The organism is Amycolatopsis vancoresmycina (assembly GCF_000716785.1).
In the GTDB taxonomy this organism is placed as follows: domain Bacteria; phylum Actinomycetota; class Actinomycetes; order Mycobacteriales; family Pseudonocardiaceae; genus Amycolatopsis; species Amycolatopsis vancoresmycina.
Genome location: NZ_JNYY01000011.1, coordinates 55785 through 166608 on the forward strand (window position 1 = coordinate 55785; position 110824 = coordinate 166608).

General features: G+C 73.4%; 117 protein-coding genes and 2 pseudogenes (2 of these 119 only partly in view). 60 read left to right on the forward strand and 59 right to left on the reverse strand.

The window, feature by feature from the left end:
* Both OO60_RS25895 and OO60_RS25900 read right to left on the reverse strand, forming a co-directional pair.
* On the reverse strand, positions 1 to 732 hold the 5' portion of the coding sequence (locus tag OO60_RS25895) for an ATP-binding protein (RefSeq protein ID WP_033262236.1). It extends 4737 nt beyond the left edge of the window; 732 of the gene's 5469 nt are visible here — the first part of the coding sequence; its start codon is at positions 730 to 732; its stop codon lies off the left edge, out of view.
* 246 nt (positions 733 to 978) lie between these two features.
* Positions 979 to 1218 carry a hypothetical protein gene (locus OO60_RS25900; protein ID WP_033262237.1) on the reverse strand — a complete coding sequence of 80 codons (240 nt, stop codon included), beginning with the start codon at positions 1216 to 1218 and terminating at the stop codon, positions 979 to 981.
* A 151-nt stretch (positions 1219 to 1369) separates the two neighbouring features.
* On the opposite strand from OO60_RS25900, the gene OO60_RS25905 reads away from it, so the two are divergent.
* The 3 genes from OO60_RS25905 (at position 1370) to OO60_RS25915 (ending at position 4142) form a co-directional block, all read left to right on the forward strand.
* Positions 1370 to 1681, forward strand: coding sequence for a hypothetical protein (locus OO60_RS25905; RefSeq protein ID WP_033262238.1), 312 nt, complete (start codon positions 1370 to 1372; stop codon positions 1679 to 1681).
* Between the two features lie 70 nt (positions 1682 to 1751).
* On the forward strand, positions 1752 to 3260 hold the full coding sequence (locus OO60_RS25910; protein WP_033262239.1) for a CehA/McbA family metallohydrolase: 1509 nt from the start codon (positions 1752 to 1754) through the stop codon (positions 3258 to 3260).
* Positions 3261 to 3326: 66 nt separating this feature from the next.
* Positions 3327 to 4142 (forward strand): hypothetical protein, encoded by an 816-nt coding sequence (locus OO60_RS25915; RefSeq protein ID WP_244885582.1) that lies wholly within the window; start codon positions 3327 to 3329, stop codon positions 4140 to 4142.
* Here the strand turns inward: OO60_RS25915 and OO60_RS25920 are convergent.
* Positions 4132 to 5334, reverse strand: a complete 1203-nt coding sequence (locus tag OO60_RS25920) for an MFS transporter (RefSeq protein ID WP_033262241.1) — start codon at positions 5332 to 5334, stop codon at positions 4132 to 4134. The two genes, OO60_RS25915 and OO60_RS25920, sit on opposite strands and share 11 nt — an antisense overlap.
* 81 nt (positions 5335 to 5415) lie before the next feature.
* Between OO60_RS25920 and pdxR the strand changes: the two genes are divergently transcribed.
* Positions 5416 to 6831 carry a MocR-like pyridoxine biosynthesis transcription factor PdxR gene (gene pdxR / locus OO60_RS25925; RefSeq protein WP_033262242.1) on the forward strand — a complete coding sequence of 472 codons (1416 nt, stop codon included), beginning with the start codon at positions 5416 to 5418 and terminating at the stop codon, positions 6829 to 6831.
* Here pdxR and OO60_RS25930 read toward each other — a convergent pair.
* Both OO60_RS25930 and OO60_RS25935 read right to left on the reverse strand, forming a co-directional pair.
* On the reverse strand, positions 6759 to 8192 hold the full coding sequence (locus OO60_RS25930; protein ID WP_033262243.1) for an MFS transporter: 1434 nt from the start codon (positions 8190 to 8192) through the stop codon (positions 6759 to 6761). The genes pdxR and OO60_RS25930 overlap by 73 nt on opposite strands.
* 58 nt (positions 8193 to 8250) lie before the next feature.
* Entirely contained in the window at positions 8251 to 8724 is a 474-nt protein-coding gene (locus OO60_RS25935) for an SRPBCC family protein (protein ID WP_003103207.1), read from the reverse strand.
* 159 nt (positions 8725 to 8883) lie between these two features.
* Here OO60_RS25935 and OO60_RS25940 point away from each other — a divergent pair, with 159 nt between their 5' ends.
* Positions 8884 to 9399: a bifunctional nuclease family protein gene (locus OO60_RS25940; protein ID WP_003103204.1), complete on the forward strand. Its 516-nt coding sequence runs from the start codon at positions 8884 to 8886 to the stop codon at positions 9397 to 9399.
* A gap of 177 nt (positions 9400 to 9576) precedes the next feature.
* Positions 9577 to 10533, forward strand: coding sequence for a sigma-70 family RNA polymerase sigma factor (locus OO60_RS25945; protein WP_033262244.1), 957 nt, complete (start codon positions 9577 to 9579; stop codon positions 10531 to 10533).
* Here OO60_RS25945 and OO60_RS25950 read toward each other — a convergent pair.
* A complete protein-coding gene (locus tag OO60_RS25950) occupies positions 10497 to 10976 on the reverse strand; it encodes a DUF2087 domain-containing protein (RefSeq protein WP_003103198.1) in 480 nt (159 codons plus the stop codon). The two genes, OO60_RS25945 and OO60_RS25950, sit on opposite strands and share 37 nt — an antisense overlap.
* A 91-nt stretch (positions 10977 to 11067) precedes the next feature.
* Here OO60_RS25950 and OO60_RS25955 point away from each other — a divergent pair, with 91 nt between their 5' ends.
* From OO60_RS25955 to OO60_RS25975, 5 genes are read left to right on the forward strand one after another with little or no spacing between them, the layout of a single operon-like run.
* The gene (locus OO60_RS25955; RefSeq protein WP_033262245.1) at positions 11068 to 12708 is read left to right on the forward strand and encodes a fatty acyl-AMP ligase; all 1641 of its coding nucleotides are present in this window, start codon (positions 11068 to 11070) and stop codon (positions 12706 to 12708) included.
* Positions 12701 to 12964 (forward strand): acyl carrier protein, encoded by a 264-nt coding sequence (locus OO60_RS25960; RefSeq protein WP_003103191.1) that lies wholly within the window; start codon positions 12701 to 12703, stop codon positions 12962 to 12964. The genes OO60_RS25955 and OO60_RS25960 overlap by 8 nt, the downstream gene beginning before the upstream one ends.
* Entirely contained in the window at positions 12961 to 13278 is a 318-nt protein-coding gene (locus OO60_RS25965) for a hypothetical protein (protein ID WP_003103189.1), read from the forward strand. The genes OO60_RS25960 and OO60_RS25965 overlap by 4 nt, the downstream gene beginning before the upstream one ends.
* On the forward strand, positions 13278 to 16376 hold the full coding sequence (locus OO60_RS25970; RefSeq protein WP_033262246.1) for a WXG100 family type VII secretion target: 3099 nt from the start codon (positions 13278 to 13280) through the stop codon (positions 16374 to 16376). The genes OO60_RS25965 and OO60_RS25970 overlap by 1 nt, the downstream gene beginning before the upstream one ends.
* An 8-nt stretch (positions 16377 to 16384) precedes the next feature.
* Entirely contained in the window at positions 16385 to 16756 is a 372-nt protein-coding gene (locus OO60_RS25975; protein ID WP_033262247.1) for a hypothetical protein, read from the forward strand.
* On the opposite strand, the gene OO60_RS25980 is transcribed toward OO60_RS25975, so the two are convergent.
* Positions 16740 to 17534, reverse strand: coding sequence for a class I SAM-dependent methyltransferase (locus OO60_RS25980; RefSeq protein WP_033262248.1), 795 nt, complete (start codon positions 17532 to 17534; stop codon positions 16740 to 16742). The two genes, OO60_RS25975 and OO60_RS25980, sit on opposite strands and share 17 nt — an antisense overlap.
* A gap of 110 nt (positions 17535 to 17644) precedes the next feature.
* Between OO60_RS25980 and OO60_RS25985 the strand changes: the two genes are divergently transcribed.
* From OO60_RS25985 to ligD (OO60_RS25995), 4 genes are all read left to right on the forward strand, one after another.
* Entirely contained in the window at positions 17645 to 17833 is a 189-nt protein-coding gene (locus OO60_RS25985; protein ID WP_003094715.1) for a hypothetical protein, read from the forward strand.
* 88 nt (positions 17834 to 17921) lie between these two features.
* Positions 17922 to 18482, forward strand: a complete 561-nt coding sequence (locus OO60_RS25990; RefSeq protein ID WP_003094712.1) for a hemerythrin domain-containing protein — start codon at positions 17922 to 17924, stop codon at positions 18480 to 18482.
* Positions 18479 to 18610 carry a hypothetical protein gene (locus tag OO60_RS48225; protein ID WP_003094711.1) on the forward strand — a complete coding sequence of 44 codons (132 nt, stop codon included), beginning with the start codon at positions 18479 to 18481 and terminating at the stop codon, positions 18608 to 18610. Before OO60_RS25990 ends, OO60_RS48225 begins: the two co-directional genes overlap by 4 nt.
* Positions 18611 to 18627: 17 nt before the next feature.
* On the forward strand, positions 18628 to 20205 hold the full coding sequence (gene ligD, locus OO60_RS25995; protein ID WP_033262249.1) for a non-homologous end-joining DNA ligase: 1578 nt from the start codon (positions 18628 to 18630) through the stop codon (positions 20203 to 20205).
* Between the two features lie 3 nt (positions 20206 to 20208).
* Here ligD (OO60_RS25995) and OO60_RS26000 read toward each other — a convergent pair whose 3' ends face one another.
* Positions 20209 to 21150 (reverse strand): PfkB family carbohydrate kinase, encoded by a 942-nt coding sequence (locus tag OO60_RS26000; protein WP_240490744.1) that lies wholly within the window; start codon positions 21148 to 21150, stop codon positions 20209 to 20211.
* A gap of 125 nt (positions 21151 to 21275) precedes the next feature.
* Between OO60_RS26000 and OO60_RS26005 the strand changes: the two genes are divergently transcribed.
* The 3 genes from OO60_RS26005 to OO60_RS26015 all read left to right on the forward strand — a co-directional run bounded on the left by OO60_RS26005 (position 21276) and on the right by OO60_RS26015 (position 24290).
* The gene (locus OO60_RS26005; RefSeq protein ID WP_003094707.1) at positions 21276 to 22916 is read left to right on the forward strand and encodes a RecQ family ATP-dependent DNA helicase; all 1641 of its coding nucleotides are present in this window, start codon (positions 21276 to 21278) and stop codon (positions 22914 to 22916) included.
* 118 nt (positions 22917 to 23034) lie between these two features.
* Positions 23035 to 23799, forward strand: a complete 765-nt coding sequence (locus OO60_RS26010; RefSeq protein ID WP_033262330.1) for an ANTAR domain-containing protein — start codon at positions 23035 to 23037, stop codon at positions 23797 to 23799.
* 101 nt (positions 23800 to 23900) lie between these two features.
* On the forward strand, positions 23901 to 24290 hold the full coding sequence (locus OO60_RS26015) for an STAS domain-containing protein (RefSeq protein WP_003094703.1): 390 nt from the start codon (positions 23901 to 23903) through the stop codon (positions 24288 to 24290).
* A 5-nt stretch (positions 24291 to 24295) separates the two neighbouring features.
* Here OO60_RS26015 and OO60_RS26020 read toward each other — a convergent pair whose 3' ends face one another.
* Both OO60_RS26020 and OO60_RS26025 read right to left on the reverse strand, forming a co-directional pair.
* Positions 24296 to 25699 carry a PP2C family protein-serine/threonine phosphatase gene (locus OO60_RS26020; RefSeq protein WP_033262250.1) on the reverse strand — a complete coding sequence of 468 codons (1404 nt, stop codon included), beginning with the start codon at positions 25697 to 25699 and terminating at the stop codon, positions 24296 to 24298.
* Positions 25700 to 25703: 4 nt separating this feature from the next.
* Positions 25704 to 26441 (reverse strand): GAF and ANTAR domain-containing protein, encoded by a 738-nt coding sequence (locus OO60_RS26025; protein WP_033262251.1) that lies wholly within the window; start codon positions 26439 to 26441, stop codon positions 25704 to 25706.
* Between the two features lie 139 nt (positions 26442 to 26580).
* Between OO60_RS26025 and OO60_RS26030 the strand changes: the two genes are divergently transcribed.
* The 3 genes from OO60_RS26030 (at position 26581) to OO60_RS26040 (ending at position 28952) form a co-directional block, all read left to right on the forward strand.
* Entirely contained in the window at positions 26581 to 27327 is a 747-nt protein-coding gene (locus OO60_RS26030; protein WP_004560749.1) for a GAF and ANTAR domain-containing protein, read from the forward strand.
* A gap of 9 nt (positions 27328 to 27336) precedes the next feature.
* Positions 27337 to 28257, forward strand: a complete 921-nt coding sequence (gene ligD, locus OO60_RS26035; protein WP_004560750.1) for a non-homologous end-joining DNA ligase — start codon at positions 27337 to 27339, stop codon at positions 28255 to 28257.
* A gap of 275 nt (positions 28258 to 28532) precedes the next feature.
* Positions 28533 to 28952 carry a DUF6292 family protein gene (locus tag OO60_RS26040; RefSeq protein WP_004560751.1) on the forward strand — a complete coding sequence of 140 codons (420 nt, stop codon included), beginning with the start codon at positions 28533 to 28535 and terminating at the stop codon, positions 28950 to 28952.
* Positions 28953 to 29001: 49 nt separating this feature from the next.
* On the opposite strand, the gene OO60_RS26045 is transcribed toward OO60_RS26040, so the two are convergent.
* Both OO60_RS26045 and OO60_RS26050 read right to left on the reverse strand, forming a co-directional pair.
* Entirely contained in the window at positions 29002 to 29883 is an 882-nt protein-coding gene (locus OO60_RS26045) for a class I SAM-dependent methyltransferase (RefSeq protein ID WP_033262252.1), read from the reverse strand.
* Positions 29880 to 30803, reverse strand: coding sequence for an alpha/beta hydrolase (locus OO60_RS26050; protein ID WP_033262253.1), 924 nt, complete (start codon positions 30801 to 30803; stop codon positions 29880 to 29882). Before OO60_RS26050 ends, OO60_RS26045 begins: the two co-directional genes overlap by 4 nt.
* 69 nt (positions 30804 to 30872) lie before the next feature.
* Between OO60_RS26050 and OO60_RS26055 the strand changes: the two genes are divergently transcribed.
* Together OO60_RS26055 and OO60_RS26060 are read left to right on the forward strand one after the other, a co-directional pair.
* Positions 30873 to 31433, forward strand: a complete 561-nt coding sequence (locus OO60_RS26055; RefSeq protein ID WP_033262254.1) for a TetR/AcrR family transcriptional regulator — start codon at positions 30873 to 30875, stop codon at positions 31431 to 31433.
* Positions 31434 to 31530: 97 nt separating this feature from the next.
* Entirely contained in the window at positions 31531 to 31872 is a 342-nt protein-coding gene (locus OO60_RS26060) for a DoxX family protein (RefSeq protein WP_004561166.1), read from the forward strand.
* Here OO60_RS26060 and OO60_RS26065 read toward each other — a convergent pair.
* Positions 31830 to 32699 (reverse strand): alpha/beta fold hydrolase, encoded by an 870-nt coding sequence (locus OO60_RS26065; protein ID WP_004561165.1) that lies wholly within the window; start codon positions 32697 to 32699, stop codon positions 31830 to 31832. The genes OO60_RS26060 and OO60_RS26065 overlap by 43 nt on opposite strands.
* A complete protein-coding gene (locus tag OO60_RS26070) occupies positions 32696 to 33718 on the reverse strand; it encodes an alpha/beta hydrolase (protein ID WP_004561164.1) in 1023 nt (340 codons plus the stop codon). Before OO60_RS26070 ends, OO60_RS26065 begins: the two co-directional genes overlap by 4 nt.
* A gap of 133 nt (positions 33719 to 33851) precedes the next feature.
* On the opposite strand from OO60_RS26070, the gene OO60_RS26075 reads away from it, so the two are divergent.
* Genes OO60_RS26075 through OO60_RS26085 form a run of 3 tightly spaced genes read left to right on the forward strand, consistent with a single transcriptional unit; the run spans position 33852 to position 35510 of the window.
* A complete protein-coding gene (locus OO60_RS26075) occupies positions 33852 to 34526 on the forward strand; it encodes a hypothetical protein (RefSeq protein WP_033262255.1) in 675 nt (224 codons plus the stop codon).
* Positions 34526 to 35074, forward strand: coding sequence for a DUF6529 family protein (locus tag OO60_RS26080; RefSeq protein WP_004561162.1), 549 nt, complete (start codon positions 34526 to 34528; stop codon positions 35072 to 35074). Before OO60_RS26075 ends, OO60_RS26080 begins: the two co-directional genes overlap by 1 nt.
* Positions 35075 to 35090: 16 nt before the next feature.
* The gene (locus OO60_RS26085; protein ID WP_033262256.1) at positions 35091 to 35510 is read left to right on the forward strand and encodes a Rieske (2Fe-2S) protein; all 420 of its coding nucleotides are present in this window, start codon (positions 35091 to 35093) and stop codon (positions 35508 to 35510) included.
* Here the strand turns inward: OO60_RS26085 and OO60_RS26090 are convergent.
* Positions 35507 to 36964 (reverse strand): hypothetical protein, encoded by a 1458-nt coding sequence (locus OO60_RS26090; protein WP_033262257.1) that lies wholly within the window; start codon positions 36962 to 36964, stop codon positions 35507 to 35509. The genes OO60_RS26085 and OO60_RS26090 overlap by 4 nt on opposite strands.
* A gap of 134 nt (positions 36965 to 37098) precedes the next feature.
* On the opposite strand from OO60_RS26090, the gene OO60_RS46950 reads away from it, so the two are divergent.
* Positions 37099 to 38031: a DUF3800 domain-containing protein gene (locus OO60_RS46950; RefSeq protein WP_003082536.1), complete on the forward strand. Its 933-nt coding sequence runs from the start codon at positions 37099 to 37101 to the stop codon at positions 38029 to 38031.
* A gap of 537 nt (positions 38032 to 38568) precedes the next feature.
* Here the strand turns inward: OO60_RS46950 and OO60_RS26100 are convergent.
* Positions 38569 to 41880: an AfsR/SARP family transcriptional regulator gene (locus OO60_RS26100; RefSeq protein ID WP_081911259.1), complete on the reverse strand. Its 3312-nt coding sequence runs from the start codon at positions 41878 to 41880 to the stop codon at positions 38569 to 38571.
* 25 nt (positions 41881 to 41905) lie between these two features.
* Here OO60_RS26100 and OO60_RS26105 point away from each other — a divergent pair, with 25 nt between their 5' ends.
* Positions 41906 to 43000, forward strand: a complete 1095-nt coding sequence (locus OO60_RS26105; RefSeq protein WP_003082534.1) for a HesA/MoeB/ThiF family protein — start codon at positions 41906 to 41908, stop codon at positions 42998 to 43000.
* A 2-nt stretch (positions 43001 to 43002) separates the two neighbouring features.
* On the opposite strand, the gene OO60_RS26110 is transcribed toward OO60_RS26105, so the two are convergent.
* Entirely contained in the window at positions 43003 to 45144 is a 2142-nt protein-coding gene (locus tag OO60_RS26110; RefSeq protein WP_003082531.1) for an ATP-binding protein, read from the reverse strand.
* Positions 45145 to 45295: 151 nt separating this feature from the next.
* Here OO60_RS26110 and OO60_RS48450 point away from each other — a divergent pair.
* The 3 genes and pseudogenes from OO60_RS48450 to OO60_RS26115 all read left to right on the forward strand — a co-directional run.
* Positions 45296 to 45388, forward strand: a pseudogene (locus OO60_RS48450) (hypothetical protein); the annotation flags it as partial.
* A gap of 122 nt (positions 45389 to 45510) precedes the next feature.
* The gene (locus OO60_RS47860; protein ID WP_003082529.1) at positions 45511 to 45672 is read left to right on the forward strand and encodes an N-acetyltransferase; all 162 of its coding nucleotides are present in this window, start codon (positions 45511 to 45513) and stop codon (positions 45670 to 45672) included.
* A 4-nt stretch (positions 45673 to 45676) separates the two neighbouring features.
* Entirely contained in the window at positions 45677 to 46570 is an 894-nt protein-coding gene (locus tag OO60_RS26115; RefSeq protein WP_003082528.1) for an NAD-dependent protein deacetylase, read from the forward strand.
* Here the strand turns inward: OO60_RS26115 and OO60_RS26120 are convergent.
* The 3 genes from OO60_RS26120 to OO60_RS26130 form a co-directional block, all read right to left on the reverse strand.
* On the reverse strand, positions 46521 to 47102 hold the full coding sequence (locus tag OO60_RS26120) for a TIGR03086 family metal-binding protein (RefSeq protein ID WP_003082526.1): 582 nt from the start codon (positions 47100 to 47102) through the stop codon (positions 46521 to 46523). The two genes, OO60_RS26115 and OO60_RS26120, sit on opposite strands and share 50 nt — an antisense overlap.
* A gap of 159 nt (positions 47103 to 47261) precedes the next feature.
* On the reverse strand, positions 47262 to 47717 hold the full coding sequence (locus OO60_RS26125; RefSeq protein WP_033262259.1) for a group II truncated hemoglobin: 456 nt from the start codon (positions 47715 to 47717) through the stop codon (positions 47262 to 47264).
* Between the two features lie 40 nt (positions 47718 to 47757).
* Complete coding sequence (locus OO60_RS26130; protein ID WP_004558439.1) at positions 47758 to 48699, reverse strand: NAD(P)/FAD-dependent oxidoreductase; 942 nt, start codon at positions 48697 to 48699, stop codon at positions 47758 to 47760.
* Between the two features lie 77 nt (positions 48700 to 48776).
* Between OO60_RS26130 and OO60_RS26135 the strand changes: the two genes are divergently transcribed.
* Entirely contained in the window at positions 48777 to 49364 is a 588-nt protein-coding gene (locus OO60_RS26135; protein WP_004558438.1) for a helix-turn-helix domain-containing protein, read from the forward strand.
* Here the strand turns inward: OO60_RS26135 and OO60_RS26140 are convergent.
* Positions 49361 to 49849, reverse strand: coding sequence for a GNAT family N-acetyltransferase (locus OO60_RS26140; protein ID WP_004558437.1), 489 nt, complete (start codon positions 49847 to 49849; stop codon positions 49361 to 49363). The two genes, OO60_RS26135 and OO60_RS26140, sit on opposite strands and share 4 nt — an antisense overlap.
* Before the next feature lie 18 nt (positions 49850 to 49867).
* On the opposite strand from OO60_RS26140, the gene OO60_RS26145 reads away from it, so the two are divergent.
* Positions 49868 to 50434 carry a helix-turn-helix domain-containing protein gene (locus OO60_RS26145; RefSeq protein WP_004558436.1) on the forward strand — a complete coding sequence of 189 codons (567 nt, stop codon included), beginning with the start codon at positions 49868 to 49870 and terminating at the stop codon, positions 50432 to 50434.
* A gap of 168 nt (positions 50435 to 50602) precedes the next feature.
* On the forward strand, positions 50603 to 52096 hold the full coding sequence (locus tag OO60_RS26150; protein WP_004558435.1) for a rhamnogalacturonidase: 1494 nt from the start codon (positions 50603 to 50605) through the stop codon (positions 52094 to 52096).
* Between the two features lie 50 nt (positions 52097 to 52146).
* On the opposite strand, the gene OO60_RS26155 is transcribed toward OO60_RS26150, so the two are convergent.
* Positions 52147 to 52362 carry a hypothetical protein gene (locus OO60_RS26155; protein ID WP_033262260.1) on the reverse strand — a complete coding sequence of 72 codons (216 nt, stop codon included), beginning with the start codon at positions 52360 to 52362 and terminating at the stop codon, positions 52147 to 52149.
* A gap of 156 nt (positions 52363 to 52518) precedes the next feature.
* On the opposite strand from OO60_RS26155, the gene OO60_RS26160 reads away from it, so the two are divergent.
* Entirely contained in the window at positions 52519 to 53418 is a 900-nt protein-coding gene (locus tag OO60_RS26160) for an acetaldehyde dehydrogenase (acetylating) (RefSeq protein ID WP_081911260.1), read from the forward strand.
* On the forward strand, positions 53415 to 54476 hold the full coding sequence (dmpG, locus tag OO60_RS26165; RefSeq protein WP_033262262.1) for a 4-hydroxy-2-oxovalerate aldolase: 1062 nt from the start codon (positions 53415 to 53417) through the stop codon (positions 54474 to 54476). Before OO60_RS26160 ends, dmpG begins: the two co-directional genes overlap by 4 nt.
* A gap of 75 nt (positions 54477 to 54551) precedes the next feature.
* Here the strand turns inward: dmpG and OO60_RS26170 are convergent, their stop codons facing one another.
* Positions 54552 to 56069, reverse strand: a complete 1518-nt coding sequence (locus OO60_RS26170; RefSeq protein WP_081655982.1) for an FAD-dependent monooxygenase — start codon at positions 56067 to 56069, stop codon at positions 54552 to 54554.
* A 65-nt stretch (positions 56070 to 56134) separates the two neighbouring features.
* On the opposite strand from OO60_RS26170, the gene OO60_RS26175 reads away from it, so the two are divergent.
* Both OO60_RS26175 and OO60_RS26180 read left to right on the forward strand, forming a co-directional pair.
* The gene (locus OO60_RS26175) at positions 56135 to 56758 is read left to right on the forward strand and encodes a TetR/AcrR family transcriptional regulator (RefSeq protein WP_004558500.1); all 624 of its coding nucleotides are present in this window, start codon (positions 56135 to 56137) and stop codon (positions 56756 to 56758) included.
* A gap of 71 nt (positions 56759 to 56829) precedes the next feature.
* A complete protein-coding gene (locus OO60_RS26180; protein WP_004558501.1) occupies positions 56830 to 60252 on the forward strand; it encodes an NACHT domain-containing protein in 3423 nt (1140 codons plus the stop codon).
* 6 nt (positions 60253 to 60258) lie between these two features.
* On the opposite strand, the gene OO60_RS26185 is transcribed toward OO60_RS26180, so the two are convergent.
* Positions 60259 to 62652 (reverse strand): ATP-binding protein, encoded by a 2394-nt coding sequence (locus OO60_RS26185; protein WP_004558502.1) that lies wholly within the window; start codon positions 62650 to 62652, stop codon positions 60259 to 60261.
* A gap of 104 nt (positions 62653 to 62756) precedes the next feature.
* Between OO60_RS26185 and OO60_RS26190 the strand changes: the two genes are divergently transcribed.
* Together OO60_RS26190 and OO60_RS45045 are read left to right on the forward strand one after the other, a co-directional pair.
* A complete protein-coding gene (locus OO60_RS26190) occupies positions 62757 to 63602 on the forward strand; it encodes a radical SAM/SPASM domain-containing protein (protein WP_156081322.1) in 846 nt (281 codons plus the stop codon).
* A 64-nt stretch (positions 63603 to 63666) separates the two neighbouring features.
* Positions 63667 to 66966 (forward strand): NB-ARC domain-containing protein, encoded by a 3300-nt coding sequence (locus tag OO60_RS45045; protein WP_051767765.1) that lies wholly within the window; start codon positions 63667 to 63669, stop codon positions 66964 to 66966.
* A gap of 3 nt (positions 66967 to 66969) precedes the next feature.
* Here OO60_RS45045 and OO60_RS26200 read toward each other — a convergent pair whose 3' ends face one another.
* The gene (locus OO60_RS26200) at positions 66970 to 67848 is read right to left on the reverse strand and encodes a LysR family transcriptional regulator ArgP (protein ID WP_004558506.1); all 879 of its coding nucleotides are present in this window, start codon (positions 67846 to 67848) and stop codon (positions 66970 to 66972) included.
* 67 nt (positions 67849 to 67915) lie between these two features.
* Between OO60_RS26200 and OO60_RS26205 the strand changes: the two genes are divergently transcribed.
* Entirely contained in the window at positions 67916 to 68518 is a 603-nt protein-coding gene (locus tag OO60_RS26205; protein WP_004558507.1) for a LysE/ArgO family amino acid transporter, read from the forward strand.
* Position 68519: 1 nt separating this feature from the next.
* On the opposite strand, the gene OO60_RS26210 is transcribed toward OO60_RS26205, so the two are convergent.
* Genes OO60_RS26210 through OO60_RS26240 form a run of 7 tightly spaced genes read right to left on the reverse strand, consistent with a single transcriptional unit; the run spans position 68520 to position 72497 of the window.
* Complete coding sequence (locus OO60_RS26210) at positions 68520 to 69008, reverse strand: methylated-DNA--[protein]-cysteine S-methyltransferase (protein ID WP_004558508.1); 489 nt, start codon at positions 69006 to 69008, stop codon at positions 68520 to 68522.
* Positions 69005 to 69385 carry a hypothetical protein gene (locus OO60_RS26215; protein ID WP_004558509.1) on the reverse strand — a complete coding sequence of 127 codons (381 nt, stop codon included), beginning with the start codon at positions 69383 to 69385 and terminating at the stop codon, positions 69005 to 69007. The genes OO60_RS26210 and OO60_RS26215 overlap by 4 nt, the downstream gene beginning before the upstream one ends.
* 32 nt (positions 69386 to 69417) lie before the next feature.
* The gene (locus OO60_RS26220) at positions 69418 to 70131 is read right to left on the reverse strand and encodes a 2OG-Fe(II) oxygenase (RefSeq protein WP_004558510.1); all 714 of its coding nucleotides are present in this window, start codon (positions 70129 to 70131) and stop codon (positions 69418 to 69420) included.
* Positions 70128 to 70718: a methylated-DNA--[protein]-cysteine S-methyltransferase gene (locus OO60_RS26225; protein WP_004558511.1), complete on the reverse strand. Its 591-nt coding sequence runs from the start codon at positions 70716 to 70718 to the stop codon at positions 70128 to 70130. Before OO60_RS26225 ends, OO60_RS26220 begins: the two co-directional genes overlap by 4 nt.
* Positions 70715 to 71191, reverse strand: a complete 477-nt coding sequence (locus OO60_RS26230) for an RNA polymerase sigma factor (RefSeq protein ID WP_004558512.1) — start codon at positions 71189 to 71191, stop codon at positions 70715 to 70717. Before OO60_RS26230 ends, OO60_RS26225 begins: the two co-directional genes overlap by 4 nt.
* Before the next feature lie 35 nt (positions 71192 to 71226).
* Positions 71227 to 71985, reverse strand: a complete 759-nt coding sequence (locus OO60_RS26235; protein WP_033262335.1) for a putative protein N(5)-glutamine methyltransferase — start codon at positions 71983 to 71985, stop codon at positions 71227 to 71229.
* A gap of 11 nt (positions 71986 to 71996) precedes the next feature.
* Positions 71997 to 72497, reverse strand: coding sequence for a L,D-transpeptidase (locus OO60_RS26240; RefSeq protein WP_033262263.1), 501 nt, complete (start codon positions 72495 to 72497; stop codon positions 71997 to 71999).
* Positions 72498 to 72634: 137 nt separating this feature from the next.
* On the opposite strand from OO60_RS26240, the gene OO60_RS26245 reads away from it, so the two are divergent.
* The 4 genes from OO60_RS26245 to OO60_RS45050 are packed head-to-tail and all read left to right on the forward strand — an operon-like array spanning position 72635 to position 74907.
* Positions 72635 to 73348: a transglycosylase SLT domain-containing protein gene (locus tag OO60_RS26245; RefSeq protein WP_033262264.1), complete on the forward strand. Its 714-nt coding sequence runs from the start codon at positions 72635 to 72637 to the stop codon at positions 73346 to 73348.
* 1 nt (position 73349) lies between these two features.
* The gene (locus OO60_RS26250) at positions 73350 to 74342 is read left to right on the forward strand and encodes a CHAP domain-containing protein (protein WP_033262265.1); all 993 of its coding nucleotides are present in this window, start codon (positions 73350 to 73352) and stop codon (positions 74340 to 74342) included.
* Positions 74339 to 74605 (forward strand): hypothetical protein, encoded by a 267-nt coding sequence (locus OO60_RS26255; protein WP_033262266.1) that lies wholly within the window; start codon positions 74339 to 74341, stop codon positions 74603 to 74605. Before OO60_RS26250 ends, OO60_RS26255 begins: the two co-directional genes overlap by 4 nt.
* On the forward strand, positions 74602 to 74907 hold the full coding sequence (locus tag OO60_RS45050; protein WP_051767766.1) for a YbaB/EbfC family nucleoid-associated protein: 306 nt from the start codon (positions 74602 to 74604) through the stop codon (positions 74905 to 74907). The genes OO60_RS26255 and OO60_RS45050 overlap by 4 nt, the downstream gene beginning before the upstream one ends.
* A 5-nt stretch (positions 74908 to 74912) precedes the next feature.
* On the opposite strand, the gene OO60_RS26265 is transcribed toward OO60_RS45050, so the two are convergent.
* Complete coding sequence (locus tag OO60_RS26265; protein ID WP_033262267.1) at positions 74913 to 75680, reverse strand: ESX secretion-associated protein EspG; 768 nt, start codon at positions 75678 to 75680, stop codon at positions 74913 to 74915.
* A 48-nt stretch (positions 75681 to 75728) separates the two neighbouring features.
* On the opposite strand from OO60_RS26265, the gene OO60_RS26270 reads away from it, so the two are divergent.
* On the forward strand, positions 75729 to 76517 hold the full coding sequence (locus OO60_RS26270; protein ID WP_033262268.1) for a helix-turn-helix transcriptional regulator: 789 nt from the start codon (positions 75729 to 75731) through the stop codon (positions 76515 to 76517).
* On the opposite strand, the gene OO60_RS26275 is transcribed toward OO60_RS26270, so the two are convergent.
* From OO60_RS26275 to OO60_RS26295, 5 genes are all read right to left on the reverse strand, one after another.
* Complete coding sequence (locus OO60_RS26275) at positions 76429 to 77025, reverse strand: hypothetical protein (RefSeq protein ID WP_033262269.1); 597 nt, start codon at positions 77023 to 77025, stop codon at positions 76429 to 76431. The two genes, OO60_RS26270 and OO60_RS26275, sit on opposite strands and share 89 nt — an antisense overlap.
* Entirely contained in the window at positions 77022 to 77714 is a 693-nt protein-coding gene (locus tag OO60_RS26280) for a hypothetical protein (protein WP_033262270.1), read from the reverse strand. Before OO60_RS26280 ends, OO60_RS26275 begins: the two co-directional genes overlap by 4 nt.
* Positions 77715 to 77935: 221 nt before the next feature.
* A complete protein-coding gene (locus tag OO60_RS26285) occupies positions 77936 to 78220 on the reverse strand; it encodes a hypothetical protein (RefSeq protein WP_033262271.1) in 285 nt (94 codons plus the stop codon).
* The gene (locus OO60_RS48230) at positions 78217 to 79371 is read right to left on the reverse strand and encodes a PPE domain-containing protein (RefSeq protein ID WP_051767767.1); all 1155 of its coding nucleotides are present in this window, start codon (positions 79369 to 79371) and stop codon (positions 78217 to 78219) included. The genes OO60_RS26285 and OO60_RS48230 overlap by 4 nt, the downstream gene beginning before the upstream one ends.
* Positions 79364 to 79831 (reverse strand): hypothetical protein, encoded by a 468-nt coding sequence (locus tag OO60_RS26295; RefSeq protein ID WP_003089622.1) that lies wholly within the window; start codon positions 79829 to 79831, stop codon positions 79364 to 79366. The genes OO60_RS48230 and OO60_RS26295 overlap by 8 nt, the downstream gene beginning before the upstream one ends.
* Positions 79832 to 79956: 125 nt before the next feature.
* Between OO60_RS26295 and OO60_RS26300 the strand changes: the two genes are divergently transcribed.
* Positions 79957 to 80442, forward strand: a complete 486-nt coding sequence (locus OO60_RS26300; protein WP_003089620.1) for a copper resistance CopC family protein — start codon at positions 79957 to 79959, stop codon at positions 80440 to 80442.
* Here the strand turns inward: OO60_RS26300 and OO60_RS26305 are convergent.
* On the reverse strand, positions 80439 to 81812 hold the full coding sequence (locus tag OO60_RS26305) for an APC family permease (protein WP_003089619.1): 1374 nt from the start codon (positions 81810 to 81812) through the stop codon (positions 80439 to 80441). The two genes, OO60_RS26300 and OO60_RS26305, sit on opposite strands and share 4 nt — an antisense overlap.
* Positions 81813 to 81983: 171 nt before the next feature.
* Between OO60_RS26305 and OO60_RS26310 the strand changes: the two genes are divergently transcribed.
* The 5 genes from OO60_RS26310 (at position 81984) to OO60_RS26330 (ending at position 86585) form a co-directional block, all read left to right on the forward strand.
* Complete coding sequence (locus tag OO60_RS26310; RefSeq protein WP_051767769.1) at positions 81984 to 82484, forward strand: Lrp/AsnC family transcriptional regulator; 501 nt, start codon at positions 81984 to 81986, stop codon at positions 82482 to 82484.
* Positions 82485 to 82595: 111 nt separating this feature from the next.
* Positions 82596 to 83987 carry an aspartate aminotransferase family protein gene (locus tag OO60_RS26315; protein ID WP_003089614.1) on the forward strand — a complete coding sequence of 464 codons (1392 nt, stop codon included), beginning with the start codon at positions 82596 to 82598 and terminating at the stop codon, positions 83985 to 83987.
* Positions 83988 to 84314: 327 nt separating this feature from the next.
* Entirely contained in the window at positions 84315 to 85517 is a 1203-nt protein-coding gene (locus OO60_RS26320) for a cytochrome P450 (RefSeq protein WP_003089612.1), read from the forward strand.
* Positions 85518 to 85548: 31 nt separating this feature from the next.
* Positions 85549 to 85938: a hypothetical protein gene (locus OO60_RS26325; protein WP_003089609.1), complete on the forward strand. Its 390-nt coding sequence runs from the start codon at positions 85549 to 85551 to the stop codon at positions 85936 to 85938.
* A gap of 2 nt (positions 85939 to 85940) precedes the next feature.
* On the forward strand, positions 85941 to 86585 hold the full coding sequence (locus OO60_RS26330; RefSeq protein WP_003089607.1) for a LuxR C-terminal-related transcriptional regulator: 645 nt from the start codon (positions 85941 to 85943) through the stop codon (positions 86583 to 86585).
* Positions 86586 to 86621: 36 nt separating this feature from the next.
* Here the strand turns inward: OO60_RS26330 and OO60_RS26335 are convergent, their stop codons facing one another.
* The 3 genes and pseudogenes from OO60_RS26335 to OO60_RS48455 all read right to left on the reverse strand — a co-directional run.
* Positions 86622 to 87773: a S53 family peptidase gene (locus OO60_RS26335; RefSeq protein WP_240490712.1), complete on the reverse strand. Its 1152-nt coding sequence runs from the start codon at positions 87771 to 87773 to the stop codon at positions 86622 to 86624.
* A 14-nt stretch (positions 87774 to 87787) separates the two neighbouring features.
* Complete coding sequence (locus OO60_RS26340; protein WP_240490711.1) at positions 87788 to 89917, reverse strand: hypothetical protein; 2130 nt, start codon at positions 89915 to 89917, stop codon at positions 87788 to 87790.
* A gap of 175 nt (positions 89918 to 90092) precedes the next feature.
* A pseudogene (locus OO60_RS48455) lies at positions 90093 to 90914 on the reverse strand (DMT family transporter); the annotation flags it as partial.
* A gap of 71 nt (positions 90915 to 90985) precedes the next feature.
* On the opposite strand from OO60_RS48455, the gene OO60_RS26350 reads away from it, so the two are divergent.
* On the forward strand, positions 90986 to 91888 hold the full coding sequence (locus OO60_RS26350) for a LysR family transcriptional regulator (RefSeq protein ID WP_033262272.1): 903 nt from the start codon (positions 90986 to 90988) through the stop codon (positions 91886 to 91888).
* Here OO60_RS26350 and OO60_RS26355 read toward each other — a convergent pair.
* The 3 genes from OO60_RS26355 to OO60_RS26365 form a co-directional block, all read right to left on the reverse strand.
* On the reverse strand, positions 91869 to 93227 hold the full coding sequence (locus OO60_RS26355) for a protein kinase domain-containing protein (RefSeq protein ID WP_033262273.1): 1359 nt from the start codon (positions 93225 to 93227) through the stop codon (positions 91869 to 91871). The genes OO60_RS26350 and OO60_RS26355 overlap by 20 nt on opposite strands.
* Before the next feature lie 97 nt (positions 93228 to 93324).
* Positions 93325 to 93786 (reverse strand): HNH endonuclease, encoded by a 462-nt coding sequence (locus OO60_RS26360; RefSeq protein WP_004561222.1) that lies wholly within the window; start codon positions 93784 to 93786, stop codon positions 93325 to 93327.
* 62 nt (positions 93787 to 93848) lie between these two features.
* Positions 93849 to 94787, reverse strand: coding sequence for a CE1 family esterase (locus OO60_RS26365; protein WP_033262274.1), 939 nt, complete (start codon positions 94785 to 94787; stop codon positions 93849 to 93851).
* 155 nt (positions 94788 to 94942) lie between these two features.
* Here OO60_RS26365 and htpG point away from each other — a divergent pair, with 155 nt between their 5' ends.
* On the forward strand, positions 94943 to 96838 hold the full coding sequence (htpG, locus tag OO60_RS26370; protein ID WP_004561220.1) for a molecular chaperone HtpG: 1896 nt from the start codon (positions 94943 to 94945) through the stop codon (positions 96836 to 96838).
* A 56-nt stretch (positions 96839 to 96894) separates the two neighbouring features.
* Here the strand turns inward: htpG and OO60_RS26375 are convergent, their stop codons facing one another.
* From OO60_RS26375 to OO60_RS26400, 6 genes are all read right to left on the reverse strand, one after another.
* Positions 96895 to 98331 (reverse strand): glycoside hydrolase family 76 protein, encoded by a 1437-nt coding sequence (locus OO60_RS26375; RefSeq protein ID WP_004561219.1) that lies wholly within the window; start codon positions 98329 to 98331, stop codon positions 96895 to 96897.
* A 94-nt stretch (positions 98332 to 98425) separates the two neighbouring features.
* Positions 98426 to 99037: a cupredoxin domain-containing protein gene (locus OO60_RS26380; protein ID WP_033262275.1), complete on the reverse strand. Its 612-nt coding sequence runs from the start codon at positions 99035 to 99037 to the stop codon at positions 98426 to 98428.
* Positions 99034 to 99483, reverse strand: a complete 450-nt coding sequence (locus OO60_RS26385) for a hypothetical protein (RefSeq protein WP_004559953.1) — start codon at positions 99481 to 99483, stop codon at positions 99034 to 99036. Before OO60_RS26385 ends, OO60_RS26380 begins: the two co-directional genes overlap by 4 nt.
* A 58-nt stretch (positions 99484 to 99541) precedes the next feature.
* On the reverse strand, positions 99542 to 100501 hold the full coding sequence (locus tag OO60_RS26390) for a cupredoxin domain-containing protein (protein ID WP_004559952.1): 960 nt from the start codon (positions 100499 to 100501) through the stop codon (positions 99542 to 99544).
* Between the two features lie 24 nt (positions 100502 to 100525).
* On the reverse strand, positions 100526 to 101434 hold the full coding sequence (locus OO60_RS26395) for a CopD family protein (protein WP_004559951.1): 909 nt from the start codon (positions 101432 to 101434) through the stop codon (positions 100526 to 100528).
* Positions 101435 to 101437: 3 nt separating this feature from the next.
* Positions 101438 to 102013, reverse strand: a complete 576-nt coding sequence (locus tag OO60_RS26400) for a hypothetical protein (RefSeq protein WP_033262276.1) — start codon at positions 102011 to 102013, stop codon at positions 101438 to 101440.
* Positions 102014 to 102402: 389 nt separating this feature from the next.
* Between OO60_RS26400 and OO60_RS26405 the strand changes: the two genes are divergently transcribed.
* The 4 genes from OO60_RS26405 to OO60_RS26420 all read left to right on the forward strand — a co-directional run bounded on the left by OO60_RS26405 (position 102403) and on the right by OO60_RS26420 (position 104503).
* Positions 102403 to 102936, forward strand: a complete 534-nt coding sequence (locus OO60_RS26405; protein ID WP_033262277.1) for a copper resistance CopC family protein — start codon at positions 102403 to 102405, stop codon at positions 102934 to 102936.
* 29 nt (positions 102937 to 102965) lie between these two features.
* Complete coding sequence (locus OO60_RS26410) at positions 102966 to 103304, forward strand: DUF6221 family protein (protein WP_033262278.1); 339 nt, start codon at positions 102966 to 102968, stop codon at positions 103302 to 103304.
* 19 nt (positions 103305 to 103323) lie between these two features.
* Positions 103324 to 103959, forward strand: a complete 636-nt coding sequence (locus OO60_RS26415; protein WP_033262279.1) for a phosphoribosyltransferase — start codon at positions 103324 to 103326, stop codon at positions 103957 to 103959.
* Between the two features lie 121 nt (positions 103960 to 104080).
* Entirely contained in the window at positions 104081 to 104503 is a 423-nt protein-coding gene (locus OO60_RS26420; protein ID WP_033262280.1) for a DUF6292 family protein, read from the forward strand.
* 1 nt (position 104504) lies between these two features.
* Here OO60_RS26420 and OO60_RS26425 read toward each other — a convergent pair whose 3' ends face one another.
* The 6 genes from OO60_RS26425 to OO60_RS26445 all read right to left on the reverse strand — a co-directional run bounded on the left by OO60_RS26425 (position 104505) and on the right by OO60_RS26445 (position 107916).
* Positions 104505 to 105440 carry a MerR family transcriptional regulator gene (locus OO60_RS26425; RefSeq protein ID WP_033262281.1) on the reverse strand — a complete coding sequence of 312 codons (936 nt, stop codon included), beginning with the start codon at positions 105438 to 105440 and terminating at the stop codon, positions 104505 to 104507.
* 56 nt (positions 105441 to 105496) lie between these two features.
* Positions 105497 to 105859, reverse strand: coding sequence for a VOC family protein (locus OO60_RS26430; RefSeq protein WP_033262282.1), 363 nt, complete (start codon positions 105857 to 105859; stop codon positions 105497 to 105499).
* Positions 105856 to 106275: a hypothetical protein gene (locus OO60_RS26435; protein ID WP_033262283.1), complete on the reverse strand. Its 420-nt coding sequence runs from the start codon at positions 106273 to 106275 to the stop codon at positions 105856 to 105858. Before OO60_RS26435 ends, OO60_RS26430 begins: the two co-directional genes overlap by 4 nt.
* Entirely contained in the window at positions 106272 to 106439 is a 168-nt protein-coding gene (locus tag OO60_RS47200; protein ID WP_167346737.1) for a hypothetical protein, read from the reverse strand. The genes OO60_RS26435 and OO60_RS47200 overlap by 4 nt, the downstream gene beginning before the upstream one ends.
* A gap of 53 nt (positions 106440 to 106492) precedes the next feature.
* Entirely contained in the window at positions 106493 to 106936 is a 444-nt protein-coding gene (locus OO60_RS26440; protein ID WP_033262284.1) for a DUF4383 domain-containing protein, read from the reverse strand.
* Positions 106937 to 107091: 155 nt separating this feature from the next.
* The gene (locus OO60_RS26445) at positions 107092 to 107916 is read right to left on the reverse strand and encodes an SDR family oxidoreductase (RefSeq protein ID WP_081911262.1); all 825 of its coding nucleotides are present in this window, start codon (positions 107914 to 107916) and stop codon (positions 107092 to 107094) included.
* A gap of 78 nt (positions 107917 to 107994) precedes the next feature.
* Between OO60_RS26445 and OO60_RS26450 the strand changes: the two genes are divergently transcribed.
* Positions 107995 to 109014 (forward strand): Ppx/GppA family phosphatase, encoded by a 1020-nt coding sequence (locus tag OO60_RS26450; protein WP_051767770.1) that lies wholly within the window; start codon positions 107995 to 107997, stop codon positions 109012 to 109014.
* A 58-nt stretch (positions 109015 to 109072) separates the two neighbouring features.
* Positions 109073 to 109261, forward strand: a complete 189-nt coding sequence (locus OO60_RS26455; RefSeq protein WP_033262285.1) for a DUF2795 domain-containing protein — start codon at positions 109073 to 109075, stop codon at positions 109259 to 109261.
* Between the two features lie 65 nt (positions 109262 to 109326).
* On the opposite strand, the gene OO60_RS26460 is transcribed toward OO60_RS26455, so the two are convergent.
* On the reverse strand, positions 109327 to 110391 hold the full coding sequence (locus tag OO60_RS26460; protein WP_051767771.1) for a glycosyltransferase family 9 protein: 1065 nt from the start codon (positions 110389 to 110391) through the stop codon (positions 109327 to 109329).
* Positions 110388 to 110824: the final stretch of an HAD-IIIA family hydrolase gene (locus OO60_RS26465; RefSeq protein WP_033262286.1), read on the reverse strand. 1042 nt of this gene lie beyond the right edge of the window; only the last 437 of its 1479 coding nucleotides appear in the window; its start codon lies beyond the right edge, outside the window; its stop codon occupies positions 110388 to 110390. The genes OO60_RS26460 and OO60_RS26465 overlap by 4 nt, the downstream gene beginning before the upstream one ends.

The window sequence follows — 110824 nt, forward strand, 5'->3', positions numbered from 1 at the left end:
TTCGATGATCTTCTGGTTGCGCCGCTGCACCGAGCAGTCGCGGACGCCGAGCGCCCACGCCGTCGCGCCGTCGGAGATGACCTGGACCTCGACGTGCCGGGCGCCGGTGACCAGGCGCTCCAGGAACACGACGCCGGAGCCGAACGCGCGCAGCGCCTCGGAGCTGGTGCGCTCGTAGGCGTCGGCGAGTTCCTCGGCCGAGGACACCTTGCGGATGCCGCGCCCGCCACCGCCCGCGGTCGCCTTGAGCATCAGCGGGTAGCCGATCTGCGTGCCCGCCTTCAGCGCGTCGTCGAGAGTGGCGACCTCGCCGCGGCTCCACGGCGCGACCGGCACGCCGACCTCTTCGGCGATCAGCTTCGCGCCGATCTTGTCGCCGAGCTTGCGCATCGCGTCGGCGCTCGGCCCGACGAAGGTGACACCGACCTTCTCGCACAGTTCGGCGAACGCCGGATCCTCGGCGACGAAGCCCCAGCCGACCCAGGCCGCGTCGGCCTTCGTCTCGACCAGCGCCGTTTCGAGCTTGGCCAGGTCGAGGTAGGGGCGGGCCGAAGCCGGCCCGAGGTCGTAGGCCAGATCGGCTTCGCGGACGAACGTGGCGGTGCGGTCGGCGTCGGTGTAGAGGGCGACCGTCTCGATCCGCGTCCCGGTTTCCGCCGACAGGTCCCGGACGGCGTGGATGAGCCGCATCGCGGCCTCTCCGCGGTTGACGATGGCGACACGACTGAACACCGGCTGAGCCTCCCAAGTACGCACGCGCAGAAGGCGACGCACCTGTCCTGGAACGTCGCCCGCACCTGTCTACACCCTCGCGGATTACCGCGGGGTAGACCAATGTCCGCCATGGCGCATGCCGGGGCGGCTGAGTTGTGGGGACCCCACAAAAAGCGACCCGCACCACATCGCCCGGACCGGCATTCACGCGAGGTCTGCCACAAAACCCCTACGGCCGGGAAACAGGGGGTGACGTGCCGGCGATCAGGAGGCGAGCAGGACGTCGGAGTCCAGGACCTGCCCGAGCTCCCGCCGTTCGGCTTCCGACAACGGCACGGCGGCGACCTCGCACCGGCCGTCGGGCCCGGGCGCGGTGGTGACGGCCAGCACGGGCCGCCCGTCGATCTCGCGCAGCGTCACCCGGCCCCCGCAGGACAGGTCGACGGTGACGCCGGGGCGGTCGCGATGCCTGCCCAGCCAGCGGCTGACGAAGTCGAAGGTCATCGCGGTCTCCCCTCGGTACGGCGTGCTCCCCTGAAGCACAGGTGTCCCTTGCTGATGCCCCGGATACCCCGGGTTTACACCCGAACGTGGGAATCGGTGGTCCGCCACCCATGAGGCGTCCGGGCGCCGGTCCGGCGCCGATGATGGCCGGATGAAGCTCGGGCACCTGGTGTCGGCCGCGCGGGAAGTCTTCTCCGCCCGGCTGGTCTACGGCGAACCGGTCGAACGCGACGGCGTCGTCGTCATCCCCGCCGCGGCCGTCTTCGGCGGCGGCGGGGGAGGCGAAGGCGACGCGCAACCCCTGCGCGAGGGCGCCGGGTTCGGCGTCTTCGCCCGGCCCGCCGGTGCCTTCGTCGTCCGGGACGGTGCCGTCACCTGGGTGCCCGCCGTCGACGTCACGCGGCTCGGGCTCGCCGCCGCCGTCACCGTCGTCGCGCTCGCCAAGGTCCTGAGGAAGCGCTGACCCAGAATTCACCGCCGGTTTGCTTGTCCGCGTTCGCGGGGCGCGCCTAGCGTCGGGGCCGGAGGTACGCATGAATTCTGGGGATTTCAGCCGCCGGACACTGCTGCGGGCCGGCGGGGTGGCGGCCGCCGCCGGGATGCTGCCCGGCGTGGCCTTCGCCGATCAGCCGGGTGGGGCCGGCAGCCAGACCCGGACCGTCACCGGCACGCTCGAGCCGGACGTGCCGGACTGGTACTACCTGCCCGTCGACGTCCCGCGCGGGGTGCGGCAGATCGACGTCGTCTACTCCTACGACCGGCCCACCGTGCCCGCCGGCACCCGCGGGAACGCCTGCGACATCGGCATCTTCGGCCCCGAAGGCCACGAGCTGGGCAACGCGCGCGGCTTCCGCGGCTGGTCCGGCGGCTTCCGGGACCGGTTCTCGATCAGCGCGTCGGAGGCGACGCCCGGTTACCTCGCCGGCCCGATCCGGCCCGGCCGGTGGCACGTCATCCTCGGCCCGTACACCGTGGCGCCGCAGGGCCTGAACTACCGCGTCGACATCACGCTCACCTTCGGCCCGGACGGTCCGCCCTTCGTCCCGGCCCCCGCGCCGGAAACCGCTCCGGCGCGGGACAAGGGCCGCGCCTGGTACCGCGGCGACAGCCACCTGCACACTGTCCACTCCGACGGCCGCCGCACGCCGGAGCAGCTGGTCGCCGACGCGCGCGCCGCCGGGCTCGACTTCATCGTCTCCACCGACCACAACACCTCCAGCTCGCAGCTGCAGTGGGGCGCGCACGCCACCGACGACCTGCTCATCCTCAACGGCGAAGAGGTGACGACCCGCTCCGGGCACTGGCCGGCGATCGGCCTGCCCGCCGGCACCTGGATCGACTGGCGCTACCGCGCGGCCGACCCGCGCGACTTCCGGCGCTTCGCCGACCAGGTGCACCGCGCCGGCGGCCTGGTCACCGCGGCGCACCCGTTCGCCAACTGCTTCGGCTGCACCTACGAGTTCGCCTACGAACTCGCCGACCTGGTCGAGGTGTGGAACGGCCCGTGGACCCAGGACGACGAGGCGAGCGTCATCCACTGGGACGGCCTGCTGCGCGGCGGCCGCTTCATCCCGGCGATCGGCGACTCCGACGCGCACAACCCGGACCAGCGCGTCGCCCTGCCGCACACCGTCGTGCTCGCCGACCGCCTGCGCCGCCAGGACCTGCTGGCCGGCCTGAAGGCGGGGCGGTCGTGGCTGGCCGAATCGGCGTCGGTCCAGCTCGACTTCACGGTCTCCGGCGGCGGTGCGGTCGCGGGCATCGGCGACCGGCTCGCCGCCGGCACCGGGACGCCGGTGACCGTCAAGGCCGCTGTCGCCGGCGTGCCGGGCACGACGGTCACGTTCCTCGACCAGCTCGGCCCGGAGCACACCGAGACCATCGGCGACTCCGGCGCGGCCACCGTCACCTGGACCACCTACCCCCGGTACAGCCGGTGGGTGCGGGCCGAGGTGCGCCGCCCGTCCGGCGGGCCGAACACGACGGTGCCGAACGCGATGGTGGCGATGACCAACCCGATCTTCCTCGGCACCGGCCACTGAACCCCGCCCGCTGCGCCGCGTCCCCCTTTTGGGCAGACTGGTGCGAACGGGTGATGGGGAGGCAGTGTGCGCGGTTGTGGCCTGAAGGTGGCCATGGTCCTGGGCGCGGTCATCGTGCTGACGGCGGGGATCATCGTCGTGGTGGTGCTGACGCGCAGCCCGGTCCGGACGCCGGGGTGCACGGTGGCGCTGCCGGGCGGGAACGCGACCGCGTACACGTTCACCCCGGAGCAGATGAACAACGCGGCGACGATCTCGGCCGTCGGCGCGAAGCTGGGCCTGCCCGCGCACGCGGCCACCGTCGCGCTGGCCACGGCGCTGCAGGAGTCGAAGCTGCGCAACCTCGAAGGCGGCGACCGCGACTCGGTCGGCCTGTTCCAGCAGCGCCCCAGCCAGGGCTGGGGCACGGTGGCGCAGCTGCGCGACCCGGTCTACGCGGCGACGGAGTTCTACCAGAAGCTCGAGAAGCTGCCGAACTGGGACACGCTGCCGATCACCGAGGCGGCCCAGGCGGTCCAGCGCTCGGGCGTCCCGGACGCGTACGCGCAGTGGGAGCCGCAGTCCCGGGCGATGGCGGCCGCGTTCAACGGCCAGTTCCCGGCCGCGCTGACCTGCCGCAACCTCACGCCGGCCGCCCCCGGCGACGTGGCCGCGGCGGCCACGCAGGAGCTGGGCACGGCCGGCTTGAGCGGAGCCCACCCGGCGGCTCAGGGCTGGGCGTACGCCACCTGGCTGGTGGCCCGCGCGGAGGCGCTGGGCGTGGACAAGGTCAGCTTCGCGGGGCAGACGTGGACGGCGGCATCGGGTTCCTGGGCCGAGGATCCGGCGGCGGGTCAGAACCTTTCCCTGCACCAGGCGCCGGCGGCCCAGGTCAGCGGGTAGCCGCCCGGCGCACGGCCGGGCCCATCGCCCAGCCCGCCGCCAGGAACACCGCGCCCAGCAGCAGCCAGCCGGGCAGGCCCCACCCGACGACCACCGTGCTCAGCAGCAGCGGGCCCACCGCGCGGGCCACCGAGATCCCGCTGCCGAAGAAGCCCTGGTATTCGCCCTGCTTGTCCGCCGGGGCCAGCGCGAAACCGATCTCCCACGAGCCCGCCGACTGGAGCATCTCGCCCGCCACCTGCACGAGCGCGCCCACCACCAGCACCGCGAACGCCACCAAGGGCGACGTCCCGAGCGCCGACGCCGCGAACGCCACGCAGGAGACGAGCAGCAGCACGCCCGAGCGGCGGACCATCCGCGCCGCCGAACCGAGGGTCGTCAGCCGGCCCGCGACGCGGACCTGCAGCAGCACCACCAGGATCGTGTTGAGCACGAACAGCGCCGACACCGTCCAGCCCGGCGCCGCCGTCCGCTCGACGATCCACAGTGGAATCGCGACGCTCAGCAACGGCATGCGCAGCAACAGGATCGCGTTGAGCAGCGTCACCAGCGCATACGGCCGGTCGCGCAGCACCGCGGACTTCCTTTCGGTGCGCGGCGAGCGGGTCCGCGGCACCGACGGGAGCGCGTGCAGCAGCGCCGCCGTCACCACGAACATCGCCGCGTCGAGCACGAAGACCGTCAGGTACGCCGAAGCCGTGCCGGCCGACAGCGCGAGGCCGCCCAGGCCGGCGCCGATCGCCAGCCCGGCGTTGCCCGCCGACTGCAGGTGGGCGCGGATGCGCGTCCGGTGTTCCGGGTCGGCGAGGTCCGCCAGCAGTGCCTGGCGGACGGCGGCCAGCCCGGTCTGGCAGCTGCCGTAGAGGCAGGCCGCGAGGACGAACGGCAACGGGGACCGCACGAACAGGAACGCGAGGATCGACGCGCCCGTCGCCAGGGCCAGCAGCACCGCCGCTCCGCGGGTGCCGTGGCGGTCGGCGAGCCTGCCGAGCGGCACGCCCGCCACCGAGCCCGCCGCCCAGCCGAGCGTGAGCCCGAGCCCGACCTGGGCCGGTGTCAGGACGGCGATCCGCGTGAAGAACAGCACCGAGCAGGTCAGGAACGCGCCGTCGCCGAGCGAGCCGGCCAGCTGGGCGGCCGCGAGCAGCCGGCCGGCCCGGCGGGTCCCCGTGCGTTCGAGAAGCACTGTCATGGGAAGTACGTTAGAGGCCGCTTTGGCTCCATCCCAGAGCCAATTCCACGCAATCCGATTGGGCCAATGTAGGGTCGGCCGATGGACTTCCACGTCAGCCTGGCCGGCCGCGGCGACCTCAGCGCCCGGATCTACCGGCAGCTGCGGGACGCCGTGCTGGACGGCAGGCTGCGCGCGGGGGAGCGGCTGCCGCCGACCCGGGAACTGGCGCGGCGGCTGGCCGTTTCGCGCAACACCGTCGCGGTCGCCTACGACCGCCTCACCGCCGACGGTTTCCTCGACGGCCGCGTCGGCGCCGGGACCTACGTCTGCGCGGAACTCCCGGCGCCGCAGCCGCGAGCCGCGCCGTCGAAAAAGGGCCCGCAGCCCAAGGCGGTCTGGCGGGCGCTGCCGCCCCCGGCCGCCGCTCCCGGTCCGGACCCGGTGTTCGACTTCCGCGTCGGCATCCCCGACGCCGCGCTGTTCCCCCTCGAAACCTGGCGGCGGCTGCTCGCGCGCGAACTGCGGGACACCGCCGGGTTCGCGCACTACGCCGAACCGGGCGGCCACCCCGGGCTGCGCGCGGCGATCGCCCGGCACGCGGGCATTTCGCGCTCGGTGCGCGCGGGCGCCGACGACGTCCTCGTCACCCAGGGCGCCCAGCAGGCCCTCGACCTGCTGTGCCGGGTGCTGCTCGAGCCCGGCGACCGGGTCGCGGTGGAGGAACCCGGCTACCGGATGGCGAGGCTGCTCTTCGCCTCGCACGGTGCCGAAGTGATCGGCGTGCCGGTGGACGACGAGGGGCTCGACGTCGCCGCGCTGCCGCCGCGGGTGAAACTCGTGTACGTCACGCCGTCACACCAGTTCCCGCTCGGCACGCCGATGTCGCTGGCCCGGCGCACGGCGCTGCTCGCGTGGGCCGGGCGCACCGGCGCGGTCGTCGTCGAGGACGACTACGACAGCGAATTCCGGTTCTCCGACCGCCCCCTGGAACCGTTGCAGAGCCTGGACCGCGACGGGCGCGTGGCCTACGTCGGCTCGTTCTCCAAGACGCTGCTTCCCATGCTGCGCCTGGGTTTCCTGATCGCACCGGCGTCACTGCGGGACGCCTTGCGCCACGCGCGGCAGCTGTCCGGCTGGCACGGCGACCTGCCCGCGCAAGCCGCACTGGCCCGGTTCGTCGACGAAGGCCTGTTCGCCCGCCACCTCCGCCGGGCGACGAAGGTCTACGCGGAACGCCACGAGCGCATCACGACGACGCTGGCGCAGGTCTTCCCCGGCCGCCTGCACCCGGTTCCGTCGGCGGCGGGCCTGCACCTGTGCGCCCTCGCCGCCGACGGCACGGACCTGGACCCGGTCGTGGCCCGGGCGGCCGCGGCCGGGGTGGCGGTCCAGACGCTGTCCGATCTCTGCGGCGGGTTCCCCCGGCCGGGTCTGGTGCTCGGCTACGGTTCGATCGCCTCGGACAGCATCGGCGCCGGGCTCGCGGCGCTGGACGCCGCCTGGGGCCCGGTGTAGTGGTCCGTGCGGCGGCGGCTCGCGATCAGCGCCCCGCCCAGGGCGGTCGCCGCCCCGGTGGCCAGGACCAGCAGCCAGCCGCGGCGGAAGGCCGTCAGGTCCGGCGTGCCGGCGAACACCGCCACCAGCACCGCTGTGCCCAGGACCGTGCCGATCTGCCGCGTCGTGTTGACCATCGACGACCCCGCGCCCCAGCGGGCCGGGGGCAGGACCGTGCCGACCACGCCCGACAGGCTCGGCAGGATCAGCCCGACCCCGAGCCCGGTCAGCAGCTGGCCGGGCAGCATCGACGCGGCGTAGTCGCGGGTGGCGTCCATGCGCAGCAACCAGACCAGCGCCCCGGCCCCGAAGGAGACGCCGCCGAGGGCGACCACCGGGCCCGGGCCGAAGCGGTGCACGAACCGGCCGCCGAGGATCGACACCGGGACCACCACCAGCGGCCCCGGCGCCAGGGACAGGCCCGCGACCAACGTCGAGTCGTGCCAGACCGACGTCAGGAACAGCACGTTGCCGAACAGCATCGCCGCGAACCCGGCGGCGAACACCCCGGTCGTCACGCAGGCCAGCCACAACGTCGGCACGCGCAGCGCCGGCAGGTCCAGCACCGGCACCGCGTGCCGCGCCGAGCGCAGCGGCACCCAGGCCAGCGCGACGGCGGCCACCGCGAACGCCAGCAGCACCGGCCGCGCACCCCAGCCACGATCGGACGCCTCGACCAGCGCGTACGCCAGCGCGCCGACGCCCACGAGCAGCCCGGCGGCGCCGAGGACGTCCGGGACGCCGGTGGCGCCGTCCCGCGACTCGCGCAGCACGCGGGGCCCGGCCAGCAGCGTCACCGCGCAGATCGGCAGGTTCACCAGGAACACCCAGCGCCAGGACGCTTCGACGAGCAGGCCGCCGACCGGCGGGCCGAGCGCCGCGGCCGCCGCGCCCACCGACGCCCAGACGCCCACCGCCACCGGGCGCCGGTGCGGCGGGAACGCCGTCAGCAGCAGCGCCAGCGACGTCGGCATGACGAGCGCGGCGCCGGCCGCCTGCACCGCGCGGAAGGCGATCAGCACCGGGATCGAGGGCGCGGCCGCGCACGCCGCCGAGGCCAGGGTGAACACCGCGACGCCGATCAGGAACAGCCGCTTGCGCCCGTACCGGTCGGCCAGCCGCCCGGCCGGGGCGAGGCAGGCGGCGAACAGCACGGTGTAGCCGTTGAGCACCCACGACAGCGTCGCCAGCCCGTCGCCGGGGAAGGCGGCCCGGATGCCGGGGAAGGCGATCGTGACGATGAACGTGTCCAGGCTCGCGAGGAACGCGGCCGTCGAGACGACGAGCAGCACGAGGCCGGGCTTCGGCGCGGTGGCGGGCATGGTCCTCCTAGGTTCAATAAAACAACCTAGCTGGACAAGGTGAGTTTTAACAAGAGACTCAGGCGGCAGCGCGCTCCTCGGCGCGAGCCTTCAGCGCCGCGAGGGTGTGCTCGATCGACCGGACGTTGTAGCCGGGCCGGTCGGCGCGGCCGGTGACGCGCGGTCCCATGAACTTCCGCACCACCCAGCTGCCGATCCGGTACCAGTTCTCGGTGACCACGCAGCCGCCCGCGGCCGGCGCCAGCACGTACTCCCACCGCGAGACCCGCGAGCCGAACGGCGTGCGCACGTCGAAGGCGAACCGGCGGCCCGGCTCGAACGCGACCACCCGCACCCGCGTCCACCACTGCAGCTCGCCGTTGCGGTTGCGGCCGCGGAACCGCGCGCCGAGCGACGGCCCGGTGCCGTCCAGCCAGCGGCCGCCGACGTTCTCCGGGCTCAGCTCGCCCATCCGCGGCAGGTCGGTGACCCACGACCACACCGTGCCCGGGGCGGCCGGGACCGTGACACTGCGCGAAATCGTCGGCTCCACGCCCCGACGGTGACAGCGGTTCCCGCGGCCCGGCAAGGCCTTCCGGCGTTGTCCGCAGCCCAGGAGAGCCGAGCCGGAAAATCCGCGCGGTTCTGCTGGGTTGTGAACCCGGCAGAGTGGGTATCCCGCGCGCAGGACTCCCACGACACGGAGGGTGCGGTGGTCAGCGTGATCCCGATCGAAGTGGTGGGGATGGCCGTTCCGGTGCCCGGCGAGGCGCCGTTGATGCTGCTCCGGGAGCCGGAGGGGGCGCGCCGCTGGCTGGCCATCATGATCGGGTACGGCGAAGCCGAGGCCCTGGTGCGGGCGCGCGAGCAGATCGCGCAGCCGCGCCCGGGCACGATCGAGCTGCTCGGTGACGTCCTCGCGGCGTTCGGCCAGGGCGTCGCCGCGGTCGAGCTGACCGAGGTGCGGGACGGCATCTTCTACGCCGACCTCGTGCTCGCCTCGGGCACCCGCGTGTCGGCCCGCCCCAGCGACGCGGTCGCGCTCGGCCTGCGCCAGGGCGCCCCCATCCGCGTCGCCGAAGAGGTGCTGGACGTCGCGTCCGTGCAGCTCGAGGTCGAGCAGGAGATCGAGGGGCCGGCCGCCGACGTGCTGGACACCGAGGCCGAGGTCGCCCGGTTCCGCGCCGAACTCGACAGCCTGCGGCCCGAGGACTTCGACGACCTGTAAGCCCCAACCAGACCTCGTGAGTGAGAAACAGTGTTCTAACCCTGTTTCTCACTCACGACCGCGCGGACATTCTCCCGGCGGCGATACCGGGCCGATAATCACCGAGCCGATGGCCGGAGGCGATGAATCCCGGCGGTGGCGCCGGTACACCCACCGCCACCGGCCGACGGGAGAACGATGCAGGACTTCGCGACGCGCACCGAGCCGCACCGGCGTGAGCTGCTCGCGCACTGCTACCGCATGCTCGGGTCGGTCCACGAAGCCGAGGACCTGGTCCAGGAGACGCTGGTCCGCGCCTGGAAGGCGTGGGCGGGCTACGACCCGGCCCGCGCGTCGGTGCGCACCTGGCTCTACCGGATCGCCACCAACGCCTGCCTCACCGCGCTTGAAGGGCGCGCCCGGCGGCCGCTGCCGTCCGGGCTCGGCGGCCCGGGCGGCGATCCGGGGGCGCCGCTGACGCCGTCGCCGGACATCCCGTGGCTGCACCCGTTCCCGGACGCCCGCCTCGACGACCCCGGCCTGGCACTGGCCCGCCGCGGCACGCTCCGGCTGGCGCTGCTGGCGGCGATGCAGACGCTGCCGCCGAAGCAGCGTGCGGTGCTGATCCTGCGGGACGTCCTGGAGTTCAGCGCGGCCGAAGTGGCCGGTTTCCTGGACACCACGCCCGCGGCGGTCAACAGCGCGCTGCAGCGCGCCCGCGCCGGGCTCGGCGGGCTGTCGGCGGAGGAGGTGCCCGAACCGGACGACCGCGCGGTGGAGGCGGTCCTGGACGCCTACGTCCGGGCGTTCGAACGCGCCGACGTCGCGGGCCTGGTCGAGCTGCTGACCGAGGACGTCGTGATGGAGATGCCGCCGGTCCCGCTGTGGTTCCGCGGCCCGGAGAACTACGGCCGGTTCCTCGAGCGCCTGTTCGCGATGCGCGGCCCCGGCTGGCGGATGACGCGCGCGAGCGCGAACGGCCAGCCCGCGCTCGTGGCGCACTGCCGCGACGACGCAGGGGGCCACCGGTTGCACACCCTGCAGGTGTTCACCGTGCGCGGGGGACGGGTGGCGCACAACGTCGTGTTCGCCGACCCCGCCGTCCTGGCGCTGTTCGATCAGCCGGCCACCCGCGCCTCGGACGGGCGGCCGTAGGCGCCGCCGTCGTTGCTGCGCTGCAGCAGGCCCTCGTCCACGAGGTAGCGGCGGAGCGTCGCGTGGTCGTCGTGGACCATCGACAGCTTCTCCCGGACGTCCTGCTCGGTGTAGAGCCGGCCCGGTTCGAACCGTTCGGCGAGGTACCCGAGCAGCAGCTGCCGCCGCTTGCCCGAGTGCGGGATCGCGATGAGCCTGCCGTGGCGGAAGAGCCCGTCGAGCGGGTCGGCCGGTGCCTTGGCGAGCGCGTCGCGGAACACCTCGGGCACCGCGCGGTAGTGGCCGTCCGCCGCGGTGACGAGGCCCGCGTCGACGAGCCGCTTCGCGAGTTTGGCCGTGGCCGCGTCGGCCGGAAGCCCGTCGTCGGCGGCGCAGACGCGGGCGAAGAACTGCAGTCGGGCGGGGTCCGCGAGGGCGGAGACCAGCGCTTCCGGGGAGGCCATGGTGTGCGACCGTACCCGCGCCCGTGCCGGCGGTGAACCGCTTTCCCGCACCGGGCGCACACGCGGCGGTGAGTCCCAGTAGGTTGCTTTCGTGCCCCGTCCGCCGGTGACCGTGCCCGAAGCGGTGCTGCGCGCCTCGATCGTGGACCGGCTGTTCGCCCGCGCGGACGACGATCGGCCGTTGTTCACCCACCAGGACCACACGCGCAACGCGGAGCACACCTGGACGTGGGCGGAGTTCGCCGCCCGGGTCCGCGTGGTCGCGGGCGAGCTGCGGCGGGTGGCCGGGCCGGGCGAGCGCGTCGCGATCCTGGCCGGCCAGGAACTCGCCTACCCGCTGGCGTTCTTCGGCGCGCTGGCCGCCGGCCTGGTCGCCGTCCCGCTGATGGCGCCGTCGAGCCCCGCGCAGGCCGACCGGCTCGCCGGCGTCCTTGCCGACGCCGGCGCGCGCCTGTGGCTGACGTCGGCGGCCGCGGCGGCGCGGCTGCCCGCGCACGAGCACGTCGTCGTGGCCGACGAGCTCATCGGACCCGGCGCCGATCCGGTGCCGGTGACGCCGGAGAGCCCGGCGTACCTGCAGTACACGTCGGGGTCGACGCGCGAGCCGGCCGGCGCGGTGATCCCGCACCGCGCGATCGTGGCGGCCTGCTGGCAGGGCAGCCGCGCCTACGCCGTCGACGAGGGCACCACCTGCGCCGGCTGGATCCCGTTCTTCCACGACATGGGCCTGATCCAGCTGCTGTGCCTGCCGGTCTTCTCGGGCGGCCGGTCGGTGTTCATGGCCCCGGCCGAGTTCGTGCACTCCCCGGCGCGGTGGCTGCGGCAGCTCGCGGCGTACCCGGCGGTGTTCACCGCCGCCCCGAACTTCGCCTACGACCTGGCCGCCGACGGCGACACCGGCGAGGACTTCGACCTGTCGGGCGTGCGGGTCGCGCTCAACGGCAGCGAACCCGTCCGGCCGCGCACGATCGAGCGCTTCCAGGAGGTGTTCGGGCCACGCGGGTTCCGGCGGGAAGCGCAGCGGCCGTCGTACGGGCTCGCCGAAGCCACGGTGTACGTCGCGAGCGCGGGCGAGGACGGCCCGCGCAGCGCGGTGTTCGACCGCGAAGCCCTGGCGCAGGGCCGGGCCGTCGAAACCGCGGGCGGGCAGGAACTCGTGTCCGTCGGCCGCCCGGTCGGGCAGCTGGTCCGGATCGTCGAGGACGGCCGCGAGCAGCCCGACGGGGTGGTCGGCGAGATCTGGGTGCACGGCCCGAACGTCGCCACCGGCTACTGGGGCCGGGGCGACGCGGCCGCGTTCGGCGCCGTGCTCGACGGCGTCGGCGGCTGGCTGCGCACCGGCGACCTCGGCGTCGTGCACCGCGGCGACCTGTACGTCACCGGCCGGCTCAAGGACCTCATCGTGATCGACGGCCGCAACTTCCACCCCCAGGACATCGAGGCGGCGGCCGGGGAGGCCCACCCCGCGGTCCGCCGCGACCGCGTCGCCGCGTTCGCCGTCGCCGACGAAGCCGGCGAGGGCGCGGTGGTGGTGGCCGAGTGGCAGCGCGGCGCCGATGCCGAGGCCGACGTCCGGGAGGTGACCCGGGCGGTGCTGCGCGCGGTGTCGCGGGAACACGATCTCACGCTGCGCGCGGTACGTCTGGTCCCTTCCGGTGGACTTCCGCGCACATCCAGCGGCAAGGTCGCCCGGTCGGCCGCCAAGGCACGTTATGGTGACTTCCGTGGGTGATCACCGCGCCGAGGTCACGAAGGTCGTCTGCGACACCTTCCGGCTCGACCCGGCTCTCGTCGAGCCCGACGCGCCCCTGGAGGAGCTGGGCATCGACTCCAAGGGGCGGATCAAGCTGCTGGCGGCGCTGGAGATCTACTACGGCGTGACGATCGACCTGGACCGGCTCGACCGGTTCACCGACGTGGGATCCGTGGCCGGCGTGCTCGCGGAAGCACTGGGAACTCGCGGAACTTCAGGAGAGGCGCTGAAATGAGCGGCGGGGGGTACACCGCGACGACCGAGGCGTTGTCGACGGCGGCCAAGACCATCGGTGACCTGGCGGAGCACCTGCTCGACGACAACCCGGACCTGCAGACACCGCAGGTGACCGCGGAGAAGTTCGGGCGGGCGCACGGCGCGCACGCCACCAAGTACACCGCCGGCGCGCAGGCGTTGTGGGCCGCGGTCTCCGGCTACAGCAGCACCCTCGGCTCGTTCGGCACGAACCTCGGCACCGCCGGTTCGAGCTACAGCACGAACGAGGGCAACCAGGCCGGCGTGATCACCGACGCCGGGGGCTCGCTCTGATGGCCGAGAAGAAGAAGTGGTCCGACGTCAAGGCGATCCTGGACGACCCGAGCGTGCCGGCGGCGCAGAAGAGCGCGCTGATCAGCAGCTGGCTGCGGGAAAACCCGCCACCGCCGCCGTTCCTGGCCGACCAGGAGCCGGACGACATCAAGCAGAAGCGGCAGGAAGCCGAGAAGTACGCGAACGCCTACAACGCGAACCCGCTGTTCGCCGGCCAGTCGGTCGACGAAGCCTACGACAAGGCCCAGAAGAGCGGTGACCAGAACAGCTACAACGAGGACCAGGAGAAGAAGGCCGTCGACGACGGCAAGAAGAAGCTCGACGACACGAAGCCGCCCGCGGCCGACAGCAGCGGCGGGGCCGGCAGCGGGACGAAGACGTCGGACGAGATCTTCGACGCCGCCGCGCCCGCGCTGAAGCTGTTCGAGACGTTCGGTTCGCTGCTGGCGAAGATCCCGGCGGACTGCCGCGGCAACACCCGCGCGCTCGACCTCGACAAGGACATCCGGGCGCCGTTCGACGAGCAGCGCGGGATCAGCTTCGCGGACTTCGTCGCCGACGCCGGGCACTTCAAGCACGGTTCGGAGACGGTGGACCGGACGCTGCAGGACACCGGCTCCCAGCTGGGCAGCCTGTACCAGAGTTGGAGCGGCGCGGGCGCCGACGCCGCGTCGGACAACTACAACGAGAAGATCCAGCCCAAGGCGGCCAAGCTGTCCCAGACGCTCGGCAACGCGAGCGAGGCGACGCTGAACACCGCCACGACGGTGTTCCAGCTGTGCAAGGGCAAGGCCGACGCCGTCATCGGGATGTACACCGACCTGGTCGGCAAGGCCGACTACACGATGGCGCAGAAGGTCGTCGCCGTCGCCAACGGCGAGCACGGCAACGAGCAGGACCTGGCCCAGATCGCCGGCTGGATGGACCTCAACTTCGGCACGAACCTGGTCAAGACGCTCAACGACCAGGGCTGCTGCGACGGCGACGAGATCAAGAAGCACGGCCAGGACCTGGCCAAGCAGTGGGTGCAGAACCAGTTCAACCCCGACATGTGGGACCGGCTGTACCAGGGCTTCGCGAAGACCTGCAAGGACACGAAGGACCTGGTCGACCAGGCCTACGACGCGCTCGACAAGGTCATGGGCCGGATCCGGAACGAGTTCGAGGGCGCTTCGACGTCCGGCGGGCCGGGGACGACCGGCGGCACCGGCGGTGGCCCGGGTGGCCCCGGGACGACCGGTGGCGCGGGCGGTGGCCCCGGTGCGACCGGTGGCGCCGGCGGTGGCCCTGGTGCGACCGGTGGCGCCGGCGGCGGCCCGGGTGGCTCGGGCAGCGGGTCGGGGGTGCCTGGCGGCGGTTCGGGCACCGGCGGCGGTGGCGGTTCGATCCCGCCGATTCCCGACACGACTTCCGGAGCCGGTGCGCCGGGCGGCGGTTCGGGAGCCGGCGGCGGCTCCGGGACCGACCTGCCGAGCGGCTCCGGCGACGGTTCGGGGACGGGCGGTGGCGGTGGCGGTTCGGTGCCGCCGATCCCGGAGGGGTCGTCCGGCGGCGGTTCCGCGGGCGGCGGCTCCGGTGCACCGGGCGGCGGCCAGGACGACCAGGCGGCCGCGGCGGAGGCGGCCAAGCAGCAGGCGGCCCAGCAGGCCGAGGCGGCGAAGCAGAAGGCCGCCGAAGCGCTGAAGGAGTTCAGCGGCCCGGGCATCCAGACGGATTCCGGGGCCGGGTCCGGCCTCGGCTCCGGCGGCGGTTCGGGTGCGGGCGGTGCCGATGCGGGTGGCCCGGGTTCCGACAGCACGGCACCGTCTTCGGTGCCACCGCCGTCCGACACCGGCCAGGACGCGGCCGCCGCGGCGGCCGAAGCGGCCAAGAAGAAGGCTGCGGACGCGTTGAAGGAGTTCAGCGGCCCGGGCATCCAGACGGACTCCGGCGACGGTGCCGGCAGCCTGGGCGGCGGCGGCTCCGGCGCGGGCGGCGGCGAGCCCGGCGCGGGCGGCGGGGACGACGGCAAGGCCGCGGCCGAGCACGCGGCGGAAGACGCGAAGAAGAAGGCCGCGGACGCGCTCAAGGAGTTCGGCGGCCCGGGCATCGCCACGGATCCCGCCACCGGCGGCCTGCCCGGCGGGGACGCCGACCACGACGGCAAGCCCGACGGCCTCCTCGGCGACGACGGCAAACCCGGCGAGCACCACCAGGGCGACGACGACCACGACGTCCTCAAGGTCAAGCAGGGCGACAAGACCTTCGAGATGACCGAGCCGGACCACGACGGCAAGATGGACATCAAGGTCGGCGACGGGGCAGGCGACCCGAAGGACTTCAAGCTCGACTGGTCCGCCGACGGCAAGCCCGGCGACGGTCCACAAGGGACGGACGCGGACACCTACCGCCCCGGCCCGGACGGCAAGATCCACATCAAGGACGGCGAACTCCAGATCACGGCGGAGCGGCCCGACGGACCGGACGGCCCGACCGTCGTCACGGTCGACGACGGCAAGGGCACCCCGACGACCTACACCCTCGGCGAAGACGACAAGCCCTCGGACGCCCTCGGCGACACCCCCGCGAAGAAGGTCGACGACCTGCCCACCCACCGGGGCACCCTGGACGACCTCAAGCCGCACGACGGCGGCCACCCGGGCGGCCCCGACGGCGGCGGCTCGCACGGCGGCGGTTCGCACGACGGCGGCGGCTCGCACCACGGTGGCGGCGGTGGCCCGTCGGCGGCCGGGATCGGCGGCGGCTCGCACGGCGGGGCCGGCTTCTCCAGCGCGGGCTTCGACCCGGGCGGCGCCGGGCTGGGGGAGACGCCGATGTCCGGCGGCGCCCACTCCGGGGCCGGGGCGGCGCAGCCGCAGCCCGCGCCCGCGTTCGCGTCGGCGGCCGGTGCCACCGGCGCGCCCGGCTCGTCGATGGCCGGGATGCCGGGCATGGGCGCCATGGGCGGTGCCCACGGCGGCGGCGGTGGCGGCGACACCGAACGCCGTCCCGCGTACCGGATCGAGGGCGCCGTCTTCGACAACCTCGGTGAGCCCGGCCGCCGGATCATCGGCTCCCTCAACGACGACGAAGACCCGCCGTCCGCCCGGACCTGGTAGGAGGACCCGTGACCGACATCGCCGGGATGAAGGCCGAACTCGACGGGCTCGTCCGCGAACAGGCCGATCGCCGTACCCTGCGCGAACAGCAGGGCGAGGAGATCAAGGCCCGCTCGCACGAGTACATGACCAAGCAGGTCCAGGCGGCCGAGCGGTACGTCCAGCACGTCCGGGAAATGGCGCAGCGCAAGACGAAGTCGGGCTGGAGCACCGACCGGTCGCACGCCGAGCCCGCCTCCGCCTTCGACGCGGAGGCGTACCCCGGCCCGGCCGGTTTCGAGGCGGCGCCGTCCCCGCGGCCGGTGCGGGACGAGCCGCGGGGCGTCCGCCGTCCCCGCGCCGCCGTCGAGGACGACGAGGACTTCAACAACCCCTGGTGAACCACAGGTCGACGGTGATCTCGCGCAGCGGCATGGGGAACGTCTCCGCCGGGGCCAGCCGCCGCCGCAGTTCGCCCTCGAACTCGGCCCGCCGCGCGCCGAACAGGTGCGGCGCCGAGCTCGACAGCGAAAAGACCCCGGCGACGACGTCGTCGACCGTGCGGGTCACGACCCGGCCCGGCACCGCGAAGCGCCGCGGGCCGTGGAAGCCCGCGGCGCGGTAGATCCCGGCCTCGCCGCCGGCCGTGCCCTCGGGCAGGCAGCCCTGCCCCGCGCGGCGCACCGGGCCCAGGTACTCGCGCACCAGCTCGGCGATCGCCGGGTGCACGGGCTCGAGGGTCGACGCGTGCACGTGGGCGCAGACCCCGTCCGGCGCCAGCATCCCGCGCACGGCGGCCGCGACGCGCGGCCGGTCGAACCAGTGGAACGACTGCGCGAAGGTGACCAGCCGGAACCGGCCCAGCCCGGCGGGCAGCTCCTCCGCGCGCCGATGCACCCACCGGCAGTTCCCGATGCCCGCCTCCGCCGCCAGCCGGGCCGCTTCGGCGAGCATGTCGCCGTCGGCGTCGAGCCCGACCGCGGCCTCGAAGGAGCCGGCCAGCGGCAGTGTCAGCGATCCGGGGCCGCAGCCGATGTCGAGCAGCCGTCCCGTTCCGTCCAGCCCGAGTTCGGTGGCGAAGGCCGCGGCCAGCTCCGCGGGGTACGCCACGCGGCCGCGCGGGTAGTACCGCGCGCTGCCCGAATACAGGGATGGGTCCCATTCCCACGCGCCGGTCACCGGTCCAGCGTAATTACCCGGAGGCACGTCCCGGGGGAGCGTGTGAAACCCGGTGCGGCGGGGTAACCGGTCGCGTTCGTCTCGCCGCCGAAACCGCCGGAGGTCTTCCGATGCCCGTGCGCCCCGCCGCCCCGCCCGCCACCGACGTCGTCGGGCTGGCCCTGGAAGTCCTGGCCGCCCAAGGGCTGACCCGCCCGGCCGCGAACGCCGCCCTGGCTTCGCTGGCCAAGGAAAGAGGCCTGACGGTGGCGCGCTGCGCCGCCCTGGTCGTCGCCGCCGTCGACGGGCGGTCCGGCTGATGGCGCGTGCCGCACAGTCGTGAACCGCGGCGAGTAACCCGCCCGGGACGGGGAACGCTGCCTCCACCCGACAACGAGGAGGCCGTCCATGGCGGACCACGACGAGGACGTCATCGAACTGCTGCAGCGGCAGCACCGCGAGATCCGGGAGCTGTTCGCCGGGCTGGAGACCGCGGAAGGGGACCGGCGCCGGGAGCTGTTCCACGACCTGGTGCGGCTGGTGGCGGTGCACGAGACGGCGGAGGAAATGGTCGTGCACCCGGAGATCCGCGACCTCGGGCCGGCCGCCGAACCCGTCGTCGACGCGCGGGTCGGCGAGGAGCACCGGGCCAAGGAACTGCTGACGAACCTGGAGAAGCTGGGTCCGGACGCCGAAGGGTTCGACACGCTGCTGGTGCAGCTGCGCGACGACGTGCTCGCGCACGCCGAGCACGAAGAGCGGGAGGAGTTCCCGCTGCTGCGGGCGCACCGCCCGCCGGAGCGGCTGCGGGCGATGGCCGCGACCGCCAAGCTGGCCGAAGCGGTGGGGCCGACCCGCCCGCACCCCGGTGTCGAGAGCGCGAAGGCCAACCTGCTGCTCGGGCCGCCCGCGGCGATCATGGACCGGGCCCGCGACCTCATCCGCGGCGTGCTGGGAGGCCGAGCGTGACCGAGCCCGGCGAAGGTACCGACCCCGAAGAGTTCGCCGAGGAGGCCGGGACCGACCCGACCCCGCAGGAGGTCGCCGAATACGAGGAGCTGGCGCGGCGGAACCCGCCCTGGTCGGCTCCGGACTGAGTGGGTACCCCCACGGCATGGCAGGAGCCCCGGCCCGCAAACTGCGGCGCTACCAGGAGATGCGCGACTTCGCCCGTACCGCGGAGCCGGCCGGCGGGGCCGCGGCGGGCCCGGAGGGCCACCGGTTCGTGGTGCAGCGGCACCGGGCGCGCCGGCTGCACTACGACTTCCGGCTCGAACTCGGCGGCGTGCTGGTCAGCTGGGCGGTGCCGAAGGGACCCACGCTGGACCCGAAGGCCCGCCGGCTGGCCGTGCACGTCGAAGATCACCCGATCGAGTACGCCGACTTCGAGGGCGTCATCCCGCGCGGCGAGTACGGCGGCGGGGACGTCATCGTCTGGGACCGCGGCGTGTGGCGGCCGGTCGAGGCGGACCCGGCCGAGGCGATCGAGGCCGGGACGCTGCACTTCGACCTCGACGGCGAGAAGCTGGCCGGCCGGTTCGTGCTCGTCCGCACCGGCCGCGGCGAGAAGGACCAGTGGTTCCTCCTGCACAAGCAGGACGAGCACGCGAAGGCCGGCTGGGACGCCGAAGACCACCCGCGCTCGGTGAAGAGCGGCCGCACCAACGACGAGGTCGCGGCCGCCCCGGACGCCCTCTGGCACGGCGACCGGCCCGCCGCCGAAGCGGAGGAGTCCGTCGGCGGGTGGCAGGCGCCGGCGGAAGCCGAACTCGCGGCGCTCGACGCGCTGGGTGCCAAGGGCCGCTGGTCGGTCGCGGGCCGCGAGCTGGCCCTGACCAACCTGGACAAGGTGCTCTTCCCGGCGGACGGCGGCGAGCCCGTCACCAAGCGGGACCTCATCCGCTACTACGTCACCGTGGGGCCGGTGATGCTGCCGTACCTGGCGGGCCGTCCGCTGAACACCCACCGGTTCCCCCAGGGCGTCACCGAACCGGGCTTCTGGCAGAAGGAAGTCCCGCGGCACGCCCCGGACTGGCTGACCACCTGGCACAACGAGCGGGCCGGCCCCGGGGAGAGCCGGCGGTACGTCGTCGCCGACAGCGTCGCGACCCTGGCCTGGCTGGCGAACTACGGCGCGCTGGAGCTGCACGCCTGGACGTCCCTCGCCGCCGACGTCGACCACCCGACGTGGGTGCTGTTCGACATCGACCCGGGGCCGGAGACGACGTTCGGCGAGGTCCTGGAGCTGGCGCGGCTGCACCGCACCGCCCTCGAGCACCTGGGCCTGACCGGACGGCCGAAGGTGACCGGGCAGCGCGGGATCCAGGTGTGGGTGCCGATCGCCCCGCGCTGCACGTTCGAGCAGGCCCGCGCCTGGGCGGAGACGGTGTCCCGGACGATCGGCCGGGTGCTGCCCGACCTGGTCAGCTGGGCCTGGACGAAGGACAAGCGCCGCGGCCGGGCCCGGCTCGACTACACGCAGAACGTGCTGAACAAGACCCTCGTCGCGCCCTACAGCGTGCGCCCCCGGCCCGGCGCCCCGGTGTCGGTGCCGCTGGAGTGGGACGAGCTGGACGACTCGGACCTCGCGCCGGACCGGTGGACGGTCCGGGACGTCCCGGACCGCCTGGCCGAGCGTGGCGACCCCTTCGCGGTCCTGCTGGGGCTCGAGCAGAACCTGCCGGGCTTGTAGCTCTCAAGCCCGGACGGTCTCGAGCTGCCGCGGCTGCAGCCGGTCGAGTTCCGCGCGCGACAGGTGCGGGCGCCCGCCCGCGTGCTCGGTCGTCGCCGCGGCCGCCGCCACCGCCAGGCTCGCCGCCGTCACCAGGGGCCGGCGGCGGGTCAGGGCCGCGGTGAGGGTCGCGACGAGCGCGTCGCCGGCGCCGGTCGGGTCGACGACCTCCGTCTCGACGTGCGGCACGAACCAGGTGCCCTCCGGCCCGGCGAACAGGTTCCCCTGCCCGGCCACCTCGAGCACGACCAGCGACGGCCCGCGCTGCCGGAGGTCCGCGGCGGCCCGGGCGGCCGAAGCGACGTCGTCCACCGGCTGCCCGGTGAGGAGCTCGGCTTCCTGGCCGTCGGCACGCACGACGTCGGCGAGGGCGAGCAGGTCCGCGGTCAGCGTGTCGGACTGCGGGGCCCCGTCCAGCACCACCCGGGTGCCCGCGGTGTGCGCCAGCCGGGCCGCCAGCAGGGCCACCGGGGCGGGCTGCTGCAGCTGCACGATCAGCGACGCGGCGGCCGAAATCGGGGCGGACGCGGCGAAGACGTCGGTCTCGGTGAGCAGCGTCCCCTCCGGCACGTGCTCGAGGTACCGGCGGCGGCCGTGGTCGTCCACGACGTCGACGAGCAGCGCCGTCTCGGTGCCCGCCCGGCGAATCACGTGCGAGGTGCCGATCCGGTCGGCCCTGGCCTGGGCGAGCAGCGCGTCGCCGGTGCGGTCCTGGCCGACGACGCCGACCAGCGACACCGACACCTCGAGCTGGCTCAGCGCCACCGCCTGGTTGGCGCCCTTCCCGCCGAGCAGCTCCTGCCGGTGCCGCACCGGCGCCGATGCGTCCGCGCCGGGTGCGTCCGGGACTTCGATCACCAGGTCACGGGCGATCTGCCCGGCGACGACGACTTCGCTGAACGTCATCGGGTCCACCGGTGGGTCATGGCGCCTCCTCGGGTCACCGGACGGCTACCCGGTCCGCGGCGGCGGGTAAACCGCTCGTTCGGGTCGGGTGGTTGCCCGGCGCCGTGCCGGGTAGTCCTGCCGCCATGAGCGACGAAGGGAACGCGGCCGAGCTGCGCCGGCTCGCCGCGGAGCGCTTCGGCTGGGCCGAGTTGTCGGCCGAGCAGGCCGCGGCGATGAGCGCGGCGCGGGACGGCCGGGACGTGCTGGCGGTGCTGCCCACCGGGGCCGGCAAGTCGGCGATCTACCAGGTGCCCGCGCTGGTGCGGCCCGGCCCGACGGTGGTCGTTTCGCCGCTGCTGGCGCTGCAGCGCGACCAGATCGACGGCCTGGACGCGGCGGCGGTGCCGGACGCCGTCGCGCTCGACTCGCGGCAGTCCGCCGCCGAGCGGGACGGCGTGTGGGACGCGATCCGGCGCGGCTCGGCCGAGTACGTCTTCCTCTCGCCGGAACAGCTCGCGAAGGACGAGGTCGTCGCCGGGCTGGCCGAGGCGGGGGTGTCGCTGTTCGTCGTGGACGAAGCGCACTGCGTTTCGGCGTGGGGCCACGACTTCCGGCCCGACTACCGGCGCCTGGGCCCGGTGGTCCGGCGGCTCGGGCGGCCGCCGGTGATCGCACTGACCGCCACCGCGGCGGCGCCGGTCCGCGACGACATCGTCGCCGCGCTGGGACTGCGGGACCCGGTGCGGGTGATCGCGAGCTTCGACCGGCCGAACCTGCACCTGGCGGTCGCGCGCTTCACCGGCGACGCCGAGAAGCGCGCGGCGGTGGTGGACCGGGTCGCCGCGCTGCCCGGCAGCGGCCTGCTCTACACCGCGAGCCGCCGGGAAACCGGGGAGTACGCCGCCGCGCTGGCGGACCGCGGTGTCCGCGCCTTCGCCTACCACGGCGGGATGAAGACCGCCGACCGCGACGCCGTCCACGAGCGGTTCGCGGCGGGGGAGACCGACGTCGTGGTCGCGACCTCGGCGTTCGGCATGGGCATCGACCAGCCCCACGTGCGGTTCGTCGTGCACGCGTCGGTCCCGGACTCGGTCGACACGTACTACCAGCAGATCGGCCGTGCGGGCCGGGACGGCGAGCCCGCCGAGGTCCTGCTCTGCTACCGGCCGGAAGACCTGGCGCGGCAGCGGTTCCTGACCCGGTCCGCGCCGCCGGAGACCGAACTCCGCGCGGTCGTCGAAGCCTTGCGGCCGGGCCCGCTGAACCGGCGGGAGCTCGCCGGCGCGGTCCCCGGCCCGCCCGCCCGGCGGACCCGCGCGCTCGGCCTGCTCGAACGGTGTGGCGACGTGCTGACCGGGCCGGACGGCCGGTTCGCGCTCACCCGCGGCCGCGCGGGCACCGACCCGGTCGTCGGGCGGGCGCTCGAGGCGGCGGACCGGGCGGCCGGGCTGGTCCGCTCGCGGGTGGAGATGATCCGCGCCTACGCGGAGACGACCGGCTGCCGCCGCCGGTACCTGCTCGGGTACTTCGGCGAAGAACTCGCGCAGCCGTGCGGCCACTGCGACACCTGCGAAGCCGGGACCGCGGCCGGGGAACCGCCGTCGGCGGGGGAGTTCCGCGCGGAGCACGTGGTCCGGCACGCCGAATGGGGCCGCGGTGTCGTGATGACCGCCGACGAGGACAAGCTGACCGTCCTCTTCGACGACGTCGGCTACCGGACCCTGTCGCTGCCGGTGGTGCGGGAGCAGGACCTGCTCGAGCGCTGCGCGACCCCGGGTGGGTGAGCCGGTTGCGCCGGACGGCGGAGGAGCCGTGGCCGGTCCCACAAAGCGCCCTGCCGCCGCAGGCGGGCGGCCGCGTCTTGCGGTAAATGAAAGAGGACAAAAACCGGTGGAGGGTGCGGTGACCGAATCACTGATGAACGCGGCGGACCGCTGGAGACCGCTGACCGAGCTGCTGCAGGCCCTGCTCGAGCGGGTCGCCGGCGAGCTGCCCGGGTGCCTCGGCGCGGGCCTGACCGTCAGCCACGGCGGCCGGCCGCTGCAGGTGCTGGCCACCGCCGGCGTCGCCGAGCACCTGCTGCCCGCACAACTGCGCCACGGCGGCCCGGTCGCCGTCGCGGACGCCACCGGCGAGCCGGTCAGCACCGACGACCTCTTCGGTGACGAGCGCTGGCCGGCCCTGACCGGCGACACCGTGCCCGGCGGGGAGGTGGTCCGCGGGGCCGTCGCGCTGCCGGGGTTCTGGGACGAGAACGGGGCTTTCGTGCTTTCGGCGTCGCTGGACCGGCCGCCCGGTTCCACCACCCTGCCCGTCCTGCAGCGGTACGCGAAGCTGACCGAAATGACGCTGGTGGTCGCCGAGACCGCCACCGCGGGCGACCCCGACCAGATGCTCGACCTGCTGGCCTCCCGCGCCGCCATCGAGCAGGCGAAGGGCGCGATCATGGCGGTCCGGCGGTGCTCGCCGGAGGAGGCGTGGCAGACGCTGCGCCGCGCCAGCCAGGAGTTCAACGTCAAGGTCCGCGAGCTGGCCATCGCCCTCGTCGAGTACCTCGGTGGTCACACGGCGACCCAGCCGGCGGGCACGCCGGCGATCCACGCCGGCGCCGAGGCCCGGCACGCCGCCGAGCGCCTCTGGTCGGCCTTCACGGCGGTCTCGTCCTGAAGGAGGGCGTTTCCACGCCGGGCGTTTGGGTATCAAGATCCCGTCCGTGATCACGTCACTGCGTCGCCGGCCCCGGCCGGCGCGGAAGGCCAACCGAACCCGTGTCCCCCACGTTCCCGGTCCCCACCCGGTCCGCGCCGCTCACGGCGCGCCGGACGGAGTACCGCCCCGGTCTCGTCGTGCTGACCTTCGCCGGCGAGATCGACGCACTGACCCTGCCGATCCTCGAGCGTGAGCTGCGGGCGGCCCCACCCGGGACGACGGTGGTGGTGGACCTGACGCAGGTGGCGTTCATCGGCCTGGCCGGTGCTCGCGCCCTGGCGGCGGCCGCGGAGCGCGACGGCGGCTGCTTCGGGGTCGTGGCGAACAGCCGGACCCTCGCGCGCCTGTTCCGCGTCACCGGCCTGGCCGCGGTGGTCCCGATGTTCGCGTCGTTGTCGGACGCGCTGCGGGAACTGCTGGCGGCCGGCGTGCAGGACCGCGCCTGCTGACACGCTCAGCGCGGCACCCAGCGGGCGATCAGCACGCCGGCGTCGTGCCGGAGCTCGTCCTCGCCGTGGACCAGCACGGCGCGGGTGAGCCGGCGGGCGATCTCCGGCGGCAGCTCGCCGGCGGCGTGGCCGAGGTGGCGGGCGATCCGGTCCCGGCCGAACGGCTCCCCGGCCCGGTTCGCCGTCTCCGCGACGCCCCGGGAGTACAGCGCCAGCAGGTCGCCGGGTTCGAGCCGCAGCTCCGTGGCCGGGAACCGCGCGCCGGGCGTGGCGAACCGCGTCGCGGCGGAGCCGGCCGCGGGAAGCGCCTCGCCGCCGCGGACGACGAGGGGCGCGGGCTGCCCGGCGCCGAGCAGCCGCAGGACTCCCGTGCGCAGGTCCAGCTCGGCGACCACCCCGGTCACGGCCGGAGCGCCGGGCAGGGCGTCGAGCTCGGCGGCGACCGCGGCGAACTGCTCCCCGAGGGACGCGCCGCCGTGGCGAGCGGCCCGGTAGGCGGACAGCGCGTTCACCACCGCGATGTTCGCGCCGGCGGTGCGCACGCCGGCGTCGAACAGCGCCAGCTGCGCGCGGTCCTCCGAGAGGGCGTAGTCGAACACGGTGGCGCAGAGTTCGTACGCCGGCTGGACACTCGCGCCGACGACGACGCTTTCGGTGGCCGCGGTGAGCGGCGGCAGGTTCTGCCACAGCAGCTCGGCGGGGGAGCCGCGGCGCCGGTGGCGGCGGTGGCTGTCCAGGCCGTCGCCGTACTGGGTGGTGGCGGTGACGAGGTGGCCGAGCAGCGTCGCCAGCCACCGGCACTGCTCCCGCAGCACCGGGTCGTCCGGGTCGGCGTCGTCCGGGACGATCTCCAGCACGCCGAGCCGCTCGACGCCGTCGAGCAGGATCGTCCACAGCGTGCCGTCCCGCGCGACGGCGGTGCCGGCTCGGCGGAACACGTCCCCGCCGACGGTGGTCTCGATGTCGAGCTCGGCGCCGCCGGGACGCAGCGGCACGAGGGTGCGCTGGTCGTAGTCGGCCAGGTAGACGCCGATGGTCAGGTCGAGCGCGCGGCCCGCCTCGGCGACGACGGCGGGCAGCCGTTCGGGCGGGGCGCGGTGCGCGCCTTCGAGCAGGTCGACCAGCGCCTTCAGCGGGCCGTGCAGCGGTTTCGCGTCGCGGACGGAGTGGCTGTAGGGCGCGCGGGCGGGGCCGGTCTCGTCGAGCCGCTCGTTGACGGCGTGGGCGAGCATGTCGCGGTCGACGCGCGGCAGCGTGGTCAGCCCGTTGAGGTAGGCGTCCAGCTCGATCAGGCTCAGGCTGCCGCCGAGGGCGAAGTACCGCATCCACAGCTGTTCCAGCGTGAGGTCGCTCCGCGCGAAGCAGGCCGCGATCCGCCGCCGCTGTTCCTCTTCGGGCAGGAAACGCATCCGCTCACCCTTCCCGCGGCGCCGGCGCAACGAGCTGCGCGGCGGCCTCGGCCGGGCTGCCGCCGCCGGCGCGGGCCAGCGCGAGGAGGCGGTCGAACGCGGCGTCCTCGCCGAGGCCGTCGCGGCCCATGAGAAAGCCTTTCGCCAGGGTGATGAGGTCACGGTCGCGCAGGGTGTCCTTGAACCGCGCGCTGAACCGGCCGGCCCGCTCGTAGGCGCGCGCGTTGGCGACGAGCACGGCGGCGCGGTCGGCGAACCGCACCAGCGCCCGCTCGTCGGCGGGCCCGAAGGCGCCGGGAACGGTCGCGTAGAGCTTGATGGCGCCGTGACAGCCGTCCCCGGCGACCATCGGCGCGGTGACGACCGACCGCAGCCCCGACCCGGCCACGGCGGCACACCACGAGGCCCACCGCCGTTCCCCGGCGACGTCGTCGACCCGCTGCGGCGAGCACTCCCGCAAGGCGGCCAGGCAGGGGCCTTCGCCGAGCTCGTACTGCAGGGCGTCGGCCTCGCGCACGAGCGGCCCGGACGCACAGGTGGTGACGAAGCCCCCGGCCCCGTCGACCAGGGTGACCCCGGCCCCGTCCGCGGCGGTGATGGTGGTCCCGGCGAGCGAAACGATCAGCTCCAGCACCGAATCGACGGTTTCCCGCGACAGCAGCAGCCCCGACATCCGGGCGGCGACGGCGGCGAGCTCACCATCCAGCGGCAGCCCACCCGGCGCGCCCTCATCCGACGACATGCGTGCTGATTACCTACCCGGCGGCCTCGGCAAACCTGAAGCCGAGTACGCCCACGCCGGCCTCCCTCCCATTACGGACATGGATCCGCCCCGGTCTGGGTAACCCGACGTCACTTCGCGCCGAGCGGGAGGAGCACACATGGACCGGCCCGACCCCACCGCAACGGCCTCGCCGTTGTTCGACGAGGTCACGGGAGCGCTCGAAGCCCTCTCCGAGGTCCTGCGGGAGGAGGACGACTTCCGGATCCTGCTCCGGCACGTCTGCCTGCAGGTGCGCCACGCCGTGCCCGGGGTGGACGAGGCTTCCGTCACCCTGGTCACCGGGGACGTGCCGCACACGGCGACCGCCACCAGCAGTGTTATCGGGGAGCTCGACGGCGACCAGTACCGGATCGGGGACGGGCCCTGCCTCGAGGCGATGCGCAGCGGCAAGATCGTGCGCACCACGGTGACCGACGCGCTCGAGCGGTGGCCCGAATTCGCCCGCGGGGCGCGGGAGGCCGGCTTCGGGAGCTTCCTCGCCGCGCCGCTGGTCGCCGACGCGGAATTCTCCGGGGCCGTCAACTGCTACGGGCGGCAGGACGACGGCTTCGAGGAGGTCGAAGGCCGGCTGCTCGAGCTCTACACCGCCGCGGTCGAGGCGATCCTCCGCGTCTACCACCGGTACCTGCGGGCGCGGGACACCGCCGAGCACCTCCGGATGGCGCTGACCTCGCGGGCGGTCATCGACCAGGCCAAGGGGATGCTGATGGCCATCCGCCAGGTCGAGGCCGACGACGCCTTCGCCCTGCTCGTCGAGCAGTCGCAGCGGGAGAACACGAAGCTGCGGGAGGTCGCCGAGCGGTTCGTCGAACGGGTCGTCTCCGGCCACGTCCCGCCGCGGTAACGTGGGGCCGTGGCGGGGAGCCGGATCACGGTGCAGGTCGGCGAGCGGCAGCTGACGCTCTCGAACCTCGAGAAGGTGCTCTACCCGCGCCACGGCTTCACCAAGGGCGAGGTGCTCGACTACTACACGCGGATCGCGCCGGTGCTGCTGCCGCACATCCGCGACCGGGCGATGACGTTCGTGCGCTTCCCGGACGGCGTCGGCGGTGGCTCGTTCTTCGAGAAGGACGTCTCGCGGCACGCCCCGGACTGGGTCCGCACCGCGCGCCTGGTGGTCGGCGGCCGGGGCCACGACCCCGAGATCGTCACCTATCCGCTGCTCAACGACCTGCCCGAGCTCGTGTGGGCGGCCAACCTCGCCGCGCTCGAACTGCACGTCCACCAGTGGACCGTCGGCCCCGGCGACGAGCGCCGCACCCCGGACCGGCTCGTGTTCGACCTCGACCCGGGGCCCGGCGCGACGGTGGTCGACTGCTCCCGGGTCGCCGAGCGGCTCCACGAGGTCCTCGTCCGGGACGGCTTCACCCCGGTTGCGAAGACCAGCGGCTCCAAGGGCATGCAGCTGTACGCCGGCGTGGTGACCACGGACGCCGGTGAGCCGTCGCGGTACGCGAAAGCGCTGGCCGAACGCCTCGCCGCCGAGACGCCGGACCTCGTCGTGGCGCGGATGACGAAGAACCTGCGCCCGGGCAAGGTCTTCATCGACTGGAGCCAGAACAACCCGTACAAGACCACGGTGGCGCCGTACTCGCTGCGCGGGCGCGACGAGCCGACCGTGTCGACTCCGGTCACGTGGGACGAGGTCCGCGCGTGTCGGCACGTCACGCACCTGCGGTTCACCGCCGACGCGGTTTTGCGGCGCGTCGAGGACCTCGGAGATCTTTTCGCCGATCTGGAACGCAGCAGGGTGCCGATTCCTGCGATCGGCTGAACTTCGGAAAGTCCCATTCCGCCGGGTCCGGCCGTCGTTTCGCCGGAATGGGGCGGAAAACGGCGTCACCTGCGCATTTGATCGTCCACATCGGACTATTGCACGTGCAGACGGCTGTGTCGGTGCACGAACCCGCAACAGGGAACGTCCGGCGGTGGGCCGAAGTCGGCGAAGTCGGTACGGTCGACGGACGAGCCGCGGCGTCCGCCGTGGTGGTGAAAGACAATGACACGGCGGCCGTCGCCGTTCTTGTCGAATGTGGCGAAAGGAAACAGGTGTCCGCCCTGATCGACACCGATCTCGAATTCTGGTTCCAGCGTGGCCTGCGCGCGTATCTGGGCGAAGTGGCGCGTGCGCTCGGCTTCGGCTTCGAGTCGTGCACCGTGGACGTCGACGTCCCGGTTTCGGCCTACGTGGCGGTGGACTGGCGGCTGCGGCGGTTCCCCGAGCGCGACGTGGCCCTGCTCTGGGACGAGGTGCACGGCTGGGCGGCCGCGGTCGAGGCGTCGTGCGGCGAGGAGATGATCGTGCTCGCCTACCTCGGCGGCGCGGACGTCCTGCCGCCGGCGCGGGAGGTCGTGCGGTTCCTGACCGCGTTGCGCGCGGGCGCGGTGGACCCGCACGAGCCGGGCTCGCCGGTGCTGCGCCGTCCCGGCCGCCACCAGGAACTCCTGCCGCTGCTGCCGGCCCGCTGATCCACAGTGGACGAAGTGGTGCCGCGCCGGGCCGGCGCGGCACCGCGGGTCACCCTCTCTCGGCGAAACTCACCAGCGTGATCGACGGACGCAGGTCGCGCAGCCCCGGCAGGTCCGCGAGCCGGCGCAGGGCGCCCGGCCGCCACGCCCCGCGCCCGGGCGGCGGCTGCACGTCTTCGACGGCGGCCACGCCGGGGATGCGCCCGAGCACGCGGCCGGCTTCGGAGACGGTCAAGCCGAACGGCATCGGCGGCACGGTGTAGCGCGCGGACAGGCGCAGGCCGGAATTGTCGGTGCCGTCCGGTAGCGTGGAAGACGGGGGGCGCCCCCGCGGCCCGCTCCGCAACGTCCGGCGGCTGAGCCACGGCGGGATCGAGTCGAAGAACAGCTGCCCGCCGGGGAACCGCGCCGCGCAGTCGGCGATCAGGGCGAGCACGTCGGCGCGTTCGAGGTACATGAACAGCCCCTCGGCCGAGATGAACACGCCCCGCGCCGGATCGGGCCCGGCCAGCCAGCCGCGGTCCAGCGCCGAGGCCGCGATCGCCGTCATCCGCGGTTCCGGGGGCAGCAGGCGCCGGCGTAGGTCGATCACCGGCGGCAGGTCCACCGACAGCCAGTCGACGCCGGGCCGGCCCAGCCGCCAGTAGGTGGTCTGCAGGCCCTCGCCGAGGGCGACGACGGTCGCGGCCGGATGCCGGGCCAGGTAGGCGCGGAGCGCGAGGTCCAGCGCCGCCGCTCGCAGCGGGTGGATCTGGTCCGGTTTGCCGAACCGCCCGTAGTCGTAGGAGATCCGCTGGTGGAGGTGTTCGGCCAGCGGGTCGGTGAACGCCGAGCCGGGGTGCCGCGACTCTTCGGCGCGGTTGCGCAGCGTCCACAGGCAGGTGGCCGCGACGCCGTCCAGTGCCTCGCCGTCGATGGCCGGCCCGGTCATGCGGCGAAGGAGGTCCGGAGGAACGCGAGGATCTCCGCCCGCGCGGCCTCGGCCTGCGGTGCCAGGCCCGGCAGGCTGAGGAACGCGTGCCCCGCGCCGGGGTGCTCGGCCAGCCGTGCCGGGGTGCCCGCCGCGGCGAGCCGCTCGGCGTAGCGGCGGCCGTGGTCGGCCAGCGGATCGTGGGTCGGCACCACCACCAGCGCCGGGGCCAGCCCGCCCAGGTCGTCGGCGTGCACCGGGGAAAGCGCCCGGGTGCCGGGGCCGGCGAGCCGCTGGATCAGGCGCAGCACCGGCACGCTCAGCGTGGGGGTCTGGGCGTGTTCGGCGACCGAGCCGTGGTCGAACATCGCCGCCGTCACGTCGGTCGCGGGGTTCACCAGCACCTGCGCCCGCAGGGCCAGCCCGGCGTCCCGGGCCCGGATCGCGGCCAGCGCGCCGATCAGCCCGCCGCAGCTTTCCCCGAAGACCGCGGCCCGCGCCGGGTCGACGCCCCACTGCCCGGCGTCGCGCACGAGGTGCCGCAGGGTGTCCCAGCCGTCGTCGACGGCGTCCGCGAGCGGCTGGTCCGGGGCGACGAGCCGGTGCTCGACCGAGACGACGACCGCGGGCAGCCGCGCGGCGAGGTGGCTGGTGACCCAGTCGCTCTGCACCGCCGTGCCCACGAACCCGCCGCCGTGCACGTGGACCACGAGCGGCAGCGTGCCCGCCCGTCCGGCGGGCCGGTGCACCCGCACCGGCAGCACGCGCCCGGGCAATGCCAGTTCGCGCCACTCGATCCGGGCGCCCGGATCCGGTTCCCCGGTGACGGCCCGGGCGGCGGCAGAGGCCCGGAAGCGGTTCTCCGCCTCGCGGTAGGCGATCAGCTCGCCGGTCGTCATCGCGAGCCAGTCCGGCTCCGGCGGTCGGGTTTCCTGGGTCATGGTCGGCTCCCTGATTTCGAAACCTGAGGTATCGAAACCTACGGTAGCGAAAAACGGTAGGGTGGCGCCATGCCTTCCGCACCCGCCCGGCCGCCGGGCCGTCCCCGCGCCGGGATCGACGACCGGGTGTTCGCCGCGACCCTGCGGACGGTCCACGAACTCGGCTACGCGCGGGCGACCGTGGAGCGCATCGCCGCGGCGGCCGGCATCGCCAAGACGACGATCTACCGGCGCTGGCCGTCCAAGGGCGAGCTGATCGTGGACGTCCTCCTGGACGCGTTCGGCCCGGCGCCGCTCGTGGGCGGGAGCCGGGCCGAGGTCCTGACGTCGGTCATCCGCTGGGGCGCGGCGAAGATCGCCGAACCCGGGGTGGGCGACGCGTTCGCCGGCGTGTTCAGCGACGCGGTCAGCGATCCGGCCCTGCGCGGGGTGCTGTCCTCGCGGCTGCAGGACCCGTACCGGCTCGCGCTCCAGGACGCGCTCGGCGAGCCGGAGCAGCGGGTGCTCTTCTTCGTCGACGTCGTCGTCGGTGCCCTGCTGCACCGGATGGGCATGACCGGCGAGCCGATGGCCGACGCCGACGTCACCGCCCTGGCCGACATGGTCGTGGCGCACTTCGCGGCCGAGTGACGGCCGTCACGGGCCGGGCTGTCACATCGGCCGGGGCCGCGGGGTCGTGGGGGTGACGGACCCCGGCCGGGGGTTCGCGAAACCCCGAGGAGTTCCGATGTCCACCGCTCACCTGATCGTCACCGTCGCCGCCGCGGCCTGGGTCGGCTTCTCGGCCGTTTCGATGCTGACCCGCGCGAAGTGGGTCGTCGAGCCGATCACCGAGTACGGCGTGCCCGAGGCGTGGTGGCCGTGGCTCGGCGCGGCGAAGGCGGCCGGCGCGGCGGGGCTGCTCGTCGGCCTGTTCTGGCCGCCGATCGGCATCGCGGCGGCGATCGGCCTGGTGCTGTACTTCGCCGGCGCGCTCGTCACCGTGGCCCGGGCGCGGTCGTACGGGCACCTGGTGTTCCCGGCGCTCTACCTGGCGCCGGTGGTCGCCTCGCTGCTCCTGCTGCCCTGATCGGCGAGCCAGGTGAGGGTGGCGGCGGCGTGGCGCAGCACGGAGAGGTGCCCGTCGCCGGGCGAGGGCCGGTACTCGGCGTCCGGGCACCGCCGGGCGAGCCACGCGCTGTGCGTGGCGGGGATCATCCGGTCCTCTTCGCCGTGCACCAGCAGGACGGGCGCACTGATCGACGCCGGATCGCCGCCCCACGGCGTGACGTAGGCGAGGTCGTCGTCGATCAGCCCGCCGGGCCCGTCCGCGAGCGCCGCGCGGACGACTTCGTTCAGCCACGACCACGGCCCGTGGAGCGCGGCGAAGTCGGCGTCGGTGAAGACGTCCGGATCGAACGCGGCGGCGGCTTCGTGCTTTTCCTTGGCAGCGCGCCCTTCGGTGGCGGCACGCAGGGAGGCGGCACTGGCCGCGGCCATGCCCCCGAACCAGTCGAGCCCGGGCGCGTCGAAGGGCGCCACCGCGGCCAGGCTCGCGACGGCGAGCACCCGCTCCGGCAGCAGGGCGGCGCAGGCCAGGGCGTGCGAACCGCCGCCGGAGTGCCCGAGCAGCGCGAACCGCCCGATCCCGAGCGCATCGGCGACGGCGGCCACGCACCCGGCGACGTCCCCGACGGTCCGGCCCGGCACCGGCGTGGAGGAGCGGTAACCGGGCCGGTCGAAGGACACGAACCGCACGCCGAGCTCCCGGGCGAGCGGCAGCAGCGGCCCGGGCGGGGCCCCGGTGTTGGGCGTGCCGTGGTGCCAGAAGACGGTGAGCCGGGCGGGGCCGCCGGTGTCGTGGACGCGCAGGGACCGCCCGCCGGGCAGGGCCAGATCGGTTTCGGTGACCGTCACCGGGCCAGCCGTTCCGCCAGCCAGGCCAGCGAAAGCGGGTAGCGGTAGTCGATCCCGCCGTGCCCGGCGTCGAACAGCTCGAAGTGGACGCGCTCGGCCGGCAGGCCCGCCGCCGCCACCTCGGCCCGGAACGCCTCCGCGCCGAGGTCGAGGAAGTACTCGTCGCTCGTGCCCGCGTCGATCCACACCGCGCGCAGCGAACGGACCGCCGCCGCGTGGCGCGCCACCATCCGGACCGGGTCCCAGTCCAGCCAGCGCTGCCACGGTTCCGGCCGCAGCGCGCCGGTCAGCGGGTCGAACGGCAGCTCCGGCGTCCCGTCTTCGCGCGCCGAGAAGCACGCCGAGACGCCGAGCAGCATCACCAGCGTCGGATCCTCGGGCCGGGTGAACGCCGGACGGCTCCGGAAGTCCGCCCACCACGCCTGGATGTCCTGGTCGTACTCGCGCAGCGCGCGGACCGCCTTGCCGAAGTCGGGGACGTAGCACAGCTCGTAGAGCGAGTCGCCCGCGTGCGTCGCCAGCGCGCCGAACAGGTCAGGGCGCAGCATCGGCGTGATCATCGCGCCGAACCCGCCCGAGGACTTGCCGGCGATCGCGCGGGAGGCCGGGGCGGGCAGCGTCCGGTAGTGCTCGTCGACCCACGGCACGATCTCGTCGCACAGGTACGAGTGGTAGCGGCCGGTGCCCGGCGAATCGACGAACTGCGAGCCCCCGTAGGCGGTCCACGCGTCGACGTACACCACGACGCAACCCGGTGCGCCGCCGGCGAAGACGGCGTCCGCCGTTTCCACGAACGGCCGGCGGAACGGCGTCCGGTTGGCCCACATCGTCAGGTGCCCGGTGTAGCCCTGGATGACGTACACCGCCGGGTACCGCTCGCTGCCGTCGTCGTAGCCCGGCGGCACGTACACCCAGAGCGGCCGTTCGTGCGGATCGCCGAGCGGGTTGCCGCGCAGCAGCGTGGAGGACACCGTGTGCCGGTCGAGCCGGCCGGCGAGTTCGCCGTCCCAGGGCAGCATGCGGCCAGTCAACCACGATCCACCCGGTTGCCGACGCTAAGCATTACCTCTTTTCCGCGCGTAGCGTTGAGCCGTTTCGGCCCGACGTCCGTGTCGAGGACAGGTGGTGGGCCGGGGAGATGCGGGGAAGACCATGAAACATCCGGGGCCGTTGTTCACTTTGCTCGCCGGTGTGGTGCTCGCCGGCGGGATCGGGATCGCCGACGTGGCGTCGGGGACCGGTGCGCCGGTCGCCGGGAACGCGAGCGCGGTGGGCGCCGCGAGCACCTCGGCACCCGCACCACCGGTGACGACGACGGCGGCGGAACCGCCGAAACCCGCGGTGCCCGCACGAGCCGACTACGCCGGGCGGGTGACCGGCGGTGGCGCGTCGATCGCGGTGTCGGCGCGCGACGGCCACGCCATCGCGTACGTCTGCGACGGCAAGAAGGTCGAAGCCTGGCTCCAGGGCGTGACCACCGGCGGGAAGCTGGATCTCCGGGGCGCCCCGAACGCGAGCCTGACGGGCAGTTTCGACGCTGCTTCGGCCACCGGGACCGTGACGGCGGCCGGCAAGACGTACCAGTTCACCGTGCCGGTGGCGAAGAAACCCGCGGGGCTCTACCGGGCGACGCCGAAGGTCAAGGGCAAGGCGGGAAAGGTGGGCTGGATCGTGCAGTCCGACGGCAGCCAGGTCGGCCTCCTCACGACGGAAGACGGCTCGGTGGCCGCCCCGGCGCTCGACCCGGCCGGCGGCACCGCGACCGTCGACGGTGTCCCGGTGACCGCCGAGCCGATCAGCGGCGTGGCCGGAACCGGGGAGTTCTGATGACCGCCCCGGCAGCGGGCCGCCGCACCGCGGTCGCCCTCGTCGTGCCGCTGCTGGCCGGCGCCGTCGTGTCGGTGGCCCTCGGGGTCTACGGCGGCCTGCACACGCCAACCGGGGTCGCGGTGAACATCGCGGGCTTCTCCGGTCCGCAGTCCGTGAAGGCCTGGCTCGCCACGGTCGTCGTCGTGCTCGCCCTCGTCCAGCTCCTCTCGGCGCTGGCGATGTACGGCAAGCTCGGCAGCGCGCCCGCGTGGGCCGGGCCGGTGCACCGCTGGTCGGGACGGCTGGCCTTCCTCGTGTCGATCCCGGTCGCGATGCACTGCCTCTACGCGCTCGGGTTCCAGGCGTTCGACCTGCGCGTCCTCCTGCACTCCCTGCTCGGCTGCTTCTTCTACGGCGTGTTCGTGGCGAAGATGCTGCTGCTGCGCAAGGACGGCACGCCCGGGTGGTCGCTCCCGCTGCTCGGCGGCCTGGTCTTCACCGCGCTGGTCGGGCTGTGGCTGAGCGCGTCGCTGTGGTTCTTCACCCAGTCCGGTCTGACCTTCTAGCCGCGGAGGACGAAAAGTGCCCAACGACGACGTGGACCCGGCGGTGACGCGCCGGACGGCGCTCGCGGTCCTCGGTGCCGGGCTGGCGGCCGGCTGCAGCACCTACGGCGGCAGTCCGGGCGGGACGACGGCGGCCGCGGTCCCCGGCGGCACCGAGCTCGGCGCCGCCGCCGACGTGCCGGTCGGCGGCGGCAAGGTGTTCGCGGACAAGCAGGTGGTGGTGACGCAGCCGGCGGCGGGGACCTTCGCGGCCTTCTCGGCGATCTGCACCCACCAGGGCTGCACGGTCGACACGGTTGCCGGCGGCACCATCAACTGCCCGTGCCACGGCAGCAAGTTCAAGATCGCCGACGGCTCGGTGGCGAACGGCCCGGCGGCGAAACCCCTGGAGAAGAAGCCGATCACGGTCACCGGCGGCAAGATCACCCTGGCCTAGGCGTAGGCCTTCGCGATCGTCCGGCCCTCGATCGTCCACAGTGGATTCGACGTGTCCGGCTCGCCGTGCAGGACGGTGCCGTCCGGACAGGAGTACCGGACGTCCGGTGCCGCGGCCGCGGTGCACGGCACGCCGTTCTCCAGCACGAGCAGGAAGGGGGCGGCCGTCCCGCCGGGCTGGGGTGGCGACGGCAGCGCACCGGCGTAGGCCAGCAGGACGGTCCGGGTCGCCGAGGTCGGGCAGGAGACCTGCGACCGCGGTCCGGGCGTGGCGAAACACGGGTCGTACGTCGTACCGCCGGCCGCGCAGCGGTAGGCGTCGTGGCGGCCGGACACCGCGGACACCGCCGTACAGGAGCCGGTCGCGCGGGCTGTCGCGGCCCGCGGCCGGTACTCGACGACCTGCGTGAACCGTGGGGCGCGGCGGGTGGTCACCGGGATCTCGAAGGCCGGGCTCGCTCCGGCGACGCTGCTCGTCACCGGCCCGATCCCGGCGGCGACGAGCCGGCGCACGACCGCGCCGCCGTCCGGGTGGCACGGTTCGAGCGCCGCCCACACGTCGGCGGCGACCTCGGCGAAGGGCCGGTCCGCGGTGTACCGGGCGGCGCCGGCGTCCGCGGCGCAGGCGAGCACGCCGGCCGCCGGGCCGGCGCCGCCGGCCAGGCCGAAGAGCGCGGCGGCGCGGTGGGCCGCGGTGGCGAGCGCCGTCCCGAGGGCGGGCCCGGGATCGGCCTGGCCGTGGATGCTCGCGGGCAGCCGGCCGATCGGGACGGTGTAGGTCACGCCGGCACCGGGCCAGAGCAGGTCGCGCTGCCGCGGGCGGCCGAGCAGCTGCACGGCGGACGTGCTCGCCGCCGCGGTCCGGATGGCCGGCCCGGGCCACGCCGTCGGCAGGACGATCCGGTAGGGCACCCTCGAATTCGAGGTCAGGGTGACGTTCGCGGAGCCGCTCTCAACCGTCACGCACACCCACACCGGCGCTCGCGGATCCGGCTCGCCGACGTCGACGGTCACCCCGGTGGAGCTCGCCGCGCGCCCGGCGCAGTCCGGCTGGGCCGCCGGCTCGGCTTCGCGGCCCAGCGCGGCGAGGTCGAGCAGCCCACCCCAGAAGCCGCCCGGATGCGCGATCTCGGCGACGAGGCTCCGGGTGGCACCGTCGTAGGCGGCGGGCACGAGCCGGGTCCCGTTCTCGGCGATGACGACCGGCGCGAATCCGGCGGGCGGCGCGCCGGGCACCGGGATCCGCACCGGCCGCGGCGCGCCGCTGACGTCCACGCCGCCACCGAACCGGCGGGTCATCGGCGGCACGGCGCCCGGCTCCGCCACCGCCTCGCTCCCCGAGGCCGGGGTGGTCGCGAAGACCTGTTGCCGGACAAGCACTCCCGTGGCGCCCAGCAGGAGCACGGCCACGGCGGCGGTCAGGGCGAGCCGGGCCGGTCGTTCGTTCGTGGCCATCGGCACCTCCTCCGAACACCTGCAATCCGCGAGTCACCGGACCCGCCGCGGTCGTTAGCCGCCGTGGCCCAACCGTGATGCCGGTCCGCCAATCCGGTCGCCCGCGGCCGGGTCCCTCTGGCACGATCGGGTGGGTGCGCCCGGTCGAGATCGCCTGCGACGAGTCGGGCTCGGAGGGCGAAAACCTGCTCGGCGGCGAGACGGCGGTGTTCGCCCACGCGGGCGTCCGCATGCCGCCGGCGGAGGCGGCCGCCTGCGTCCGGGAGATCCGCGCCCGGATCGGCTCACCGGCCGAGGAATACAAGGCGAACCACCTGCTCCGCGCGAAGCACCGAGCGGTGCTCGAGTGGCTCCTCGCCCCGGACGGCCCGCTGGACGGCCGCGGCCACGTGCACCTGACGGGCAAGACGTTCTTCGCGGTCCGGGCCATGGTGACGCTCCTGGCCGAAGACGGCACGGAGGAGATGGCCCGCGTGCTGCACCGCACGGGCCCGGCGGCGTTCGGCGCCGCCCGGTGGGCGTACTTCCTGACGGCGTTCACCAGCATCGCGAGGCTGCGCCCCCGCCGCGGCGTGACGGCGTCACCGGAGGAGTTCTTCGCACTGGCCGGCGAGCTGGCGCAGGTACCGGGCGAAGCCGGCGACCTCATCGGACGCCTCCGCGGCGGAGCCGGGCGCGTGACGGCGTACCGCAGGCGGCTGGCGAGCGACCCGGGCCTGGTCCCGGCCCTGGACCCACTGGTGCCGGCGGTGATCCACACGGTCCGCCACTGGAGCGCGGACGGCACCCCGGTCGAGCTGGTCCACGACGAGCAGCTGGCTTTGACGGCGGAGCGGATCCTGCAGCTCAAGAGCACGTTGGGGCACCGGCTGGCGGGAGTCAGGTTCGTCGATTCCCGGGCGGATGCGCGGGTGCAGATGGCCGATTTCCTGGCGGGGGTGGCCCGGCGGATCGCGTCGGACGAGCTCGACGGGCGGGGGGATCCGGGGTTGACTGCGCTGCTGAGGTCCTTCGTGGACGACGAGTCGGTCTGGGACGGGCCGGGGGAGGCATTCGTCGGAACGTGATGCCGCCCGCCGGCGCACCCCTGGCGTCGACCGGCGCGGGTTGTCACCCTCGCCGGTCGACGATCCGCCGAAACGGACGATGGGGACGGCGCACCCTTCTTGGTTGCAGTCCCACGCCCGGCCCTTGAGACAGTTAGCGCTAATGCGCTTCTGCCCTAGGCAGCGATCCTCTCGGGATTCCAGTAATCGCCGCGGCATTCGGTCGGAGCGGCGATGTGCGTCGCCTCCCCGGCGCCGGGCCGTTCTTCCGCGGCGTTCTTGTGGCCGAGAGCGAGAACTGCGGCTCCGACGGAGACTGCCAGCCCGAGACCGGCGACCAACAAAGCTTTGGGCATCAGAGTTCTTTCGCGCTAGTTGGGTGAGGCATCCGTAGGGAACCTGCACCCGGAGTTGATGATGCGCGAGCTTAACCGCCTTCCAGGTGTCGCCCGATCGGGGGTGGTCAACTCGGAAGGGGACTCGGTGCTCACTTACCGCGGTCGCGCTTAATGCGTCGACACGGCTACATTCCCGCCGCTGGTTAATTCAGAGTAACTTTCAGGTTTGTGGGCTCGGTGGCGGCTTCATCAGGTGCGCGAGATCGTTTTCGAGGTGTTCCTCGCGTTCTTGGTTGCCCAGGTCGCCGTAGATGGCCGCCGCGGTCAGCCACCCTTCTTCGGCGGCCGCGACCCGGCCCGTGTCGTGCAGCGCATGGCCGGCGATGTGCAGCGCGTCGGCCTCGACCGGCGCGTTGTGGGTTTGCCTCGCCAGGCGAATGGCCTGCCGCGCGTAGCCGATCGCTGCTGCGTGCTCGGCCTGGCGCTGGTGGATGAAAGCCATCACGCAGCACGCACGGGGGCCCACTTCGAGATCGTGAATCCGCTCGATGATCGACAGGGAACGCATGCCGTGGCAGCAGGCGTCGGCGAATTCGTGCAGTTCGGCCAGGGTGGCCGCCAGTTCTGCCAGTGTCTCGGCCTGGCCGTGCTCGTTGCCGATGCTTTCCCGCAGGCTCAGTGCCTTGCGGAACAGGGCGAGCGCCTCGCCGTGCTGCCCGCCGGTGCTGCGCAGCGTCACCGCCAAGCGATGGAGGATGGCCGACTTGGCTCCCGAATCGTCCGTTCCCGCCAGTTGGTCCAGTGCGCGCCGGTACAGGTCGGCGGCTTCCCCGAGATTGCCGACCTCGGCTTCGTAGGCGCCCAGGTTCGACAAGGAAATGGCAATTCCCATCGAGCTCCGTGTCTTCTGCGCGAGCGCCGCTGCCAGATGGAATTGCTGCAATGCCGAATCTCGCTCACCCAAAGCGAAGGCGATTTTCCCGTAATCGCTTCTAGTTGCCCCTTCGCTTTCGAGATCGGCAACCGATTGAACCGACGAAACGGCTACCCGATAAGTATCGTAAAGGTCACTGTAAAAACCATAACGGCGGTATAGACCATACAGATTGTGTGGAATCCGCCAAGCGTACTCGTGATATCCCCGTTCCGCCGCCCATGGCACCAGTTGCGAAAAGTTCGTGCGCTCGGTCAGCAGGAAACTCGCCGCCGCACTCTCGGATGCGTGCTCTACCAACGGAATGCCGCTCACCGGCGGCAGCATCGGCACCGGCGGCCGGAAGGGGAACAGCAGGCGGTCGGCGTCGTAACTGGCGTGCAGGTGGAAACTCAGCAACCGGCGCTCGGCCTGCTCCCGCCCGTCGACCTGCTCGGCGAGTTCGCGGGCGAACGCCCGCAGCAGGTCGTGGATGCGGTAGCGACCCCGAAACCCCGTGTGGGTCAGGAAGTGCGTGCCCGCCAGCACGTCGAGGGCGTGCTGGACCTCCTTGACCGGCGAGCCCGCGAGTGCCGCCGCCGCGTGCACCGTCAGTTCCCGGGTCGGGGACAGGCCGATCAACCGGAACAGCTCCCGGGCTTCGGGCGGTAGGGCGTGGTAGGTGACTGAGAAGGCCGCGCGCACGTTCGCGGGCGGGTCGTCCCCGTCGTCGCCGATGTCGAGCAGGCGGCTCTCGTCCCTCAGCTCGTCGGCGAACTCGGTCAGTGCCGCGCCGCGGCGGCTTTCGATGTGGTGGGCGACCAGTTGCAGCGCAAGGGGAAGACCGCCGCACAACGCGGTGATCCGGGTGAGCGCCGCCTGTTCCGCCACGCCTCGCCTGCCGATGCGTCCGGCCAGCAGCTCCGCCGCGTGCGCGTCGTCGAGCGGGGTCACCGAACAGTGCCGTGCCCCGTGCCGGCTCGCCAACGCGGTCAGGCCCTGGCGGCTGGTGACGAGGAGCAGTGACGGAGACAGCGTGAACAGCAGCGGCAGCACGTGGGCCGAGTTCGCGGCGTTGTCGAGCACCACCAAAGTGCGCGTCCCCGCAAGGATTTCGCGTAACTTCGCCTCGCGCCGCGCCCGCGTGGCCAGGCGCGCGATCGGCACGTCGACCGAATCGAGCAGGGCGTCGACCACGTCGGCGGCTTCCAGCGGGCGGCTGCCGTCGAAGCCGTGCAGGTCCAGGTACAACGCCGTGTCGACCAGGCTGCCGTACTGCCGGTGCGCCCAATGCACGGCCAGCGCCGTCTTTCCGATGCCCGCCAGCCCGTCCAGGACGACGACGCCGGGGCGGAACCGGCCCTCGCCGGTGCACGCCAGGCGGTCGAGGTCCGCCAGCAAATCCTGGTGCCCGACGAAATCCGGCGGTGCCGGGGGAAGCAGCGACCGGCCCCGCGGCCGGAACGCCGGGAGCAGGCTGCCCGGCCGGTCGCCGACGGGCCGGTCGGCCGGCGGCCGCGGGTGCGGCAGGGCGGCCAGCCGCTCGGCCGCGCTGCGGGCTCCCGGGCCGGTCCGCCTGCCCGGTTCGGGTGACGCGGTCAAGGCGTTGTAGTACTTGAGCAGGTCGTCGGCCGCGGCCTGGTCGTTCTCGGCCTGGAGGAGCCGCCGGACCGCGAGGTGGTAGGCGCCCATGTCGTCGGTCCGGTCGAGCTCGCGCAGCACCTGCAGGCGGCGGCGGGCCAGTCCGATGTCGGTCGGGTGTTCGCCTTGGAGTTCGTCGAGTTTCCGCAGGGCGGCCTCGAAACGTTCGAGCGCGATCAGCTCGCCCAGCAGCAATTGGTTCGCCGGCAGCCAGGTGTTGTGCACCGCCGCGTAGCGCCAGTCACGGGCGCGCTGGGAGGTCAGGTCCGCGAGCGGTTGTCCGTGCCACAGGCCGAGTGCGGTCGTGACCGCATCGCACGCCGCTTCGTGATCCTGCGCTTTGCTGTGCCGCCGGGCCGTTTCGATCATTTCCCCGGCCGCGAAATAGTCGATCGCAGTCCGTTCGACGTCGAGGAGCAGCGCACCGTCGACCGTGCGCAGGGTCGCGGGAACCCCGGCCTCCCGCAGGGCTTTGCCGATGCGCCCGGTGTAGGTGCGGAACGTGGCCACCGGATCCTGGGGCTCGCGTTCGTCGGCCGACCACACCCATTCGACCAGCGTTGTCACCCCCATGCGCACCTTGGGTTGCGTCAGCAACGCCGCCAGCACTTTCTGCAGCTTGGGTGAACCCCATCGGGTGGTCAACTGCCCGTGCATGCGCATGGTTGTCTGCCCGAGAATTCCGAACGCGATCTCCATCCGCCAGCTTTCCCCCCTCCTGGGATTGCTGTGTAGCACCTGCTCGCGCAATTGATTCTGGCATTTCCCGTCGGCGCCGCGCAGCGCTCTGACCTGTGCTGACCTCGATTTGTCACGTTTGACAGCCGTTTGCTGCGCGGTTGACGGCGGCCTCGACACGTCGTTGACAGCACGGGGTTCCACGCTTGCGGTGTCCGAGGGAAAACCCGGCCGAGGGAGGCGCGAAATCATGATCGAGTTCATCGAAGTGCACCGGGAAACGACCTTCAGCAGCCCCACCCAGCAGAGTTAGCGAGGAGGGGCCATGCGGCGTCCGAGGATCAAACCCGAACACCTCCCGGTCCGCCACGGCGACGACCGCGTCCGGATCGGCGGCATCGTGCGGGGCATCGCCGCCGACATCACGGACCCGGACGGCTGGGTGTGGGCGCTGCTGGCGGCCCTCGACGGGTCGCGGACCACCGACCAGGTCGTCGCCGACCTGGTCCACCGCCACCCCGCGCGGTCCGAGGCCGACGTCAGGACGGCCGTCGGCGACCTCGTCCGGGCGGGGTACGTCGAGGACGCCGCGGAACCGCCCGTCGCCGGGCTGACCGCGGCGGAGCGGGAGCGCTACCGCCGGAGCCGGGCCCTCTTCCGCTGGATGGACCGGACCCCGCGCCGCACGAGCTGGGACACGCAGCTGCTGCTGGCCGGCGCGCGGGTCGTGGTGGTCGGGATCGGCGGCGTCGGCTGCACCGCGGCCCAGACGCTGGTCCTGTCCGGCGTCGGGCACGTCCACTGCGTCGAGCCCGACGTCGTCGAGCTCTCCAACCTCAACCGCCAGGTCCTGTTCACCGAGCGGGACCTCGGCCGGGCCAAGGTCGACGCGGCGGTCGAGCGGCTGCGCGCGGGCAACTCCGGGGTCCGGGTGACCGGCGAGCGGTCCGCCGTCGACGGCCCCGCGGCGTTGCGGACGCTGGCGACCGGCTTCGACGTGCTGGTGCTGGCCGCGGACCAGCCCGGGGAGATCCGCTCGTGGGCCAACGAGGCGTGCGTGGCGACCGGGACGGCCTGGGTGCACGGCGGCTACCACGGACCGCAGGTCAGCTGCGGGGTGTACCGGCCGGGGACCGGTCCGTGCCACGAGTGCGCGCACGTCGCCGAACGCGAGCGGTGTGCCGGGCAGCCGCCGCTGACCGAGTCGCCGTCGGCCGCCCGGTTCGACCGGCCGCACGCCGCCAACGCCGTGACGGCCGGCGTCGCCGGACAGCTGGCCGCGCACCTGACGCTCAGCCTGATCACCGGGGTGCCGGCCGTGCGGACCAACTGCGAGTTCGGCTACAACCTCGTCACCCTGCAGGACAGCTTCGCGCTCGGCCCGGACTCACCCCGGCCGGACTGCCCGGCCTGCGGATGACGTCACCCGGGCCCGATTTCACGCGCCCGGCGGCGCAGGGTCTCGGCCCGGTCGGCGTCCAGGTCTTCGAGCAGCGCGGCGGCTTCCGCCAGGGAGCTCGCCGCGCCCGTCCGGTCCCCGGTGTGCTCGAGTGAGGTCGCCGCCGTCTCGAGGGCCTGGGCGAGGAGGGCTTCGGTGCCGGCGAGCGTCCGGTACAGCGCGACAGCCTGGCCGGCGTGCTCGATCGCGGCGTCGTGCTCGCCCAGGCCCTGCAGCGCCACGGCCACGTCGCACAGCGCATACGCCTCGCCGACGTGGTCGGCGGCTTCGCGGCGCAGGGCGAGTTCCCGTTCGGCGTGCTCGCGCGCCGGCCCGAACTCGCCCAGCCGGACGCTGATCCGGCTGAGGTTGCACTCGACGACCGCCGCGGGACGTCCGCCGCCCGCCCGCGGCAGGGCCGCGCGGTAGAACTCCCGCGCCTCGGCGTAGCGCTGCTGCAGGAACCGCACCTGGCCCAAACCGGAGAGCGCCACCTGCTGCCGGGCCGGGTCGCCGAGCTCGCCGGCCAGCTCCAGCTGACGGCGGAAGTCCGCCTCGGCCGCGTCCCAGCGGCCCAGGTCGGCGAGCGTGTCGCCGCGGAACCCGAGCAGCAGCGCCTCGGCGGCCCGGTCCCCGGCCGCTCTCGCGGCGGCGAGCCCCAGCGATTCGGCCTCGAAGCGCACGGACCACGAAGCCTGCTCGCGGAGACTCAGGAACCGGGCGGTCCCGGCCAGGACCAGCGCGGCCTCGTGCACGTGGTGCCCGGCGGCCGCGCGCAGCACCGCCGTCAGGTTCGCCTGCTCGGTGGTCAGCCACGCGAGGGCCGCGGCCCGATCGGCCATCGGCAGCTCCGGACCGGACGGCGGCAGCTCGACGGCGGGGGCCTCCAGCCCGGGGAAGACCAGGCGGTCCGCGGCCCGCGCGGTCCGGGCGTACCACGAGAACAGGCGGTCGCGGGCGGCGTGGCGGTGGTCCGGGTCGTCGTCCAGTTCGGCCCGGTGGGCGGCGTAGGCGTGCAGCAGGTCGTGCAGCCGGAAGCGCCGGCCGCCGACGGCCTCGACGAGGTGCACCTCGGCCAGCGCGTCGAGCTGCCGGTACGCCGTGGCGACGTCGACCCCGGCCACGGTCGCGGCGGCCGGCACCCCGAATTCGGTGCCGGGGTGCAGGCCCAGCCGGCGGAACAGGCGGGCGTGCTCGTCCGCCAGCCCGGTGTACGACCAGTCGAACACGGTCCGCACGGCGCTGCCTCCGTCTCCGCTGCTGCTCAGCACGTCCAGGCCGGTCCGGTCGGCCACGATGTCCGCGACGATCTCGGCGACGCTGGTGTGGCGCCGGGTGGCGATCCGGGTGGCGGCGATCCGCAACGCCAGTGGCAGCCGGGCGCACACCTCGACGAGCGCCGCGACGGCGTCGGGTTCGGCGGCGACCCGCGCGCTCCCGAGGATCCGGCGGAGCAGGACGTGGGCTTCGTCCCGGCTGAACAGGTCGAGGGTGAGCTGGCTGGCGGCCTCGGCGACGAGCAGCCCGGTCAGGCTGGCCCGGCTGGTGACCAGCACCAGGCAGCCGGGGGAGCCCGGCAGCAGCGGGCGGACCTGCCCGGCGGTGCCGGCGTTGTCCAGCAGGACGAGCACCCGGCGGCCGGCGAGCAGCGAGCGGTACAGGCTCACCTGGGCGTCCAGTCCGGCGGGGACGCGGTCGTCGTCGATGCCCAGGACGCGCAGGAACGACGTGAGCACCGAGCCGGGGTGCACCGGCTCGCTCGGGCCGTAGCCCCGCAGGTTGGCGAACAGCGTGCCGTCGGGGAAGTGGTGCTCCACCCGGTGCGCCCACTGGACGGCCAGCGTCGTCTTCCCGACGCCGGCGGTGCCGTCGACGGCCGAGATGACCGTGGCGGCCGGCCGGTCCCCGCCGGGCAGGAGTTCGTCCAGCCGGGCGAGCTGGTCGTCGCGGCCGGCGAAGTCCCGGACCGCCGGGGGCAGCAGCCGCGGCACCGGCAGCTGTTCCCGGGGTGCGGAAAGCACCAGCTGCCGGATCGTCCCCGCCTGCACGACGGACCCCGTCACGGTGCCGGGCACCTCGTTCCGCACCGATCCCGTGCCGTGCTCGTGCTCCGGTTCGTCGGCCATCGCATCCCAGCCCGCAGCTCGACAGCAGAACTTCCGGTGTACCGCACATCGGCGGGACCCGGGAGCTGAATGTGACACGGCCAACGCGCACCGTCACCTGGTTGGCCACGCCCGTGGCCGGATCGGCGCCCGCCCGCTCGGGCAGGCGCGGGTGCCGTGGGAGATCGGCGCGGCCGGGCGGGACGTCCGCGAGCTGCGCGAACGGCTCGACCTCGACTCCGGGTACCTCAGCAGGCTGCTCCGCGGCCTGGAACGGGACGGCCTGGTGCGCGTCGAGCCCAGCCGCGACGATGGCCGGTTCTGCCTGCGCGCCTGCTTCGCCGAGCTGGCCGGGCGGTTCGACGACGGCTGCTGGCCGAGCTGGAGGTGTACGCCGGCGTCCGCACGCTGCGGCTCGAAACGAACCGGGCGCTCGCCGAAGCAATCGCGCTCTACCGCGCCGCCGGGTACCGCGAGGTCACGCCGTTCAACGACGAGCACTACGCCGATCACTGGTTCGAGAAGGACCTCACCGGCCCCGTACCCTGATCTGGTGCGAACCCGGCCCACCCTGTCCTGGACGTCGGCGGACGCGCCGCTCCCGCGGACGGCCAGCCTCGACGAGCTGACGAGCGTCGTCGCGCGCGGCGGGGTGGCCGTGCTGAGCGGGGCCGGGCTGTCCACCGAGTCCGGGATCCCGGACTACCGCGGCGAAAGCGGCAGCCTGCGCCGGCACACGCCGATGACCTACGACGAGTTCGTCACCAGCGCCGAAGGGCGGCAGCGGTACTGGGCGCGCAGCCACCTCGGCTGGCGCACGATCGCCCGCGCCGACCCCAACGACGGCCACCGCGCGGTGACCGCCCTGCGCGAGGCCGGGTACGTCTCCGGCGTCATCACGCAGAACGTCGACGGCCTGCACCAGGCGGCGGGCACCACGGACGCCGTCGAGCTGCACGGCAGCCTGGACCGGGTGATCTGCCTGGGCTGCCGCCGCACCAGCCCGCGCGCGGAACTGGACCGGCGGCTGCGGGCGGCCAACCCCGGCTTCGTGGGCGAAGCCACCCGGATCAACCCCGACGGGGACGTCGAACTGTCCGCCGGCGTGGTGCGCGGCTTCCGGCCGGTGCCGTGCGAGGCGTGCGACGGCGTCCTCAAGCCGGACGTCGTCTTCTTCGGCGAGAACGTGCCGCGGCCGCGGGTCGAGCAGTGCTACCGGCTGGTCGACGCCGCCGCGGCCCTGCTGGTGCTGGGCTCGTCACTGACGGTGATGTCCGGGCTCCGGTTCGTCCGCCACGCGGCCGCCGCCGGCAAGCCGGTGGTGATCGTCAACCGCGGCGAGACCCGCGGGGACCGCTATGCGTCCGTGCGGGTCGACCGGCCGCTGGGCGACGCCCTCACCGAGCTGGTCGGCCGGCTCGGCGAGGATCGCGGCCGAACCGCGTGAGCAGCCGGTCCTGGCGGGACGCGCCGGGCACGGCGGGCGGCGGCTCGGCGAAGACGCCCGGGCCCAGTCCCGCGAAGATCGCGTCGTAGTCCTCGTCGATCCACGCGACCAGCCCCGGATCGAGGGTCTCGGCGGCGCCGAGTGCGCGGGCGAGGTCCCAGGTGTGCACGGTGCTGTCCGTCGTGCGCACGGCCAGCGCCCGCCGTCCGGTGAGCTTGCCGAGCGGGTAGTCGACGACGCGGTCCAGCGCGCCTTCTTCGGCGAAGGCCGCCGCGCAGGCGTGCACCGAGGCGGTGTACGCGGCGACGGGGTCGTCCCCGAGGGCGTCTTCGTCGCGGAGCGCCAGGAACTCCTCGCGGGTGGCCCCGTGCAGCAGGCCGATGTAGTTGAGGTTGCCGCGGGTCATGTGGTTGACCAGGGCCCGGACGTCCCAGCCGGGACACGGGGTCGGCGCGTGCCAGCCGTCCGGCGCGACCGCGCGCAGGTGGTGCCCGAAACCCCGAGAGGCGAGGAGGAAGCGGTCGAGGAGCATGCCCGCCAGCCTGGTCCGGCCGCCGCGGCGGCGCTCGCGGCTTTCGGACCTCGTGGACGAACCGGTCCGGGCGGGTGGGGGGAACCCGTCCGGACCGGTTCTGGCGACGGACCTCCACAGCCGGTCGTCGCCTGCAAGACGCGGGGACCGGCTTGGTCGTTACAGCGGCTGCAACCCGTTCCAGGACCAGCGGGGCACGGCCAGCCCGGCGGGCACCCCGGTGGCCGGGCCCGGGTAGGTCAGCACTTCCGCCACCGCCCACTCCATGTAGGCCCGCAGAGCGGCGCGGAACTCCGGATCGGCGGGCAGGCCGGCGTCGTCGGCGGCCTGGACGAAGCAGACGACGAACCGGCGGCCGAGGTCGCTCATGTCGCCGTTGCCGGCGTGCATCCGCAGCATCGCCGAGTGGTCGCTGCACTCGTTCGAGAACCGCGGCGGGCCGCCCAGCACCTCGGCCCAGTACCAGGCGAGCCGTTCGACGTGCTGCGGGTGCTGGCCCGGGTGCGAGAACGGGTGGTTCAGCTCCGGGTCGGCCAGGCAGCGCTCGTGGTGGGCGGCGGCCAGCGCGCGGAACGCGGGGTCGCCGCCGGCGAATTCGTAGAGCGTCGGGCGCATCCGCCGAGCCTGGCACGCGGGCGCGCCGGGCGCCAGGACGTCAGCGCGCCCCGGCGGCCGCGCGTTCCGCGGTGGGGGAGAAGCCGCCGAGCGCCTCGACCGCCCGCCGCGTGTCCTCGGCGACGAGGTCGTGGTTCAGCGCCCCGGCGGCGGCCGCGCCCTGGGCCGCGGCGATGATCACGGTCGCCCGCGCGTCGGCGACGTTCCCGGCGGCCCACACGCCCGGCACGCTCGTCTTCCCGGACGGGTCGACGTCGCCCTCGACGTGGCCGAGGTCGCGCAGGAGCTCGTCGTGCGGGACGGTCCGGGTGCGCAGGAACAGCGCCGTCCGCGGCACGAACCGGGCGCCGAGCTCGACGCCGGTCAGGTGGCCGCCCGCGCGGCGGACCGCGGTCACGATCCCGTCGACGACCCGGATCCCGCGCGCGTCGAGCCGCTCACGGTCCTCTTCGGACAGTTGGGCGGTGTGCGGGAAGTACACCGTGTCCGGCGACCACTGGCGGACGAGCAGGGCGTGTTCGACGCTCGCCGGTTCGGTGCCGAGGACGCCGAGCGGCTGGTCGCGCACCTCGTAGCCGTGGCAGTAGGGGCAGGTGACGGCGTCGGTGCCCCAGCTTTCCCGCAGGCCGGGGAGGTCCGGCAGGTCGTCGTGCACGCCGGTGGCGACCAGGACGCGCCGGGCGGTCAGCTCGCGGCCGCTCGCCAGCCCGGCCGTGAACCCCGGCACCAGGCGGGTCACCCGGTCTTCGAGGAGTTCCACGCCGTAGCCGCGGAGTTCGCCGCGGCCGATCTCGAGGAGTTCGGACGGCGGCAGGCCGTCGCGGGAGAGGAAGCCGTGCATGTGGGACGCCGGCGCGTTGCGCGGGGCGCCGGCGTCGACGACGGCGACCCGCCGCCGCGCCCGGCCCAGCATCAGGGCGGCGCTGAGTCCCGCGGCGCCGCCACCCACCACCAGTACGTCGTAGCTGTTGTTTCCGGTCATGCCGCCACCATGGACGCGGCCGCCCGGATTCGACAACTAATGTTGCCGAATCCGGGACAAGGGGGTTTCCTGGGAGCATGACGGACGCGATCACCCAGGCCCTGGCCGAGGTCGGCCCCCGGCTCAAGCGGGTCCGCACGCAGCGGCGGGTCACGCTGGCCGACCTGTCGGCGGCGACGGGCATCTCGAAGAGCACCCTGTCCCGGCTGGAGTCCGGCCAGCGCAAGCCGAGCCTGGAGCTTCTGCTGCCGATCGCCCAGGCCCACCAGGTGCCGCTGGACGAACTGGTGGGTGCGCCCGAGGTCGGCGACCCGCGGGTCCGCCTCACCGCGCGCCGCATCCCGCGCCACAACGGTGCGACGATGACGGTGCTGCCGCTGACCCGCCAGCCGGGCGCGCCGCAGGCGTTCAAGATGATCCTGGATCCGGAGACGGGCGAACCGGATCCGCAGGTCCACGAAGGGTACGAGTGGCTGTACGTGCTGTCGGGCCGGCTGCGGCTGATCCTCGCCGACCGGGACATGACGCTGGGCCCGGGCGAGGCGGCGGAGTTCGACACGCGGCTCCCGCACTGGTTCGGCGCGGTCGGCGGCCGTCCGGCGGAGATCCTCAGCCTGTTCGGCAAGCAGGGGGAGCGGCTGCACCTGCGGGCGAAGTCCCGTTAGCCGAGGTCGCGCTGCATCAGCAGGGTGTCGAGCCAGCGGCCGTGCTTGAAGCCGACGCGGCGCAGCACGCCCGCGTCGGTGAAGCCGGCCGCGGCGTGCAGCCGCCGTGACGCCGGGTTGCCGGAGTCGACGACGACCGCGATCGCCTGCCGCGCCCCGGCTTCTTCGCACCGCTTCAGGAGTTCGCCGAGCAGCCGGCGTCCGTGGCCGCGGCCGGCGGCCTCGGCGGCGAGGTAGATCGTCGTCTCCACCGAGTACCGGTACGCCGGCTTGGGCCGCCACGGCGTCGCCAGTGCGTAGCCGAGGATCTTCCCTTCGTCGGCGAGCACGAGGAAGGGCCACGCGCGGTCGCGGATCTTCGCGCGCCACTGGTCCGCGGTCGGCGGCGTGGTTTCGAACGTGACGACGGAATCGGTGACGTACGGCGCGAAGACGGCGGCGATGCCGTCGGCGTCGGCCTCCGTGGCTTCCGCTATAGTGGACATACTCAGTATTATAGAGGAATGATCGATCCCGAGTCGCTCGGCCGGCGCCTCCACGAGCTGCGCGCCGATCGCGGCCTCGCGTTGACGGCGCTGGCCCGGCAGGCGGGCGTCAGCACGAGCATGCTGTCGGCCATCGAGCGCGGCGAGAAGACGCCGACGGTCGTGGTGCTGTCCCGGATCGCCGACGGGCTCGGGTTGTCGGTCTCCCGGCTGCTGGCCGATCTGGAGACCGACCGCGTCATCGTCCGCCGCGCGGCGGAGCAGGACCACGTCGCCGAACCCGGCGGCTGGCACCGCGCGGTCCTGACGCCGGTCGTCCCCGGCGTCAACTTCGAGTGGATCCGCACGACCCTGCCGCCGGGCTGCGACGCGGGCCGGTTCCCGGCGTACGCCCCGGGTTCGCACGAGTTCGTCGCCGTCGAGTCGGGGGAGCTGTGCCTCGGCGTCGGCGAAGCGCAGTACGTCCTGACGGCGGGCGACTCGGTGTACTTTCCCGCCGACGTCGGGCATTCCTACGCGAACCGCGGCGAGCACCCCTGCGTGTACTCCGTGGCCGCGTTGATCATGCGCCCGCGCGCTGCTTGACTCATCCGATCATTTGCCCTTAGCTGAAGACGCATTCCCGATCCGCCGTCGGGGGCACGCCGACGTGCCTTCGCCGTTGCGAAGTAGGGAGCTGGAGTGGGAAGAGCGTTGAGCCGCCGCCGTGCCGTCGCGTGGGGAGCCGCCGGTGCTGCCGGTGCCGCACTGCCATTGATCGGACCTCCGGCCGCCGGCGCCGACGAACTGTCCGGCGCGCCGGGCCGATTCTTCGACGTCACGAAGTTCGGTGCGAAGGGCGACGGGCGGACGATCGACACCGCCGCGATCAACCGCGCGATCGACGCGGCCGCGGTCCGCGGCGGGACGGTGTACTTCCCGGCCGGGACGTACGCGAGCTATTCGATCCACCTCAAGAGCAACATCGCGCTGTACCTCGGCGCCAACGCGACGATCCTCGCCGCCGCACCCGCCGGCGGCAAGGGCTACGACCCCGCCGAGCCGGGCGCGGGCAACCCGTACCAGGACTTCGGGCACAGCCACTGGCACAACAGCCTGATCTGGGGCGAGAACCTGGAAAACGTCACCATCGAAGGGCCGGGCAAGATCGACGGCCAGGGCCTGGTGGCCGGCGGCAGCGCGGAATCCGCGCCGCTCAACGGGAACAAGGCGATCGCCCTCAAGCTGTGCCGCAACGTCGCCATCCGCGACATCACGATCGTCAACGGCGGGCACTTCGGCATCCTGCCCACCGGCGTCGACAACTTCCGCATCGACGGGCTGGTGATCGACACCAACCGCGACGGCATCAACATCGACTGCTGCAAGAACGTCCGGATCGCCAACACGACGGTGAACTCGCCGAACGACGACGCCATCGTGCTGAAGAGCACCTACGCGCTGAACCAGGTGCGCGACACCGAAAACGTCACCATCGACAACTGTTTCGTCAGCGGCTACGACCTCGGCACGCTCGTCGGCGGCACGTACAAGACGTCCTCGTCGTACGGCCGCACCGGCCGCGTCAAGTTCGGGACCGAGTCCAACGGCGGGTTCCGCAACATCGCGATCTCGAACGTGGTCTTCGAGCACTGCCGCGGCTTGGCTTTGGAGACGGTCGACGGCGGGTGGCTCGAGGACGTCACGATCAGCAACCTGACGATGCGCAACGTCCAGATGCCGCTGTTCCTCCGGCTGGGCGCGCGGATGCGCGGCCCGGCGGGCATCCCGGTCGGGTTCCTGCGCCGGGTGAGCATCAGCGACGTCACGACGGTCGACGCGGACCCGCGGTACCCGTCGTGCCTGGCCGGGATCCCGGACCACCCGATCGAGGACGTCAAGCTGAGCAACATCCGCCACCACCTGGCGGGCGGCCTGACCCCGGGCGACGCGGTGCAGGACCCGCCGGAGCTGGAAAACGCTTACCCGGAGCCGTCGATGTTCGGCACGCTGCCCGCGTACGGCTTCTTCGTCCGCCACGCGCGGGGGATCAGCTGGGACAACGTCGATGTGCGGTTCGGCAAGCCCGACATGCGCCCGGCGTACGTCTTGCGTGACGTGACCGACGCCGACGTCCACCACGGCCGCGCGGACCAGGTGGCGGGAACGCCGACGTTTGTGCTCGACGGCGTGGACGACTTCCGAGTGAGCGACGGCCGTCCGGTGCCGGAGGCGCGGGTGGACCACGCGGACCACCGGGAAGTGTAGGAACGTCCGGCCGGGCCCCGCCGCCGCCGCGGGACCCGGCCGGGCCCGGCTCAGCGGCCGCGCAGCTTCGGCCGGGCCAGCCCGACCACGGAGAGCACCATCAGCGCGACCGCCGCCACGGCGGCGATCACGGTCAGGACGGGCGCCCGGCCGTCCGTGCCGGTGAGGGTGAGGATGCTCGAGACGAGCAGGACGGCCCCCACACCCAGGTACAACCAGCACAGGGAAGCCGTCGTCGGGACGAAGTGCCAACGCCGTTCGGCCATCGAAACCTCCTCGATCGGGTGCTTTTCCGGAACTGCCCCGATCCGGAGTCGATCAAACCGGCGTGGCGCGCCCGCCGGGATCTCCGGCGCCCGGCCGTTCCGCTGGCCGGAACGCAAGGCTGTCCCGGCCGGACGGCGCGGTGCGACGGTCGGGACATGGCTCCCGTGATGGCGGCGATCGTCGGCCCCGGCAACATCGGCACCGATCTGCTGGCGAAGCTGCGACGCAGTGACGTACTCGAAGTCGGTTATGTGGTCGGAGTGGTCGAGTCGGACGGCCTCGAACGCGCCCGGGCGCAGGGGATCGCGGCGTCGGCCGAGGGCGTGGACTGGCTGCTGCGCCAGGATCCCCTGCCCGAGGTGGTGTTCGAGGCGACGTCGGCGAAGGCGCACGCCGCGAACGCCCCGCGGTACGAGGAAGCGGGCATCCAGGCGATCGACCTGACCCCGGCGCACCTCGGCCCGATGGTGTGCCCGCCGGTGAACCTCGGCGCGCACCTGGACGCCCCGAACGTCTCGATGATCACCTGTGGTGGCCAGGCCACGATCCCCATGGTGCACGCGGTTTCCCGGGTGACACCGGTGCCGTACGCGGAGATCGTCGCCTCGGTGGCTTCGCGCGGAGCCGGGCCGGGGACGCGGGCGAACATCGACGAGTTCACGCGCACGACGTCGCAGGCGGTGGCCGAGATCGGGGGCGCCGGGCGCGGCAAGGCGATCATCATCCTCAACCCGGTCGAGCCGCCGATGATCATGCGGGACACGGTGTTCTGCGCGATCGGCCCCGACGCCGACCGCGACGCCGTCACCGCGTCGATCCACGAAATGGTCGGCGAAGTCCAGAAGTACGTGCCCGGCTACACCTTGCGGGCGGATCCGCAGTTCGACGACGCGCGCGAGGACTGGGACGGGAACGCGCGGGTCGGCGTCTTCCTCGAAGTCCGCGGCAACGGCGACTACCTGCCCGAGTACGCCGGCAACCTGGACATCATGACCGCCGCGGCCGCCCGCGTCGGCGAGCTGATGGCGCGCGCGAAGCAGGAGGTTTCGGCATGAGTGAGCCTGCGAACGAATCGAATGTCACCGCACGCCCGGAACTGCGCCACGACGTCCGGATCGTCGACACGACGCTGCGCGACGGCAGCCACGCGATGGCCCACCGCTTCACCGAGCAGCAGGTGCGGGACACGGTCCGCGCGCTCGACCGCGCGGGTGTCGAGGTGATCGAGGTGACCCACGGCGACGGTCTCGGCGGATCGTCGTTCACCTACGGCTTTTCCGCCGTCGACGAGCTGAAACTCATTGCGGCAGCACGCGAAGAGGCGAAGCAGGCGAAGATCGCCGTCCTGCTCGTGCCGGGCATCGGCACGGCGGAAGACCTGCAGCGGGCCTTCGACGCGGGCGCGGAGATGGTCCGCGTGGCGACGCACTGCACCGAAGCCGACGTCTCGCCGCAGCACTTCGGCCTGGCGCGCGAGCTCGGGATGGAGACGGCCGGGTTCCTGATGATGGCGCACCGGACGCCGCCGGAGGACCTGGCGAAGCAGGCGCGGATCATGGTGGACGCGGGCTGCCAGGCGGCATACGTGACGGATTCGGCGGGGGCGCTGCTGATGCACGAGGCCCGCGCCCGCTTCGAAGCGCTGGTCGCGGAGGTCGGCGACACGGCGTGGGTCGGCTACCACGGGCACCAGAACCTGTCGCTCGGCGTCGCGAACTCGGTGCTGGCGTACGAGGCCGGCGTCCGGTACATCGACGGATCGTTGTGCGCGCTCGGCGCGGGTGCCGGCAATTCCCCGACGGAGGTCCTGGCGGCGGTGTTCGACCGCCTGGAGATCGACACGGGCCTCGACGTCGGCGCGTTGCTCGACGCGGCCGAGGAGGTCGTCCGCCCGTACCTGCACCGGTGGCCGAAGATGGACCGCAACGCGATCGTCCAGGGCTGGGCCGGGGTGTATTCGAGCTTCCTGCTGCACGCGGAGCGGGCGGCGGAGCGCTACGGCGTCCCGGCGCAGGCGATCCTGCGCCGCTGCGGCGAACTCGCGCTGGTCGGCGGCCAGGAGGACATGATCATCGACGTCGCGGTGCAGTTGGCGGCGGAGAAATCGGCCTGACCGGGGTGGTTTCCACCAGATCGGCGAAGCCGCGCGGCCGGCGGGCGCGCCGGGCTCCCGGCGCGCCCTTGCGCGTCACGCGGGTTCGCCGAACCACCGCCGCAGCGCGCCGTCCAGGCCGTCCGCGGAACCGTCGTCGCGGGCCCAGGCGATGTGCCCGTCCGGGCGCACCAGCACGCCCGTCGGTGCCGCGTCGCCCACGCACTTCGCCGTCAGCACCTTCACGCGTCCGGCCCAGCCTGCGGCCGTCTCGGGGAGCTCGGTGTTCTCGGCCAGGTCCAGCAGGAGCGCTTGGCCGTCGTGGAGGTGCTCGCCGAGGCGGGTGCCGTCGGCGAAGGCGAAGTCGGGTGCCGCGCGGCCGGTGAGGTCGTGCTCGCCCTCGATCGGGTACCGGTGCAACACGCCGGAGAGCTTCTTCGCCAGGTACGTCGCGCCGTCGCCGGTGTGCAGCAGGTCGTCGACGACTCGGCGCAGCGCCTTCGTCCGCACGTCGCTGCGCATCAGCGCGACCTGCGCCCGGGTCCACTCGAGCACCCACTCGCCGATCGGGTGCCGCTCGGTCGTGTAGCTGTCGAGCAGGCCCTCGGGCGCCCAGCCGCGGATCGTCGCGGCGAGCTTCCAGCCCAGGTTGACCGCGTCGCCGATGCCGAGGTTGAGGCCCTGCCCGCCGAAGGGCGAGTGGACGTGCGCCGCGTCGCCGGCCAGGAGCACGCGGCCCTGGCGGTAGGTGCTCGCCTGGCGCGCGTTGTCGGTGAAGCGCGTCGCGCTGTGGACCTTCGTCACCCGGACGTCCGCACCCGAGACCCGCCGGAAGCTGTCCTCGAGCTCCTGCGCGGTGATCGGCGCGTCCCGGTCCGCGGGCGGGCCGTCGAACTCGACGGTGAGGAACCGGCCGGGTGTCGGGCCGTGGACGTAGAGGCCGCCGTCACCGTGCTGCCAGCCGCCGGGCAGCACCTCCGTGCCGGTGAGGTCGGCCATCGCCTGCCGCCCGGTGATGGCGGGGTCGGTCCCGGGGAACTCGAAGCCGGCCAGCTTGCGCACCCGGCTCCGCCCGCCGTCGGCCCCGACGAGCCAGCCGGCGCGCACGGACCCGCCGTCGCCGAGGTGCACGGTCACGCCCTCGTCGTCGGCGTCGAACCCGGTCAGCTCGGCACCACGCCGGATCTCGACCCCCAGTTCGAGCGCGCGCCCGGTCAGGATCGCCTCGACGGCCTGCTGCTGGATGACGACCACCCGCGCCGCGGGTCCGACGTCCCGGAAGTCGGGATCGTCGAAGTCGACCCCGGTGGCGGCGACCATGATCCCCGCGAAGTGCCCCACCGGGATCGCGCCCTTCGGCCCGCCCGCCCCGCGCGACTCCAGGAACTTCTTGATCTGCGCGAAGTTCTGCTGCACGACTTCGTCCATGGCGGGCAGCAGCCCCCGCCGGTAGAAGGCTTCGGCCGTGGTCAGGTTGACCGACCCGGCCTTGATCGTCTGGTCCGGTTCGGGCAGCCGTTCGACGACGAGCACGTCCACGCCCGCCAGCCGCAGTTCGCAGGCCAGCATCAAGCCGACCGGTCCGCCCCCGGAGATCACCACATCCCTGTTCATGGCTCCGATGATGCCGCGGAACTTTTACCGAGTCAAACTTTTGGCTCGGTCTATACTCTCGGCTCATGGCGGATCACGGACTGCGCGAGCGGAAGAAGCGGGCCACCCGCCTGCTGATCTCGAACGTGGCCACGGGCCTGTTCATCGAGCGCGGCTTCGAGGAGGTGACGGTGGCGGAGATCGCGGAGGCGGCGGGTGTCTCGAAGATGACGGTGTTCAACTACTTCCCGCGCAAGGAGGACCTGTTCCTGGACCGCCACGCCGACCGCCTGGAGGAGCTGACGGCGGTGGTCCGGTCCCGCCCCGCCGGCGTGTCCCCCTGCGAGGCGCTGCGCCGCCACCAGCACGCCCTCCTGGCCGCGGGCCACCCCCTGTCCGGCGCCATCGCGGGCGGCCCGGGTTTCTGGTGGGTACTGACCTCGAGCCCGGCCCTGATGGCCCGCTGGTACGAGCAGGAGCGCGAGATAGCGGCGGCGTTCGCGGAGATCCTGACGGAGGAGTCGGGAGAGGCGTTCCGCGCCCGGATGGTGGCGGGCTTGCTGACCACGGCGATCACGACGATCTTCGCCCACGCAATGGGCCGCATAGTGGCGGGCGACGACGCGGAGACGGTCCGGCGGGAGCAGGTGGCGGTGATCGACCAGGCGTTCGACCTGGTGGAACACGGCGTGGGCGACTTCCCCGGCTGAGCGGCCTGGAATCCGTGCTGGTGCGCCGCTAGGTTTGACCGCATGCCTGCGCCGAGCCCCGCGTCCCGCTGATGACCGGACACCACAACGAAATCACCGGCGGAACCTTTTCCGGGCCGGTGGTGCAGGCGGGAAGCATCGAGCAGCTGAGCATCCACCTGGGCGGCGAGGCGCCACCGCGGCCGCCGCTGACGTCCTGGGCCGACCGGCCGGAGCTCACGCCCCGGCTCCGGGACCTGCTGACCGCGCAGCAAGGGGCGACCGAGTCACTGCCCTACACCCTGCTCGGCGTCCGGCAGCCGGACCTCGTCGACGTCTACGTGCAGCAGACGATGCGGGCGCAGGCCACCGACCGCTCGCCCGAGCCCGACCGGGGCGCAGCGGAACCCGAGCGCCGGAGCGGTGAGCCGGGTGAGCGCACCCTCACGATGACCGAAGCGCTCAACCGCGGCGGGCACCTCCTGATCACCGGCGAACCCGGCGCGGGGAAGTCGACCGTCGGCTACATGTACGTGCAGCAGATTTCGAAGTACTGGCTCGGCGCCGACCGCGGTGGGCCCCCGATCGCCGAGCCGGTGCTGCCGGTGCGGATCCCGGCGCGTGCGCTGGCCGAGAACGCGGCCTGGGGCGAGCTGCTGGCTTCCGGGCTGCAAGCCGTGCTGGGGCAGCGGCTCGACGAGAAGCCGCGGCCCGACCTGCTGGCGCGCCGGGCACTGGGGGCTCGCTGGCTAGTGTTCATCGACGGCCTGGACGAAATCGTCGAACCGCAGACCCGCGCCCAGGTGATCGCCGCCCTCGCCGACCGCATCCGGCGAAGCATGGACCACCGGCTGGTCATCACCACCCGGCCGCTGCCCCACCACGAACTCCTGCCGCTCGAGCGCACCGACATCGACGGCTTCCAGATCCAGCCGTTCAGCCCGGTCGAGCTCGAAGAGTTCGCCCGCGTCTGGTTCCGGGACCAGAACCCGCTCGAGCCGGTCAAGCAGGCCGGGCAAGCCGCCGAGTTCGTGCGGCAGATCCGGGACAGCAGGCTGCGCGAACTCGTCCGGAACCCCCTCCAGGCCACCATCGCCGCGATCGCCCACACGCTCGAGCCGGGCCGGCCCCTGCCGAACAGCCGGATCGACCTCTACGGCCGCTTCATGGCTTACCTCCTCGACGAAGGAGCGAGCCGCCGTGACACCTTCGCCGAGCTGCGCCGCGGGGCCCGCGACCACCCGGCTCGTCTGGCCCTACTGGACTGGCTGCAGGGGCAGCGCGTCGATCTCGTCGAGCACCTCGCCGTCCACCGCCTCGAGACCGAGTCCCCGCTGATCGAAGCCGCCCAGGAATGGGTGACCGCCCGGCGCGCCGACGTCCCGGACGGGTGGCAGGGAGACCTCCGCGCGGTGTTGACCGGAACCGGCGTTTTCGTGCCCCGCGAGGGCGACCTGGAGTTCCGGCACCACTCCTTCGCCGAGTTCCTGGCGGCCCGGTCCCGGGCCGGCGAGATCCCGGCCGAGTTCCCCGACCTGGAGGAGTGGATCGAACGCGGGCTGAGCGGCGCGAAGCGTGTCTTCGCGCTCTTCACCTTCGTGCTGTGGGGACGCGAGAACCACGACGTCGGACGCGTCCTGCGCGCGCTCCTGCAAGGCACCGGCGAACGGGTGCTGCTCGCCGGCCGGCTCGTCGGCGAGGGTATCGACGTCGACGACGAGCTCACCGCGGCAGTCGTCGACCGGCTCCTGGATCTCCTGGTTTGCCAGGGCGTACGGGACGATCCGTGGGACGACGTGGAGTCCGTCGGAGAAGTCTTGAGCCTGCTGATGCCGCAGATGCTGGGGTCCCGTGGCCTCGACCGCCTGCGTGCGCTGCGGGACGGCGCCGATCTGGCTGAGGCCATCCGGATCGAAGCGGCCGCCGTGCTCGGCCGCCTCACCGACGCGCAGGCCGCGGCCGACTGGCTCGAAGGCTTTCTCCGGAACGCCAGTCTGGCCGGTATGAGGCGCGGTGCCGAGGTGCTGCGGGAAGTGGTGCCGGACGGTGCTCGGCGCGTCGACGACGTGGTTACCCGAATCGCCGCGACGAACGAACACGACCGCGTGCTGACCATGGCGCTGATCTCACTGCTCCTGCAGGTCGACCGCACGGCATCGGCCGCGAAGATGGTTCGCGATCTGGTCGACGATCTGCGTGCCGGTGCTGATTTCGAGGAGGCTGACTTCGCGTACACCGAGAACGACAGCCGCTTGGCGGATTCTTGGGACGAGGGTGTCGCGAGCTGGGGCGTCTTGGCCGATCTCGCCGCTCGAGCGGGCTGTCAAGACGAGGCTTTGTGGGCCGCCCGCCGGGCCTTTGTCTCGCCCGACCCTCGTGTTGCGGAGTTCCGGGACGCGGTGGACGCGGTGCTTTCCGTGGGACAGCCGGACGCAGTCGCCGAGGTTGTCGGTGCCACGGCCGAACGATCGACCCGGCACCTGGTGGAAGCCGCCGCGGCATTGCAGGCGAAATTGCATTCGGCGGCCGCGCTTGAACTCGCGAGCCAGGCTCTCGCCAATCCACACGCAGGAGAGGTCGAGTGGATAGTGGCTGCCGGAGTCTTCAGCTCCTGCAACGCCACGGACAGCCTCCTGGAGCAGGTGGAAAAGCTACCGCGCCAAAGCGCGCATCGATTGATCAAGGCTGTTTCGCCTTTTTTTCCTAAAAGCCATCCGATGGTTCGGGAAGCGGCGCGGCTCACGATCACCGACGGCTCGTTCGGATACGGAGATTTCGACAGCGCTTGCCGCGTCCTGCTCGACGGGGCAGATCAGGAGGATGCTCGGTTCGTCTATGAGGCCAGTGTCAACCGCGGGCCCGATTTCTGGGTGAGGGCGGCCATCTCCCTTTCGTTGTCCGGTCATCAGGTGCTCGGTGACGAGCTCATCGCCAAGGTTCGAGCCGGGGCAGCCGTGGACGGCTGGATCGATCTCGCTCTCGGACTCGACGACGACAAGCACTCCGACGTGGTGACCGAACTGCTCACTGCGGCGGTCGAACAGGACTCGGAGGTGTCAGAATACCGGCAGCGCCGATTCGCCGTCGCCCTGAATGGTGTGGGTATGAAAGCCCAGGCCATCCGTTTGGTGAAGGGTGGTTTCGACGAAAGCTTCGGAAGCATCGGGCCGGCGTCGTGGGTCGAGCTGTGGATCGAGATTGGTGGCGCAGCCGAGGCCGAGAGCATCTCGACGGAGGTGTTGAAGCGCGACATCAACGCCGAACAGCGCATGAGTGTTGCGGAAGAATTCGCGAAAGCCGGACTGCTGAATCCGGCGATCAAGGTCTGGCTGGACGTTCTCCGGCACCACGGCGAGGCCGTCGACCAGGGCGTGCTCGCGGCGTACAGCCTGGCGAAGTGCGGCCACCGAGCCGACGCTGCCGCGCTGCTGACCGGCACCCTCGCCGACAAGCGCCTTCCCGCCCGGGTCCGTGACCGGCTGCGGTCGCTGCACGCGTGGGTCACGGCCGGGTAACCCCCTTCAGGGCAGGGCCCGCCGGATCCGTTCGAGCCGCTCGGTGGCTTCGAAGTCGTCCAGGCGCGCCAGCTGGCCGGCCGCTTCCCGGCGGACCTCGGCGGCCTCCTCGCCGTCGCCGGCAGCCGCCAGCGACTCCGCGAGGTTCTCCAGAACCAGGCCCAGTACCCAGGGCGAGCCCGTCTCGCCGGCCACCTTGGCCGCCTGGCGGTGGAACGGGACGGCGTCGGACGGCCGGCCGAGCTCGCGGAACGTCGTGCCGGTCCCGTCGAGCGACCAGGCCAGGCGGTCCAGGACGCCCGCGTCCTCGTAGATGGTCGTGGCCCGCCGGTAGGAGACGAGCGCGTCTTCGTGCCGGCCCGCGAGCCGCTGGATCCGGCCGTGGTCCAGCAGCGCCCAGCCTTCGGTGCGCGTGTCCCGTTGCTCCCGCGCGATCTCGACACCGCGTGCGGCGTCGGTGAGGGCGGCGGCGACATCGCCGAGGTTCGCGGTCGCCCGCGCCCGGAAGACCAGGCCGACGAGCTCGATGTGCCGGTTTCCCAGCTCCCGCCCCAGCTCCACGCTGCGGCGAGCGGCTTCGACGGCGTCGCGGTGCCGCCGGATCCCGTCGTAGGCCTCGGCCAGGTTGAACAAGGCCGCGGCCTCGCCTTCGACGTCCCCCTCGGTCTGCTGCAGGGCCCGCAGGACCTCGAACCGGGCGGACGCCTCGGCGAACCGCCGCCGGTGCAACAGGTTCACCCCGAGGAAGTTGAGGACGATCCGCTCACCGTGGTGGTCTTCGAGCTCGCGGAAGATCGCCAACGACTCCTCGGCGCGGGCCGCGGCGTCGTCGAACCGCCCCCGCAGCCGCTCGATCTCGGCGAGCGTCGCCAGGAGATCCGCTTCGCCTTGCCGAGCCCGGTCGCGGCGGGCGGCTTCGAGGGCGATGTTCACCGCGACGCGCTGGTCGTGGATCGGCACCCGCCGCATGGCCGGTTCGGTGGCCAGCGTCAGCTGCCAGGTCACCGTGTCGAGCCCGGATTTGGCCGCGGCCTGGATCGCGGCGAACAGGTTCGGCCATTCGAGGTAACACCACTGCACCGCCGAGTCGTGGTCGGGGAACTGCAGCGCGGTGGCGGGCGCGGGCAGGGCGTCCGGCGCCAGCATCCGGCCCCACTGGTGCATGACCTCGCAGGTCGCGTAGGCCGTGTGCAGGTACCACGCCAGGATCCGGGCCAGCACCTCGTACTGCTGCTCCAGCGGTTCTTCGTGGTGGGCGGCATCGGTGGCGTAGGCCCGCAGGAGGTCGTGGAACTGGTACCGGTCGGCCGCGGTCTGCTCCAGCATGTGCGCGCCGACGATGGAGTCGAGCAGGTACCGGGCGGTGGTCACCGGCACGCCGGCCGCCTCGGCCGCGATGCTCGTGCCGAACTCCGCGGTGGGGTGCAGCCCGAGCACGCGGAACATGCGCGCCGCCTCGGGGGAGAACGAGCGGTAGGACCAGGCGAACACGGCGCGGACGCCGTCGTATTCCTCGCCGTTGCCGGCCGCGAGCTCGTCCCAGAGCCGGGACTCGTCGCGCAGGTTGCGGATCAGCTCGGTCAGCGGCATCCACGGGCGGGACGCCGCGCGCTCGGCCGCGATGCGCAACGCCAGCGGCAGCCGGGCGCACAGCCGGGCGAGTTCGGCGAGATCCGCTTCCTCGTCCCCGGCCCGGTAGTCGGTGGTCAACGTCCGGATCAGGGCCACGGCCTCGGGTTCCGGCAGGATCTCGACGGTGACTCGCTGCGCCCCGTCGTGCGCCATCACCCCTTCGAGGCGGTCTCGGCTGGTGACGATGATCCGGGCCGCCGAGCCACCCGTCAGCAGCGGCCGGACCTGGCTGATGTTCGCGGCGTTGTCGAGGACGATCAGCACGCGGCGCTCGGCCAGCAGGGACCGGTAGAGCGCGGCCTTTCCCTCGACGTCGTCGGGAATCCGGCCGGACGGCACCCCCAGCGCACGGAGGAACCGGTCGAGGGCCTGCTCGGCGGTGACCGGCGAACCCGGGTCGTAGCCGCGGAGGTTCACGTACAGCTGCCCGTCCGGGAACCGGCCCATCGACCGGTGCGCCCAGCGGAGCGCCAGCGCGGTCTTGCCGACGCCCGCCGTACCCACGATCACGGTCAGCCCGGCTGGCTCGGGACCCAGCAGCACGCGGTCCAGCCGGTCGATTTCGGCGGTCCGGTTGACGAATCCGCGCACGTCACCGAGCAATTGCCGGGGAACGCCGGAATCCGGCGGGCGGGAGCGGTGGAAATGCACGCCGCCGCTGACGTCGCGAGCCTGTACGACCTCGGCCGCGTGCCCGGACAGCACCGAGCGGGTCCCGTCCTGGGGGACCGGTACCGGGTCGTCGCCGGCGGTGTCGGGTCGGCCCATCACGCCCCTCGGAAGCGTCCGGCTGCCGAGTATATCCGTGCTTCTCCCGCTGGGCGGCCAACGCTGCGAGACTGGATTCCCTACCGGCCCTCGAACGAGCAGGGGTGACTGTGCGGACTCGGGATCGGCACGATGACGACTTCACGGCCCCGGTTGATCTCGTCTGGCTGGAAATCACCGGGAAATGCCAGCTCATGTGCCTCCACTGCTACGCCGAAAGCGCACCGGCCGGCCGCCACGGCCCGATGACCGCCGCCGACTGGATCCGCGTCATCGACCAGGCCGCGGCCTGCGGCGCGCGGAAGGTGCAGTTCATCGGCGGCGAGCCCACCCTGCGGCCGGAGCTGCCCGACCTCGTCGGCCACGCGGCGGCGGCGGGCCTGCGGGTGGAGATCACGTCGAACCTGGTGCGGTTGCCGGCGCGCATGTGGACCGCGGCCGCGTTGCCCGGGGTCGAGCTGGGGACGAGCTACTACTCGGACGACCCGGCCGAGCACGACGCGATCGTCGGCAGGCGCGGCAGCCACGCCAGGACGACGGCGACGATCGAGACGGCGGTCGCGAGGGGGATCCCGGTGAACGCCGGGGTGATCGATGTCCGTCCCGGGCAACGCGTCGAGGGTGCCGAAGCGGCCCTCCGGGAGCTGGGCGTCACGCGGATAGTGGTGGACCGGCTGAGGCACTTCGGCCGGGGTGCGGCCGGCCGGCCTCCGGAAGTCGCGGAGCTGTGCGGCCGGTGCGCGAAGGACGTCGTCGCGGTGTTGCCCGACGGATCCGTGACGCCGTGCCCGATGGCGCGCTGGTTGTCGTTCGGGAACGTCCGGGAGTTCCCGTTGGCGACGCTGGTCCGCGGGACGGCGGCCCGGCGGATCCGGGCGGCGATCGGCGAGGCGACGACCTGGACCGCGAACTGCGCGTCGAGCACCCAGGGCGGTGGGTGCACACCCTGACCCGCCACCGGCCGGTCGTTAGACTGTCCGGCCTCTGCCTGCACGATCTCCGACGGGACGACGATTGACCGGAACGCACAACGAGGTCGGCGGGAGCGCCCAGTCGGTCGTGCAAGCACGGGACGTCCGCGACATCACCGTCGTGAACGTGACCGCCGACGGCACGCCCGGCCGGCCGATCACCGCGGTCCCGGAAACGCGCAACCTCGTCCCGCGACCGGAACTGACCGAGCCGCTGATCGCCCGGCTGGCCGGCCGCCAGGACGGCGGGGTCGTGGCCTTGACCGCGGTGGCGGGCGCCGGTGGCTTCGGGAAGACCACCCTCGCCGCCGAGGCGTGTCACGACGACCGGGTCGTCGGGAAGTTCCCGGACGGGATCCTCTGGGTGACCATCGGCGAGCACACCGCCGCGGCCGAGCTGGCGAGCAAGATCAACGACCTGGTCCTGCACCTGTCCGGCCGCCGACCGGTGTTCACCGATCCCGAACAGGCCGGCCGTCACCTCGGCCGGCTGCTGGAGGACAGGTCCTGTCTGCTGGTCGTCGACGACGTGTGGCGGTCGTCCCAGCTCACCCCGTTCCTGCTGGGCGGCGCGAGCTGCGTGCGCCTGGTCACGACCCGGGTCAAGGACGCCCTGCCGGCCGGCGTCGTCCCGATCGTCGTGGACGCCATGACGGAGTCCCAGGCGATGGCCTTGCTCGGGGCGAATCTGCCCGGCACCGGGGCGGAGGAGCTGCACGGCGTCCTCGCCCGCACCGGGAAGTGGCCCGTGCTGCTGGCGCTGGCCAACCGTGCGCTGGGCAAGTACGTCCAACGGGGTCTCACCGTGGCCGAGGCGGCCGGCCGGCTGGTGCAGCTCCTCGACGCGCAGGGACCGGCGGCGGTCGACATCAACGACGCCGGGCAGCGGAACCTGGCGGTCGCGGCGACCGTCGAGGCGAGCCTTGCGCTGCTGGAGAGCAGTGGTGCCGGCCGGCTCGGCCGCTACCTGGAGCTGGCGGTGTTCCCCGAAGACGTGGCCATTCCGCAGGACGTCCTCGAGAAGTTCTGGGGCCGCACCGGCAACCTCACCACCGTGGAGGTCGAGCGGCTCTGCTCGGAGCTGGACGACCTCTGCCTGGTCCAGGGCTACCGGTTCGTGCCGAAGCCCGAGCTCAGGCTGCACGACGTGATCCGCGCCTACCTCCGGCACCGCGCCGGGCCGGATCTCCCCGTGCAGCACCGGAATCTGCTGGACGCCCACCGGAGCGGGGCGTGGTGGGAGCTGCCCGCCGAGGAACGGTACTGGTGGGAGTACCTCTGGTACCACCTGGATCAGGCCGGCCTGACCGAAGAACTGAACGCGACCGCGTGCGACTTCAGGTGGATCATGGCCGCGCTGACGAACGCGGGACCGGACGTCGCCGACACGTTCCTCGGTGCGGCTTCGGATCCGCTGGCCGCGAGCCTGCGGCGTGCGCTGCGGCAGAGTGCGCACCTGCTTCTGCCGTTGCGGCCGGCGAGCGATCTGGCGCCGACTCTGTTGTCCAGGTTGGCCGGCTACGCCGAACTGGCGGAGTACGCCCGGCACTGGTCGGCGTCGTCGGATCGCCCCCGCCTCTTCCCGGCCTGGCGGCTGCCGGACCTCCCGCACCCGTCGTTGCGGCGGGCGATCTACCACGAGTCGGACAACTTCATCGCGGTGTCGATCAGCCCCGACGGGAGCTGGTTCGCGGCTGCTCCGGGCGACGGTACCGTCCTGCTGTTCGATTCGAAGGGGAAGGAACGCGCAGTCCTGAGAGGACACACCGCGAACGTCTGCGCACTGGCCATCAGCCCGGACGGCACCTGGCTGGCTTCGGCGAGTGCCGACGGAACGGTTCGGCTTTGGTCGGCAGGCGGGGCCGAACTCGGGGTGCTCTCCGCGCATCCCGGCGGCGTGCTCGCCGTGGCCATCAGCCCGGCCGGTGACTGGCTCGCGTCCGGCGGCAAGGACGAAGCGGTCCGGTTGTGGCGGCCGGACGGGACCGGAATCGGCACGCTGTCCGGGCACTCGGGGACGGTCATGGCCGTGGCGGTGAGCCCCGACGGCACCTGGCTCGCGAGCGGAGGTGACGACGGGACGGTCCGCCTTTGGCACCCGGACGGAAGGACCATCCGGGTGCTGAAGGGGCGGGTCGGGAAGGTTTACGCCGTGGCTGTGGGGCCGGACGGTACCTGGCTCGCCGCCGGGGGAACGGCCGGTATCGTCCGGTTGTGGGGAACCGACGGGCGGGAACAGCACAAGCTGGTGGGGCACGAGAGTTACGTCCGGGATATCGCGCTCAGCCCCGACGGGCGATGGCTTGCTTCGTGCGGTGACGACAGTTCGGTCCGGTTGTGGAGCCGGGAAGGTGCCGAACTGCGGGTGCTGAACGGGCACACCGACATGGTGCGCGAAGTGGTCATCAGCCCGGACGGAGGAGAAGTGATCTCGGTCGGCGACGATCACACCGTCCGGTTCTGGCGTGGTCGTGACGCGACCGCTGCCGAGGGAACCGAAGTTCGTGGGGTGGTCACGGACATCGCGATCGATCCGACCGGATCCTGGCTGGCCACGACGAGTCACGGCGAGACGATCCGCCTCTGGGACGCCGGCGGCAAAGTGCGCGGGACACTGGAGGCGGGCACCGATTGGATCACCTCCGTCGCGATCAGCTCCGACGCCACCTGGCTGGCCGCCGCGGGCGCGGATTCCGTCGTGTACGTGCTCGGCGTCGATGGCACCGCGCAGGCGGCCCTGCTGGGACACGACGACGACACCTGGGTCTACGCGATCGCGATCAGCCCCGACGATGACTGGCTCGTATCGGCCGGCCAGGATTCCACGGTGCGTCTTTGGCGCCCCGACGGCACCGCCCTGGCCTGCCTGACTCAGCACAGTGGTGGCGTACCCTGCCTGTCGATCAGCCCGGACGGTTCCTGGTTCGCCAGCGGCGATGGTCATGCGGTGATCCGCTTGTGGGATCACGAAGGCACCGAGCGACACGTGCTGCGAGGCCATCGCGCCTATGTGAACGCGGTCAGGATCAGCCCAGACGGGACCTGGCTCGCCAGCGCGAGCCGGGACGACACGATCCGGTTGTGGGGCGCCGACGGTGCCGAACTCGCTGTCATCGAAGGACATGGCGACAGCGTCAACGACGTCGCGATCAGCCCGGACGGCAGGATGATCGCCAGTTGCAGCGAAGACCGGACGATTCGGTTGTGGAGCAGGGAAACCCTCGATTGCGTCTCGGCGCTGCGCACCGAATCGTCCCTGGATCGCATCACCTGGTTCCCGTCCGGCGACCGCATCGCCGTCGGAGGGCGGCTCGGTCCCTATGTCTTCGACCTGCTCGAGTGACAGTCAGCGCAGCGCGTCCTTCGCGCCGCGGGCTACCGCCGCTGCCACGGCGGCCAGGGCCGAGCTGTCCAGTTTCCACTGCTGCCAGTGCAGTGGGACGTCCAGCGGCTTCTCCGGGGCCAGTTCCATCAGCGCGTCTCCGCGCGAGGCCGCTTGGAGTTCCGGGATCATGCCCCAGCCCAACCCCGCCGCTACCGCGTCCACAAAGGACTCCGAGGCCGGGATGTGGTGGCGGATCGGGGTGAAGGTCCGGCGGCGGGTCAGTGCTCTCAGGAAGCGGTCCTGGAGGTCGTCCTTGCGGTCGAACACGATCAGCGGGGCCGCTGGGAGGGATGCCGGCAGGGGAGCGTCGGACAGCCAGCGGGCGATGAACGCCGGGGAGGCCATCGCGCGGTAGCGCATGCGGCCCAGGCGGACCGAGGTGCAGCCCTGGACCGGGTGCGGGGCCGCCGTGACCGCGGCCATCACCAGGCCCTCGCGCAGGAGGGCTGCCGTGTGGTCCTGGTCGTCGCGGTGGAGGTCGAAGCAGATGCCCGGGGTGTCGGGGAGGGCCGGGAGGAACCACGTTGCCAGGGAGTCCGCGTTGACCGCTATCGACAGCGTGCGGGTTCCGGACGAGTCCAGGCCGAGCTCGGCCAGCGCGTCCTGCTCCAGCTGGGCCAGCGAACGCGCGAACCGGACCAGGACCTGGCCGGATGACGTCAGGCGGATCGGTTTCGTGCGCAGCAGGAGGACTCGGCCGGTGCGTTGCTCCAGGGCCTTGATGCGCTGGCTGACCGCCGACGGTGTCACGTGCAGGACCGCTGCCGCGGCGTCGAAACTCTGCTCGTCCACTACGGCGAGCAGGGTTCTGACCTGGTCGAGCGGGAGGTCGGACATCATGAGCGCTAATGTTACGTAAGAATCTTTAGCTGGAGTGATCAGGCGGGACGGTCATACCGTGAGGAGCGTGGTCACGCTCCTCGTCGCCGGATTCGGTACCGGCCTCTCGCTCATCGTCGCCATCGGGTCGCAGAACGCCTTTCTGCTTCAGCAGGGCCTGCGCGGGGGCACGGTCGCGCCGCTCGTCGTCATCTGTGCCGTCTCCGATCTGGTGCTCATCGGGCTGGGCGTCAGCGGGATCGGGGCGGTGCTGAAGCAGTGGCCCACGGCCGTCGGCGTCATCGCCGTCGGTGGTGGGCTGTTCCTGGTCGGGTACGGGGTGCTCGCCGCGCGGCGGGCCTTCCGGCCGTCCGTGATGACCGTCGGAGCGGAACGGACGCCGTTGCGGAAGGCCGTGCTCGCCTGTGTGGCCTTCACCTGGCTCAACCCGCACGTCTACCTCGACACCGTCCTCCTGCTCGGCTCGGTCGCCGTCGCGCACGGTGACGGACGGTGGCTGTTCGGCCTCGGTGCCGTGGTGGCCAGCGCCGTCTGGTTCAGCGCGCTCGGGTTCGGCGCCAAGCGGCTCGCCGGGGTGTTCGCCAAGCCCGCCGCCTGGCGCGTGCTGGACGTCGTGATCGCCGTGACCATGACCGCGCTGGGCGCGACCATGCTGCTCGGTCACGCGTGACTCACCAGAGCTGACCCCGCTCCGAAGCCGGCGGTCGTTCCAGCTCGAGCAGGAACTCCTTGCGTTTCAGACCGCCCGCGTAGCCGGTCAGCTTGCCGTTCTTGCCGACCACGCGGTGGCACGCCACCAGGATGCTCAGCGGGTTGCGGCCCACCGCCGCCCCGACCTCGTGCGGCAGGCCGCCGACGGCTTGCGCGAGATCGCCGTACGTCGCGGTCGCCCCGTAGGGGATCTTGGCGATCTCGGCCCACACCGCGCGGTCGGCATCGGGGCCGGCCGCCTGCATCGGGACGTCGAACGTGGTGCGGTGGCCGGCGAAGTACTCCTTCAGCTGGCGGACGGCTTCCGGGAACGCCGTGTCGTCACGCTCGCCGAACGCACTGCGGTCCGGGCGGGTCCAGTGGTTCGGGAAGTACACGCCGGTCACGGTGTTTCCGGTGCCGACCAGGGTGAGCGGGCCGATCGGGGAATCGGTTACGAGGTGGGTCATCGGGTCTCCCAGGTGGTGCCGTCCGCGCGGGTGCCGCGCAGGCCGGGGATGGGGAAGTCCGCCAGTGCCGCGGTGAGGATCGTGCGGTGGGGACTCCAGGACGTCGAAAGCCGCAGCCGCCGCGCCATGCCGGCCCAGCCCGCCGGGGTGGCGGTGACCACCCACACGTCCGGCTCCGGCGCCGCGAACCGCCGCGCCTGGCGCAGCCACGACGCCGCCGTCTCCGGCCACGTCACCGTCGCCAGGACCAGGCCGCCCCACGCCGAGGCGATCCGCTCGCCGTCCGCCCGTGACGCCGGGGATGCCGCCGTGCCGAGCACGATGTGCCGGGCAGGGCCGATCAGTGCCACGAGCGCTTCGAGTTCGGTGGTGGTCATGGTGCGTCGGGGGATGGGTGGCGTGCCGGAAGTCATGCGGCGTCGTGGAAGACGAGGCCGAGGGTGTGCCGGCGGCCGGAGCGGACCACCGATACGCCGTGGCGCACCGGGGCCGCCGACCAGCCCCTCGCCGAGCGGACCGGGCGGTCGCGGGTGGTGAACACCAGGCCGTGGCCCTGCGGGATGAGCGTGGCGGTCCCACGTGACTGCGCGCGTGGCCGCTGCTCGACCAGGAGGAACTCGCCGCCGGTGTGGTCGGTGCCCGGGTTGTTCAGGTTGATCACCACCTGCAGCGGGAACACCTTGTCGCCGTACAGGTCGCGGTGCAGGGCGTTCCAGCCGCCCGTCTCGTAGCGCAGCAGGATCGGCGTGGGCCGCTGCTGGCCCGCCGCGTGGCAGACGGCCAGCCACTCGTCCAATGTGGACGGCCAGGCCGCCTCCCGGCCCAGCCGTGCCGACCAGTCGCGGGCGATCGGGAGCAGCCGCGGGTAGAGCGCCTGCCGTAGCCGCTGCACCGGTTCCGGGAACGGTGCAGCGAAGTAGTGGTAGTCGCCGTTGTCCCCGAAGCGGTGGCGGCGCAGGTTGACCGTCGCCCGGAAGTGTGACGGCTCGTCCCAGAGCGCCACCAGGCGCGCGCACTCGGCCGGGGTGAGCAACTGCGGCAGGAGTGCGCAGCCGTGGTCGTCGACCTCCGCGGCCACCGCGTCCCAGTCCGCCGCGGCGACGCGCTGTTCGAACGTGGTCATGCCGTCTCCAGGGTGAGCAGGGTCCGTTTCGCTTCCTCGCCGCCCGCGTACTGGCCGTACGACCCGTCGGAGCGCACCACCCGGTGGCACGGCACCACCACCGGCAGCGGGTTGCGCGCGCACGCCGTGCCGACCGCGCGGACCGCCTTCGGGCTGCCCGCCGCCGCGGCCACCTGGGCGTAGCTTTCCGTGTGCCCGTAGGAAATCTCCGGCAGGTGCTCCAGCACCGACAGGCGGAACCCGTGGGCCAGCCGGAAGTCCAGCGGGACGTCGAAGGTGCGCCGCTCGCCGGTGAAGTACTCGTCGAGCTGGCGGCTGACTGCGTCGAGGCGGCTCGGGGCGTTCAGGATGCGCGGGCTGATCTCCGCGGCCAAAGCCGCGAGCACCGCCTCGTGGTCCTGGCGGTCGAAGGCCACCTTGACCAGGCCGCGCTGGGTGGCGGCCAGCAGGAGCGGGCCGACCGGGGTGTCCAGGGTCCGGTAGGCGACGTCCAGCAAGCCGTGGTGCTCGGCGGCGGCGACCAGCCGCTCGTGGCGGACGGTCGAATCGAGCTCGGCGGCGAACGGCGGGAAGATGATGTCCGTCATGGGTGCGCTCCCTCCAAGGGGTAAGTGGCCCGCAGGGCCTTGACGCCGTCGGCGGCCGCGCGGCGGGCGGCGTCGGCGGTGCCGCCGGTGATCTGCGCGATTTCGCGGTACGGCAGCCCGGCCAGGTAGTGGTAGGCGACGGCGAGCCGCTGCTTGTCCGGCAGCCTCGCCAGCGCGTCCCACAGGTCGCCGGTGAACGTCTCCGCGTTCCCGGGCCGGTCCGGGATCTCGCCGACCGGCAGCGGACGGCGGGCCTGGGCGCGCGTGACGTCGACGGCCTTGCGGTGCGCGATCGTGACCAGCCACGCCTGGACGTTCGCGTCCGCGGGCAGCTCCGGGTACGCCTTCAACGCCGACAGGAACGTTTCCGACCAGGCGTCTTCGGCGTCGGCCGGACCGAGCACGGCCCGGCACACCCGGAGGACCATCGGCCCGTGCTCGGTCACGATCTGCTCGAACGGTTTCACGATCACACCTTGTAGACGTCCGGGAGCGCCGGAACGTGAGATCAGCTTTGCGCGGTGCCGGTGACGACGGTCGCGCCCAGGTCGGCGGACTCGTGGACGTCCGGCTTCAGCCCGGCCGCGGCGAAGATGCCCGCCAGCACCGGCGCCTGCCGTTCGCTCGATTCCACCAGCACCGTCCCGCCCGGCGCCAGCCACTGCGGCGCACCGGCGGCGACCCGGCGGGCGAGGTCGAGGCCGTCCGCGCCGCCGTCGAGCGCCACCATCGGCTCGTAAAGGCGGGCCTCCGGCGGCATCGTCGCGACGGCGTCCGAAGGGACGTAGGGCACGTTGGCCAGCAGCACGTCGACGCGGCCGCGCAGCGAGGCGGGCAGGGCGTCGTAGAGATCGCCCTGGTGGACGAGGGGCAGGTTCAGCCGCGCGCAGGCGACGGCGGCGGGTTCGACATCGGCCGCGTGCAGCTCCCGCGGCGGGATGGCCGCGGCGAACGCGGCGCCCAGCGCGCCGGATCCACAGCACAGGTCGAGCACCACCGGGTCCGGCGGCGCCAGCGAGACGGCGACGTCGACGAGGAATCCGGTGCGCTGCCGCGGCACGAACACCCCGGGCCGCACGGCGATCCGCAGCCCGTGGAACTCCGCCCAGCCGAGCAGGTGCTCCAGCGGCAGCCCGGCGACCCGGCGGGCCACCAGCGACTCGAGTTCGTCGGCCGTCGTGGCGGCCTCGACCAGCAGCGCCGCTTCGTCCTCGGCGAACACGCAGCCCGCGGCGCGCAGCCGGGAAATGACCGTTGGACCGTCCACCGGCACGAAGGCTACAAGACCTGCACCGCGTCGCCGACCTTCAGCCCGTCGAAGAACGCCGCCGAGTCGGCGTCGGTGAGGTGGACGCAGCCGTGGGACGGCGCGTCCAGCGGACCGGCGTGGAAGGCGATGCCGCCGGCGGCGAAGAACACCGAGTTCGGCATGTCGGTGCCGTACACGCTGCTGCGGTGCTCGCGGTCCTTCCACACGACGTGGAACGACCCGGCGGGAGTCGCCTGGTCCGGTGGCCCGAACCCGGCCGGGACCGGGCCGTGCACGACCCGCCCGTCCCGCACGAGCCACGCCAGCCGCTGCGCCAGGCTCACGCAGGCCCCGGTCGCGACGGCGCACGGCGGCGCGGGCGGCGGGGTGGTGGCCGTCGTCGTGGCGGGTGCGGACGTGGTCACGCGCACCGGCTCCGCCACGGGAGCCGCCGTCGTGGTGCGAGGAGCCGAGCAGGCTGCCGTGACCAGCGACAACCCCAGCAGGGCCAGCGCCCCGGTTCTGTGCATCCGTGTCCCCTTCTCGCAGGTGCACCCGGGAGCAGTACGGGTGAGCGGCCCCGAAGGTTGAGCCGGGCGTGCACGCGGGTTGTCCCTGCGTGCAGCGCGGCTGTCGGGAGGAGTACCCCACGGGTCAAGGTCGAACCATGACCAAGCTGAGCGCCGGGGAGATCGCCCGGCACGCCTACGCGGCCGGCTTCCGCGGCCAGGGCCTCACCACCGCGGTCGCGGTCGCGCTGGCCGAGTCCGGCGGCCGGACGACCGCGCACAACGCGACCCCGCCGGACGACTCGTACGGCCTGTGGCAGATCAACATGCTGGGCGCGCTCGGCCCCGAGCGGCGCCACCAGTACCACCTGAAGTCCGACGACCAGCTGTTCGACCCGGACACCAACGCGCGGGTCGCGAACCGCATTTCGGGCGACGGCCACGACTTCACGCCCTGGTCGACGTACACGAACGGCGCCTACAAGCACCACCTGGCCGCCGCGCGCGAGGCCGCCAAGGACGTCACCGCCCACCACGGCAAGCCGCACGCGCACGGCGGTAGCGGCGCGCTGCGTGTGGACGATGCCGTGCTGCACGGTTACGTGCGGCGGACCCGGCAGGTCGCCGACGCCCTCGACGGCGCGACCGGGCAGCTGCGGGACGTCCGGGACATCGCCGAGGACAGCTTCGGCCGGATCGGCCGGGAGTCCGGGTTCGCTGCCGCGCTGGCCGGCTTCGGGCTGGCGCTGCAGCGCCAGGTCAAGGGCGTCGGCGCGCACGCCGACGGGCTGGCGTCGGCCGCGCAGAAGGCCGCGAAGTCCTATCGCGACCACGAGACGGCCACCGCCGCCGCCCTGAACGGGCGGAGCTGACGTGGACACCGCCGCGCTCGCGCGCTCGTTCGCGCAGGACCTGATCGCGCACCGCAACAAGCTCGCCGGGAAGGCCGAGGACGCCGTCCGCGCCGAATACGCCCTGCACCGGGTGGCGGCCGCGCTCGACGACCAGCACGACGCCTACCACCAGGAAAGCACCACGGTCCTCGAGCACTGGCACGGCCGCGGGGCCGACGGTTTCCGCCACGCCAGCGGGAAACTGACGACGGAGCTGCGGGTCACGGGCGCAGCCGGGGCGGCGGCCGAGAAGGTCGTCGCGCACGTGGCGTCCACAGTGGACAGCGGGCACACGGCCGTGCAGCGGCTGGTCGACGAGTACACCGCGAAAGCCACGCAGGTCCTCGACGCCGGGACCGCCGCGGGGACGCAGGCGGCGCTGATGCGGGCCGTCGGGCACGTCGCCGACCTGGTGCCGCACTACACGCGCCAGTCGGCGTCGACGCTGCGGCACGTCCACGCGGAGCTCGAGGCGTCGGCGAAGAAGCTGGACGCGCTGCGGAAGGACCTGACCCACGACCACGCCGGCGACAAGGCCACGCATCCCGGTTCCAGCCGGGGCACGGAGATCGTGCACGCCGCGCGCAAGGAGCTCGGCACCCGCGAAAACCCGCCCGGCAGCAACCGCAACCCGTACGGGCCGACTGCCGCGTGGTGTTCGTCGTTCGCCACCGCGATGTGGCGCAAGGCCGGGGTGCGGATCCCGGTCCTGCCCTTCAGCGGCGACGTCTTCCACTGGGGACAGCGCAACGGGCACGCGTACGGGAAGCACGCGCTGCACGAGGCCCGGCCCGGGGACGTGCTGATCTTCGGCACCGGCCCGCAGAACACGGCGACCAGCACGCACATCGGCATCGTCGAGAAGGTCGACGGGAACCGCGTCACGATGATCGAGGGCAACTCCGGGGACGCCGTCCGCCGGAACACGCACACGCTGTCGGCGTCGACGTTCTACGGAGGGGTGCACCCGTGATCACCGGAAAAGCCGCCGACCGGACGGTCGCCGTGGAGGTCGCGCCCGGCGGCGCGCTGCAGGAGCTGACCCTGGAGGCCGCGGCGCTGCGGCTGGACCCGGACGAGCTCGCCCGCCGGATCCTGCTGCTCACGGCGGCGGCCTCGGCCCGGGCGACCGCGTCGCTGTGGCACACCCTGGACGGCGAGGTGGCCGGGCTCGGCCTGCCGGCGCCGGGGGAGGCCGCGGAAGTGACGACGCCGGAAAGCTGGCGGGTGCAGTGACGGGCTACGGCGAACGGCTGGCCGCGATCCGCGCGTCGGCGGCGGACGGCGGGGTGACGGTGGTGGTGGACCTGCACGGCGCCCTGGTGGACCTGCGGTTCGAGCGGCGGGCCCTGACCCGGTCCCCGCACGAGCTGGCGGAACTGATCCGGCGGCTCGCGGCGGAAGCCGGGACGGATGCGCTGCAGCAGGGCCAGGAGGTGTTGGGAGACCTGCTGCCGAGCGGCTCGGCCGAGCAGCCGGAAGCGCGTTCCCGCCACGCCGAACCGGACTCGCTCCTCCCCGCCACCTGGGCCACTTGACCCCGTCAGCGGGCGGCGTCGACGAGCCGGGCGACGCGGCCGGCCAGCCCGCCCACCGGGGTGACCGTCACCCAGGGCTCGCCGCCCGCGTCCTCCGGGGTCACCGCGTACCGGCCCGCCGCGGTGTCGAACCAGGCCAGCACCGGGGTGCGGCCCGCCGGACCGGTCGCGGCCAGCTGGCCCGCCGTGTGGCGCTCCGCCGTCACCAGCGTCGCCAGCGGGCGGACCGCCCGGCCGGTGATCCCCGCCGCGGCCAGCGCCCGCTCGAACGCGTCGTAACCGTTGCGCGCGTAGGCGTCCATCGCGGCCGCATATGCCGCTCGCGGAAGCCGCAGCGGGTCGCCGGGGCCCGGTGGCTGGTCGCCGAGCACGCGGGCCACCGACGGGACGAAGTCCGCCGGCCGCAGCGGTTCGAGGACCAGGTCGCGGTCGTCGAGGACGGCGAGCACGCCCGCCGTGTCCCGCACGGCGGCGAGCAGCCGCCACGGCGCTTCCCCGAGCACCAGCGCGTCGACGCTCACCGACGGCGAACCCACCAGCGCGATCAGGTCCGCCAGTGCCGGGTCGACGTCGTCGCCGTCGGTCAGCCCGGCTTCGGCGAGCCCGGCGAAAACGCGCACGCCCAGGTCGTCGCGTTCGGCGTGGGTGCGGCCGTGCGCCGCCACGTCGAACGGGTACGGCGGTGGCCCGCCCGGTCCCAGGTCCTCCCAGAGGAGGTCGAACTCCAGGTGCGACAGGATCACTCCCGCCGCCGTCGCGGTGCGGCGCGCCATGGTCCCCCTTCCCGTCGTGGGCGGCCGGCGTCGGGCACGATGGTGCCGATGGCCGAGCCGTACCCGGTGGACGTACCCGCGAGCGGGTACCTCGTCGTCCGTGCCTCGGGCGCCGCGGCGGCCCGCGCGGCGATCCTCGGCGGTGCGGCGAGCGATCCCGAGCGCATCCAGCTGGTGCTGCGCTGCCCGGTGCCGCGCGCGGTCGCCGAATCCGGCGCGAAACTGACGTTCGCCGACGCGACGCTGCACCTGCAGCCCGCCGGCGTCGTGATGCTGACCGTCGCGGCGGCGAAGCTGTCGATCGCGTTCGCCGAGCTGCGGCCGCTGATGTTCCGGCCGGTCGAGGTCGACGCGCCGCTGCGGGCGCTGTTCGCCGGCGCGGTGGCGCACGTCCTGGCGGCCGGGCCGCGGCTCGACCCGCACGGGCTGGCCCACCACCTGCTCGGCTTGGCCGAACTGGTGCTGCGCAGTGCGCTTCGCAGCGAGCTCGACCGCGTCGACGCGCTGGCGGCCCGGCGGCGCGAGGCGCTGGAGTACATGCGGGCCCACCTGGCCGAACAGTCGCTCACCGCGGACCGCATCGCCGAAGCGCTGTACATCTCGCGTCGGCGGCTGTACCAGCTGTTCGACGACGGACAGGGCGTCTCGGAACGGCTCAAGGGGCTGCGGATCGAGCGGGCGAAGGCGCTGCTGGCGGACCCGGCCAAGGCGGGCCGGGGCATCGCGGAGATCGCGCGCGACTGCGGGTTCACCAGCGCACCGCACTTCTCGCGGACGTTCCGCCGGGCGACCGGCCGGACCCCGCGGGAGTACCGGGAGCGGGCGTTGCGGGGGTGAGGTCGACGCCGGCGACGAGCGTCCCGGCCAGCCCGGCGACCTCCAGCCAGCCCCGGCCGCCGGGGGAGTGCAGGGTGAACACCGCCGCGCGCGGGCGGTCCGGATCGAGCACGACCGCCTGCAGCTGCGCGCCGGACAGGCCGATCCGCTCGACGATCACCACCGGGTAGCCGTGCCGGGTCTGCGCGTGGCTCACCTCACGCAGGCCGGGCGTGGTGTCGGCGACGAAGTGCCGGAGGTCCGCGGCGTCGCCGACCGGGCCGGCGAGCGGGACCACGCCGGCGATGAGCAGGGCCGGGTCGGCGTCGCGGTGCTCGACCAGGGCCAGCAGGCCGGCGTGCTGGTCGTGGGCGATTTCCGCGCACTGCACAGCGGCCGCTTCGAGTCCGACGTCCCGGGCGGCGTCGGGCCCGCGCAGGCGTGCCATGTGGGCGTGCAGCTCCGCCGTGGTGCGCTCGGCGGAGGCCAGGCTGACCGGGGTGATCCCCGGGACGGCGGGCAGTTTCACCGGCCACCCAGCGCCGCGGTGAACGCGCCCACGGCGCCGGACGGCGGCGTCACCGGCGTGACGGGGGTGCGGGCGACGGTCACGCCCAGTTCGCGCCCGGCGGCCGAGAAGTTCTCCAGGGCGGTGGTGAGCTGCCGGAACGGGGGCGGGCTGGGCATGGGTTCGTTCCCGCCGAGGGCCCGCAGCCGCCCGGCGACGCGCGCGGCCTCGGCGGTGTGGGCGCGTTCGAGGTCGCGGGCGGCACGGCGGACGCGGTCGAGTTCGTCCTGCCGGGCGGCGAGCCGGGCACGGGCCGCGGCGGCTTCGGGCGCGGCGGCGGGGGAGAACTGTGCGGTCGTCTCGGCTTGTTCGACGGCGTCCTCGGCGTCGACGACGGCCCGCTGGGCGGTCCTGGCCCGGCGGTCGAGGTCTTCGGCCTGCCGTCGGTGCGCGACCAGGGTCCCGGCCCAGTGTTCGAGGACGGCGGCGGCTTCGCGGAGGGAGCGGGGCAGCTCGGCGACGCCGGCCGCGGACTGCCGGGCCCGCTCGGCGAGCGCCTGCGCGGCCGGGCCGGCCCAGCCGGGGAGGTCGCTGGGGGCCGGGACATCGCCGAGCCGCGCGGCGGCCGCGGAGCACCGGCGCGCCGCTTCGGCGACGGCATCGGGACTGCCCGGGGCGGGGTCGAAGCCGAGGCCGCGGAACTCAGCCATCGGCCCGCCCGGGGTGGCTCGGTCGCGTGACCGCGACAACCGGCTGCTCCGAGCCCGGCAGGACCGGTATCGGCAGCGGCGGCCGCCCGTGGCCGCAGTCGCGGGCGGGTCGCCCGGGGTGGCTCGGCCGTGCCGAGTCCGGCAGGACCGGCATCGGTAGCGGCGGCCGCCCGCGGCTGCCGTCGCGGGCGGGTCGCCCGGGGTGGCTCGGGCCGCGAAAGTCAGCCATCGGCCCGCCTCAGCTCCTCCACCGCGGTCGCGTCGCCGGTCCGGTAAACCTTCGCCGCCGTCCGGACGCTCGCCGCCGCCGCGTCGAAATCCTGTTGCGCCGCCCGGATCCGGTGCGCCCACTCGTCCGTGACCGCCTGCAGCGCGTCCGGCACCAGCGGCCCGAGGTCGCCCGATCCGCTCGTCTCGTCCGCTGCGGCCCCGTACTCCTCCGCCACGTCCTCCAGGCTGCGGGCCAGCGCCTCCAGGGCCGCCGGGTCGGCGTGGAAGCCCGTCATTCGCCGAACACCGGCGGGTACGCGGGCGGGAGGTCGTCCATCAAGTCGTAGCCCGATGCGTACTTGTCGTGGTGCTCGGTGTCTTCCTCGCGTCGCATGCCCTGGCCCGGTGGGTACATGCCGTACCCGCCCGCCGGGCCGCGGCCACCTCCCGAGCCGGGGCCGAACGCTGATGACGAGCCGCCGAACCGGCCCGAACCGGCCCGGCCGCCTTCGCCGAGCGCGCCCGGACCGCCCGAAGCGCCGGGACCCGCGACGCCCGTCGGCACCCCGGCCCACCCGGACCCGTACCCCGCGGGCCCGGTCCCGCCCGCCGCGCCGATCACCCCGTCGGCGCCAGCCGTCAGCCCGGCGCCGGTCAGCGTGCCGGGCACCACCGAGGCGGCCGACGTCGAGTCGCCGGGCCCATGACCGGACGGCCGCTCGAACGGCGGATCGAACCCGGGATCCCGGCCGGGGACCCGCTCGATCGGCGCCACCTCCGCCTCCGACGCGCTCACCGCCGGCGCCGTGTCGAACGCCGGTGGCAGCCGGTGGCGGACGTCGTGGCTCGCGCTCTCGTACTGCTCCATGACCCGGACGGCTGCGGCCTTCGCGTCGTCCGCCTGCTTCTTCGTCGGCAGCTTGTCGTCGAGCAGGTCGTCCAGCAGGTACGTGCCTTCGGGCCCGTCGAGCCGCTTGACCGCGTAGCCCTCCCGGAACCACCGCTCGGCCCAGTAGTGCACCGGTTCCGGCATCTTCCGCCGGGCCTCGCCGATCGCCGCGGTGTAGGTGTCGAGGCCGTCGCCGATCTGCCGGGCGTTCTCGCTCGCCGTGCTCGCCCACGTCGTCAGCCGCCGCACCGAATCGGCGGCCTGGGCCGCGGACGGGCCGCGCCACGACAGCAGCAGCTTCTGCACCAGCGCGTGGACGTCGCCGGTCGACGTGTCGACACCCTTCGCGAGCTCGGCCCACCGGTGCGCCTGCTCGCCGAGCTTCGGCGGCTCGGCCGACTGCACCATGTCCCACAGCTCGCGGTGCTCGTAGCTGTCCCAGTGAATCCGGCCGAACGCGGCTTCGCGCGCGTTGGCCGCCTTTTCACGGCGGACGCGCCGCGTGCGGGCCTGCTCACGCGCGGTCGGACGGTGGTGCGTCGAATGGAACTCAGGCACGGGACTCACCCGCCCGCAGCGCCGCGGCGGCCTCGTCGTCGTTCCTCGCGTGCGTCGCGGCGACGGTCTCGAGCGCCTGCCGCAGCGAAGCCAGTTCGGCCAGGTACGACGTCAGGGCAGCTTGCACGCCACCGGCGTCCGCGCCGCCGCGCAGGCCGAACGAGCGGCGCATCCAGTGGGACACCGGCCCCTTGCCGTCGGCGAGCGGGGCGCCCAGCTCGCGCGCGTTCGCGAGGTGCCCGGAAAGCTCCTGGTAGCGCTCGTCCAGGGCCTTCTTGGCCGCTTCGACCTCGGCGTAGTCCAAGGCGAGCACGTCGGTCTCGGCGACCAGCGCGGCCGAACCGGCTCCCTGCGGCTTCGCGACGTCCGACGCTCCTTCACGCGGCTCGTCGGGTACTTCGCGCCGGCGCTCCGCCTTCAGCTGCTGCCGTGCGTCGGCCTCGTCGCGCACTGTCGCCATGGAGGTCCTTCCCTCGCCACCCAGGCGTCCATCCTCACCAATGCGCGGCGCGAAGAGAAGCGGCCCCGCCGCGGCTGCACGGGTGGACACGAAGAGTGCACGGGCGGATAGGGCAGGATGTCCGGATGATCCCGCGTCGTGTCCTCGGAGCCGTTCTCGCCGCGCTCACCGGCCTGCTCGTCCTGGCCGGGCCCGCGTCGGCGCACACCGAGCTCGAGTCCAGCTCACCCGCGGAGGGTGCTTCGCTCGCGACGGCGCCGACGCAGGTCCAGCTGACCTTCGGCGAGCCCGTGACGCTGCCGCCGGACCCGGTGAAGATCACCGGCCGCGACGGCACCGCCTGGCAGATCGGTGCCCCGGCGGTCGACGGCGGGGTCGTGACGGTCCCGGTGACGTCGTCCGCCACCGCCCAGGCCTACACGCTGACCTGGCAGGTCGTCGCGAAGGACGGCGACAACGTCACCGGCACCGTCCACTTCACCGTCACCGGGGCGTCCGCCACGACGCTCGACTCCGTGGGCGTCCCGGCCTGGATCTGGGTGCTGGTCGCGGTCGCCGGGCTGCTCGCGGTGATCGTCGTCGGCGTGCGGCAGCTCCGCGGCCGCCGCTAGTCCTGCGGGACTGTCACGACCCAGCGCTCGGGACGGCGGCGCAGGTAGCCCCACCAGTACAGCGCCGACACCACCAGCACCCCGGCGGTGATCCCGAGGTCGAGCGCGCTCTGCTCGACCAGGACGTAGGCCAGCGCGGCGACGGCGAGCACCGGCACGAGCGGCCACGCCGGCATCCGCCACACGTCGGCCTTGCGGTGCGCCGCCCGGCGCGCCCGGAGCGTGGCGGCCGCGACGCTGAGGTAGAGCGCGACGACCGCGACCCCGGTGACGCCGCTGAGCGTGTCGACCGGCACGAAGCAGAGGACGGCCTCGGACAGCCCGGTCACCAGCGTCGCCACCCACGGCGAGCCGAACCGCCTGCCCACCACGCTCATCGCGCGGTTCACCGGCGCCGGCCACGCCTGGTCGCGGGCGGAGGCGAACAGCACCCGCGAGTTCTGGATGACCATGACGATCACCGCGTTGACGATCGCGGCCGCGATGCAGAGGCTGATCGCCACCCCGACGGCACTGCTACTCCAGCCGGTGACCAGCGCGGAGAGGTCGACCCCGGCGAGCGCGGCGGTGTCCGGCACCGCCAGGGTGACGGCCACGACCGGCACGAGGATGACCACGGCGCTGATGCCGAGCGTCCAGAACACCGTCCGTGCGACGGTCCGGCGCGGCTCGCGCATCTCCTCCGCGAGGTAGACGGCGGTGCTGAACCCCTGCACCACGAACAACGCGACGGCGAGCCCGGCGACCACGGCGATCAGCCCGATCCCGCTCGTGCCGAGGCTCGGCTTCAGCAGCACCGCCGGGCTCTGCGTGGTGTGCGTGAAGCCGAGCAGGGACACGACGAAGATCGCGACGATCTCGATGACCAGGAAGATCCCGGTGATCCAGGCGTTGGACCGCAGGTTCAGCAGGCCTATCACGGTCGAGGCGAGCATGACGAGCGCGCCCGCGACCGACGGGCTGATGTCGGCGACGACGGCGAGGTAGTCCGCGACGCCGATCGCGATGATCGGGGGCACGACGAGGATGACGACGAACGACAGCATGAACGTCAGCCAGCCGGTGAACCGGTTCGCCACCGTCGTCACCATCGCGTACTCGCCGCCGGCGCTCGGCACCAGCGTGCCGAGTTCGGAGTAGCAGAAGGCGATCCCGACGCAGAGCAGCACCGCGAGCGCGATGGCGAGCGCGGTGCCGGTGCCGAGGTCGGCGAACAGCGGGGGCACGAGGACGAACAGCGACGACGCCGGCGTCACGCAGCTGAGCGTGAGGAGCGTGCCGCCGCCGACGCCGATGGACCGGGTGAGCGTGCGGGCCGGTTTTGCGGTGGCGGCCGCGGTGGCGGCGGGCGGGGCGGGAGTGCGGGGCATGGGCGTTCCCTCCGGCCGGGGTGCAGGGTGCGACGGATGGAACAGCACCGATTCGGCGTTGTCAACGGCCCGAAGACGACTAAATCCGTTGTCGTGGCCGGTGCGAGCATTCGGATTTAGTCACGCACTGTCACGGCGCGCCGGGTTTGCCTGGCGTCACCCGTGTCGGGGATGATCCCGGGCGTGAGCAGCCAGGACGCCACCGGACGGCCCGCCCCGCCGGTCCTCGACGACATTTCGCGGCAGATCATCGCGCAGCTGCAGGAGGACGGGCGGCGCGCGTACGCGACCATCGGCAAGGCAGTCGGCCTGTCGGAAGCGGCGGTCCGGCAGCGGGTGCAGCGGCTGTCGGACTCCGGGGTCATCCAGATCGTCGCCGTCTCGGATCCGTTGCAGGTCGGGCTGTTCCGGCAGGCGATGGTCGCGATCACCGTCGACGGCCCGCTGGAACCGGTCGGCGACGCACTGGCCGAAATGGACGAAATCGCGTACGTGATCCTCTGCGCCGGGCGCTACGACCTGCTGTGCGAGGCCGTCTGCGCGGACGACGAGGCGTTGCTGCAGCTGATCTCGACGCGGATCCGCGCGCTGCCGGGCGTCCGGCACGCGGAGGTGATGGTCTACCTCAAGCTGCGGAAGCAGACCTACCAGTGGGGCACGCGCGGAACGTGACGACTATATCCGAAGGTTGCGGGCGAAAGATGACCATGAATTAGTCGTCCAAGTTCGGCTGGACGACTGAATCGCTTGCGTCGCGGGGTCGGCGCGTGCGATAACCGAGTCATGACCACTACCGCCGACCGCGCCTCCGCCGACGCCCCGAGCCTCGCCCAGGCGGCCCGCAGCAACCTCTGGATGCACTTCACCCGCCACTCGGCCTACGACGAGACCGACGTCCCGGTGATCGTGCGCGGCGAAGGCCCGTACATCTGGGACGCCCGCGGGAAGCGCTACCTGGACGGGCTCGCCGGGCTGTTCGCGGTCCAGGTCGGCCACGGCCGCGAAGAACTCGCGGAGGCCGCCGCGCGGCAGACGAAGCAGCTCGCGTACTTCCCGCTGTGGGGCCACGCGCACCCGACGGCGATCGAACTGGCCTCGCGGCTCGCTTCGGCGGCTCCGGGTGACCTGAACCGCGTGTTCTTCACCGTGAGCGGCGGCGAGTCCGTCGAGACGGCGTGGAAGCTGGCGAAGCAGTACTTCAAGCTCGTCGGGAAACCGGGCAAGCACAAGGTGATCAGCCGCGCGCTGGCCTACCACGGGACGTCGCAGGGCGCGCTGTCGATCACCGGCATCCCGGGCGCGAAGGCGGACTTCGAGCCGCTGGTGCCGAGCACGCTGCGCGTCCCGAACACGAACTTCTACCGGGCGACCGAGCACGCCGACGACTACGAGGCCTACGGCCGCTGGGCGGCGGACCAGATCGAGCAGGCGATCGAGTTCGAGGGCGCGGACACCGTCGCGGCGGTGTTCCTGGAGCCGGTGCAGAACACCGGCGGCTGCTTCGTGCCGCCGCCGGGGTATTTCGCGCGGGTGCGGGAAATCTGCGACAAGCACGACGTGCTGCTGGTGTCGGACGAGGTGATCTGCGCGTTCGGCCGGGTGGGCCACGACTTCGCGGCGAAGCGGTACGGCTACCAGCCGGACATCATCACGACGGCGAAGGGGCTGACGTCGGGGTACGCGCCGCTGGGCGCGGTGCTGGCTTCGGAGCGGCTGATGGAGCCGTTCACCCGCGGCGAGACGACGTTCATGCACGGCTCGACCTACGGCGGCCACCCGGTGTCGTGCGCGGTGGCGCTGGTGAACCTGGACCTGATGGAGCGGGAAGACCTGTACGGCCACGTCCTGCGCCGCGAATCGGCCTTCCGGTCCACTTTGGACAAGCTGCTCGACCTGCCGATCGTGGGGGACGTCCGCGGCGCGGGGTTCTTCTACGGGATCGAGCTGGTGAAGGACAAGGCGACCAAGGAAACGTTCACGGCGGCGGAGTCCGAGCGGGTGCTGCGGGGATTCCTGTCGGAGGCGCTGTTCGAGGCGGGGCTGTACTGCCGGGCGGACGACCGGGCCGAGCCGGTCGTGCAGCTGTCGCCGCCGCTGGTCTGCGACCAGCGGGAGTTCGACGAGATGGAGCAGATCCTGCGGGACACGCTGACCCGGGCCTGGCAGCTGCTGTAGCCGGGCGCGTGACGCCGTCGGCCAGGTGGTCGTGAGTGGTAAGGCGCGTTCTAACTCGCCTTACCACTCACGAGCGGGCGGGGGCATGGTCCAGTGCGGGACGGCCACCCGCTTGGCCTCCGGCCCCCGATGTCCACGCTACCCGGGGGCACCGACGATTCCGGCCCACCGGGCGGGCTCGATGGCCCGATCGGGCGGGGTATTGCCGCTCGCCGCCCGATCGGCCTGTTGCTGAGTACCGTGGATCGTGGGGGACCGGGGGGAACGGCCGGTGACCGGCCCGCCCGCGTTCGCGCCGGCCGTGCTGCGCCTCCGGGAGGAGACCCGATGACCGCCGCCGCTCCGCGCCTTCCGTTCGATCGGCCCAACGTCCTGGAGATCGCTCCGCTCTTCGAGGTTCTCCGGCGGCAGGGGCCCGTGGTCGCCGTCACCACCCCGGCCGGGGATCCCGCCTGGCTCGTCACCGGGTTCGAGCAGGTGCGGTCCGTTTTCACCGATCCGCGGTTCGGGCGGTCGCACCCCGCGCCGGCGGAGGCGTCCCTGCTGTCGGACGCCGCCTTCCTCAGCCGGCCGCAGGGGGACCACGACACCGAGCACACCGAACACGCGCGGATGCGGCGGCTGCTCGTGCCCGCCTTCTCCGCCAACCGGATCCGCCGGCTCGCCGGGCACGTGCAGGAACTCGCCGACGGCTGCTTCGACGACATGGAGCGGGCCCGGGGCGACGGGGCGGCCGTCGACCTGCACGAACACCTCTCCTTCCCGCTGCCGGTGCTGGTGATCTGCGAGCTGCTCGGCGTCCCGTACGACGACCGCGACACCTTCCGGGAGCTTTCGGACCGGATCGGCCGGATGGACATCGGCGCCGCTTCGGACGCGGCGCTCGAGGAGTTCGCCTGCTACATGGGCCGGCTCGCCGACCGGAAGCGGCGCGAGCCGGGGCAGGACGTCGTCTCGGACCTGGTGCGGGCGCAGGCCGGGGATCCCGCCATCAAGGACGACGACGTCGCGCGGCTCGCCGCCGGGCTGCTGTTCGCCGGCCACGAAACCACCGCCAACCGGATCGACCTCGGCGTCCTGTACCTGCTCGCCGACCTCGCCCGGCGGGACGAGCTGGCCGCCGATCCCGAGGGCCGTGTGCACGGCGTCGTCGAAGAGATCCTGCGGCTGTCCGCGCCGAGCGGGCTCGGGGTGCTGCGGTACGCCCACGACGACGTCGAGCTCGGCGGGGTGGCGATCACGCGGGGCGACGCGGTCCTCTTGTCGATCGCCGCGGCCAACCGGGACGAGACCGAATTCCCCGACCCCGAGGCGTTCGACCCCGGCCGCAAGCCGAATTCGCACGTCTCGTTCGCCTACGGCGGCTGGTTCTGCATCGGGGCGAGCCTGGCCCGCACCGAACTGCGGGTCGTGTTCGGCTCGCTGTTCCGGCGGTTCCCGGGGCTGCGCCTGGCCGTCGGCGTCGATGAACTGCGGATCCGGACCAACCGTGTCACCGGGGGAGTGGACCGCGTGCCGGTCCTCTGGTAGACCAACGGCGGCCGCATGTGGAGGAAAAGACGTGACCCTGTGGGACAAGCTCAAGATGGACGACAAGCTCGTCAAGGTGCTGCAGGAGATCCCGCCGGGCCCCGACGCCGAGGAGTTCGGCCGGGCCTACGTCACCATCCACCAGCTGGCCGTCGAGCTGGACCAGCGGTTCCCCGAAGTCCGCACGCAGCTGGACGTGCCGCTGGGCGGCGGCGCCACCCGGCACGCGGGCCTCGTCGAGCTGCTCGGCAAGGAGCTGGTCGACAAGATCCGGCGCTACGGCGACGTCTACCCGATCGAAGCCGCGCAGCTTTCGTCGGTGCGCTTCCGCGAACTGCGGCTGCGCGGCCCGGGCGGCCGTGACCTGGTCGGCGCGTCGAAGACCGACCTGCCGCTGATCCGCCTGCGGGCCAAGGACTGACCGTGCTCGCACCGCCGGTCCGGGTCCTGGTGGCCGAGCGCGATCCCGCGGTGCGTGCCCGCTTGAGCGGGATCCTCGACGCGGCGGACGGCATCGAGGTCATCGGCTCGGCCGCCGACGCGACGGCGGCCCGCGTCACCCTCCGGCGCCGCCTGCCGGACGTGCTGCTGCTGGACCTGCGCCTGGCCTGGCCGGACGCGCTGTCCCGGCGCCCGGCGGTGGTGGCGCTGGCCACCTTCGACTCGGACGCGGGCATCCTGCGCGCGCTGCGCGACGGCGCCGTGGGCTTCCTGCTGCGCTCGGCGCGGCGCACCGACCTGGTCAAGGTGGTCCGCCTGGCCGCCGACGGGCACGTGGTGCTGTCCCCGGACGCCGCCCGCCGCCTGCTGTCGGCGGCCACGCGCCTGTCCGGCCCCCGCGACGACCGGCTCGCGCAGGTGGACCGCCTGTCGGCCCGCGAAACCGACGTCCTCGCCGGGGTGGGTGCGGCGCTGACGAACGCCGAGATCGCGCGCCGGCTGGGGCTGCCGGAGCCGGTCGTGCGGGACTGCGTGGCGCGGGTGGTGCGGAAGCTGGGCTGCGCGCACCGGACGGGCGCGGGGCTGCTGGCGTACGAACGCGGCCTCTGCCGCCCGGGCCCGGGCTGACGTGAACGGCTCCCGGGAGCCGTTCACGTCACGCCCTCAGAAGCCGCTCAGGCCGTCCGGCACCCCCACCCCGGTGGGGGCGTCGTAGCCCGGGCCCGCCACGCACAGGTAGTCGCCGCCGCACTTCTTGCCGGCGCCGTTCGGGTCGTTGTTCCCCGTGGTGACGTCGGTGAACCGGGCCGCGTCGGCGTACACATCGGCCGGCTGGGCCGTGCCCGCCCGGCCCGAACGGCCGTACAGGCCCGCCACGAACGGCGCCGAGGCACTCGTGCCGCTCACCGGGAGCCAGCCGCCCACGTCCGTGTTGTACACCGCCAGGCCGTCCGCGACCGCCGCCACGTCGGCGACCGTCCGCTTGCCGCAGTGGGTGTCCCGCTGCCACCGCGGTTTGGCGATGTAGGCCGAGCAGCCGCTGCCGCCGTACTGCCACGCCGATTCCGCCCAGCCGCGCGGCGAATCCGGGTCACGGGCCAGCGACGTCCCGCCGACCGCGACCGTCGAGGCCAGCACCGCCGGGTAGCTCGCCGCCGTGAAGCCGCTGTCGCCCGACGAGGCCACCACGGTCACACCCGGGTGCTGGTAGTGGCTCGCGTACGCCAGCGGTGCCCCGCCTTCCCGGGCGCCGTAGCTGTTCGAGACGACCTTCGCGCCCAGCCGCACCGCCGTGTCCTCCGTCTCCGCGAGGTCGGCGAAGCCCGGGGAATTCCCCTCCACGACGACGATCCGGCAGGACGGGCACGCCGCCGACACCATCGACACGTCCAAAGTGGACTCGATGGCCCAGCCGAAGGAGCCCGGCGGCAGCGGAGCCGCCGCGCCCTGCTGGTTCACCTTGCGGAAGCAGCCGTTCGCCGTCGTGCACGGCGGCAGGCCGTACTGCGCCCGGTACACGGCCAGGTCGGCTTCCAGGTTCGGCGCGTCGAAGGCGATCGAGATGCCGACGACGGTGTCCGGTCCCGCCTGGTCCAGCAGCCGGTAGGCCGACGCCAGGTCGGCGGCGCCCCAGCCCGCCGGCCCGTCGGCGAACGCGCGGACCGCGCGCGGGGTGTAGGTGGTGAGGCAGCGCGCCTGACCCGGCGCCGGTTCGGGGCACGCCTGGCGGGACATCGGTGCGGCCGCCGCCGCGGGCGTGAGGACGCCGGCCGCCGCCACCGCGGCGGCCAGCACTCCGATCGCTCTTCTGTGCACAGTGGACACTCCCCTCAGTACGGGTAGACGTGGTAGGCGGCCGTGACGCTCTCGGCGATCGTCGCGCCGGCGGTGTCGGACGCCGTCACCCGCAGCGAGACGTCCGTGCCGCGGAACGCGTCCGTGGTCACCGGGAAGTCCGCGTGGAAGACGCCGTCGCCGCGCGCGGTGACGGTCGCGTCCCGCCAGGTCGTGCCGTCGGCCGAGTACTGCACGGTCGCGCCGGCGACGGGCGAAGCGGCGCTCTGCTGCAGGTGGCCCACCGTGAGGTCCAGGCTCTGCGGGCCGCTCACGGTGGACCCGTCCGGCCGGAGCCCGCCGACGGCGTACTGCAGGGTCAGCAGCGGTTCGACCGCACACGCCCGGTCCGGCCCGTCGTCGCCGCGCGCGCAGTAGAACGCCGGCGGCAGCTGCGCGCCTTCGACGTGCTGAGACTTCCACGTCCACTCGGTGTGGCTCGCGGTGCTCTGGAGGTACATCGGCCCGGTGCGCCCGGCGTCGACCGTGAGCCCGAGCGTCGCCGGGCCCGGGCCGGCTTCCTGCTGGAAGGCGGCTTCGAAACTGCCGTTCGACGGCGTGCCTTCGGCGAGGGTGGTGCCGTTCTGGGTGAGCCGGTAGTACCCGGTGACGGTGTCCCGCGGCTCGCCGTCGTAGCCGAAACCCGTGTGGCCCGGCTGGTTGTCGCTGAACGGCGTGATCGAGAACCGCAGCAGGTCACCGGCGCGGGTCGCGGCCGGCAGGGTGTAGATCGTGGTGTCGGACTGCAGCGACACCGCGCCCGCGGGGTGCAGCGGGAAGCGGTTCCAGCCCTCGGTGACCGACGAGCCGCCCCGGTAGCTGTGGAACGCCTCGTACTGGCCGCCGGCCCAGCCGGGGGACTGCCCGGGCAGCACGTACTTCGAAACGCCGCCGAACCACATCAGGTCCGGTGCCGCCGAGACGTACTCGGTCTGCCGCCGCGGCAGGTCCAGCAGGTGCGACGGGCGGCCGCCGCCGTCCTCGAAGGTGAACATGCCGCTGCGCTGCCGCCGCCCCACCGCGGTGAATTCGCTGTAGTAGGTGGCGTCCACCGTGGCGACGTCGTTCGCCGTGATCACGTACCGCTGCTGCGGGATCGTGCCCGTGGCGGCCTTCTGCAGCACGTATTCGTACGGCGTGCCGGGCCCGGGCGGGGACACGAGCCTGCTGTACGGGTACGTCTGCAGCGCCCCGGTGCGCACCGGGACGGCGGTCGGCGACACCGAGATCGGCACGCCCGGCCCGGCGTCGAAGTCGACGACCAGCGCCGGCCCGGTCTTCGCGGCCCGGCGGAAGAAGAACCCGGTGTCGTCGAGCAGCGCCGGCCGCGGGGTCACCCAGGTCAGCTTGCTGGACGCGCGTTTCGCGTCGACGCGGACGGTCGCGTCCGCGTGCACCGCGAACTCCGGCTGCGCGGTGAACCGCACGTCGGTCGGGTTGCCGTCGGCGTCGGTCGTCCAGAGCACGCCGAGCGCGCTGTAGTTGCCGTCCGGCACGCTGAACTTGGCCGTGCCCCCGGAAAAGTAGTTGACGGTCTCCTCCCCGGCGAGGGTGGTGCCGTCGTCGGTGTTGTAGAGGAACGCGATGCCCGTGTCGGCGGGCTTGCCGGCGAGGTCGGTGGCGTCGACGGAGACCGTCCGCATCACCGACCGCGGCCGGACGACCTGCCGCTTCGGTGCCCCGGCGAGTGCGAACCGCGTGCCGTTCGCGAACAGGCCCTGCCCGCCGAACCGCCCCCGTGCACTGTCCTCTTTGTACTGCCTCGCCAGCGCGGCCCCGAAGGTCGCGGTGTCGGCCGGGTTCTCCGCCCCCGCCAGCAGCGCCTTGACGTCGAACAGGTTCAGGTCGAGCCCGCGCCCGAGGTAGGGGAGCGCGGTGCCGGGCACCTCGTAGTCCCGGCCGCCGAGCCGCAGGTGCACCAGCGCCCGCGCCATGCCCTTGGCCGCGGCCGGCTGGATCTCGAACGTGTCCCGGCCGTCCGGTGCGGTCCGGACGGTGACCCGGTCGCCGGTGATCAGGGTGGCGGTCGCCGATCGGCCCGCCGCGACCGCGGCCGGCGGGGCGAGCCCGGCCAGGCCAGCCGAACCGGCGAGCAGGACCGCGAACACCGTGAGACTTCTTCGCACTGGCACCTCCGTGTGGTGGTTGATCACCACTTCCGACGGACCAGTCGCCCGGACCGTTGAGACCGGGGCGCGATCTCCCGCGAATTACCCTGATCGGACCAGCGACGGAGTCAGAGGTGTCGCCGGAAGCGCGGCCGGGCAAGGCTTTCCGGCCCGCCGCGCCGATGAGGACGACTCCCGCGACGCTGAGCGCCCCGCCCACGACGTCCACCACGCCCGGCGTCTCGCCGAGCCAGCCGAACGCGACCGCGAGGGCCACCGCGGGCACGAGGTAGAGGGCGGCCGTCGCGACCGTGAGCGACTGCCGGGCCACCGCGTACCCCCAGGCGACGAACCCGGCCGCCGACGGAAGGGCGCCGAGGAAGACCACGGACAGCGTCGCCTGCGGCGGCGCGCTCGCGAAGGCGTGCACGGCCTGCGGCGCGAGCGGCGCGAGGAACAGCGTCCCGGCCCACATCGCGTAACAGGCGACCTCCAGCCCGGTGTAGCGCCGCAGCAGCGGCTTGCTGCCGAGGTGGTACACCGCCTGGACCGCCGCCGCGGCCAGCACCACCCACGCCGCGCCCGAGTAGCCGAGGCCGCCGCCGGTGGCGATGAGCGCGCTGCCGCCGAGCGCCACCGCGCTGCCCAGCAGCTTCGCCACGGTCAGCCGCTCGCCGAGGAACACCGCCGCGAGCAGCGCGCTGAACACCGGCGCCACCGAGACGAGCAGGCTGGCCGTGCCCGCCGGGACGTGCACCTCGCCCCAGTTGAGCAGCACCTGGTACGCGCTCATCCCGGCCAGCCCGCACCCCGCGATCAACGGCAGGTCCGCGCGGCGCGGGCGGCGCACGCCCAGCACGGGCGCCGCGAGCAGCAGGACGGCCGAGGCCACCGCGAGCCGGGCGAACGACAACCCGGCGACGCCGTAGCCGTCGAGACCGACCTTGATCGCGGGGAACGCCGACGCCCAGAGGACGACGGTCACGGCCAGGGCCGCGGTTGCTTTCAGCTTCACCCCTCCATCGTCGGCGGTAAGATGCTGAAGTACCAGTTACTCTTTCTTGGCTGATCAGGAAGCTGTACTTCATGTTGGAGCTGCGCCGCCTGCGCGTCCTGCACGGACTCGCCCAGCACGGGACCGTGGCCGCGACGGCGGCCGCCCTGCACCTGACCGGGCCCGCCGTCTCGCAGCACCTCGCCGCGCTCGAACGCGAAGCCGGCGTCCCGCTGCTGGAGAAACGGGGCCGCACGCTGGCGTTCACCCCCGCCGGACGGCTGCTGCTGTCCCACGCCGAAGTGATCCTCGACGACCTCGCCGCCGCGGAGTCGGCGCTGGCCGCGGCGGCCGGCGACGGCGGGACCGGCACGGTCCGCGTGGCGGCCTTCGCGTCCGCGGCCCGGCAGCTCCTGTCGCGGGCGTGGGCCGGCCCGGTCTCCCTCCGCCTCGTCGAGCAGGAACCCGACGCCGCCCTCGAGTCGCTGCGCCGCCAGGAGGCCGACATCGCGGTGGTGCACAGCTATTCGCTGGTCCCGCGGGAAATCCCGCCGCGCTGCGCGGAGCGGGTGCTGCTCGAAGACCCGGTCCTGCTGGCGCGCGACCCGGCATCGCCGGGGCCGGCCGACGGCGAACCGGTGGACCTGACCGCGTTCGCCGGCCGGCCGTGGCTGGTGCCGGCGGCCGACCTCTCGTGCCACGCGATGATCCAGCGCGCCTGCGGCGCGGCCGGGTTCGTCCCGGAGGTGGCCGCGGAGTCGGCGGACTTCGCCGTCCTGGTCGCCCTCGCGGCGGCCGGTGCGGGGGTCGCGCTGGTGCCGGCCATGGCGTTGCCGTCCGGACCGCTGGGGGTCAGCCTCCACCCGCTCCGGGAACCGTTGACCCGCAAGGTGTTCGCGCTGACCCGGGCGGGCCTGGCGCGGCGGCCGGACGTCGGTTCGGTGCTCGACCGGCTGGCGCGGGCCGCCCGGGACTTCAGAGCGTCCGGCAGGTGACGGCCGGCCGGGCGTCGCCGCTTCCGTTCTGCGTCAAGGCGATCAGGCCGAACGTCGTCGTCGCCTCCGCGTCGAGTTTCGCGTTCCAGGCCGCGTTCTCGACCGTCACCGTGGACCCGTCGACCGTGAAGGTTCCGTTCCACAGGCCCGTGATGCGGTGCCCGGCGGGCAACGTCCAGCGGACGCGCCAGCCGGACAGGCCGGCGGCGCGGTCGTTGCGGACCGTCACCAGCACCTGGTAGCCGCCCGGCCAGGAGTTCGTCACCTCGTACCGCGCCGCGCAGCCCAGGTCGGCCGGGGTGGTGGGCGCCGGGGACGGGGGTGTCGAGGACGGTGCCGCCGTCGGCACCGGTGCGGCCACGGGCGTGCCGTCCGGGACGATCACGGTGCCGATCACCACGCCCAGCGCCAGCAGCACCGCGCCGGCGGCGCCCGCCAGGACCAGCCGCCGTCGCGGACGGCGGACGCGCAGCAGCCGCGTCCCGGCCCGCGGCCGGGGGCGCGGAGGGGGCAGCGGACGGCCGCCGGTGACCGCTTCCAGCAGCTCCTGGACCTCCGCCATCGCCGGGCGGGCGGCCGGGTCCCGCGCCAGCATCCGGGTCAGCACCTCGGCGAGCGGGCCGTCGTGGCGCGGCGGGACGACGTCTTCCTTGGCGATGCGCAGGAGCAGGGTGATCGCGTTGTCGTCGTTGCCGAACGGCGGGGCGCCTTCCAGCGCCCGGTAGAGCGTTGCGCCCAGGGAGAAGACGTCGGCCGGGTACTCGGCTTCGTGGCCGCCGGCGACTTCGGGGGCCAGGTAGGCGGGCGTGCCCGCGATGAAGCCGCCGCCGGTCACCGTGCCTTCGCCGGTCGCCCGGGAGATGCCGAAGTCGGCGATCTTGGCGACCCCCGACTCCCCGAGCAGGACGTTGGCGGGCGTGACGTCGCGGTGCACGACTCCCTCGGCGTGCGCGGCGGCGAGCGCCGACGCGACCTGCACGCCGATGCGCGCCACCTCGTCGGCGGGCAGCGTCTCCCGGTCGAGCAGGACCTCCGCCAGGCTGCGCGACGGCAGGTACTCCATGACCAGGTAGGGCCCGCCGGGTGCCTCGACGACGTCGTGCACCGTGATCGCGTGCGGGTGCCGCAGGCGCGCGGTCAGCCGGGCTTCGCGCAGCGCGCGCTGGGCCGCCTGGGCACCGGCGGCCGGCCCGATGGCCGCGTCGTAGTCCAGCTGCTTGACCGCGACGACCCGGTCGAGCCGCTCGTCGCGGGCGCGCCAGACGACGCCCATCGACCCCTGGCCGATCCGTCCGGCCAGCCGGTAGCGCCCGGCGACCAGCTCTCCTGCGTCGGTCACGACGACCTCCCGGCTTCCCCCGGAACACACGGATGCGGGCGACGTTCGGTTCGAGCCTAACGGCCTGCCCGCCGGTTCGCCGCCGGGCAGGCCGGGCTCACGCGCCGAGCCGGTGCAGCTGGTCCCACGCCGGGACGTACGGGGTGAACCGCAGCTTCATCCCCGCCTCGGCCGGCAGCTTGTCGGCCTTCCGCGCGTTGCAGCTGCGGGCCGTGCCGCCGCAGGCCGCCACCGTGTTCAGCCACGACGTCCGCTCGCCGCCGCGGCTCAGCGGCGTCACGTGGTCGATCGTCGTCGCCTTCGCGCCGCAGTACGCGCAGCGGTGGCCGTCGCGGGTCAGCACCCCGCGGCGGGACCAGCGCGGCGGCTGCGTATATCGCCACTTCATGACGACGTAACGCAGCAACCGCACGATCTTCGGGCGCGGGAACAGCCCGTACGCGAGACCGTCCTCGGCCTCGTGGATCTCGGCGACGTGCCGCACGAGCATGCGGATCGCGTGCGGCACCGAAACGGTCTGCAGCGGCTCGTAACCGGCGTTCAGGACGAGTACCTTCACAACACACCTCTTTCCTCTCGGCGAAATCGTCGCCGAGGGGAAAGACGTGCGTCAATCGTGTTTCACCACAGTGGATGCGCGCGGAAGAACCGCCAGATGACCGGCGTCGCGTCGATCACCGACGGCGTCGCGGAGTCGTTGTTCGGCCGGGTGCTCGGCCAGACGTGCCCGGCCCCTTCGACGCGGTAGTGCTCGACGGCGCCGCGGCGGTCGCAGCCGAGCCACTTCTCGGCCAGCACGCCGACGACCGGCGTCCACGTCACCGGCCGGGGCCGGCAACCGTCCCTTGTGGACCATCCGGCCAGCCAGTCCGGGATGGCGGGCAGGCCCTTCGCCGGGTTGCCGTCGTAGGGGATGGTCGTGTCGGCGGTGCCGTGGAAGTCGAGGACCGGCACCGGGCGGTGCGGCAGGCACGCGCCGCTCTGCGGGTAGAACGCCCCGGACACCGGCGCGAACGCCGCGATCCGGCCGCCCAGCCGGCACGCCAGCACGCCGACGAAGCCGCCGCCGTTGGACTTGCCGGCGGCGAAGACGCGACCGGGGTCGACGCACAGCGTGCGCTGCAGCGCGTTCAGCAGGTCGCTGGTGAACAGCACGTCGTCGGCCGCGGCCGAGTAGGGCGCCCCGGTCCAGGCGGCCTCGCCGTCGGTGCCGATCAGGCCCTGCGGGTAGACCGCGATCACGTCCAGTGCCGAGAAGCCGGACAGCTCCTCCTGGTACGCCGACGTCCGCTTGTGCCCGTGGAACGACAGGACCAGCGGGTAGGGCCGGTGCGGGTCGTAGCGGGCGGGCAGGTGGACGGTGTACTCGCGGTCGAGGCCGCCCGAGGCGACGTGCCGGGTGGTCGTCACGCCGGCCGGGAACCCGGCGGGCCGCCCGCAGCCGGTGGTGCGGACGGGCTGGTCGGCGACCCCCGCCGCGGCGGCGGGGGCGGCGAAGGCGGTGGTCAGGGCCGCGGCCGCGGCGAACACGGCGGCCCAGCGGGGCAGGCGTCCGGGCACTCGATCCTCCTTGATCGACAGCAGGGCGTGGCCAGCATCACACCGGGAGCGCGGCGGTCCGAGATTGCGTTCATAAAGTGCGCGGTCGGAACCGTCGGACCCGCTCGGTAGGATCGACCCAGCGACGGCCACCGGACACGCGGAAGGGAATGGAAGTGACTGCCCCGATCGAGACGCTGGAGTTCCAGTCGGAAGCGCGTCAGCTGCTCCAGCTGATGATCCATTCGATCTATTCGAACAAGGACACGTTCCTGCGGGAGCTCGTGTCCAACGCCTCCGACGCGCTCGACAAGCTGCGGCTGGAGTCGTACCGCGACAAGGACCTCGAGGCGGACACGTCCGACCTGCACATCGCCATCGAAACCGACCCGGAAGCGCGGACCCTCACGGTGCGCGACAACGGCATCGGCATGACCCGCGACGAGGTCGTCGCCCTGATCGGGACGATCGCCAAGTCCGGCACCGCGGACTTCCTGACCAAGCTCAAGGAGGCGAAGGACGCGGCGGCGTCGCAGGACCTGATCGGGCAGTTCGGCGTCGGGTTCTACGCGAGCTTCATGGTCGCGGACAAGGTCACCCTCGTGACCCGCCGCGCGGGCACCGCCGAAGGCGTCCGCTGGGAGTCGACCGGCGAAGGCACGTACACGATCCAGCCGGTCGAGGACGCGCCCCAGGGCACCGCGGTCACCCTGCACCTCAAGCCCGAGGACACCGAGGACCACCTCTACGACTACACGTCCGCGGCGAAGATCCGCGAGATCGTCAAGAAGTACTCCGACTTCATCACCTGGCCCATCCGGATGCGGGGCGAGGGCGAGGACGCCGAAGCCGAGACCGTCAACTCGATGAAGGCGCTGTGGGCGCGCTCGTCGAGCGAGGTCACCGAGGACGAGTACCACGAGTTCTACAAGCACGTCAGCCACGACTGGCAGGACCCCCTGGAGACGATCCGGCTGCAGGCCGAGGGGACGTTCGAGTACCAGGCGCTGCTGTTCCTGCCCTCGCACGCGCCGATGGACCTGTTCCTGCGCGAGCGCAAGCGCGGCGTGCAGCTCTACGTCAAGCGCGTCTTCATCATGGACGACTGCGAGTCGCTGGTCCCCGAGTACCTGCGGTTCGTCAAGGGCGTGGTCGACGCGCAGGACCTCTCGCTCAACGTGTCGCGGGAGATCCTGCAGCAGGACCGGCAGATCCAGCTGATCCGCCGCCGCCTGGTGAAGAAGGTCCTGTCGACGGTCAAGGCGATGATGACCGCCGACGCCGAGAAGTACGCGACGTTCTGGCGCGAGTTCGGCCGGGCGGTCAAGGAGGGCCTGCTCGACGACTTCGAGAACCGCGAAGCCATCCTCGAGATCTCGTCGTTCGCCTCGACGCACGACGCCGAGAAGCCGACTTCGCTGCGCGACTACGTCTCGCGGATGAAGGAGGGCCAGGAGCACATCTACTTCATGACCGGCGAGTCGCGCTCGGCGATCGAGAACTCGCCGCACATGGAGGCGTTCCGCGCCAAGGGCTTCGAGGTGCTGGTGCTGACCGACCCGATCGACGAGATGTGGGTCGACGCGGTGCCGGGCTTCGACGGGAAGCAGTTCCAGTCGATCGCCAAGGGCCAGGTCGACCTCGAGTCGGAAGCGGACAAGAAGGCCACCGAGGTCGCCCGCGAACAGCAGAACAAGGCCTTCGAGAGCCTGCTGACCTGGATGGGAACGGCACTGGGCGACACGGTCAAGGAGGTCCGGCTCTCGTCGCGGCTGACGACGTCGCCCGCCTGCATCGTCGGCGACACCCACGACCTGACCCCGACGCTGGAGAAGATGTACCGCGCGATGGGGCAGGAACTGCCGCCGATCAAGCGCATCCTCGAGCTGAACCCGGACCACGGCCTGGTGACGGGCCTGCGCGAGGCCCACACCGCCCGCCCGGACGACGAGGGCCTCACCGAAACGGCCGAGCTGCTGTACGGCATGGCCCTGCTGGCCGAGGGCGGCGAACTCGCCGACCCCTCGCGGTTCATCAAGCTCCTGGCCGGCCGCCTGGAGAAAACCCTCTGACCCGCGGTCGTGAGTGGTAAGGCGCGTTAGAACGCGCCTTACCACTCACGACGTGGTCAGGGGGCGGCGTTCATCAGGTCCAGGGCGCTCTGCTGGCGGGCCGCGTCGGCTTGGTCGAACGGGCCCGCCCACAGCAGGCCGTACGCGTCCGCGCTGTTGCGGTCGTTCGCGTACGCCGAGTTCGCCTGGCGCTGCAGGTAGGCCGTGTACGGGTGGTCCGACAGGGCCGCGTTGAGCACCGCCAGGTCGCGGGCGTACACGCCCTTGAACGTCGGGCCGTCCGCGCCACCGCCGCCCGCCGTTTCGCCCGGGTCGCGGAGGATGCCGCCCGGGTTCAGCGAACCGTTCGCCGTCGACGCGTTCGCCATCGCGCGGGCCTTCGTCAGCAGGCTCGCGTCGCCGGTCGCGCGGTACAACTCCGTCAACGCCGCCAGGGGCACGCCCTGGTTGTACGACCAGACCGCCTGGCCGTTGTTCGCGCAGGCCGACGTCAGGCCGTCGTTGACCAGGTTCGAGCCGTTGATCATCCCGCTGCCCGAGAACCAGGTCCAGCCGGCCCGGGCGCGCGCCAGGTACGCCGTGTCGCCCGGGATGCGGTTGTGCAGGGCCGCGTTCAGCTGGATGTACAGCGAGTTCGGGATCGCGTTCTTGTAGCCGCGGCTCGTGCTCCACCAGACCCCGCCGCCGCAGACGCCGTCCCAGTACGCGTACATGTGGTCGGCGTCCGCGCGGGCGGTGTTCAGGTACTTGCCGTCGCCGGTCAGGTCGTAGGCGTCGACCCACGCCAGGCCCCACCAGCCGGTGTCGTCGAGGTAGTCGTTGCGGAAACTGCCGCCCTGCGCCGAAAGGTTCTTCGTGTACGTCGTGTCGATCGCGTAGCGGTAGCTGCCCATGCCGCTGATCCGCACGTTGTCGATGATCGCGGTCAGCGCGTTGGCCGAGTTCCACCACCCGGTCGTGTCGAAGAGGCCGGTGCCGAGGTTGTAGCGCTCCATCAGGGCCGTGGCGGCCGCGGTGCGGCGGTCCCAGGCGTTCCACGTCGGACGGGCCCAGCCGGTGCACGCGATGCTCCCCGAACCCGCGGGCTGCCCGCACGCACGCAGCAGGCCGACGCCCCGGTTCGCCCAGTCGTCGGCGTTGTACATCAGGGTCCGCCAGCCGGTCGCGCCCGGCGGGGTCGCGGTGTCGCCGAGCTTGCTGCCCGACGCCCACGTGCGCCCGGCGTCGAACGAGCGGTCCAGCCAGACGTGGTCGCCGGCCGCGCCGCCGGTGATCGCCGCCCAGCCCATGGCGTCACCGTCGTCGAGGTGCAGGGAGATCCTCCGGCCGCCGACACCGGCCGACGCGCCTTCGCGGTCGCCGGGCGACGACGCGGGATCTCTTGCGTCGCAGTACTTGTTGCAGATCGTCGCGAGCGGTGCGGCGGACGGCGCCGGGGACGGCGTCGGCGTGGCCGCCAGGACGAAGGACAGCAGGGGGACGAGGAAGTGCATCGGTCACCTTCCGCGCTGAAGGGCGATGCACCTCATTTTCCGGAGCTAATAATATTGGTCCAGTCCTCTACCGGGACAAGATCCGGACAGGAATTCACGCCCGGCGTGACCCGAGTAGCAGCAGGCACAGCACCGCGACGCCGGTGACGAGCCCGGCGACCAGCAGCATCGGGTTCAGCGACGGCGGGGTCGCCGCGCTCGCCTGCTGGACCGGCTGCGGGGCCGGAACGGCGGCCGCGGACGAGGTGGCCGGCGGTGTGGCGGTCGGCGTGACCGCCGGCCCGGCGGCGGCCGGGGCGGCCGAGGTGGTGGTGGCCGTGGTGCGCGGCGGCGTCGTCCGGGGCGCCGACGGCTTCGGCGCCGCCGTCGTGGGCGCGGGCAGCACCGTCACCGAGGCCCGCATGTCGGGGTGCACCGAGCAGTAGTACTGGTAGGTGCCCGGCTGCCGGAACGTGTAGCTCCAGCTCTGCCCGGCCGACAGCTGCGGGCTGCGGAACGCGACCGGCGCGCTCGTCGTGACGACGTCGTGCGGGGCCTGGTCGTGCTGCATCCACGTGACCGTGTCGCCGGCGCGCACGGTCAACGCGGCCGGGGAGAAGGCGTAGTCCTGCATCATGACCTGCTGCGTCGCCGCGGCGGCCGGGCCGGCGGGCGGCAGCGCCAGGAACGCCAGCAGGCAGGCGACGGCCAGGGCGGCGCGCCTCATCGGACGAACTCGATCGCGATCTCCACACGCAGCCGCCGCCGGGCGAGCAGCCGCACGAGCCCCCGCGCCCGCGCCGGCTTCCGGCGGGCCGGGAGGACGTACCCCGCGGCCCAGACGACGACGCCACAGGCGTCCCGGTGCCGGACGTCGCCGCGCAGGCGCACGGCCCGTCCGGCCACGCCGCCGTCGACCACGAACGGGTCCTCGGCCACTTCGGCGGCGGTGAAGGTGAGCTCCTCGCCGTGGAACGCCTTGGCGAGGAACGGGATCGGCGTCCGCAGCGAGCCGGGGTCGAGGACGACCGTGAGGGCCGAGCCGGGGGTCCAGTGCCCGCCGGTCGCGGTCAGCCGGGCGCGGAACAGCGGCAGGCGGCGGGAAACCTCGATGACGCAGCGGTCGCGGCGCAGGGTGTAGCGGGTCACCGGCAGCACGGCGGTGTCGGGCATGGGGGAGGGCCTCCGGGGAAGGGAGCGGGTGGCCCGGCCGGCCGGGCCACCCGCGCGGTCAGCAGCTTGCCTGGTTCAGCAACGGCGTGAGCACGTTCTCGAGCCACACCGTGTGCGTCTTGATGTACTGGTCGAGGTTGAGCAGGTCGGTCACCTGCTGCACCGGCGACTCCTCGAGGTGCGCGCTCTTGATGTGCGCGAGGATCGGCGCCAGCGTGTCGGTGACGACCTTGTCCGCCGACCCGTCGAACGCCGGCGCGAGCACGGTTTCCAGCCACACCGTGTGGGTCTTGATGTACTGGTCCAGGTTGAGGATGTCCTGCACCTGCTGGCCCGGTGAGGTTTCCAGGTGGGCGCTCTTGATGTGGTCGAAAATCGGCTGCAGGACGGCCTTCGGGACGCAGGAGCCGCCGGCCGGGGTGGACGGCGCCGGCATCGAGTGGCTCGGGGCCGAGGTCGGAGCGGACGTCGGGGTGGTGGCCGGCGGGGCGCTGGTCGGGGCCGCGCCGGTCACGGTGACGGTCGCCTTCATGTCCGGGTGGATCGAGCAGTAGTACGAGTACTTGCCCGCCTTGGTGAAGGTGTGGCTGAACGTCTGGCCGGTCTGCAGGGTCGGGGACGTGAACTTCTCCGGCCCGTCGGTGACGACGATGTTGTGCGGCGCGGTGTCGTGGTTGGTCCAGGTCACGGTGTCGCCGACGGCGATCGTCAGGTCGGCGGGCGAGAACTTGTAGCCCATGGCTTCGACGGCCTTCGCCGACGGCGCCGCGGCTCCACCGGCTTGTTCCTGTGCGAGGCCCTGGTAAAGCGGGACGGCCAGCGGACTCTGCCGGGCCAGTGCGGCGAGGTCGACGTTCGCGGCCTGGCTCGGGGCGGCCTGCTCGGTCTGCCCGCCGCGCAGCGTGGCGAGGCTGAACAACGCCGTCGCCAGGGCGAGGACCGCCACGGCGACCGGCCAGTTCCGCCGCCGGCGCACCACCTCCGGCTGCTCGGGGGCGGTGGGGGTGGGGTTGTCCATCGAGGGACTCCTTTCGCGGGGCGATCAGCGGCCGGGACTGGCCGTGACGAGGAAGCTCGCCGCGAGGAGGACCACGAGCACGAGCGTGGTCTCCGCGGCGACGGAGTGGACGAAGGGGCGGACGGTTCCGGCGTCCCCGCGCAGGACGACGGCGAAGTCGAGGCGGCGGCCGACCCAGCTGCGGCTGGCCTGGGCGGCGAGCAGCACGACGGCGAGCACGGCCAGCTTGACCAGCAGCGTCCGCCCGTAGGCCGTGCCGAACACCCGGCCGGCGCTGCCGACGGTCTGCCACGCGAGCACCACCCCCGCGGCGACCACGACCGCGACCGACGTCATCGCCAGTTTCGAGTAGCGCGGGATCACCGTGGCGAGCTCTTCGGGGTCACGGCGGGCCAGGACGCCGAACAGCAGCACGGCCAGGCCGCCGATCCAGGCCGAAGCGCCCGCGAGGTGCGCGAGGTCCGCCAGCTGGGTCAGCCACGGCCGGGTGCTCTCGGCCGCGTGCCCGGTGAGCCCGGTCGTGCGGAGCAGCCCGAGCAGCACCGCCCCGGCCCCGGCGCGCCAGGGCAACGCCGTGGCGGCGGCGCGGCCGCGTTGCAGCAGCCAGGCCAGCACGACTCCGCCGAGCAGCCACAGCAGGGCCCTGGCGAACCAGATCCGGCCGAACTGGCTGTCCAGTGCCGGGCTCAGCAGGTCCCAGGACAGGAAGTCGCCGGGCGGGCGCTGCGCGGCCCACGCCGCCTGCAGGCCGAGTCCGGCGAGGGTGCCGAGCAGGCCGAGGACCCAGCCGGTGACCACCACCGAACGGGCACCGCGGTGGCCGGCGCCGCCGGGCCAGAGCGCGGCCAGGAACAGCAGCCCGCCGGCGAACAGCGTGAGACCGGCGTAGTCGACGGTGCGGGCGAACACGTACCACGCCTTGACGGGTTCCACGGCTCACTGTCCACTGGGGACGGTGGTGGCGGCGGGCACCATCGCCGGTTCCAGCCCGCCGTCGGCCGTGCGGCAGTAGCCGAGGACGAGCGCCCCGGCCCCGGACGGCCCGGTCACGCCCAGCCCGGTGGTGACGGTGCCGAGCAGCGGCAGGCCGCCGACGGTGTCCAGAACCTGTTGCGCCACACCGGGTTGGCACGCGGGCGGGTCCGTTCCGGGCGGCACCGGCGTGGCAGGCGACGACGGCGATGGGGGAGGAGGGGTGTCGGGCGTGGGGGATTCCGGGACCGGCGCCACCCCGGTGTCGCCGGGCGGGACGGGGCTCGATGGCTGGTCGCCGACCGGGACCGCGGGCAGCGGGGTCGCCGGGCCGCCGGTGGGCAGCTGGCCGACCGGAAGGGGTTGCGTGGCGGGCGGTTCCGGCGTGCCGGGGTGCCCGCCGTCCGCGACGGCGGGCGGGGCCGCCGCCGCGGTGCCCGGGTGCAGGCCGATGCCGGACGCGTAGCCGACGACGACCACGACCGCGCCGGCCAGGCTCGCGGCGATGACGTGGTCACGGCGCAGGGCGGGTCCTCGCACGGTTTCGTCCTCCGAAGAACGGGAATTCGCGGCCCGGGAAAGGGCTTCGCGAGCAATTCCGGATGGGTGGGGAAAACGGGATGTGGGAGCAATAAACCAGCCGGCACGTTTCGCGGGGTGATCTTCACGTGAAGGCCGGGTAAAGTCCGGCGGCCCGGAAGTGGCGCGACGCGGTGAGTTCCTGGGCCGAAAGCCGCTTCGGCTGCGCTGTTCGGGTGATCGGCCGTGCGGACTACCGGGCTAGCGGCCCGATTTGCCCGGTTGCCGGACGGTGATCCGCCGTGGCGGTGAGAATTGGTTAACACAGCCGTTTCACGTCTTCGGCCGCGCCACGGGATCTGCTCGCTACGGTTCCGGCATCCTCCGAATTCCCGAGAAGGCGAGAAACCATGACTTCCCGCTGGTCTTTCCCGGCCCGGATCGCCGCCGCGCTGGCGGCCGCCGGCGCGGCGCTGCTGTGCGCGCCCGCGGCGGACGCGCACAGTGTCCTCGTCTCCAGCTCGCCGTCCGCGGACGCGTCGCTCGCTTCGGGCCCGGCCGAGGCGGTGCTCGAGTTCAATGAGCCGGTGGAGAACCGGTTCACCGAGCTCTCGGTGCTCGGCCCCGACGGCGCTTCCCACTGGGAGGCCGGCCCGGCGTCCGTGGTCGACGCCCGGGTCTCCGCGCCGCTGCGTCCCCTCGGGCCGGCCGGCGGCTACACGATCCGGTACCGCGTCACCTCCGCCGACGGCCACCCGGTCTCCGGCACCGTCCCGTTCCGGCTCACCGTGGCGGGCCCGGGCGGCGCGGTGCCGGCCGCGACGGCGGTGACGCGCCCGGACGCCGACGGGCCGGTGCCGCTGTGGCCGTGGATCACCGGCGGCGCCGTCCTGCTCGGCACCGGGTACGCGGTGGCCCGGCGCCTGGGCCGCGCGCACGCTTGAGGCAGTGGCCGCGCGGGTATCCCGCGCGCATGACGAATCTCGACGACACCACGACCGCGAAGCTCGACGAATTCGTGCTCGCCCGGCTCGCGGAGGACGAAGAGCGCGTCCGGGCGGGGGAACTGCCGCTGATCGACGAGGCCGAACGGCGGGGGCGGCTGCGGATCATGTACGCCGACGACGGCGACGGGCTGCTGCTGGCCGGCGGGCCGGTCGAGGCGATGGAGGACCGTCACCCGGTGCCGTTCGCCGAGAAGGCCGAGTTCCTGCGCCGCGAGATCCGCGACGCCCACGACGACGCATCCGTCAAGCTGATCGCGTCGGTGTACGAGGCTCACCCGGACTGGCGCGAAGAGTGGCGCCCGTGAGCGTGCCTGCGCCGCGGTGATGGCCGCGCGGGTCTTCGCCGACCGGGCCGACGGCGGCCGCTGCCTCGCCGACGAGCTGCGGCGCCGCGGCTGGACCGATCCGCTCGTGCTCGGGCTGGCCCGGGGCGGGGTGCCGGTCGCCGCCGTCGTCGCCCGGCGGCTCGGCGCGGACCTGGACGTCGCCGTCGCGCGCAAGATCGGCGCCCCGGGCCGCCGCGAATACGGCGTCGGCGCGGTGACCCCGGACGGCCCGGCCAGCTACGACGAAGCCGCCCTGCACGCACTCGGGCTGACGGCCGCGCGGCTGGCTCGGGCCGAAGCGCGGGAGCGGGCAGAGGCGCGCCGCCGCTTCAGGCGGTACCGCGCCGGCCGCCCGCCCGCGGTCCTCACCGGCCGTGACGTCATCCTCGTCGATGACGGCCTGGCGACCGGCGTGACGGCGACGGCGGCACTGCGCGAGGTCCGCGCGGCCCGGCCCCGCACGCTCGTCTTCGCCACCCCCGTCGCCGCCCCGGAGGCGGCCGATCGCGTGGGCGCCGAGGCCGACGACGTTGTCTGCGTGGCCGAGCCGCCGGGTTTCCGCGCGGTCGGCCAGTGGTACGCCGATTTCCACCAGACGAGTGACGACGACGTGCTGGACCTGCTCTTCCGGTGACCCTCGGCTCTCCACAGAGGACGGCCGGTGACGTGCTGCGCCACCCGGGTCGGACCGGGTTGACCGGGTGGGTGACGGGGTATCACCCGTCCGGGGTGCCGACCGGAGAAGCGGGTGCGGGATGAGCGAACGGGACGGGCTCGGCGCGGCGGCGCGCGGGCTGCGGCAGTACCTGCTGGCCGTGGCGGCCAAGCTGGACGCGCCCGCCTGGTTCTGCGAGGTCGACGTCCCAGCCGGTGCGTACGTGGCGCTGGAGCGGCGGCTCGCCCGGTTCCCGGACCACGAGACGGCGTTGTTGTGGGACGAGCGCGACGGCTGGTCCGCGGCGGTCGAGTCGGCGAGCGGCGACGACGTCGTCGTGCTCGCCTACCTCGGCCAGGACGTCCTGCCGCCGCCCGAAGCCGTCGAGAAGTTCGTGAAGGACCTCTACGGCGAGCAGTACCCGGGGCGGCCGGACCCACCGGACTTCCGCAGACCCGGCGCCGCGGACGGCTTCGACGACCGGCTGGCCGCCTACGCCGGCGACCCCGTCGGCCGGGCTTGACTCACGGCCGGCCGGCGCGCAGGGCCTGCCCGAACCAGGCGAACACCGGTCCCGGGTCGGGGAGCGGCGGCCAGCCGTTGAGGGCGGCGACCAGCTGCCAGTACCGCGTGACGCGCGGATCGTCGGCCACCTCGAGCCGTTCGAGGATCCACGCCTTCAGCCGGTCGTCGTCGGCCTTGCCGAAGGTCCGGGCGTAGCCGGCGGTGAGCGTGGCGACGACGGCGCGGGCCTGCACCGAGTCCGGAGCGATCCCCGCGGCCAGCGCCCGGCCGACGGTTTCGCGCACGGTCTCGGTCAGGTCGTGGTGCAGGCCGGTGGTGTCCCCGTCGGCGCGCTGGGCGGCCTGGTATTCGGCCATCCGCCGCACGGCGTCCCGGAAATCGTTGTCCTGTACCAGTTCCACGAGCTCCATCCACGCCTCGACCTGGGCGGGGGTGGCGTCCTCGGGCAGCTCCGGCATGGTCGAACGCAGCAGCTCCACCATGGCCGGGTTGGCGTCGACCCCGCCGAAGGTGTCATCGACGAAATCGTGGACGAAGCGGCGCCGTTCGGCGTCGGAGAGGTTCACGAGTTTGTGCATGAGATCCATTTCCCGAGGGGTCGCTCCCCGGTTCGCGACCGCGGCCAGCACCGAACGCCGCAGGCGCAGCGCCCGGATCTGCACCTCGAGCGCAGCCGCGTGCGCGGCGGCGACCTCGGCGAGCGAGGTCTCACCGGCCAGCACGCGCCGGACCGTGGCCAGGTCGATGTCGAGTTCACGCAGCGTGCGAACCAGCTCCAGCCGAGCCAGGGCGGCCACGTCGTAGAGGCGGTAGCCGGCCGGGCTGTGGCTGGTCGCCGGAACGATCCCCTTGTCGGAGTAGAACCGGATCGCCTTGACGGACAGGCCGGTCCGCTCGGCCAAGGCACCGATCGGGAGGAGGTTCTCGTCGTCCATGCCCACAGCTTGCAGGCTCCCCTTGAGGGAGACTCAACTTCGAATCACGGTTCGGGTCACCGCGGCGGGAGCACGCAGAATTCGTTGCCCTCCGGGTCGGCGAGCACCACCCACGGGTCGTCAGCCGGGTCCTCGAGGACCTTCGCTCCCAGCATCACCAGCCGTTCCACCTCCGCCCGCTGGTCCCGCTCGACCGGCGCGAGGTCCAGGTGCAGCCGGTTCTTCCCCGCCTTGCCCTCCGGCACCGGCTGGAACAGCAACGCCGGGCCGGATTCGAAGTCGACTTGCCGATACTCGGTTCCGTGCGAGTCGGTCCACTTCCTCGTCTTGCCGCCGCCGATCGCCGCGGCCCAGAACTCCGCCAGGAGGTCCGGCTGGTGGCAGTCGACCGCCACCGCCAGCATGCGGGCCGCCGTCACGACCCCGCCACGATCCGGTTGATCGCCTCCGCGACCAGCTCCGGTTCGGCGACCGTCACCGTCAGGCCGGGGTGGCGGATCCGGCCCCACGGGTCGATTCCCGCGACCGGTTCCCGGAACCGCAGGCACACGCCGCCGCGCGTCGTCGTGCCGAACGTCAGGCCGCGGTCGGCGAGTGACAGGCGGACACCCAAGCCACGAAGGGCGTGGTACGGACCCGTTGCCTCCGCGCCGGCGAGGTTGCCCAGCGGCGTCTCGACCAGCCAGGGTCCGAACCGGACGCGCAGGCCGCCGGTGTCCAACTCCAGGCCGCTGTTCGGGCCCAGCAGGCGCTGCAGCCACGGGAACGGCACGGCGAAGTCCGCGTGGAGCCGGTGGTGCACGACGACCGTGCGCCGCTCCACGCCCGCGGTCATGCGTCGCCGCCCGGTGCGGGGAGTTCGGTTTCGTCGTCGGCCGGGAGTTCGGGGTCTCGCCACTCCTCGGCGCGGGACGGGCCGTTGCCCTGCAGGGTGCCGCGCAGTTCGGCCTTCTGCGCGTCGTCCTCCCGCGGTGAGTGCTGGTCGCTTTCGCGGTGCATGAGTACCTCCTTCACGCGGGCTACCCGGTGATCGGCCGCCGAAACGATCGAGCTCACCGCCGCCGTCGCGCGGCTTTGTTGACGGCCCGGGCGGCGACGATGCCGAGCACCAGCCCGGCGAGCGCGGTCAGCCCGTGCAGCCAGTTGCCGGCCCAGTTCAGGTTGATCGGGTCTTCGGGGTTGCCGATCGCGGTCGCCAGGATCCCGTAGGCGGTCATCCCGGTGAAACCGACGAACAGCACCCAGCAGTAGATGATCGCGCCGGTGCGGCGGGTCGCGGCGAGCAACCCGAGCACGCCGACCGCCGTGTGGACCAGGTTGAGCAGCGGGGTCACGCTGAAGATCCAGACGGCACGGCTCGTTTCGTGCCCGACCGCCGCGGTTTCCGGCGTCAGGAACCCGGCGATCCCCAGCGCGAGGTAGAGCAGCCCGAGCACGGCGACGACCGGCCGCAGCCAGGTCGCCGCGGTCCGGGGACGGGCCTCGGCGGACGTCATGGGGTGCCTCCTTCTCCTCGGCCGCGCGGATACCCGCGGTGGGGTGGGAGAAACGGGTGAGTGGAAAGGGCCGGACGGCGGGCTGGGGGAGCCGCCGTCCGGCCCGTGGCCGGGACCCGCGCCGGTCCCTGCAGCCAGGACGCGGGCCCCTGGTCTCAGGGGGAGCGCCAGTCGTGCCCGCGGTACGCGGTGCCGTGCTGGGCGCCCATCAGCAGCAGGCCGCCGTCGACGACGAGCGACGTGCCGGTGATGTACCCGGCCGCCGGTGTCGCCAGGAACGCGACTGCGGCCGCCACCTCCGCGGCGTGGCCGGGGCGGCCGAGCGGGATGCCGGGCCGGTCCTGCTCGCGCGGGTCGGCGTCGGCCTGGCCGGTCATCGGGGTCGAGATTTCGCCGGGCGCCACCGAGTTCACGGTGATGCCGTGCTCGGCCAGCTCCAGCGCGAGCACCTTGGTCAGCGCGCCCGCGCCCGCCTTCGCGGCGCAGTAGGGTGCGGCGCCGACCCGCGGGACGTGCTCGTGGACGCTGGTGATGGTGATGATCCGGCCGCCGCGACCGGCGTCGATCATGTGCCGGGCCGCGCGCTGCGAGAGCAGGAAGACCCCGTCGAGGTCGACGTCGAGGACCTGCCGCCACTTCTCGTAGTCCAGGTCCATGGCGAGCTGGCCGCTGCCGGTGCCGGAGCAGTTGACGAGGACGTCGAGGCCGCCGAGGTCTTCGGCGAACGCGTCGACGACGTCGGCGGCGGCGGGCAGCTCGGTCAGGTCGAGCTGCCGGACGTGCGCGGCAACGCCGCGCGACCGCGCCTCGGCGGCGGTTTCCGCGGCGCCGTCGGCGTCCGAGTGGTAGGTGATGCCGACGTCCAGGCCGCCGCCGGCGAGGGCGACAGCCACCGCGCGCCCGATGCCGGAGTCGGCGCCGGTGACGATGGCGCGTCGCGGCGAAGGGGCTTCGGCGGGCAGAGGCGCCGGGAGCGACACGGGCTGCTCCTTTCGTTCCCCGTCGGCTACCACCGCCTCCGTGGACTAAACGCAACGGTCACGGGGTATCCCGCCGCGATGAGACTGGCCGTGCTGGACATCGGGTCGAATTCGGCTCAGCTGCAGGTGGTGGACGTGTCCGCCGGGGCCCCGCCGCTCCCGGCGCACGCGGTGAAGGAGCCGACGCTGCTCGCCGAGGAGCTGCTGCCGGACGGAACGCTGAGCGAGACCGGGATCGAGCGGGTCACCGCCGCGGTGGGCCGGGCGGTGGACGCCGCGGTGCGGCTCGGCGTCGACCACCTGTACCCGTTCGTCACCGCGGCCGTGCGGGACGCGGTGAACCGCGACGAGGTCATCGACCGCATCCAGGTAGGGGCCGGCATCCGGCCCCAGTTCCTCTCCGGCGAGGAAGAAGGGCGGCTGACGTACTTCGCCGCGCGCCGCTGGTACGGCTGGTCGGCCGGGCGGCTGCTGCTCGTCGACATCGGCGGCGGGTCGATGGAGCTCGTCCTCGGCCGGGACGTCGAGCCCGAGCTGGCGGTGTCGCTCCCGCTGGGCGCCGGCCGGCTCACCCGCGAGTTCCTCACCGCCGACCCGCCGACGCGCAAGCAGCTGAAGGCCCTGCGCCGGCACGTCCGCGACACGCTGTCCGAGGTGCTGGACCGGCTGCGCTGGGAAGGGCCGCCGCGCCGGGTGGTCGCGACGTCCAAGACGTTCAAGCAGCTGGCCCGCCTCACCGGCGCTCCGCCGCAGCGCAAGGGCCCGTTCGTCCTGCGGGAGCTGGCCGTCGCGGACCTGGGCCGGTGGATCCCGCGGCTGGCGCGCGTCCCGGCCGCCGAACGGGCCGGGCTGCGCGGGATTTCGAGACCGCGGGCGCGGCAGGTGGTGGCCGGCGCGGTGGCGACCGAGGTGACGTTGTCGGCGCTGGACGTCCCGGGCGTCGAGGTCTGCCCGTGGGCGTTGCGCGAGGGCATCCTGCTGCGGCACCTGGAACAGCTCGCCGACACGACGGCGTTGCCGCTGCAGCCGTTGACGCGGCACCCGGACGCCACGGTCCGGCCCCTTCATCCGGTCGGGGAGCAGCCGGTGCCGTCCTGAGGGTGTGTCCGCCGCCGGGCCGGGTAATCGCGCGGTTCCCCCAACGGAAGGAGCTCCCGTGAGCAAGCCGAACCCGATCGAACTGCAGAAGTACCTGTCCGGCGTCGACTACCCGGCGAACCGCGACGACCTGGTGCGGGCGGCCGAGAAGAACGGCGCCGACGCCGGCACGCTGGACGTCGTGCGCGGCCTGCCGGACCGGACCTACGAGGGGCCGAGCGGCGTGAGCAAGGAGATCGGCGGCTGACCGGGCCGTGGCCCGGCTCCCGGGTCCAAGACTGTCGTGAGTGGTAAGGCGGGTTAGAACCCGCCTTACCACTCACGACCCTGACCCGGTGAAGTCAGCTGGATGTCGTCCGGCGCCACCGCGCCCGGCTGCGCGAGGGCCGTCACCGCGCGGCAGACGTCGGCGGGGTCGATCGTTTCGAGGCACGGGTGGCCGGGGACCGGGCAGACCCGGGCGCGGCTGGCCCGGCAGGGCGCCTGCTGGTCGCCGAGCACGATCGTGGGCACGCCGTAGGGCGCCCACCGCCCGGCCGGGACCACCGGGGCGAACAGCGACACCACCGGCGTGCCCGCCGCCGCCGCGAGGTGGGCGGGGCCCGTGTTGGGCGCCACCACGACCTGCGCGCCGGTCAGCACCGCCGCCAGTTCCGCCAGTGACGTCCGGCCGCCGAGGTTCACCGCCGACGTGCCCGCGACCTCCTGGGTCAGCAGCCGTTCCGACGGCGAACCGGTCACCAGCACCCGGTGCCCGTCGGCGGCCAGGGCGCGCACGGTTTCGCGGCTCCAGGACGACGAAGGCTGGCGGGCGGGGACCGACGCCGCCGGGTGCACGACGACGTACCGCCCGCCGCCGGTGAGCCTGCCGACGTCCGGCAGCGGCCGCCGCAGCGCCAGCGCGCCGTGGTCGTCCGGCGGCAGCGAGAACCCGGCCGCTTCGGCGAGCGACAGCATGCGGACCGGCTCCGGCGGATCGCCGTCGACGCGGTGGCGCAGGTCGAGCAGGCTCCCCGGGTAGTCCTCGGAGATCGCGCCGATCCACCGCACCCCGGCCTGCCGCAGCAGCAACGCGAGCGGCAGCGGCGACTGGTGGAACGACGTCAGGATCAGCGCCCGGTCGAACGACTGCGCCCGGATCGACGCGACGAACGCGCCGGTGTCCTCGGCGGTCACCGGCGGCGGCTCGGGGTCGATCCACGGCGCCGTCCAGGTGAGCACGTCGTCGACGCCCGGCAGCAGTTCGCCGGCGGCCCGGCCGTGCGGCCCGGTCAGCAGCGTCACGTGCGACGCGGCAGCCGCGACCGCGCGGACGCAGGGCCCGGCGAGCAGGACGTCCCCGAGGTTGTCCTGGCGGGCGACGAGCACCCGGGTCATCCGGCGACCCCGGCGACGCGCAGCGCCTCGGACAGGTCGCGGGCGACGGCCGCGTGCCGCCGGGCCCGGGCGATCTCCGGTTCGAGGGTGCGGGCGGTCGGCACCAGCACCGCGCGGGCGCCCGCCGCGAGGGCGGCGTCGACGTCGGCGCCGGTGTCGCCGATGACCACACAGGACGCGGGGTCGACGCCGAGTTCCCCGGCGGCGCGCAGCACCATACCCGGGGCGGGTTTGCGGCACGCGCAGCCGTCACCGTCGTCGTGGACGCAGACCTGCCAGGTGCCGAACGGGCCGAAGAGCTCCTTGACGCGGGCGTTCACCGCGTCGAGCTGCTCCGGCGAAATCAGTCCTTTCGCGACACCGGACTGGTTGCTCACCACCCCGACCGGGATGCCGCGGTCCCGCAGGCCCCGCACGAGTTCGACCGCGCCGG

Coding starts and splice junctions, on each gene's coding strand:
- OO60_RS26350 (WP_033262272.1), top strand. CDS start 90,986: ATGTTGGAGCTGCGCCGCCTGCGCGTCCTGCACGGACTCGCCCAGCAC.
- OO60_RS26220 (WP_004558510.1), bottom strand. CDS start 70,131: ATGACCACGTTCGAACAGCGCGTCGCCGCGGCGGACTGGGACGCGGTG.
- OO60_RS25920 (WP_033262241.1), bottom strand. CDS start 5,334: ATGACAGTGCTTCTCGAACGCACGGGGACCCGCCGGGCCGGCCGGCTG.
- dmpG (WP_033262262.1), top strand. CDS start 53,415: ATGAGTGAGCCTGCGAACGAATCGAATGTCACCGCACGCCCGGAACTG.
- OO60_RS26225 (WP_004558511.1), bottom strand. CDS start 70,718: ATGACGGACATCATCTTCCCGCCGTTCGCCGCCGAGCTCGATTCGACC.
- OO60_RS26025 (WP_033262251.1), bottom strand. CDS start 26,441: ATGTCGTCGGATGAGGGCGCGCCGGGTGGGCTGCCGCTGGATGGTGAG.
- OO60_RS26120 (WP_003082526.1), bottom strand. CDS start 47,102: ATGCTCCTCGACCGCTTCCTCCTCGCCTCTCGGGGTTTCGGGCACCAC.
- OO60_RS26240 (WP_033262263.1), bottom strand. CDS start 72,497: ATGCACAGAACCGGGGCGCTGGCCCTGCTGGGGTTGTCGCTGGTCACG.
- OO60_RS26185 (WP_004558502.1), bottom strand. CDS start 62,652: ATGGGCCGACCCGACACCGCCGGCGACGACCCGGTACCGGTCCCCCAG.
- OO60_RS26090 (WP_033262257.1), bottom strand. CDS start 36,964: ATGGCCACGAACGAACGACCGGCCCGGCTCGCCCTGACCGCCGCCGTG.
- OO60_RS26060 (WP_004561166.1), top strand. CDS start 31,531: ATGTCCACCGCTCACCTGATCGTCACCGTCGCCGCCGCGGCCTGGGTC.
- OO60_RS25965 (WP_003103189.1), top strand. CDS start 12,961: ATGAGCGGCGGGGGGTACACCGCGACGACCGAGGCGTTGTCGACGGCG.
- OO60_RS26385 (WP_004559953.1), bottom strand. CDS start 99,483: ATGCCCGACACCGCCGTGCTGCCGGTGACCCGCTACACCCTGCGCCGC.
- OO60_RS26045 (WP_033262252.1), bottom strand. CDS start 29,883: ATGACCGGGCCGGCCATCGACGGCGAGGCACTGGACGGCGTCGCGGCC.
- OO60_RS26155 (WP_033262260.1), bottom strand. CDS start 52,362: ATGGCCGAACGGCGTTGGCACTTCGTCCCGACGACGGCTTCCCTGTGC.
- OO60_RS26055 (WP_033262254.1), top strand. CDS start 30,873: ATGCCTTCCGCACCCGCCCGGCCGCCGGGCCGTCCCCGCGCCGGGATC.
- OO60_RS26200 (WP_004558506.1), bottom strand. CDS start 67,848: ATGATGTCCGACCTCCCGCTCGACCAGGTCAGAACCCTGCTCGCCGTA.
- OO60_RS26075 (WP_033262255.1), top strand. CDS start 33,852: ATGAAACATCCGGGGCCGTTGTTCACTTTGCTCGCCGGTGTGGTGCTC.
- OO60_RS26145 (WP_004558436.1), top strand. CDS start 49,868: ATGATCGATCCCGAGTCGCTCGGCCGGCGCCTCCACGAGCTGCGCGCC.
- OO60_RS26305 (WP_003089619.1), bottom strand. CDS start 81,812: ATGCCCCGCACTCCCGCCCCGCCCGCCGCCACCGCGGCCGCCACCGCA.
- OO60_RS25910 (WP_033262239.1), top strand. CDS start 1,752: ATGAATTCTGGGGATTTCAGCCGCCGGACACTGCTGCGGGCCGGCGGG.
- OO60_RS26180 (WP_004558501.1), top strand. CDS start 56,830: ATGACCGGACACCACAACGAAATCACCGGCGGAACCTTTTCCGGGCCG.
- OO60_RS26410 (WP_033262278.1), top strand. CDS start 102,966: ATGACGAATCTCGACGACACCACGACCGCGAAGCTCGACGAATTCGTG.
- OO60_RS26070 (WP_004561164.1), bottom strand. CDS start 33,718: ATGCTGCCCTGGGACGGCGAACTCGCCGGCCGGCTCGACCGGCACACG.
- OO60_RS47200 (WP_167346737.1), bottom strand. CDS start 106,439: ATGCACCGCGAAAGCGACCAGCACTCACCGCGGGAGGACGACGCGCAG.
- OO60_RS26310 (WP_051767769.1), top strand. CDS start 81,984: ATGATCCCGGGCGTGAGCAGCCAGGACGCCACCGGACGGCCCGCCCCG.
- OO60_RS25990 (WP_003094712.1), top strand. CDS start 17,922: ATGGCGGACCACGACGAGGACGTCATCGAACTGCTGCAGCGGCAGCAC.
- OO60_RS25970 (WP_033262246.1), top strand. CDS start 13,278: ATGGCCGAGAAGAAGAAGTGGTCCGACGTCAAGGCGATCCTGGACGAC.
- OO60_RS25930 (WP_033262243.1), bottom strand. CDS start 8,192: ATGCCCGCCACCGCGCCGAAGCCCGGCCTCGTGCTGCTCGTCGTCTCG.
- OO60_RS25900 (WP_033262237.1), bottom strand. CDS start 1,218: ATGACCTTCGACTTCGTCAGCCGCTGGCTGGGCAGGCATCGCGACCGC.
- OO60_RS26405 (WP_033262277.1), top strand. CDS start 102,403: ATGACTTCCCGCTGGTCTTTCCCGGCCCGGATCGCCGCCGCGCTGGCG.
- OO60_RS26210 (WP_004558508.1), bottom strand. CDS start 69,008: ATGACCCACCTCGTAACCGATTCCCCGATCGGCCCGCTCACCCTGGTC.
- OO60_RS26315 (WP_003089614.1), top strand. CDS start 82,596: ATGACCACTACCGCCGACCGCGCCTCCGCCGACGCCCCGAGCCTCGCC.
- OO60_RS26140 (WP_004558437.1), bottom strand. CDS start 49,849: ATGTCCACTATAGCGGAAGCCACGGAGGCCGACGCCGACGGCATCGCC.
- OO60_RS26270 (WP_033262268.1), top strand. CDS start 75,729: ATGGCCGAGCCGTACCCGGTGGACGTACCCGCGAGCGGGTACCTCGTC.
- OO60_RS26005 (WP_003094707.1), top strand. CDS start 21,276: ATGAGCGACGAAGGGAACGCGGCCGAGCTGCGCCGGCTCGCCGCGGAG.
- OO60_RS26285 (WP_033262271.1), bottom strand. CDS start 78,220: ATGACGGGCTTCCACGCCGACCCGGCGGCCCTGGAGGCGCTGGCCCGC.
- OO60_RS26050 (WP_033262253.1), bottom strand. CDS start 30,803: ATGACCCAGGAAACCCGACCGCCGGAGCCGGACTGGCTCGCGATGACG.
- OO60_RS26080 (WP_004561162.1), top strand. CDS start 34,526: ATGACCGCCCCGGCAGCGGGCCGCCGCACCGCGGTCGCCCTCGTCGTG.
- OO60_RS26390 (WP_004559952.1), bottom strand. CDS start 100,501: ATGGACAACCCCACCCCCACCGCCCCCGAGCAGCCGGAGGTGGTGCGC.
- OO60_RS26450 (WP_051767770.1), top strand. CDS start 107,995: ATGAGACTGGCCGTGCTGGACATCGGGTCGAATTCGGCTCAGCTGCAG.
- OO60_RS26300 (WP_003089620.1), top strand. CDS start 79,957: ATGATCCCGCGTCGTGTCCTCGGAGCCGTTCTCGCCGCGCTCACCGGC.
- OO60_RS26160 (WP_081911260.1), top strand. CDS start 52,519: ATGGCTCCCGTGATGGCGGCGATCGTCGGCCCCGGCAACATCGGCACC.
- OO60_RS26460 (WP_051767771.1), bottom strand. CDS start 110,391: ATGACCCGGGTGCTCGTCGCCCGCCAGGACAACCTCGGGGACGTCCTG.
- OO60_RS26175 (WP_004558500.1), top strand. CDS start 56,135: ATGGCGGATCACGGACTGCGCGAGCGGAAGAAGCGGGCCACCCGCCTG.
- OO60_RS26375 (WP_004561219.1), bottom strand. CDS start 98,331: ATGCACTTCCTCGTCCCCCTGCTGTCCTTCGTCCTGGCGGCCACGCCG.
- OO60_RS26265 (WP_033262267.1), bottom strand. CDS start 75,680: ATGGCGCGCCGCACCGCGACGGCGGCGGGAGTGATCCTGTCGCACCTG.
- OO60_RS26435 (WP_033262283.1), bottom strand. CDS start 106,275: ATGACCGCGGGCGTGGAGCGGCGCACGGTCGTCGTGCACCACCGGCTC.
- OO60_RS26420 (WP_033262280.1), top strand. CDS start 104,081: ATGAGCGAACGGGACGGGCTCGGCGCGGCGGCGCGCGGGCTGCGGCAG.
- OO60_RS26440 (WP_033262284.1), bottom strand. CDS start 106,936: ATGACGTCCGCCGAGGCCCGTCCCCGGACCGCGGCGACCTGGCTGCGG.
- OO60_RS26320 (WP_003089612.1), top strand. CDS start 84,315: ATGACCGCCGCCGCTCCGCGCCTTCCGTTCGATCGGCCCAACGTCCTG.
- OO60_RS26425 (WP_033262281.1), bottom strand. CDS start 105,440: ATGGACGACGAGAACCTCCTCCCGATCGGTGCCTTGGCCGAGCGGACC.
- OO60_RS25985 (WP_003094715.1), top strand. CDS start 17,645: ATGCCCGTGCGCCCCGCCGCCCCGCCCGCCACCGACGTCGTCGGGCTG.
- OO60_RS26135 (WP_004558438.1), top strand. CDS start 48,777: ATGACGGACGCGATCACCCAGGCCCTGGCCGAGGTCGGCCCCCGGCTC.
- OO60_RS26020 (WP_033262250.1), bottom strand. CDS start 25,699: ATGCGTTTCCTGCCCGAAGAGGAACAGCGGCGGCGGATCGCGGCCTGC.
- OO60_RS26380 (WP_033262275.1), bottom strand. CDS start 99,037: ATGAGGCGCGCCGCCCTGGCCGTCGCCTGCCTGCTGGCGTTCCTGGCG.
- OO60_RS26110 (WP_003082531.1), bottom strand. CDS start 45,144: ATGGCCGACGAACCGGAGCACGAGCACGGCACGGGATCGGTGCGGAAC.
- OO60_RS26170 (WP_081655982.1), bottom strand. CDS start 56,069: ATGAACAGGGATGTGGTGATCTCCGGGGGCGGACCGGTCGGCTTGATG.
- OO60_RS26415 (WP_033262279.1), top strand. CDS start 103,324: ATGGCCGCGCGGGTCTTCGCCGACCGGGCCGACGGCGGCCGCTGCCTC.
- OO60_RS25950 (WP_003103198.1), bottom strand. CDS start 10,976: ATGGCCTCCCCGGAAGCGCTGGTCTCCGCCCTCGCGGACCCCGCCCGA.
- ligD (WP_033262249.1), top strand. CDS start 18,628: ATGGCAGGAGCCCCGGCCCGCAAACTGCGGCGCTACCAGGAGATGCGC.
- OO60_RS26280 (WP_033262270.1), bottom strand. CDS start 77,714: ATGGCTGAGTTCCGCGGCCTCGGCTTCGACCCCGCCCCGGGCAGTCCC.
- OO60_RS26245 (WP_033262264.1), top strand. CDS start 72,635: ATGACCAAGCTGAGCGCCGGGGAGATCGCCCGGCACGCCTACGCGGCC.
- OO60_RS26105 (WP_003082534.1), top strand. CDS start 41,906: ATGCGGCGTCCGAGGATCAAACCCGAACACCTCCCGGTCCGCCACGGC.
- OO60_RS26000 (WP_240490744.1), bottom strand. CDS start 21,150: ATGACGTTCAGCGAAGTCGTCGTCGCCGGGCAGATCGCCCGTGACCTG.
- OO60_RS25905 (WP_033262238.1), top strand. CDS start 1,370: ATGAAGCTCGGGCACCTGGTGTCGGCCGCGCGGGAAGTCTTCTCCGCC.
- OO60_RS26215 (WP_004558509.1), bottom strand. CDS start 69,385: ATGACCACCACCGAACTCGAAGCGCTCGTGGCACTGATCGGCCCTGCC.
- OO60_RS25945 (WP_033262244.1), top strand. CDS start 9,577: ATGCAGGACTTCGCGACGCGCACCGAGCCGCACCGGCGTGAGCTGCTC.
- pdxR (WP_033262242.1), top strand. CDS start 5,416: ATGGACTTCCACGTCAGCCTGGCCGGCCGCGGCGACCTCAGCGCCCGG.
- OO60_RS26030 (WP_004560749.1), top strand. CDS start 26,581: ATGGACCGGCCCGACCCCACCGCAACGGCCTCGCCGTTGTTCGACGAG.
- OO60_RS26125 (WP_033262259.1), bottom strand. CDS start 47,717: ATGCGCCCGACGCTCTACGAATTCGCCGGCGGCGACCCCGCGTTCCGC.
- OO60_RS26130 (WP_004558439.1), bottom strand. CDS start 48,699: ATGACCGGAAACAACAGCTACGACGTACTGGTGGTGGGTGGCGGCGCC.
- OO60_RS26295 (WP_003089622.1), bottom strand. CDS start 79,831: ATGGCGACAGTGCGCGACGAGGCCGACGCACGGCAGCAGCTGAAGGCG.